The following is a 115,343-nucleotide window of genomic DNA, read 5'->3' as shown; positions in this document are numbered from 1 at the left end:
AAGCGCACCCAACCACCCATGTCCCGCGATTTGTTACCGGTGAACGGCATGCCACCGACACTCCAGCGCATGGCCAGGTAGCGCATGAATTCCGGGGTCACGCCTTTGATGTACGGCAGTTCCTGACAGTCGTCCCAGTGCTTCATTTCAGGCGCCGCGTGGGCCGCGACCGCCACTTCGGAAGGGCGCGAGGCGCCGAAGCTGCCCTGGACCAACGTCACCACTTGCCCCTTCTGCATCGCCCGGCCCAGCACCTGGCTGACGGCTTTACCTTCGCGCAACACATCGACTTCAAAACTGACCGGAACATCGGGCTCGACCGGGCCGACAAAGGTGATTGCCAGCGAGCGCACCGGACGATCCGCCGGGACTTTTGCGCGCATGGCTTCGTATTGCAAAGCGGCTATCAGCCCACCAAAACTTGCCCGCCCCTGGCCCCATTCGGCCGGAATAGACAGCTCCTGTGGCTGGTTTCGAACAGCGTCGAGCAGATCGGAAAAGCGCATGGGAACCTCGCAGGCCGGAAAAAGATGATTGGATCTTAACCAGCCCGCGCCGTTGGCACAGCGCTTATTCCAGCCAAAATCACTGACAGATGAGCCGCGCCAGCATTGAACACACAAACTAATAATGTGGTGGCTTCAGGATTTGAAGCAGGCGGCGCTGAATTTATCGAGGACGCGGTCGGCGCGTTCTTCGGCCTCGGCCATGGTGGCTTTCCAGACCGCGACGCACGGCTGCAAATCGGGTTCTTCCCTGGCGCGGTCCAGCCACTGCCAAGTGTCGTGCCAATCGCCCAAAGCAGCCTGGGCCGATTTCAGCCTGGGCAGGGCCGCTTCCGGCAAACGATCCAGTTCGGGGTAGGCTTCGATGCCATAGCGCACGCGCTTGATCAGCAGGCGCAGGCGATGGCGGTCATGGGCGGGGTCATGCAGGGCCTGGTCGAGTTTCTTCCATTGTTTGGCCAGGCGTTTTTCGATGCGCTTGCGCAGCCCCTTGAGCAAGCCCTGACGCTGAGAGGCGCGCAGGAAACGCGGAAAAGCGTCGAGGATCATCAGCAAGTGCATCAGCTCCGGGCTCGTCGCCACCACCGGATAAGCCTCATCCATCCGCGCCATGCGCCGGTGCGCGGCCTCGGGTTGATCGTGTTGGAGCAAGTACGCCGCCAGCACTTCGCGATCGCGCAACGGTGTGGTCAAGTCGCCGACCCGGGACGCCGCCGCTTCCAGCTGCTCGACCCCGGGCAAACCGCGCAAAGGTCGCAACAGGCTGCGCAAACGGCGCACGGTGGTACGCAGATCGTGCAATGCTTCTGGATCGGTACGGGCACTCAAGCGTGCCTGACAGGCCAGCAAGCGAACGTCCAGGCTCAGTACATGAGCCACCAACCGGTCAACCAAGGCAGACATCGCTTGCTCCCCTGAATCGAATTGCACCCCGTGCGCGCCATCATGCCTCAACGGCCAGCGCGAGACTCACGAATGTAGAAGCGCGCTTTCTCGGCCTTCCTGGTGCAACCCTCGTATGCTTCGAATTGCTGCTGAGTCTTGGCACCGGTCAGCAACGACAGCGCCTTGGAATAGCTGACGGTCCCGGCGAAGCCCTCGACCTTGGCCAGGTCCAATTCATGCCAGGCGGCATCGAGCTGACTACCGCAGCTGTCACGGTAAGCGGTTTTACCGGCACAACCGGCGAGTGCCAAGGCAACTAACGGCACACAGATCCAGGCTTTCATTACTTATACCTCAAATAAACAATTGTGAAGGTAAGACCGCTCTGGCGCGTGAAAAGTGCCTTGGACCCGCAGTGGAAACTATAGCGCTCGCGAGGATACCCATTCGCCTTTCTAGAGTGTCAAAAAACGACGCTATCGCCCCGCCGAACGACCATAGCGATTGAAGCCTGACCCTCGATGGGCGCATTGTTGAACCTTGTCAGAGAGGGCGATTCATGAAAAAGCGTGTCGCACTGGTACTGGGCTCGGGCGGCGCCCGGGGCTACGCTCATATTGGCGTCATTGAAGAGATCGAACGGCGCGGCTACGACATTGCCTGCATCGCCGGTTGCTCCATGGGCGCGGTAGTCGGCGGGATCTACGCCGCCGGTAAACTCAACGATTATCGCGACTGGATCGAGAGCCTGGATTACCTCGACGTTTTGCGCCTGGTGGACGTCAGCTTTCGCCTGGGCGCGATTCGCGGCGAGAAAGTCTTCGGGCAGATCCGCAAGATTGTCGGCGAAATCAATATCGAAGACCTGCGCATTCCCTACACGGCCGTGGCCACCGACCTGACCAACCAGCAGGAAATCTGGTTCCAGGAAGGCTGCCTGCACCAGGCCATGCGCGCATCCGCGGCGATCCCCAGCCTGTTCACACCGGTGATGCAGGGCAATCGAATGCTGGTGGATGGCGGCATCCTCAACCCTTTGCCGATCGTGCCGGTGGTGTCGAGCCATTGCGACCTGATCATCGCGGTCAACCTCAACGCCACCAACCAGCGTCACTACCAACTGCCGGTGATCCAGCGCCCGGCCGCGTTCAGGTCACGGTTCGACAGCCTGATCAATTCCCTGGGTTCGAAGTTGCCATTCCGCCGTAGACAGGCCGAACAATTGCTGTTGCTTGAGCAGGAGGCGTTGAAGGCAGAAGCTGCGGACATCAACCCGTGGATCGAATCCGCCGAGCCCGAAGGCCAGCAACCGGCGGCGGCCCCGCAAAGCAACGGGGCACCAAAGTCCGCCACCGGCTCGTTCATCATCGACAACGTGGGACCTGCGTCCTTGCTGGACCTGATCAACCAGAGTTTCGAAGTGATGCAAACGTCGTTGGCGCAGTACAAGATTGCCGGTTACCCGCCGGATATCTTGATCAACGTGCCCAAGCGGGTGTGCCGGTTTTTCGAGTTTTACAAGGCGCCAGAATTGATCGCGCTGGGGCGCGAGATTGCGCGCGATACGCTGGATCGGTATGAGAGTGAGCGGGAATCTTGAGGTTTTTGGGTGAATGTGAGGGCCTCTTTGCGGGCAAGCCCGCGATGGCGCAGGATCACCACTACAACAACTAAAGACTACCCTCGCCCAACAACCGATACCCAACCCCCGCCTCGGTAACGATGAACCTAGGCTGAGTCGGATCATCCGCCAGTTTCTGCCGCAGGTGCCCGACCACTATCCGCAGATAGTGGCTGTCTTCGGTGTGGGTCGGGCCCCAGATGTCCTTTAGCAATTGCTGCTGGGTGATGACCCGCCCCGGGTGCCGCGCCAGTTGCGCCAGTACCGCGTATTCCTTGCGCGTCAGCGCCACTTCGGTGCCGTCCAGCAATACCCGGCGATAAGCCAGGTCGACGGTGAGCGGACCGAAGTTGAGCGCCGCTTCCTGGACTTCACCCATCGGCGCCTGACGCAGCAAGGCACGCACTCGGGCCAGAAACTCCTGGATGCCAAACGGTTTGGTTACGTAGTCGTTGGCGCCGCCATCCAGGGCTTGGACTTTCTGCCCTTCGCTGGCGCGCACCGAGAGCACCAGCACCGGCACCGTCGACCACTCGCGAAACTCGCGCAGCACCTGCTGGCCGTCCATGTCCGGCAGGCCGAGGTCGAGCACCAACAGGTCGGGTTTGTTTAACGCGGCCTGGGCCAGGCCTTCCGTGCCGGTGCCGGCCTCCAGCACTTTATAGCCTTGGGAGGCGAGGCTGATGCGCAGGAATTTGCGGATCTGCGGTTCGTCATCGATGACCAAAATGGTCGCGGTCTGGCTCATGAATTCACATCAACACAAAAAGATGGCAAGAGAGTAACGCAGGCGAGTTCAGGCTTCACTGTCCAATCCCGGCTGAGTCTGCAACGGCAAGTGCAGCGTGATGCAGGTGCCGCGCCCTTCGATGCCGTCGGCGACGCTGATCCGCCCGCCATGGGCACCGACCATGCCCTGACAGATCGCCAGCCCCAACCCGGTGCCCTGCCCGCCGCGATCGCCGCGAGCGGCGGTGTAGAACATGTCGAAAACCTTCGCCCGCTCCTCCTCTGGAATCCCCGGCCCCTCATCGCTCACGGAAAAAAACAGCTCGCTGTCACTGGCCCCGGCACGCAATTCAAGACGCCCGTGGGGCGGCGAGAAGCGCGCGGCGTTTTCCAGCACATTGACCAGTGCCTGTTCGATCAGCGCGCCATGGACAAAGAGCAGCGGCAGTTCGGCGGGCACTTCGGTGCTGACTTGCAACGACGCCAGTACCGCGCGCAGACGATTGAGCGCGCTGCCGACGATGTCGGCCGGCGACACCCAATCGCGCGCCAGCTTGAGGGCGCCGTGACCGAGGCGGGTCATGTCCAGCAGGTTTTGAATGTAGCGATCCAGCCGTTCGGCTTCATCGCGGGTGCCTTCGAGCAGCTCGCGGCGGTCCGCAAGGGGAATCGCCTCGCCAAGTGCCAGCAGGCTGTCGATGCTACCGCGCATGGACGTCAGCGGCGTGCGCAAATCGTGGGACACCGAGGCCAGCAGCGCGCTGCGCAGTTGTTCGGTTTCGCCATGCAAGCGCGCCGCTTCAAGGTCGTCGGCCAGTTGCGCCCGGGCCAACGCCTGGGCCAGCGGCTGGCTCAGCGCGGTCAACAAGCGCCGACGCTGGCCGCTCAGGCTCTGGCCTTCCTTGGCACACACGCCGAGTAGCGCCAGCGGCCCATCATCCACCGACAACGGCCACCACCACCAGCGCCCGGATGGCAGGGTGCCGGTGCCCGCGCCTGCCGGCTGGTCGTGTTGCCAGGCCCAATCGGCGGCGGCGCGCTCGGCTTCGGAGAACTCCAGCGGCCCGCCGGTTTCGACTTTCCAGCCGCTCTGGCCATTGCGGTTGAGCAGGCACAGTTTCAGGTCGGCCCAGCCGTTGAGGTGCTGCGCCGCAGCGCTGACCACGGCCTGACGGTCGGTGGCGGCGGTAAGCTTGCGCGACAGGTCGAGCAGTTCGCTGGTTTCTTCCTGAGTATCGCGCAAGGCCTGCAATTGCCGCCGTTGCTGCGCCGCAAGATTACCGGTGAGGGCCGCCATCAGCAGGAAGAACAGCAAGGTCAGCACATCTTCTTCGCGCTGGATGCTGAAAGAAAACGTCGGCGGAATGAACAAAAAATCATAGGTCAGAAACGACAGCGCCGCACAGGCCAGCGCCGGACCAAGGCTGCTGCGCACCGCCACCAGCAACACCGCCGCGAGGAACACCAGCGAAATGTTGGGCAGCGGCAACACGCTCGACACCGCCCAGGCCAGGGCACTGGCGAATACCGTGGCCACCAGCGCCAGTGCGTAGTCGAACCACACCAGCGACTGCGCCGAGGGTTGGCGCGGCTGATGCTGTTCGTGGTCACTGTCGAGCACATTGATTTCCAGCCCGCGAGCATCGCGCAGCAAACGGGACGCCAGACCGCCGCCGAATAACCGTCGACGCAAACGCTGGCGTGACTGGCCCACCAGCACCAGGCTGGCGCGGCGTTCGGCGGCGTGCTGGATCAACGTCTTCGCCACCTCGCCCGCCCGCAGCAACACCACTTCACCACCGAGGCGTTCGGCCAGCTGTTGCGCGCTTTGCAGGCGCAGGCGCGACTGCTCGTCACGCACACGGCCGTTGTCCACATGCACCAGGCTCCACGGCAGATGCCGCCGCTGGGCGACGCGACTGGCGTGACGCACCAGGCGTTCGGCCTGAGCATCGCCATCGACGCCCACCAGCAAACGACCGCGTACGGCCGGTGCGGCCTGCCCCAACTGGCGATACCCTTGGGCCAGATCGTTATCCACCTGAGCGGCGGCGGTTTGCATCGCCAGCTCGCGCAGGGCGGTGAGGTTGGTCTGGGTGAAAAAGGCATCGATGGCCGCCCGCGCCTGCTCCGGCACGTAGACCTTGCCGTCGCGCAGACGCTCCAGCAACTCGCGTGGCGGCAAGTCGATCAGCAACAATTCATAGGCTTCTTGCAGCACCCAGTCCGGCAGGGTTTCGCGCACCTGCACACCGGTGATGCCGCGCACCTGATCGTTGAGGCTTTCCAGGTGCTGGACGTTAACCGTGGTGTACACGTCGATGCCGGCGGCCAGCAGTTCCTGGATGTCTTGCCAGCGTTTGGCGTGACGACTGCCGGGGGCGTTGCTGTGGGCCAGTTCATCGACCAGCACCAGTTTCGGTTTGGCGTTGATCAGACCGTCGAGGTCCATTTCCTCCAGCATCACGCCGCGGTATTCCGAGCGCACCAATGGCTGCTGCGGCAAGCCGGCGAGCAGCGCTTCGGTTTCGGCGCGGCCGTGGGTTTCGACCACCCCGGCCATGACTTTCACGCCCTGGCGCAATTGAGTGTGGGCAGCTTGCAGCATGGCGTAGGTCTTGCCGACCCCCGGAGCGGCGCCAAGGAACACTTTGAGCCGGCCACGGCCATCGCGGGGCAGGTCTGCTAACAGCGCATCGGCGCGACCGGAGTCACTCATGCTTGAAGTTCTCTCTCATTCTGATGTTGATGCAGTGACTGTCAGGGCCTCTTCGCGGGCAAGCCCGCGATTGGCGGCGCCACCGATTTACAGTTTTTCCAGCGCCATGTTCAGCGCCAGCACATTTATCACCGGCGGCCCCACCAAGGGCTGTTCGATGTGCGCATCCAGCAGTTGCTCAAGCGTAGACACTGGCAGATTGCGCGCCGTCGCGACACGCGCCAGTTGATAGGCAATCGCGGCCGGTGGCAAGTGCGGATCGAGGCCGCTGCCGGAGGTGGTCAGCAAGGCCAACGGCACCGGCCCCTGGCCGGCTACCTGCAGTTTATTGGCCTCGTCGATAACCCGAGTGGCCAGCGCCGGATTGCTGGGCGAAAGGTTGCTGGCGCTGCTCGACACGGTGGCAAAGGCACCGGCCGATGGCCGCGGGTGGAACCAGGCGTCGCCGACGAAATCCTGGGCAATCAGCGACGAACCACGGACCTTGCCGTCGGCGTCGCGCACCAGGCTGCCATTGGCCTGATCCGGGAATGCGACCTGGGCGATGCCGGTGACCACCAAAGGGTAAGCGACGCCGGTGATCAAGGTCATCAGCATCAGCAGGCTCAGGGCCGGACGTATCAGTGTGGACATTTCAAAATCCTCTATTCGACTAGGAAGACACACACATCACCTGTGGCGAGGGAGCTTGCTCCCGCTCGGCTGCGCAGCAGTCGTAAACCCGGTGAATGCGGTGTGTCTGAACAAACACGGTGGCCTGAGGTGGGGCTGCTTCGCAGCCCAGCGGGAGCAAGCTCCCTCGCCACAAAAAACCCTGCCTCAAAAAGCTCTGCGCTCAGCAGCAATTGCTAAACCAGATGCAACGCCGTCAACAGCATGTCGATCACCTTGATGCCCACGAACGGCACCAGAATCCCGCCCAGTCCATAGATCAGCAGATTGCGCCGCAGCAGCGCCGCCGCACTCGCCGCCTGCACCCGTACACCGCGCAGCGCCAGCGGAATCAGCACCACAATGATCAAAGCGTTAAACACGATCGCCGACAGAATCGCGCTCTGCGGACTGCTCAGGTGCATCACGTTGAGTACACCCAATTGCGGATAGATCGAGGCAAACAGCGCCGGCAGGATCGCGAAGTATTTGGCCACGTCGTTGGCGATGGAAAAGGTGGTCAGCGCACCACGGGTCACCAGCAACTCCTTGCCGATCTGCACCACGTCCAGCAGCTTGGTCGGGTCGCTGTCGAGGTCGACCATGTTCGCCGCTTCGCGCGCCGCTTGCGTACCGTCATTCATCGCCATGCCGACATCAGCCTGGGCCAGGGCCGGGGCGTCGTTTGCACCGTCGCCGCACATGGCGACCAGGCGTCCGTCGTTTTGCTCGTGACGAATGCGCGCCAGTTTCTTCTCCGGCGTGGCTTCGGCCAGCACGTCATCCACGCCGGCTTCTGCGGCAATCGCAGCGGCGGTCAGCGGGTTGTCGCCGGTGACCATGACCGTGCGAATCCCCAGCTTGCGCAGTTCGGCAAAACGCTCGCGGATGCCGGGCTTGACCACGTCTTTGAGGTGGATGACGCCGAGCAACTTGCCGTCGGCGCACACCAGCAACGGCGTGCCACCGCTCTGGGCGATCTTGTCGACTTCCCGGGACAGAGGCGCTGCCAGGTCGGCGCGTTTCAGGCCGACGAAGGTCAGCAACGAATCCACCGCGCCTTTGCGATAGACCCGGCCCTGATAGTCGACACCGGACAGGCGGGTTTCAGCGCTGAACGGCACAGCGGTCAGCAGCTCGGCGGACGGCTCGGGTTGCGGGTGAAGACCGCGCAGGTAGTCGACGATGGATTTGCCTTCAGCGGTGTCATCGGCCAGGGAGGCAAATAGCGCGCCCTCAGCCAGCTCTTTGGCGCTGACGCCAGGCGCGGCGTAGACGGCGGCGCAGCGACGGTTGCCGAAGGTGATGGTGCCGGTCTTGTCCAGCAGCAGGACATGCACGTCCCCCGCCGCTTCCACGGCGCGGCCGGATTTGGCGATCACGTTCAGGCGCACCAGACGGTCCATCCCGGCAATCCCGATGGCCGACAACAGGCCACCAATGGTGGTCGGAATCAGCGTGACCAATAACGCCACCAGGAACACCAGCGGCAGGCTGCCGTTGGCGAAGTGAGCGAACGGTTGCAGGGTCACCACCACCAGCAGAAAGATCAGAGTCAGGCCGATCAGCAAGATATCCAGCGCCACTTCGTTCGGGGTTTTCTGGCGTTTGGCGCCTTCGACCAAAGCGATCATGCGGTCAAGGGTCGACTCACCGGGGTTGGCGGTGATGCGCACCAGCAGCCAGTCGGACACCAGTCGAGTATTGCCGGTGACTGCCGAACGGTCGCCACCGGACTCACGAATCACGGGGGCCGATTCACCGGTAATCGCCGCTTCGTTGACCGCCGCGATGCCTTCGATCACCTCGCCGTCACCGGGGATCATCTCCCCCGCTTCGACACGCACCACATCGCCCTTGCGCAGACTGGTGGCGGGCACCACCTGAAAGCTGCCATTGGCGTTTTTGCGCCGGGCACTCAAGCCTTCGCTGCCGGCCTTGAGGCTGTCGGCGCGGGCCTTGCCGCGACCTTCTGCCAGCGCTTCGGCGAAGTTGGCGAACAACACGGTGAACCACAACCACAAGGCGATTTGCGCGGCGACAAAGGTCGGCACGGCGCTGTCGGGGATGAAGCACAGCACGGTGGTGAGGATCGCAGTCAGTTCGACCACCAGCATCACCGGCGCACGTTGCAATTGCCGAGGATCGAGCTTGACGAAGGCTTGCACCAGCGCCGGGCGCCAGAGCGCGGCGATCGCGGTTTTCGGTTGTTCCGGCGCCTTGACGACGGCGGCTTTAGTTGCGGGCATATTCATCATCAGCTCCTCAGAAGCCTAAACTCAGATGTTCGGCAATCGGGCCCAGCGCCAGGGTCGGCAAGAAGGTCAAACCGCCCACCAGCAAAATGGTCACAGTCAACAGGGTCACGAACAGCGGGCCATGAGTCGGGAAACTGTTCTGGCCGATCGGTGCGGTTTTCTTCATCGCCAGGCTGCCGGCCAGGGCCAGAACCGGAAGGATGTAACCGAAGCGCCCGATCAACATGCCCAGCCCCAGCATCAGGTTGTGGAACGCGGTGTTGGCACCGAAGCCGCCAAACGCCGAACCGTTGTTGGCACTGGCCGAGGTGTAGGCGTAGAGCAACTGGCTGAAACCGTGAGCACCGGGGTTACTCACCGCCGCCACCGGGCCTGGCAGGCTCGCGGCAATTGCACCCAACACCAGTACGCCGACCGGCATCACCAGCAACGTCACCACCAGTAGCTGAACTTCCCGGGCTTGCAGTTTCTTGCCGAGGTATTCCGGGGTACGGCCGATCATCAGGCCGGCGAGGAACACCGCGATCAGCACGTTGAGCAACATGCCGTAGAGCCCGGCCCCGACGCCGCCGAAGATCACTTCGCCGACCATCATGTTGACCATCGCCACCATGCCACTCAGCGGGTTGAGGCTGTCGTGCATGCCGTTGACCGAACCGTTCGACGCCGCCGTGGTGGTCACCGACCACAGCACCGTGGCGGTGGTGCCGAAACGCGCTTCCTTGCCTTCCAGCGGCGCGGTCTGTTCGACGGCGACGTTGGCCAGGGCCGGGTTGGGTTGATATTCAGCCCACAGCGACGTCGCGCCGCCGATCAAAAACAGCGCCAGCATGCAGGCGATGATCGCGCGGCTCTGACGCAGGTCTTTCACGTAATGGCCGAAGGTGAACACCAGCGCCACCGGGATCAGAATGATCGAAGCGACTTCGAACAGGTTGCTCCACGCCGTCGGGTTCTCGAACGGGTGCGCCGAGTTGACGCCAAAGAAGCCACCGCCGTTGGTGCCCAGTTGCTTGATCGCAATCTGGCTGGCGGCCGGACCGAGCGGGATCACCTGATCGACGCCCTGCATCGTCACGGCGTTCACGTACTGGGCGAACGTTTGTGGCACGCCCTGCCAGACCAGATACAGCGCCAGCAGCAGGCACAGCGGCAGCAGGCCGTAGAGGGTGGCGCGGGTCATGTCGACCCAGAAGTTGCCCAAGGTTTTGGTCGATTTGCGACCGATGCCGCGACACAGCGCAACCAGCACCGCAAGGCCGGTGGCGGCGCTGACGAAGTTCTGCACGGTGAGGCCGACCATCTGGCTCAAGTAGCTCAGGGACGCTTCGCCGCTGTAGGCCTGCCAGTTGGTGTTGGTCATGAAGCTGACGGCGGTGTTGAACGCCAGCGTCCACTCCTGACCCGGCAGGTTTTGCGGGTTCAGCGGCAAATGGTCCTGGAACAGCAGGATCGCAAACAACAGCAAAAAACCCGCAAGGTTGAAGGCGAGCAAGGCCAGGGTGTATTTCTGCCAGCTCTGTTCGGCCTGCGGATCGACGCCGGCCAGCCGATAGCAGCCCCGCTCCACCGGCCCGAGGATCGGCGACAGCCAGGTGCGCTGCCCTTCCATCACCTTGTAGTAGAAACGCCCCAGAAACGGTGCCGGAATCAGCACCACGGCGAAGAAGGCGAGGATCAGCCAATAGTCATAACTGTGCATAGCCGCTCCTAGTTCCGGTCCGCGCGCAACAGCGCAACCAACAGATAAATGAACAGCCCCACTGCCAATAGCAGTGACACCCCGTCCAGAACGCTCATGGAAGTTCTCCGTGTTACGGCGTTTCGCCGCGTGTGGAGTGATTGTCGGCAGGGAGGCTGTAAAGGCGCGAGATCGAGGGTGTTGGCTAGGCATAAATAAAGCGTAAAGAGTGGGGTTATGGCTTTGTTACAGCGGTGTCCGGGCTTGCCCGCGATGACGGCAGAACAGGCAACAACGCCCTCAACTGGCGCACAAAAAAACCGCATTCAGCCGCGAACATCCCCGATACGACAGCTTTCAGCGCTTTACGACGCCCACCTGCAAAATGGCACGCCCGCTGCACACGCCCTCCCTCGAGCTTTCCAAACCGTTCAGGGAGCAATGCATGAACACACAACTCAAACCCACGCTGGGCACGTTGCACCTGTGGGGTATCGCGGTCGGGCTGGTGATATCCGGTGAGTACTTCGGCTGGAGTTACGGCTGGGGCGTGGCCGGGACACTGGGCTTTCTGGTGACCTCCTTCATGGTCGCCACCATGTACACCTGCTTCATCTTCAGTTTCACCGAACTGACCACCGCGATTCCCCATGCCGGCGGTCCCTTTGCCTACAGCCGCCGCGCCTTTGGCGAGAAAGGCGGATTGATTGCCGGGCTGGCGACGCTGATTGAATTCGTCTTCGCCCCACCGGCGATTGCCCTGGCGATCGGCGCCTATCTAAATGTGCAGTTTCCGGCCCTCGACCCGAAACACGCGGCGGTCGGTGCCTACATCGTGTTCATGGGCCTGAACATCCTCGGCGTGAAACTGGCCGCGACCTTCGAACTGGTGGTTTGCGTATTGGCGGTCGCCGAACTGCTGGTGTTCATGGGTGTGGTCGCCCCGGCGTTCAGCTTCAGCAACTTCGCCCTCAATGGCTGGGCCGGTGCTGATGTGTTCGGTGCGCCAGCGATTGCCGGCATGTTCGCGGCGATCCCGTTTGCCATCTGGTTCTTCCTCGCCATCGAAGGCGCGGCCATGGCTGCCGAAGAAGCCAAGGACCCAAAACGCACGATTCCCAAGGCTTACATCAGCGGCATCCTGACCCTGGTGCTGTTGGCCATGGGCGTGATGTTCTTCGCCGGTGGCGTCGGCGACTGGCGCACCCTGTCGAACATCAACGATCCGCTGCCGCAAGCCATGAAAGCCGTGGTCGGCGAAAGCTCCGGCTGGTTGCACATGCTGGTGTGGATCGGTCTGTTCGGCCTGGTCGCGAGTTTCCACGGGATCATCCTCGGCTACTCGCGGCAGTTCTTCGCCCTCGCCCGGGCGGGTTACCTGCCGACATCGCTGGCCAAACTGTCGCGCTTTCAGACGCCGCATCGAGCAATCATCGCTGGTGGCGTGATCGGCATCGCGGCGATCTACAGCGACGGTTTGATCAACCTCGGCGGCATGACGCTGACGGCGGCAATGATCACCATGGCGGTATTCGGCGCGATCGTGATGTACATCATGAGCATGCTCAGCCTGTTCAAACTGCGCAAAACCGAACCGAACCTGGAACGCACTTTCCGCGCGCCCTGCTACCCGTTGGTGCCCTTCATTGCGCTGGTACTGGCGGTGGTTTGCCTGGTGGCGATGGCCTGGTTCAACACCCTGATCGGGTTGATCTTCCTTGGCTTCATGGCGGTGGGTTTCGTGTACTTCATGCTCACCGCGCAATTGCGGGCCGATGCGCCGGCCGATGCGATGTTGACCGGGCTCTAAACAGTCGCCGCGTTGCTGTCAGTTCAGGCATAGAATGGAATCATGGCGAATGGAACCACTGCGAAATTCCATCGCTCAAAAGTGGTATGCACGATCGGTTGGCGAAACCCTCGCCCGCCGATCTGCCCTTAAGGAGAACTTCTATGCCCTGGTATGCCTGGTTGATTCTGATCGTTGCCATCGGCTCGATCGTTGGCGGTTTGTTGCTGCTGCGCGACACCGCCAATAAGGTCGAATTAACTGAAGAGCAACGTAAACGCGTCGCCGAACGCAACGCGGAAGCCGACGCCAAGGATGCGCAGGACCGCTGACCGAAACTGCGGTGAGTTAAGGCGTAATGCGATCTGTAGCAGCTGGCGAAGCCTGCGTTCGGCTGCGCAGCAGTCGTGAATCCGGCTAACACGGTCTCCTGGCGCACCGCAGTTTCTGATTTTGCGACTGCTACGCAGCCGAACGCAGGCTTCGCCAGCTGCTACAAAGAATGCGTTGCGGCTTAAATTACCGGCATCAGGACAACCCCCTCGCCACAAAAGCGGTTCTATTTCTCCCAATCCGCCTTGGCGATGTGCAAACCATGCAGCCCTTTGTAAGCCGCACACTCCGGCTGGCTCCAGCCTTCAAGCAGCGAATCCTCCAACCGATAAATCTCCACCCCCAACGGGCGACATACACTCAGCGGATCCTGCGCATCCGGCCCCCACATGGCCAGGGACAGATCGCCACCCGGGCAGGTCGACAGCGCGCACAGCAGATCAATTTCGGCAAAAAACTCCAGGTAATCGCCCTTCTGCGCCGGACAGGCTTTCATGAAGTACATGTCGTCGTGGTTCAGGCCCGTGCACTGGAAAATGTTCAGCACATCGTGCACGTCAAACTCGGTCAGGCCATGGGGCAACACCGCGCGAGTCAGGTTGGAGTGGCAGTGATGATGGAAATCCTCGCCGGTGAGCATTTTGTTCACATACGGATCGCAACGCGTCCCCAACAAATCGTGTAAACGCCCACCGTGTTCATCGATGCCGTAACCGGCCAGGCTGTCGTCGGTAATGGTCACCAGCGGCCGTAAAAAGGGCAGGTTCGACCAGAGCCGGTCATGGGTGCTGACATGTGCGCCCTGCAACTGCCGGGTTCGCGCCGCCCACAAACGCTCGCGCGGGTCGTTGGCATTCCAGACATTGAAGTCCCCGACTTGCGGGCCAACGGGGGTCGTAACCCTGAACACATGCCCGGCCGGCACATTCCAGGCACGACCGGTGCGGATCGGCACCTCGAACTGCTCGATCAGCGTGCGCCCATCCTTCTGGTTGCGGATCCGTTCGTAGAACGCTGTGTCCACCTGCAAGGCCGAACCTTTGCTGACTTGATAGGCCGCCGGATAGTCTTTGTACATGGCACTAAATCCTCGATCAGTGATGGGAAGAAGGGGCAAGCATCTGCAACAGAAGCTGTTCGGAATCGTCGAGATAAAGGCTCATGGCGTCGCCGGCCGCGCGCTTGTCGCCGTCGGCCAGCAACTCATGGATCTGCCGGTCGCGGGCCAGCCAGGGCGCCTGAAAACGTGATTCATCGGGAGCGGTGCAAAACACCAGGCGCAGTTGCGCGACAACGTTGGTGAAGAATTCATCGAACAACGGACTGCGCAGCAACCCGACGATGTGTTGATGAAAGGCCAGGCTGTGGGTGCCGACCGCGCGCCAGTCCTCACGCTCCCGGGCCAGCTCGGTGGCTTCCAGCGCTTCGAGCATCCGGTCGGACTGATACTCACGCAATGGCTGACTGGCGCTGATGGCTTGCAACTCCAGGGTGCGACGGACCTTGAACAGATCGCGCACATCCTCGACACCCAGCTGGCGCACCATCACACCCTTGTTGCGGACATAACGGGTCAGCCCTTCCTGCCCCAGACGGTGCAACGCCTCGCGAATCGTATTTCGCGAGGCGTTATAGGCCGACACCAGATCGTTCTCCACCAACGCCATGCCGGGCAGCAAACGACCGCCGATGATGTCAGCGCGTAACTCCAACGTGATGTGGTCGGCCAGGGACAGTCCGCTGCTGCTCATACTCAACGCCTCGTGATTGTTCAACAATCGTTAGCGAATGAGTAATCATTATTCGTGCCAGCATCTGCAGTGAACTAGCCCTTCCAGCGTTTGAACAACACACTGGCGTTGACGCCGCCAAATCCGAAGCCGTTGGACAAGGCGTACTCGATAGCCATCGGCCGCGCCTGACCGTGAACGATATCCACGCCTTGCGCCGCTGGATCCGGGTTATCGAAATTGAGCGTGGCGGGCACCACCTGATCGCGGATCGCCAGCAGCGTGAAGATCGCCTCGATCCCGCCAGCAGCGCCGAGCAAATGCCCGGTCGCGGACTTGGTCGACGTTACCGCTATCTTGTTGTCCGAGCCGAACAGCGACTTGATGGCCGCCAATTCCCCGAGATCACCAACCGGTGTCGAAGTTGCATGAGCATTGAGATGCTGCACCTGCGCCGGCGAAATGCCCGCCTGGGCCAATGCCAGCGCCATCGCCCGACGTGCACCGCTGCCATCCTCCGGCCCCGCGGTCAGGTGATAGGCGTCGGCGCTGGTGCCGTAACCGACCAGTTCGGCCAGCGGCTGAGCACCGCGCGCCAGAGCATGTTCCAGGGATTCGATCACCAGCAGGCCCGAACCCTCGCCCATCACAAAGCCATCACGACCACTGTCGAACGGCCGCGAGGCGCGCTCCGGGGTGTCGTTATAACCGCTGGACAACGCCCGAGCCGCCGCGAACCCGGCAAGGCTGACCCGATCGATCGCCGCCTCCGCGCCGCCGCACACCGCAATATCCGCCTCGCCGCTGCGAATCAGCCGCGCCGCATCGCCAATCGCCTGAACCCCGGCCGCGCACGCCGTTACCGGAGCGCCCAAAGGCCCTTTGAAACCGTGCTGGATCGACACATGCCCCGCCGCAAGGTTGACCAGAAACGACGGAATGGTGAACGGCGACAAACGTCGCGGGCCACGGCTGTCGGTGGTGCGCACCGCATCGGCAATCGCGCCGAAACCACCCACGCCCGAACCGATAATGGTTGCCGTGCGCTCCTGGGCGTTGGCGTCCAGCGCTTGCCAACCGGCCTGCTCCAGCGCCTCACGCGCCGCCTCCATGGCGAACAGAATGAAACGGTCCATCTTCTTCTGCTCTTTGGGCGACGTCGCCCGATCCGGATCAAAACCCGCCTCGGCATCCTCCGCCACGGTCGGCACCACGCCACCGACCCTGGCCGACAAATCGGCAACCACTTCGTCCGGCAACACCCGCAACCCGGAGCGCCCGGCCAACAGCCGCGCCCAAACCGCTTCGACGCCAGTACCCAAAGGCGACACCAGGCCCATGCCCGTGACCACTACTCGACGATTACTCATAACGCAAATACCTCAAACCGATTCATGGCGCCTCACTTGTAACGCGTAGCGGCCGTGCTTCTGGACAGATTCGGCGCCATCGCATGACGCGCCGCCATAAAGGCCTCCCACTCGGAAGCATTGGGCAACGAAGGAATGGTGATCAACTCGCCCTGATCCAGACCCGACAATGCCGCATCGACCATCTCCCCCGCTTCCATGATCATGTCCGCCGGAATCTGCGACGCATCGATCCCGGACCGCTCCAAAATCTCGGTGCGTGTTACACCCGGCAACACCGCTTGAACCTGAACCCCGGTGCCCTGCAGTTCGGCGTTCAACGACTGGGTCAGGCTCAGCACATAAGCCTTGCTCGCGCTGTACGTCGCATTGAACCGCTCCGGAAACAACGCCACCACCGAGGCAATATTGATGATCGTCCCGCGACCGGCCTTGGAAAAACCGGCCGCTGCTGCCGAAGCCAATCGTGTCACCGTAATGACATTCAACTGAATCAAACGCTCCATCTGATCCATATCGGCATTGGCCAGCAAACCATCCGCCGCAACACCGGCATTGTTCAGCAACAAGCTGATACTCGAATCACTGCGCAGCCGCTGCTCAAGCTTCAACACATCATCCTTTTGCGTCAGATCCGCCTTAAACACCTCCACCTGAACACCATGCGCGGCCCGCAACTTACTCGCCGCTGCCTCCAGCCGTTCCTGATCACGGGCCACCAGCAACAAATCAAAACCACGCGCCGCCAACCGCTCGGCGTAAACCGCACCAATGCCGGAAGAAGCGCCGGTGACAAGGGCCGTACCTTGGGTCTGGACAGAATTCATGACTGTGCTCCAAAGAGGATTGCTTGAGAGAAGGCCAGCGCCCGAACATCAGAGCGCCTCAGCGAATGGAAGATATTATAGGCATAATCTATTCGCCATATGATAGCCGTAATTTTTTCCATCCCGATGAAAGGCTTCGGATCGCCCTCTGCGGCAACAAGCAAAAAGGCCGGTCAATGACCGGCCTCTTGGTGTGGATCTACAAGCTTAGTTCACTTCCAGCTTCTCGCGATTCTTGTCCAGAATGGCTTTGCCGATCCCCTTCACTTCCAGCAGTTCGTCGACGGACGAAAATGGCCCATTACTCTCACGATAAGCAACAATCGCCTTGGCCTTCGCCTCACCGATCCCGGACAACTCGCGCTGCAGAGTCGGTGCATCGGCCCCATTCAGATCGACCTTGGCGGTTTGAGTCTTGGCAGTAGCATCCAGCATCAAGGGTGCCTTGGCAGCCTCTGGCGCAGCCGTCGGCGCAGCGATGGCCGCAATAGAGGCGCTGGTGAGCAGGGCAAAAACCAGAGAGTAGAAATAGCCAGTACGCATAAATGAAGCTCCATGACATCGATTGAGAAAGCAGCTTTTCCGAAGCTGCCTTCCAAACTTAGGCGATGTGGTGGAGCTGTCAAAAATGTGTCCGTTACAGGATGTGAAACAATCAGGGCTCGAGACGGCGCTGCTGATGGATCCAGTCGACAATCTCCCCGTCGGGGGTATAGCCGCTGACCGTTTCGCGCAGGAGCTGGCGCACGCGGGAATAATCATCCTGCTCGACGGCGAGCAACAAATCAGTCAAACGGCTCTTGAGCACGTCCCAGGGCAAGTGATCTTCATTGGCCGTCATAATCATCGGATGTGGCGTCGCCGCAACGTTATCCCCGATCAGCAACTCTTCGTAGAGTTTTTCACCCGGACGCAGGCCCGTGAACTCGATCGAAATATCGCCCTGGGGATTTCGCTCGGAACGGATGCTCAAACCAGACAGGTGAATCATCTTCTCCGCCAGCTCGACAATCCTCACCGGCTCGCCCATATCCAGCACAAACACATCACCGCCCTGCCCCATGGAACCGGCCTGAATCACCAGCTGCGCGGCTTCGGGGATGGTCATGAAGTAACGGGTAATCTTCGGGTGCGTGACCGTCAAAGGCCCACCCGACTTGATCTGACTGTGGAACAGCGGGATCACCGAACCGGACGACCCCAACACATTGCCAAAACGAACCATGGTGAAACGGGTCTTATTGACCCGGGATATATTGGCTTTATCGCCAAACAGCACCGGCGCAATTTCACGACTGAGGGCCTGAAGGGTCAACTCCGCCAGACGCTTGGTGCTGCCCATGATGTTGGTCGGACGCACAGCCTTGTCGGTGGAGATCAGCACGAAGTTCGCCACACCCGACTGCAAGGCCGCCTGCGCGGTGTTCAACGTGCCGATGACATTGTTGAGCACGCCTTCAGCGATATTGTGCTCGACCATCGGTACATGTTTATAAGCCGCTGCGTGATAAACGGTATCCACGCGCCAGGTCTTCATCACATCGAGCAGCTTATGCGGATGACGGATGGAGCCGAGAATGGGCAGCAACTGAACCGATACAGACTCACGGCTGGCACGCTGCTCCAATTCCGACAGGATGCTGTAGAGGTTGAATTCACTGTGCTCAAACAGCAAAAGCGTGGTCGGGCCAAGAGAGAAGATCTGCCGGCACAGCTCCGAACCGATCGATCCGCCGGCGCCAGTAACCATTACTGTCTTGCCTTTGATACAGCGCTCAAGCAAATCGGACTGGGCTGGCACGGCATCACGGCCCAGCAAGTCAGCGATATCCACTTCCTGAATGTCTTCAACCTTGACCCGACCACTGGCCAGATCGGTGAAGTTCGGCACGCTTCGAACATGCAACGGAAAGGCTTCAAGCAGATTCAAAATCTCTCTTCGACGCGCGCGGGTCGACGACGGAAGCGCCAACAAGATCTCCTGAGCGCCGGTGACATCGATCATTTGCTGGATGTGCTTGGGCTTAAACACCTGCAGGCCGGAAATAACCCGATCGGCGATGCCGCTGTCATCATCGATGAAGGCAACCGGTCTCATCACACGCCCCATTCGCAATGCGGCGACTAACTGATTACCTGCAACACCAGCACCGTAGACCGCCACCTTGGTCAGCCCATCGTCGCGGCTGGCAAAGGGCACATGCTGAGCCGCCATGAACCAATCGCCAAGGAAGTATTGACGCATGGCCAGACGCAAGCCGCCGACCATCACCAGACTTAGCCACCAATAGTTGAAAATGATCGAGCGCGGAACCACCGTTTCGTGGTTACTATACCAATACACCACAAACGCCAGAATCAGAGCGGAAAGACTGACAGCCTTGATAATGGCAATCAGCGCGTCATTGCCAAAATAACGCATGACGGCACGGTACATGCCAAACCGTATGAACAGGGGAATGGCCACCAGCGGAGCGCTGATAAAAAGCCAGGTGTGCTCACGCAGAGGATTGACCAAGTCCTCGACGCCCAGGCGCACCACAAACGCCATCCAAAGCGCAAAGGTGACCAAAACTACGTCAGCGATCACCTGAAGCGTTCGCTTCTGACGTCGTGGCAGTCCAAGCAGAAGCACTCTCAACCTATCCATACTCGTCAAACCCCTCCTTTGAATTGCTTATCCCGGTCGTCGTACGAGGCGAGCAGCTCCATGCCATGAACCGTTCGACTGTCGACTTCGAAAATCAACGCCACCAACGCAAACCCGTCGAAGCAAAAATTCACGTTAAGTATCCAAAATGTCACAGAAAAACACTAGCCTCGGGCCCGTTCTGATCGATTCCTGTCATCCGACAGATAAAAAACATTAGAAAAAGAGCCATCCTGAAGATAGCTCTTTCTTTGCTTACTGCTGATCAGATTGAGTCATTTATTCCGCGCTCTGACCGTAGCCCTCGCAGGATTTTGCAGCCCGGTCTTTGGCGATGGAATACGCCTCATGCAATAGTTTGTGCCGTTCTAGTCGCACATTCGGATCAGCTGGCGTGCGGAACAGAGAAGTGGTTTTCGGTACGTAAGTAAAGGTATTGCCGTAACCGTACCGCAGCCACAGATTCCAATCCTCAAGATTGCTCATGTCAGTCTCGAATCCTCCACGCTGCAGATAGAGATCGCGCTGGAAGAGCAAGGACTGGATTGGGATGAAGTTATGATCAAGCAGAATGTTGTAGTCATACTCATGCTTGTAGTACATCGGCGTCTCATGACTGACTTCGGTGTACCGTCCATCCGGCGCTGTCACCGTTCCGACTTCCATGGCTAGCGAATAAGCGGCCACTGCATCACGATTTTTCGCCAAGGCGGCGACCAACACTTCGACGTGATCGGAGAACAGCAGGTCGTCGTCGTCCAGGAACATGCAATAGGTACCCTTAGCCATTTCAAGGCCATAGTTACCGGTCACGGAGCGTCCCACTTTGTCCATTCCATAGAAACGGATGGAACGACCTTCTTCCTGTTGGAACTCGGCTACCAGCCCTTTCATGGTCTCGCCACCATCTTCCACCACTACCAGCTCCACGTTCCGGTAGGTCTGATTTAGCACTGAAATGATCGCTTGGCGGAGGAATTCGTTGCGATTGCGGTAGGTACGGGTAACGATCGTCACCAGCGGAGCGTCGGTCAGGGGCTCGCCTACCGTCCAGAACGCACCATCACGAATCATTTCGTAATCGAAGCCACGGAAAGGGAAGTAACTGTCCTTGCTTGAGCCTTTGCCCGACAGGAAGTGCGGCGCTTTCCTGATGATCTTGCCGAAATTCGCAATCAAGTCACGGCGCACACCGACATAAACTTCAGGACGGAACAACAATGCACCTTGCAGCACCAGTGCCCCAAACTTGTCGCTGAAGTTACCGTAGCGCAAACGCAAGTAAGCGTTAGCCAGCGTACTGCCAGCGAACTGAATGGGCTTCACATGGTTTTCATGTTCATAGGTGTAATGATAAACCACCGCCGAAGGGCAGTACTTCAACTGATAACCGTAAGAGCGGAACCGGTAGGACAGCTCAACATCCTCGCCATACATGAATATCTCATGCTCGTACCCGCCGACTTTTACATAAGCCGAACGCCTGATCAGAATGCAGGCATGCGAGGACCAATTGGTTTCCTGGGTGACCGGATCATAGTATTTGGGATGTTCGTAGGGCGCCTGACGCAACTCCCATGAAGCAACGGCTCCCACTGTATCTGACAGGGCGGCAGCCACCACTTTCTCTATCGAGTCGCAGGCGAAGACGATATCTACGTTGCTGATCAGAACAAGCTCCGCCTGCCCCGTTTTTATCGCCTTGTCATGTCCCAGACCAAAACCAACATTCTCGCCCTGAATAATTTCAAAGCCCGCCAACTCGGCGCCGAGCAGGGTTTTCCAGCGCTGTAGATCCTGTACGGTGCTGTCTTTGGAACCATTATCGACAAAACACACATTCAGTTTTTGTAGGGGGTAGTTCTGCGCCTTCAGAGAGTCGAAGAAGCCATCGATCCACTTGCTACTGTCGTACGTGACAATCGAAACATCGATCACCGGCTGAACATCGAGCACCGACGCGCTCAGTGAGTGGTCGAAACGCCGGTCGGCAGCGACCTGAACAGCTTTGAGGTTATGTTGCGAGTTGATAACCCGCAGGACGTTGGCACGCGCAGCTTTTGTATAATGATTCAAGCGCACGCGGACTCCGATCAGAAATGGAAGTTTCTGATAGATCGGGCGCAACACGGTGCGAGGATTGGCAAGCACGCCTCGCAGTTTCCACCAGGCCCGCAGAATCAAACGTCGTACGCCTCTGAATGGACGGGTCATGCACCAGGATTTGGAGACATAGACGTTGTGCAGATCATCCTTCAGAACCAGTATTTCTGATTTGAGGGCTTCGATTTGCTGGTTCAGTTGCTCCTGTTCCAGGAGCAGTCGGTTCTGCATCTGAAGCAATTCATCATTGTCTTGAAGGTATCTGTCGTCCAACACTGAAGTGAGCTTTTCGTCCATGACCGAGCGTTGACCCTTCGTCAAAAGCAGTTCATCCCTAACGCTTGCCAGCTCGCTTCTCGCGGCCAGATACGTTTCATTGAGGCTCGATAGTTCACCACCCATTTCCTGATTCTTGCCTTCGAGCCAAGTAATATAGGACTGCTGACGATAGCTTTCTAGGTCAGGATTAAACGTGTTTCTCGCGGGATCGACCGGGATTGTCCGTGCAAGACGGGAAAGATGCGCGGATGGCTCATCGAATTGCGCCTCCCCGAGAAAATAGAGCGACTGGGCAAACTCCAGGATTTGCGCCCGCAGCTCTCTGGAGCATGGCGCCACCGCCCTGTGTTCCTGCCACAGCCCCGCAAGATCTGCCGGTTGAGCGACATCAATGGTCAGGCCAGTGCCCGAGTACGGCGCCTTGCCCAGGGCATAGACAGTCTTGCCCACCAGAGCGGCTTCGAACCCGGCCGAAGAGTTGATCGTGAACACCACATCAGCGCTGGCAATCAGGTCCGCGATGCTCTCTTCCTTGTCAGCCACCAGAACATGCTCAGGGAGTGCCGGCACTTCATCAAGAGGGTGTGGTTTGACCACCACCTTATAGTCAGAGCCCTCCACCACGCCGACCACATGCTGTACATACTCGGCCATGCTGAAAAATGGAGAGCCCATAATGATATTGGAATCGTCCTGCACCTGAAGCAGGATCAATATGGTAGGGACACGACTGGTACCTCGGAAACGATAACTTTCCTCCATCTGCTGCAGGCGCATTAGAGCGGCTTCGAGCGGCAGCTCTGATTGCTGCTCCCGATAATTGGTAAACTCGGCACTGAAGCCACTGCGTACGTTAACGCCACGACTGTCCGAGTAGTAACCCATTGGATTCGGTGCACGCAACATCCCAAGCTCGTTGAACAGCAAAGGAATGCCTTTGGCTGCGCAAACGGTTTCGAGACTGCCGTCATAGTTCCAGCAGAACACCAGTTCCGGATCGACATTGTCGATCAGAGACTCGACGAATCGGTCATGAAACCCTAGAGGCTCTTTATTGAGGAGACACTTCCAGTCGCTCAGCCAATCCGAGGCCTGCGCGCCTGGATAGTCGCAGTTATAGGAGGCCGGGCTGATCCACGTGTGGCCGAACTCAGGATATTCGCTCTTCAACTCATTAGAGCCGACAAAAATACATTCCCAACCATCATCGGCAAACTTTTTCGCCAGCGGCAGATACACGTCAACAATGCTGCTAAACAGCGTCGGACGCTCTCTCAATACCAATGGCAGCGTGTAAAAAACCACGCGCTTGAACTTCCTCGGCGCCACTTTGACTGCCGGATCACCCGCCGCGATGCTATTGGGGGTGACGTTGAATTTAACCACCGAGTTCGCCGCAATGATCGCCCCCTGTCCGATCACTGCCCCCGCCAGCACCGATGCATTGGCGCCGATCCAGACGTCATCACCGATTTCCACTTCTGCCAGCCTCAGGCCTTGATCCTTGATTGGCGAGTGCAAGTCATAGCGATGAGTCGATGACGTAATGGAAACGTTGGGCGCGATCAATACATCTTTACCGATGGTGACCTTGCCGCTGCCATTCACCCATGTTCCGTAATTAATGACCGTACCGGATGAAATGCTCAAGTAGCCACCGGCACCGCATTCGATGACGACGTTATCCCGGATTTGAACGCCGTCCTCAATGATGCAAACAGCCGTTTCGTCTACATGAAACTTGACTGTTTCTGCGATATCCGCATTACCAATTTTAAGCATGATATTAAGCAACCTTCACAACGTTCACTGTTGACGGGCAATAAGCAACCCCAACGATCTGACGCCCGCCGGACACACTCAACTTCCTCATCGGCCAGCGTTGATCCAGTTCAACTCGCTCCCCATCCAGGTTAGCCATGCCGATGAACAGGAAGTACTCCCCGGGCGCCACGTTGAGCGGGAAGGAAAAGCTGATTTTGTAGGCCCCTTTCTCGAAATCGAACTTGTAACCGGCCAGCAAGGTGTTGTCGCCCGCCACATCGACGCCTTTGGCATCGCGCAACGAGTAGCCGATGACCACTTCCCGCAACTCGGTATAAGACTGGACGTAGCAATGCATCGTGACGTCTTCTGTCGGTTCGAAGTGATTGGTCAACGTGCCGTCTGCACTGTAAAAATCAACGGCGTTGATCTTCGCAGCGCCGGAACCGAATCGAACTTCCGAGATATCGCCCAACTCGGAGTCATAGGAAACATCGGCGTGCTGTTCTTCAACCACCGGCGCCGCCACCGAACTGCTGTTACGCACCTTTTTTTCGTAGTTCTTGGTGGCGGTCAGCACATCAGTGCTGTAATCGATAATCTGGCCGTTCTGCATCACGATGACAGCCTGGCAGAAACGAATTACCGATTGGGTGTCGTGAGAAACAAATAGGATTGTGGTACCACGCTCTTGCATATGCTTCATCTTGAGCATGCACTTGAGCTGAAAGCCAGCATCCCCGACGCTCAACGCCTCGTCGACAATCAGTACGTCAGGCTCAACGTTGATCGCCACGGAAAATGCCAGCCGCGCAAACATCCCGCTGCTGTACATGCGTACGGGTTGATTGACGAAGTCACCGATGTCGGCAAACTCCAGAATGGCGCCGATACGGGTTTGCATCTCGGCATGGGAGTAACCCATCAGGGATCCCTGGAAATAAATGTTTTCCACACCGGTGTAATCCGGATTGAATCCCGCACCCAACTCCAGCAACGATGCAACCCGGCCAACAACCTTGACCTCGCCGCTCGAGGGTGTCAGCACTCCGGTAAGGATTTTCAACAGAGTGCTTTTACCCGCGCCGTTCTTGCCCAGAATACCGACGGTCTGGCCTTTCTCGACCGAAAAAGAAACATCGGTTAGCGCATGAAAATCATGGTGTTTATGCTTGCCGAAAAGCGAAAGAGCCTCGACCAGTCGGTCTACGGGCTTGTTATAAAGCCGGTAGACCTTACTGACGTTACGGACGCTGATTGCGCTCTCATTCACTGCATTCATTACAAAACATCCGCAAAGTGAGGTCTTAATTTTTTGAATGTACGCCAGCCCACCAGCGTCAAGACAATCAACACCCCCCAAAAAAACAGGGTCTGAGTTGGTCGTTCCCAGAACCAGATCCCGCGAATAAGCGAATCCCTGAATCCTTCCACAATGTAAGCAAATGGATTCAGGCGCAGATAAGACACTGCCCGTCCTTGAATCGCATCGATATCCCAGAACACTGGGGTCAACCAGAAGCCGAACTGCGTGGCCATCGCCACTAACTGGCTCAAGTCAGGGAAAAAAATCACCACCGAACTGGTAATCCAGGCGATCGCCAACAACAGCATGAACAAACAAGCAATGTAATAGCCGACTTGCAACCAGTAAAGGTTCGGCGAATAGCCGTAAATAACAAACAGCAACAACAGTATAAATACGAAGAAAATGTGCACGAGTACCGCGGAGCTGAGTTTAACCAACGGCAGCAATGAAACCTTGAAGACAATCTTCTTTACCAGAAAACTGTTCTCCTTGACTGCCGTGCAGCCGGAGTTCAATGCTTCAACCGTGAAAAACCATGGTACAAGTCCGCACACCAGCCACAGAACAAAAGGAAAGTCTCCGTGAGGGGCCGCCTTGAAACCAAACTGAAACACGAACCAGAGGATCAGTGTCGTAGCGCATGGCTGAATGAATACCCACAAAAAACCAAGGTAGTTGGTCAGGTATCGGGCACGAAGGTCATTTGAAATCAGGCTCAACAGAATTCTGCGATCCGACAGCATCCCTCTGAGCCAGCTCATCGAAAATCTCCTTGCTTTACAAACATGTTAGCCACTGCTTTTAAGCCACCGTACAACATCATAAATTCCATCAACTATCTGGGCTCATTGACTTTTCGCTGACAAGGGGTGTGAATACAGGCTTGAGTTCTTCACTGCCCGCCAGGACTCTTGACTTGTCCTTGGGTTTTAACTTCAACACACGTTTTTCGACCAAGTGCCACGAGGCATAACCCAGCACCAGGGTAATGACGATAGTGACAAACAAATAAGTCGGATAAGAAATATTCGGAAACTTGAGCAATACGAACTGCTGTACCGGGAAAGCATAAATGTAAACGCCGTAGGAGCAGTCGCCCACGCGATTGACCCAACTGCCCAACCAGCTTCGAGATAGGCCGTAGGCCAGAACGACATAAGGCAACGCAAGCCAGAGCAAAAACTTGGAAACCGCGGCATACGGTGCCAGCAGAATGGTTGCCATGATCAGAACGCAGACACCCGACAGACTGAACCAACGCTCAAGCCGCCACTTTGCATAACAGGCACCTATCATGAAATAGATGCCTGTCAGGAAAATATTCCTGACATCGGTTCCGTAAACCACCACCAGAGGTGCATCACGCCAGCACCAGAAAACCACGGTGAGCGCGAACAGTGCGGTGACCACCGTGTAAACCCAGCGTCCGCCCTTGAACAGCAGCCCCAGCCCCATCACCACCAGATACATGAAAAACTCGACAGGCAGACTCCACAACGAACCGTTGACCGCGTTGGGAACCCTTGCATGCTCAAGAACACCGGGCAGATAAAACACCGGGCTCAAGATTATGTTTTTCATATAAGACCAGAATTGCGGATGCGCGAAATACTCGTTGACCGTCAATGTAGTAAACATCGGCCCCAACACAAACATGCTGATCAGGACGACCACGATCAGCGCCGGAAAAATCCGCAATGAACGTTTGATCAGAAAGTTGGCCACCGACGGAGTGAAATCCCAGCTTTTGACGATTAAATAACCGCTAATAATAAAAAATATTTCGATACCCAGGCCACCGTAGGAGGCCAAGCCAAGAAATCCAGCAGGCGGATTTCCATAGAATGCAAAAGAATGTGCATAAAGAACCATCAGCGCAGCAATAAGCCGAAGCAGGTTTAAATTATTATCCTTATGCTGCATATGTTACTGCTCCAACACTGATTGAACTTCATCAAATAATTTGACGGGGTTGTTATATAAAGCAATGGGTGTCCAATAGCCCATGCATCCCCCTCGTAATACAAACCCGGCCGTCTCACTTGCGCAAGCCCTCGCACGGCGGCCGCGGATCATACCATTATCCGGGTCTGGCACCCACGCCCGGCCCGACCTTCACCCTGCTCTCGACAGGATGCCACTCACGATTTCAGGCGAGGGGTTGACTCTCCCGGGCACCGGCCTTGAACCTCGCGGCCAACCAGAGCAAAGGAGCGTAGGCAATGATCAGGCCGATAACGCCAGGAACAAATCCCAGCGCTACCGCAATGGCCCAGGGCAGCAACCAAAACACGTTGAGTCCGACAACACCCAGCGTCACAGCCTTGTGACTGCGATACTGACGAGAAGCGTGCTGGTAGGCGTGACTGCGATGCGCCTGATAAACCTTGTCACCATTCAACAGGCGCTGGCAAAGCGTCCACGTGGCGTCGACCACAAAGGCTCCCAGCAGGATCACCCAGCTCCACAAAAACGCGGATGACACGGCCCCGGCGGAGAGCGACAAGATCCCCAAAGCAATACCCAAAAAGCCGCTTCCGGCATCGCCCATGAAAATCCGCGCGGGCGGATAATTCCAGCACAGGAAACCCGCCACGGCCCCAGCCAGAACCAGCGCTACCCAAAGCGGCTCAAGCTGCCCAGTGATCAGGTAAACAAGACCACTACCCAGACAAACACACATTGCCTCGGCACTCGCCAGGCCATCAATGCCATCCATGAAGTTGTACAGGTTGAGCATCCAGACCAGGTAAATCACCGCAAACACATTGCCCAGCCACCCAAGGTCGATCATGGCACCGAAGAACGTGACAGGTGCCAGCCCGTCAAGCCAGTACAACGCCCAAACCGCCGCAAAGAAATGCCCGAGAAGGCGCCATTTTGCAGCGATATGGCCATGATCGTCGGCAAACCCGATAATCGCGACCAACAACCCGCTTCCAAGCAATGCATACAGTGTATCGATGCCTAAAAGGCCGAAAGCACCGAGCACGGGCAGCGCAACCAGGAAACCGAAAACGATCGCCACTCCACCACCTCGGGGCGTGGGTACGGAGTGGGAACTGCGCTCGTTAGGAATGTCTATCAAGCTTTTGGATAATGCGTAGCGTCGCAGTCCTCCGGTCAAAGCCCAGGAGAGTGCAAAAACTGTGACAAACAACCCGCCAAAAATCATTTCGTATGCGTATCCAGAAAATGGCCTGCGGTGCGCCGCATGGCAGTATCCACATCAATCGGCGGAACCCAACCGAGCAACTCGCGGTTTTTGCTGATATCGACCTGCAACGACTCACACACCCGCCGGGCCACAGCGCGCTTGCCAATGGCAGCGGCTCCCAGCGTCAACAACACGGACGGCACGGGCAGCAACCAGGCTTTTTTTCCTAGCGCCGACGCCAGATGACGCAGCAACCGTGGAGTCGACAGATCGTCACCGTCACTGACCAAAAAGATTTGCCAGGCAGCCCCCGGATGATCGAGACAAGTCTCGATCAGATCGACCAGGTTGCCGATCGACACCATACTGCGCTGGTTCCGAATTCCGCCCAGAGGTAGGATCAGGCCCTTGTCGAGCCATTTAATCAGGCTGAGAAAGTTAGCCTTGACCCCTGGGCCGTACACCAGCGGCGGACGGATGATCACGATCTCCATCCCGGTCTCGCGCCCAAGCAGCATCAACGCCAGTTCCGCCTCGTGCTTGGACACCCCGTAAGGATCCAGTGGAGCCGCCACGTCGTCCGCAGTAAATGGCCGCCCCGCAGCAGTGCGCTCACCATTAACCTTGATCGAACTGATGTAAACAAAGCGCTTGACCCCGGCCTGAGCGGCCATTCGAGCCAACTGCAACGTACCGTCCACGTTAACCCTGCGAAACTCGGTCAGTGCATCCTGCTCCGTTTCGTGCATGACATGCACCCGCGCCGCCGCATGGACAATCACTTGCACACCTGTCATTTGCGCAGCAGTGGCCGCTCCCAACTGAAAACGCACCACCGGGCACAATCCCTGCAGACATGTCGAACCTCGTACTGCCGCCACGGGCATGAATCGCCGACCAAGCAGCAACCGAAACACGACAGCCTCGCCAACGAATCCACTTGCCCCTGTTACCAATACCTTCGGCGCGGTCATCGAGCGGATTTCCCCATTAGCGCGGTCGCCCAACAAATCAGAAAAAACAAAACACGATCCCTGATCCGCCGCCTGCAACGCCAAGCGGACAACGACAACCGGATCAATTCCCACCGTCGCAGTTGCAGCCAAGAGCCGACAAAGGGGTTGGCATCCTGCCCGACCAATCGCGCGATCAAGCCGACCTGATTGAACCACCAGCCGTCATGAATGGTTGTATAGCGCGCAATCATCGAGCCCAGGCCAGTATTCGCTCCCACCTGGTTATGCTCATGCTGGCGATAATCCATAGATGGCACCGGATCGATATACCAACGATAACCATGGCTGCGAGCAAAGGCGTAGCAGTACCAATCGTGCAGACTGACGCTTTGCAGCGCATCCCAGTGAACCAGCATCGACTGCTTCATGGCCTTCACCATGGGAGCCCTCAGAACATAGGTGCAGCCAGGACCGGCCGCCTCAAACAGAAAATCCCAGCTGGTTTGCGGTTGCGCCTTGTCCAGCAGCCGAGTCCTACCATCCTCCCAGAACGCGGTAACGTTGCTGGAATAAGCATCAACCTTGCGTGATTGCAGAGACTCGATAGCCCGCTTTAGTTTGTCGCCATGCCAGAGATCATCCTGGTCGGCAAACGCAACGAAATCGTAGGACTCGATATCAACATCACGGATCAGTCTGAAAAAATTGCGCGAGGCACCACCGAAGCGGCCGCCCGGCGGTAGGACAATGATGTTTGGATGCGTGGCGGCAAAGGCTGCACACCAGTCTTCGGTACCGTCAGTGGAAGGATCAATGCTGATGTGTACGGTAACGTCCACGGCAGACTGACCAAGGATCGAGGCTAGTTGGTCTTCAATCCAATGCATACCGTTGTAGGCAGCCAGTAAAACTGCAACCTTGGGGGATTTTACTGGCATGCCATTCCTGCTTGCATGGGGAGAGGAGGATAAAGCTCTCGTCTTAGCGAGAAGGCGAATCCAGTAGCTTCTGCAGGTACTGACCATAGCCAGTCTTCTTCAGCGCATCAGCCTGAGTACCCAACTGCTCGGCACTGATCCAGCCATTGTGGTAGGCGATCTCTTCCAGGCACGCCACTTTCAGGCCCTGGCGCTGCTCGATGGTATGCACGAAGTGACTGGCTTCCAGCAGCGAATCATGGGTACCGGTATCCAGCCAGGCGAAGCCACGGCCGAGCATTTCGACGTTGAGGGTCTTCTGCTCAAGGTACGCACGGTTAACGTCAGTGATTTCCAGCTCGCCACGCGCAGATGGCTTGATGTTCTTGGCGATTTCGACGACCTGGTTATCGTAGAAGTACAGGCCAGTCACCGCGTAGGCGGATTTAGGCTTCAGCGGTTTCTCTTCGATGCTCAAGGCACGGCCGGCAGCGTCGAACTCGACGACACCGAAACGCTCAGGGTCCGATACGTGATAGCCGAATACAGTCGCGCCGTGCTCTTGAGTGCTGGCGGAACGCAGGTTCTCGGAGAAGTGCTGACCGTAGAAGATGTTGTCGCCCAGGATCAGGCAGCAAGGGTCTTTGCCGATGAACTCTTCGCCGATGATAAAGGCTTGTGCCAGGCCGTCCGGGCTAGGTTGCTCGGCGTAGGTCAGCTTGATGCCGTACAGGCTGCCGTCACCCAGCAATTTCTGGAACGATGGCAGGTCTTCAGGGGTGGAGATAATCAGGATTTCGCGCATACCGGCGAGCATCAGCACCGACAGCGGATAGAAGATCATCGGCTTGTCGTAGATCGGCAGCATCTGCTTGGAGACGCCGAGGGTCAACGGGTGCAGACGCGTGCCCGAGCCGCCAGCGAGGATGATGCCTTTACGATTTGTCGTGGTCATTTATTCAGGACTTCCATCAGCATTCGGGTGACGCCACTTTGCCAATCCGGCAAGTGCAGAGAAAAATTGTCGCGCAGCTTTTGAGTGTTCAACCGGGAATTCAGGGGGCGGCGCGCCGGTGTTGGGTAAGCGGTTGTGTCTATCGGATTGATCGCCGTGACGGCGAGTTCTTCACCGTTGGCCTTGGCAAAACCGATCACATGGCTGGCATAGCCGTGCCAGGACACTTCGCCACTGGCCGCCAGATGATACAGGCCCGCCAGCTCAGGACGCTGCTGGACCTGCTGAATGGCCAGCGCCGTTACGTCGGCGATCAAATCTGCACCGGTCGGGGCACCGATCTGGTCGGCGATGACGCTCAGGGTATCGCGGTCCTTGGCCAGGCGCAGCATGGTCTTGGCGAAGTTATTGCCGCGAGCGCCGTAGACCCAGCTGGTGCGGAAGATCAGGTGCTTGCAGCCCGAGGCAATAATCGCCTGCTCGCCAGCAAGTTTGCTGGCGCCGTAGTGATTCACCGGGGCTACGGGATCTGTCTCTTGCCATGGCGCCAAGCCTTCGCCGCTGAACACGTAGTCGGTCGAGTAGTGAATCAGCCAGGCATCCAGGGATACAGCCTCTTCTGCCATGACCTGGCTGGCTTGACCGTTCACACGGTCGGCCAGTTCGGTCTCGGACTCGGCTTTATCGACCGCGGTGTAGGCCGCTGCGTTGACGATGACATCCGGCTTGACCTGACGAATCGTCGCGCGCAATGCATCGAGATCAGAAAGGTCGCCGCTCAAACCATCGACCGGATGACGATCAAGGGCGATCAACTCGCCAAGCGGCGCAAGGGAGCGTTGAAGCTCCCAGCCTACCTGGCCATTTTTTCCCAACAGGAGGATTTTCATGCTTTGTCCGAACGATCCGTGTAGTTCTGGTCAATCCATTGTTGGTAGCTGCCGCTCTTCACGTGAGCTACCCATTCAGTGTTGTTCAGGTACCACTCGACGGTTTTGCGGATACCGGTTTCAAAGGTTTCTTCCGGCGTCCAACCCAGCTCGCGCTGGATTTTGCTGGCGTCGATGGCATAGCGCTGATCGTGGCCCGGGCGATCCTGAACGTAAGTGATCAGGCTGGCATGTGGACGATGCGCGGAATCTGGACGCAGTTCGTCGAGCAGTGCGCAAAGGGTATGCACCACTTCGATGTTTTGCTTCTCGTTATGGCCGCCGATGTTGTAGGTCTCGCCGATCACGCCTTCGGTCACGACTTTGTACAGTGCGCGGGCGTGGTCTTCGACGTAGAGCCAGTCACGAACCTGGTTGCCTTTGCCGTAGACCGGCAGCGGCTTGCCTTCCAGCGCATTGAGGATGATCAGCGGGATCAACTTCTCAGGGAAGTGGCAGGGACCATAGTTGTTCGAGCAGTTGGTGACCAGCGTCGGCAGACCGTAAGTACGGGCCCAGGCGCGAACCAGGTGATCGGAGCTGGCCTTGCTGGCCGAATATGGCGAGCTTGGCTGATACGGCGTGGTTTCAGTGAAGAGGTCTTCCGGACCTTCGAGGTCTCCGTAGACTTCGTCGGTGGAAATATGGTGGAAGCGGAAGTTGGCTTTACGCGCATCATCCAGCGCCGCCCAATAGTGGCGTGCAGCTTCCAGCAAGGTGTAAGTGCCGATGATGTTGGTCTGGATGAATTCAGACGGGCCGGAGATCGAACGGTCAACGTGGGACTCTGCAGCCAGGTGCATGATGGCATCTGGTTGGTGTTCACGCAGGACACGGTCCACTTCATTACGGTCGCAGATGTCGACGCGTTCGAACACGTAACGCGAGTTCTGGCTGACTTCGGCCAGCGACTCAAGGTTACCGGCATAAGTCAGTTTATCGACGTTAACGACAGAGTCGGCAGTGTTGGAGATGATATGACGAATGACTGCCGAGCCGATAAATCCGGCGCCGCCGGTTACTAGAATTTTCACGCGAAACCATACCCTTAAGTTACTGACAGGGCCGCCAACTGCGCACTGTCTAATCCATGAATGCAAAAGCCATCAAGTCCGCCGAGGCTTCTGACAGAGTCAGTCTGAACCGATGTGGGGAAATTACCCTTATCGATCAAGCGCAGCATTTTACAGCTTAATGAAGGTTTTACTAATGGATATGGACAAGCTGTGACGCGAATCCGACGCGTACGACGGGTTTGTCGCAATCAGACCAGGCGCTTGCGGGAGGCTCTGGACGTACGCCCCAGAAACCAGCCGAGAATCGGCCCGATCACCATGCCCACCAACAGCGCAATCACCATGATCAGCGACACCGGCAACTGCGGCCCCGCCCAGCCCAGGAACAGCAGTGACACGCCTTGCTGGTTCTCAAGAACGAACGCCAGGATCGCCAAAACGAGCAACAGGACAAATACAGCGAGAAGTACGCGCTTGAGATTACGCATCAGCGGTTCCTTGAAGTGCAGCAGTCAAAGCCCTTCCTCCTCATCCTCGTTCACACGATCGCGCAGTTCTTTGCCTGGCTTGAAATGCGGGACGAACTTGCCGTCGAGGCTGACGGACTGACCGGTTTTTGGATTGCGACCTACGCGCGGGGCACGATAGTGCAGGGAAAAGCTGCCAAACCCACGGATCTCGATTCGATCACCGGTGGCCAGACATTGGGACATTTGCTCAAGCATGGTCTTGATGGCCAGCTCCACATCCTTGGATGAGAGTAGCCCTTGATGGGTGACAATTCGTTCGATCAACTCCGACTTCGTCATATTTTTCCCTTCTTTTTCAAGCAGCTAGATCAGCGCTTCAAAGGTTTTAGCATGCCCGGAGGAATTTGAACAGCCCGAGTTCTTGACATATCTTTCCTGACAATAAGATGCCCGATTCCAGAGCACCGCAAGCTTACTCAAGTTCCGTATTCATCTACAGATAACCAGCATGGTGCGCGTCAGATAGCCCGCGGGATTGAAGCCGAAAGGGAATACATCCTCCTCCTTGGCGTCATCGGACCTGACAATGACTTTATAACCTGCGCCCTTGCACTCCTTGGCCGCTCGCTTGTGACACCTTTCCCATCCCGAACCCAATCCTGAACAATCGACCTCTATGCCACTGACTCCGCGCACCGCATGAGTCTTGGCGCTGGTGGTACAGCCTGCCAATGTCAGTACTGCTATCACGACAATGAGCTTGTTCATTCACTTCCTTAATACCGGGCGCACTGCCCGACTGCGTTCACTTCATACCAAGCCTAGCCTTGAATAGGCGATTGACCTGTATGAAATTACAGACAGCTTATGTAGATCATTGGTTTCACGAAAGAAATAAGGCGGCGGGCAAACTAATGCCAATCAGTTAAGCCGTAATGTTATCCGTAGCAGCTGCCGAGCCTGCGAGACTGCGTTCGGCTGCGAAGCAGTCGTAAAATCAGAAATTGTGGCGTGTCAGGCAGACCGCATCTGTCGGACTCACGACTGCTACGCAGCCGAACGCAGCCTCGCAGGCTCGGCAGCTGCTACATAGATTGTGTCGCGGCTGAAATTGCTTAACTGACTGGCACTGGGCAGGCAAACCGCTTTTCGTAGGAGCAAATCGCAGACGCAAAAAAGGGCGACCGAAGTCGCCCTTTTTCATGATCAAGCAGAACTTAGTTCTGTTTGGCCATTGCTTGACGCAGCAGTGCCGCCATAGTGGTGTCAGTTGCTTCGCCTTCCGGAGCCGCTGCCTTCAGGCTCTGGATTGCTTCTTTCTCTTCAGCATCGTCTTTCGACTTGATCGAGAGCTGGATTACGCGGCTCTTGCGGTCAACGCTGATGATCTTGGCTTCTACTTCCTGGCCTTCTTTCAGAACGTTGCGCGCGTCTTCAACGCGGTCACGGCTGATTTCGGAGGCTTTCAGAGTCGCTTCGATATCGTCGGCCAGAGTGATGATGGCGCCTTTGGCGTCAACTTCTTTCACGATGCCTTTAACGATGGCGCCTTTGTCGTTCTCTTGAACGTACTCGGAGAACGGATCGCTTTCCAGTTGCTTGATGCCCAGGGAGATGCGCTCGCGCTCTGGGTCGACCGACAGGATAACGGTGTCCAGCTCGTCGCCCTTCTTGAAGCGGCGAACGGCTTCTTCGCCCACTTCGTTCCAGGAGATGTCGGACAGGTGAACCAGACCGTCGATGCCGCCGTCCAGACCAATGAAGATACCGAAATCGGTGATCGACTTGATGGTGCCGGAGATTTTATCGCCCTTGTTGAACTGGCCAGAGAAATCTTCCCATGGGTTAGATTTGCACTGCTTGATGCCCAGGGAGATACGACGACGCTCTTCGTCGATGTCCAGAACCATGACTTCCACTTCGTCGCCGACTTGTACGACTTTCGAAGGGTGGATGTTCTTGTTGGTCCAGTCCATTTCGGAAACGTGTACCAGACCTTCAACGCCTTCTTCCAGCTCAGCGAAGCAGCCGTAGTCGGTCAGGTTGGTTACACGAGCGGTAACGCGAGTGCTTTCCGGGTAACGGGCTTTGATAGCAACCCATGGATCTTCGCCCAGTTGCTTCAGGCCCAGGGAAACACGATTGCGTTCGCGATCGTACTTCAGAACCTTGACATCGATCTCGTCGCCAACGTTGACGATTTCGGAAGGATGCTTGATACGCTTCCAAGCCATGTCGGTAATGTGCAGCAGGCCATCGACGCCACCCAGATCGACGAATGCGCCGTAATCGGTGAGGTTCTTGACGATACCTTTGACTTGTTGGCCTTCCTGCAGGGATTCCAGCAGAGCTTCACGCTCGGCGGAGTTCTCGGCTTCGAGGACGCTGCGACGGGAAACGACAACGTTGTTGCGCTTCTGGTCGAGTTTGATGACCTTGAATTCCAGCTCTTTGCCTTCCAGGTGCGTGGTGTCGCGCACTGGACGGACGTCAACCAGAGAACCTGGCAGGAACGCACGGATGCCGTTAACGTCGACAGTGAAGCCGCCTTTAACCTTACCGTTGATAACGCCCTTGACCACTTCTTCGGCTGCGAAGGCTGCTTCCAGAACAATCCAGCATTCAGCGCGCTTGGCTTTTTCACGGGACAGCTTGGTTTCACCAAAGCCATCTTCAACCGAGTCCAGAGCAACGTGAACTTCGTCACCGACGTTGATGTTCAGCTCGCCAGCATCGTTGTAGAACTGCTCAAGCGGGATGAGTGCTTCAGACTTCAGGCCAGCGTGAACGGTTACCCAGCGAGCCTGGTAATCGATATCAACGATAACACCGGTGATGATGGAGCCTGCCTGAAGGTTCAGGGTTTTTAGGCTTTCTTCAAAGAGTTCCGCAAAGCTTTCGCTCATTTTAATTCCTGTTGATGAGGGCGAAGAATACGCCCATCTCCACACCCCAGACGGTATGGGTTAGTTTCATTTAAAAGAAGCCACCGCAGGACTATGACTGGTCCCCTGCGGCCCTCTTGGTCACCCGGCGATATCGCGAATGGCGATCTCGCTCATGATGCGTTCCAGCACCTGATCGATGGATAATTCCGTGGAATCCAGCTGTATGGCGTCAGCCGCCGGTTTGAGCGGGGCTACCGCTCGCTGGGTATCACGCTCATCGCGCGCACGTATCTCATCTAGCAGACTCGACAGACTAACACCATCGACTTTGCCCTTCAACTGCAAGTATCGACGGCGCGCACGCTCCTCGGCACTGGCAGTGAGGAATATCTTCAGCGGCGCGCCCGGAAAAACCACCGTGCCCATGTCGCGGCCATCGGCCACCAGGCCCGGCGGTTCCTGAAAGGCCCGCTGGCGCTGCAGCAGCGCCTCGCGAACGGCGGGCAGCGCAGCAACCTGCGAGGCACCCGAGCCGATGCTTTCGGTACGGATGACATCGCTGACTTCATCGCCTTCCAGAATAATGCGCTGCAGCTGACCGTCGGTCGCCGCGATGAATTGCACATCCAGATGAGCGGCGAGCTTCTTGAGCAGCTCCTCATTCGTCAGATCGACGCCATGGTTATGCGCCGCGAAAGCCAGCAATCGATAAAGTGCACCGGAATCCAGCAGGTTCCAGCCCAGGCGCTTGGCCAATATCCCGGCGACAGTCCCCTTGCCAGAGCCACTAGGCCCATCAATGGTTATAACCGGTGCGATGCTGATCACGACTGAGCCTCTTGCGCAACACGAATACCGACCTGCGCGCACAGCGCAAGGAAGTTCGGGAACGAGGTCGCAACGTTGGCGCAATCATGGATGCGGATCGGTGCAGTGGCGCGCAGCGAAGCCACGCTGAAGGCCATGGCAATCCGGTGATCGCCGTGACCGTGCACTTCGCCGCCGCCGATCTGGCCGCCGTCGATGATCAGGCCGTCCGGGGTTGGCTCGCACTTGACGCCCAACGCCAGCAGACCGTCCGCCATGACCTGGATCCGGTCCGATTCCTTCACGCGCAGTTCTTCGGCGCCACGCAACACGGTGCGCCCTTCGGCACATGCGGCGGCCACGAACAGCACCGGGAACTCGTCGATGGCCAGTGGAACCAGCGCTTCGGGAATCTCGATACCTTTGAGTTTAGCTGCCCGCACGCGCAGGTCCGCTACTGGCTCGCCGCCGACTTCACGCTGGTTTTCCAGGGTGATGTCTGCGCCCATCAGGCGCAGGATGTCGATCACGCCGGTGCGGGTCGGGTTGATGCCGACGTGCTCAAGCACCAGCTCCGAACCTTCGGCAATCGACGCAGCCACCAGGAAGAACGCCGACGACGAGATGTCGCCCGGCACTTCAATGTGGGTCGCGGTCAGCTTGTGGCCGGACTCGACCGAGGCCGTGGCGCCGTTGACGGTCACCGGGTAGCCGAAGCCGCGCAGCATGCGCTCGGTGTGGTCACGAGTCGGTGCCGGCTCGGTGACGGTGGTCTTGCCTTCGGCGTACAGCCCCGCCAGCAACAGGCAGGATTTAACCTGGGCGCTGGCCATCGGCATGGTGTAAGTCAGGCCCTTGAGCTTGTTGCCACTACGAATGGTCATCGGTGGACGACCTTCAGCAGCGGTCTCGATCACGGCGCCCATTTCACGCAGCGGATTGGCCACGCGATTCATCGGACGCTTGGACAGCGAAGCATCGCCCGTCAGGGTGCTGTCGAAGTTCTGCGCAGCCAACAGGCCAGACAGCAGACGCATCGAAGTGCCGGAGTTGCCCAGATAGATCGGGCCCGGCGCTGGTTTGAGGCCATGCAGGCCGACGCCGTGAATGGTCACACGACCGTGGTGCGGACCTTCGATGACGACACCCATGTCGCGGAAAGCCTGCAAGGTCGCCAGGGCGTCTTCGCCCTCGAGGAAACCTTCCACTTCGGTGACGCCTTCGGCCAGGGAACCGAGCATGATCGAACGGTGGGAAATCGATTTGTCGCCCGGTACACGAATCCGCCCAGTCAGGCGGCCACCAGGTTGTGCCAGGAAAATCAGATCGTTGGAATTCATAGCGTCCACATAGGCCCGGCGGGCCAGGATTTTACTGAAATGCTCGCGGGCAACCCGGGCGCGCGTGAACACGCCCAACAATTGGTGCCCATCCCCTGCATCGACCGCGTCGCGCAAGGCGTCGAGGTCGCTGCGAAATGTATCGAGTGTGCGCAGGACAGCTTCGCGGTTGGCGAGGAAGATGTCGTGCCACATGACCGGGTCGCTACCGGCGATTCTTGTGAAATCGCGGAAACCGCCCGCAGCGTAACGGAAGATCTCAAGATTTTCATTGCGTTTGGCCAACGAATCGACCAAACCGAACGCCAGCAAGTGTGGCAAATGGCTGGTCGCCGCCAACACCTCGTCGTGACGCCCGACCTGCATGTGCTCGACGTCGGCGCCCAATTCGCGCCACAAGCGGTCGACCACTGCCAGCGCGGCGGGATCGGTCTGATCCAGCGGCGTCAGAATCACTTTATGACGACGGAACAGTTCGGCATTGGAGGCTTCCACCCCGCTCTGCTCGGAACCGGCGATCGGATGCCCCGGCACGAAACGCGCCGGCATGCCGCCGAACGCCTCGGTTGCCGCGCGCACCACATTGCCCTTGGCACTGCCGACGTCGGTCAGAATCGCCTGCCCCAGATCCATGCCCGCCAACAGCGCGAGCAGTTTCTCCATGGCCAGGATCGGCACCGCCAACTGAATGACATCAGCGCCCTGGCAAGCCAGCGTGAGGTCTTCTTCGCAGCGATCCACCACGCCCAACTCAACCGCCAGCTTGCGCGACTGCGGATCGAGATCGACCCCGACCACTTCGCGGCACAGACCGCTTTCACGCAAGCCTTTGGCAAACGAACCGCCGATCAAGCCCAGGCCGACCACCACCAGGCGACCGATCATAGGTTGTGCAGATTGCAGTGCAGTGACATCAACCACGGGCCAAAACCTTGGTTAGCGCCTCGAGGAAGCGACTGTTCTCCGCCGGCAAACCGATGGTGATGCGCAGGTGGTTCGGCATGCCATAGTTGGCCACCGGACGCACGATCACGCCTTCACGCAGCAAGCCTTCGAAGACAGGTGCCGCAACACGGCCCAGATCGACACAGATGAAGTTGCCTTTGGATGGAATCCAGCTCAGCCCCAGCTCACGGAAACCCGCTTGCAATTGCTGCATGCCGGATTCATTCAGGCGACGGCTTTCAGCCAGGTAGTCGACGTCTTGCAGCGCAGCACAAGCGGCGGCCAGTGCAAGACTGTTGACGTTGAATGGCTGACGCACGCGATTCAGCACATCGGCGACGATGGCCGAGGACAAACCGTAGCCGACCCGCAGCGACGCCAGGCCATAGGCCTTGGAGAAGGTGCGCGAGACCAACAGGTTCGGGTAGGCCGCCAGATAATCCAGGCCATCCGGCAAGTCGCTGCCTTCGGCGTATTCGATGTAGGCCTCGTCCAGCACCACCAGCACATGGGCCGGCACGTCCTGCAGGAATTCGTCCAGCGTCTCGGCGTCGAACCAGGTTCCGGTCGGGTTGTTCGGGTTGGCGATGAACACCACGCGGGTATCGGCATCGATCGCGGCCAGCATGGCCGGCAGATCATGACCCCAGTCTTTGGCCGGGATCACTTTTGCCTGGGCGCCAACGGCCTGGGTCACGATCGGATAGACCGCAAACGCATGGGCGCTGAACACTGCGTTCAGGCCCGGTGCCAGATAGGCACGCGCCACCAGCTCCAGAATGTCGTTGGAGCCGTTGCCCAGTGTTACCTGGTTCAGCTCGACGCGGCACTGATCGGCCAGCAGGGTCTTGAGTGCAAAACCGTTGCCGTCCGGATAGCGGGTCAGCTCGGCCAGCGCTTCGCGAATCGCTGCCAGTGCCTTGGGACTGGCGCCCAACGGGTTTTCGTTGCTCGCCAGTTTGACGATGCTGGCTGGATCGAGGTCCAGCTCACGGGCCAGTTCGTCCACGGGTTTGCCCGGAACGTAAGGCGAAAGTTGTTGCACGCCCGGCTGTGCCAGAGCGAGGAAGTTGCCACTCATTTGCTACCGCCCTTAGAGAACTGCTTTCGGGTAGGAACCCAGCACCTTGAGTGCCACTGCTTCCTGACTGATCTTCTCCAGCACACTTTTGACCAGCGGGTCGCGGTGGTGGCCGACGAAGTCGATGAAGAACACGTAGGTCCATTTACCGCTGCGCGACGGACGGGTCTCGATGCGCGTCAGGTCAATGCCATTGTCGTGGAACGGCACCAGCAGTTCGTGAAGCGCGCCGGGTTTGTTGCTCATGGAGACGATGATCGAGGTCTTGTCGTCGCCGGTCGGCGGTACTTCCTGGCTGCCGATCATCAGGAATCGCGTGGAGTTGTCCGGACGATCCTCGATTTTTTCAGCCAGACGAGTCAACCCGTACAGACCGGCGGCCATGTCACCGGCAATCGCCGCCGAGTTCCATTCACCCTTGACCCGCTTGGCCGCTTCGGCGTTGCTGGACACCGCCACGCGCTCGACATTCGGGTAATGGGCGTCCAGCCACTTGCGGCACTGGGCCAGGGACTGGGCGTGGGAATAGATGCGACTGATGCTGTCGGTCTTGGTGTTTTCACCGACCAACAGGTGATGGTGAATACGCAGCTCGACTTCGCCACAGATCACCATGTCGTGTTCGAGGAAGCTGTCGAGGGTGTGGTTGACCGCGCCCTCGGTGGAGTTTTCCACCGGGACCACGCCAAAATTCACCGCACCGGCCGCCACTTCACGGAACACTTCGTCGATCGCCGCCATCGGCTTGCTGATCACTGCGTGGCCGAAATGCTTCATGGCCGCGGCTTGAGTGAAGGTACCTTCGGGGCCGAGGTAAGCCACTTTCAGCGGCTGCTCGAGGGCCAGGCACGAGGACATGATTTCGCGGAACAGCCGCGCCATCTCTTCGTTGCCCAGCGGCCCCTGGTTACGCTCCATCACGCGCTTGAGCACCTGAGCTTCGCGCTCAGGACGATAGAACACCGGCACTTCGCCTTCGGCCAGCGAGGCCATCTTTACTCGCGCAACTTCCTGGGCGCAGCGTGCGCGCTCACTGATCAGCTCCAGGACTTTCTCGTCCAGGGCATCAATGCGCAGGCGCAGTGCCTTGAGTTCTTGCTCAGACATTAGCCGTGTTCCTTCTCGAACTCTGCCATGTACGAAACCAGTGCGTTGACCGCAACGATATCCACGGCGTTATAGATGGAGGCGCGCATGCCGCCCACGGAACGGTGACCCTTGAGGTTCAGCAGGCCACGCTCGTCGGCACCAGCCAGGAACGGCTTGTCGAGACGGTCGTCGGCCAGACGGAACGGCACGTTCATCCACGAGCGGTCTGGCTTGTTGATCGGGTTGCTGTACAAGCCGCTGGCGTCGATGAAGTCATACAGCGTGCGCTGCTTCACTTCATTGAGCTTGCCGATGGCTTCGACGCCACCCTGCTCTTTCAGCCACTCGAACACCAGACCGGACAAGTACCAGGCCAGGGTTGGCGGGGTGTTGTACATCGAGCCGTTATCGGCCGCAACCTTGTAGTTGAGCATGGTCGGGCAAATGGAACGGGCGTGACCCAGCAGGTCTTCGCGCACGATGTTCACGACGATGCCGCTCGGACCGATGTTCTTTTGGGCGCCGGCGTAGATCATGCCGAAACGCGAGACGTCCACCGGACGCGAGAGAATGTCCGAGGACATGTCGGCGACCAATGGCACATCACCGGTTTCCGGGATCCACTGGAATTCCAGGCCGCCGATGGTTTCGTTCGGTGCGTAGTGAACATAGGCCGCGTCTTTGGACAGCTTCCATTCGTTCTGACCGGGAATAGCGAAATAGTCGTAAGGCTTGGCGGTGGCGGCAACGTTGACGTGGCCGTAGCGCGAGGCTTCTTCGATGGCTTTCTGCGACCAGATACCGGTGTCGATATAGTCAGCGGTGCCGCTTTCCGGCAACAGGTTCAGAGGAATCTGAGCAAATTGCTGGCTGGCGCCACCTTGCAGGAACAGCACTTTATAGTTCGAGGGGATATTGAGCAGATCACGCAGATCCTGCTCAGCCTTGGTGGCGATGGACACGAACTCATCGCTGCGATGGCTCATTTCCATGACCGACAGGCCCTTGCCATGCCAATCAAGGAGTTCTTCCTGGGCGCGCTTCAGGACAGCTTCGGGAAGCGCCGCAGGACCGGCACAGAAATTATAGGCTCTCTTGCTCACATCCAATCTCGCTCTGATTTGGTGGTATCACGCAATAAATCACAACATCAATCGACACCGGCCCCTGCTGAAGCAAGTTTTTTGTGGGAGCTGGCTTGCCTGCGATTGCATCACCGCGGTGCTCAAGACCCACCGCGGCGCCTGCATCGCAGGCAGGCCCGGCTCCCACAAAAGCCCTTCACACAGGATCTTAGTGGGTGTCGATATTTTCAACAGGACAAACAACAAGGGGGCGAATTTTCATCCGCCCCCTGCTTGCCCGCTTATTCCTGCGGTTCTTCGTCAGCGGCGGCATCGAGTTGCTGGTCTTCGGCTACGTCGTCGATCACGACTTCACCGTCGAACACTGCACCCTCTTCACCTTCAAGCCCTTCGCTTTCCGTCTCTTCGCCTTCGACTTCCGACGGTTCCTGAACCCGCTCCAGGCCCACCAGCGTTTCATCGTTGGCCAGCTTGATCAGGGTCACGCCCTGGGTGTTACGACCCAGGCTGGACACTTCGTCGACACGGGTACGAACCAACGTGCCCTGGTCGGAAATCAGCATGATTTCCTCGCCGTCGAGCACCTGGACCGCGCCGACCAGACGGCCGTTACGCTCGTTGCTGACCATGGCGATAACGCCCTGACCGCCACGCTTGTACTCAGGGAACTCGGTGATCGCGGTGCGTTTGCCGAAACCACGCGCCGAAGCAGTGAGGATCTGGCTGCCTTCTTCCGGGATCAGCATGGAAATCAGCTTCTGGCCTTCCGGCAGACGCATGCCGCGCACACCGCGGGCGGTACGGCCCATGGCACGTACGTCGGACTCTTTGAAACGGGTGACCTTGCCGCCATCGGAGAACAGCATCACTTCGCGCTCGCCATCGGTGATGGCGGCGGAGATCAGCACATCGCCTTCGTCCAGCTCCAGCGCGATCAGGCCGACGCTGCGTTGACGGCTGAAGGATTCCAGCGGGGTCTTCTTCACAGTGCCGTTGGCGGTCGCCATGAAGATGTAGTGACCTTCGGTGTATTCCTCGACCGGCAGCATGGTGGTGATGTATTCACCGTCATCCAGCGGCAGCAGGTTGACCAGCGGACGACCACGGGCAGCGCGGGACGCTTCCGGAATTTCGTAGGTCTTCAGCCAGTACACCTTGCCCTTGCTGGAGAACAGCAGCAGCGTGGTGTGGCTGTTGGCGACCAGCAGGTGAGCGATGTAGTCCTCATCCTTGACGCCGGTGGCCGATTTGCCTTTACCGCCACGACGCTGAGCCTGGTACGCAGCCAATGGCTGGGTCTTGGCATAGCCGCCATGGGAGATGGTCACGACGCGCTCTTCTTCCGGGATCATGTCACCCAGGGTCAGGTCGAGACGGGCATCGAGAATTTCGGTGCGGCGCACATCGCCGTACTCGGCGCGGATCACTTCCAGCTCTTCGCGGATCACTTCCATCAGGCGCGTGGCGCTGTTGAGGATGCGGATCAGCTCGCCGATCTGGTTGAGGATCTCTTGATACTCGGCCAGCAGCTTTTCGTGCTCCAGACCGGTCAGGCGGTGCAGGCGCAGTTCCAGAATGGCTTGTGCCTGTTCCGGCGACAGGAAGTACTTGCCGTCGCGCAGGCCGTATTGTGGGTCGAGGTTTTCCGGGCGGCACGAATCGGCACCGGCACGTTCGACCATCGCGACCACGGCGCTGGATTCCCACGGCGTGCTGATCAGCGCTTCCTTGGCTTCCGACGGCGTCGGCGAAGCCTTGATCAGGGCGATGACCGGATCGATGTTCGACAGGGCAACCGCTTGACCTTCCAGAATGTGGCCACGTTCGCGCGCTTTACGCAGTTCGAACACGGTACGGCGGGTCACGACTTCGCGGCGGTGACGAACGAAGGCTTCCAGCAAATCCTTGAGGTTGAGGATCCGCGGACGGCCGTCGATCAGCGCGACGATGTTGATACCGAACACGCTTTGCAGCTGGGTCTGGGCGTAGAGGTTGTTGAGGATGACCTCAGGCACTTCACCGCGACGCAACTCGATCACGACGCGCATACCGTCCTTGTCGGACTCGTCGCGCAGCTCGGTGATGCCTTCGAGCTTCTTCTCCTTGACCAGCTCGGCGATCTTCTCGATCAGACGAGCCTTGTTCAACTGGTAAGGGAGTTCGGTGATGACGATCTGCTGACGGCCACCGACCTTGTCGATGTCTTCGATGATCGAGCGGGCGCGCATGTAAATACGCCCGCGACCAGTGCGGTAGGCTTCGATGATGCCGGCACGACCGTTGATGATCGCGGCGGTCGGGAAGTCCGGACCGGGGATGTATTGCATCAGCTCATCGACGGTCAGTTCCGGGTTGTCGATGAGGGCCAGGCAACCGTCGATGACTTCACCGAGGTTGTGCGGCGGAATGTTGGTCGCCATGCCCACGGCGATACCGCTGGAGCCGTTGACCAGCAGGTTGGGGATCTTGGTCGGCATGACCGCCGGGATCATTTCGGTGCCGTCGTAGTTCGGCACCCAGTCCACGGTTTCTTTATGCAGGTCGGCCAGCAGCTCGTGCGCCAGCTTGGTCATGCGCACTTCGGTGTATCGCATGGCCGCGGCATTATCGCCGTCCACCGAACCGAAGTTACCCTGACCGTCCACCAGCAGGTAACGCAGCGAGAATGGCTGCGCCATCCGAACGATGGTGTCGTACACCGCGGTATCACCGTGAGGGTGATACTTACCGATCACGTCACCGACAACACGGGCAGATTTCTTGTACGGCTTGTTGAAGTCGTTGCCCAGCTCGCTCATCGCGAACAGCACACGCCGGTGCACGGGCTTCAAGCCATCGCGCGCATCCGGCAGTGCCCGCCCGACAATCACGCTCATCGCGTAGTCGAGGTAGGACTGCTTCAGCTCGTCTTCGATATTGACCGGGAGGATTTCTTTGGCCAGTTCGCCCATGAGAAGCCTGATTCCTTTTTCTGGTGAAACTTCGTCACATCCATATGGGACGAACGAAGCTCGCCGATGCAGACTGAGTGCCATGCACCGACTTACGACAAATCAACGAGTTATGCCATGGATCTGCGCAGTAAAGGCAGCCACATCAGGCTACCCTGGAAACCGCCGGATGTTATCACAAGAGCCGCCACGCACCTATCCCCCAGATGCGCATGGAGCATAGTTAGTTGACCGGTGACAGGCTTGAAGGGGACGAGAGGGGCTTAGAGGGATCATCAAGCCCGATTCGCGCGCCAAATGTGGCTATCAGGCAAAGTAGATCGCGTCATCGTTCTTCGCGAGCAAGCCTCGCTCCTACGGACCCGTGCTGTTCACCATTTTCGCGACCGACACAACACCTGTGGGAGCGAGGCTGCCCGTGAAGGCGATTTATCAGGCAAAACAGATCATCAATGCAGACGCTTACGGCACATCAACTGCGCCATTTTCGCCGTATCCGGCCGTTCGACGATGCCTTTTTCGGTGACGATTACATCGATCAGGTCGGCCGGGGTCACGTCGAACACCGGATTGAACGCATCGACATCCGCCCCGACCCGCTTGCCACCGACTTCCAGCAACTCACGGCCATCGCGCTCTTCGATGGGAATCTCGTCGCCGCTGGCCAGGTTCATGTCGATGGTCGAGCTCGGCGCCACCACCATGAAACGAACGCCATGGTGCATGGCGTTGACCGCCAGCTGGTAGGTGCCGATCTTGTTCGCCACATCGCCATTGGCGGTGATCCGGTCAGCGCCGACGATCACCCAGGTCACACCTTTGGTTTTCATGATGTGCGCGGCAGCGGAATCGACATTGAGGGTCACGGGAATGCCCTCATTGGCCAATTCCCATGCGGTCAATCGTGAACCCTGCAACCATGGCCGGGTTTCGTTGGCGTAAACACGCTCGACCATGCCTTCGATGAAAGCCCCGCGAATCACCCCCAGCGCCGTGCCGAAGCCGCCAGTGGCCAGTGCGCCGGTGTTGCAGTGCGTGAGGATGGCCTGGGCGTTGCCCTGATGCTTGCGGATCAAGTCCACGCCCAACTGGGCCATGGTCAGGTTGGCTTCGCGATCACTTTCATGGATGGCGATAGCCTCCGTCTCCAGCGCCGCCAGAGGGTCTGCATCGTCCTTGAGGCGGTCCAGGCGGTCACGCATGCGATTCAAGGCCCAGAACAGATTAACCGCGGTTGGACGGGAATCGGCCAGTAACGCGTAATCCTCTTCCCACGCGGCCTGCCAGTCACCGCCCTCGGCAATTCGGGCGCGGGCTGACAGCACCATGGCATACGCCGCACTGATGCCAATCGCTGGTGCGCCGCGCACCACCATCGAGCGAATGGCTTCGGCCACGCCCGCAGCGCTGGTGTAGGCGATCCAGGTTTCCTCGAACGGCAAAATACGCTGATCCAGCAGGTACAGGGTGCCATCACGCCAATCGATGGCCTTCACCTTCTCCGCAGCCAACAGTCGATCGCGCATCCTATACCCCGCACTCATGAACAAAAGCCGCCGATTATAGCGATCCCCCCGCGAAGACGCTCGGGTATACTTCGCCATCCTTTACAAAAGCACTGGACCCGACTCTCGATGCCGACCCCCACCGCCGCGCTCGACTTATTATTGCTGCCGACCTGGCTGGTACCCGTCGAACCGGCTGGCGTGGTCCTTAAAGAGCATGCCTTGGGCATCCGCGACGGTCGTATCGTTTTTATCGGCCCACGCGCGGCGGCCTTGAAGTTTAACGCAACTGAAGTGCGCGAATTGCCGGACATGCTGCTCAGCCCCGGCCTGATCAATGCCCACGGGCATGCGGCAATGACGCTGTTCCGCGGCCTGGCCGACGATCTGGCGCTGATGACCTGGCTGGAAAAACACATCTGGCCCGCTGAAGCCAAATGGGTAGACGAAGCGTTCGTACGCGACGGCACCGACTTGGCCATCGCCGAGCAGATCAAGGGTGGCATCACCTGCTTCTCTGACATGTATTTCTTCCCCAAGGTCGCCAGCGAACGCGTACACAACAGCGGCATTCGCGCCCAGATCGCCATTCCGATCCTCGATTTCCCGATTCCAGGCGCCGGCTCGGCGGATGAAGCCATTCGTCAGGGCGTCGAATTATTCGGCGATCTCAAGCATCACGAGCGGATCAAAGTCACCTTCGGCCCCCATGCGCCCTACACCGTGGGCGACGAAAACCTGGAAAAAATCCGGGTGATCGCCGAAGAGCTGGATGCCTCGATTCACATGCATGTCCACGAAACCGCTTTCGAGGTGCAGCAGTCGGTCGAGCAGCGTGGCGAACGCCCATTGGCCCGCCTCGGCCGCCTGGGTCTGCTGGGGCCACGCTTCCAGGCCGTTCACATGACCCAGATCAGCGATGAAGACATGGTGCTGCTGGTAGAAAGTAACACCACTGTGATTCATTGCCCTGAGTCGAACCTGAAGCTGGCCAGCGGTTTCTGCCCGGTCGAGCGCTTGTGGCAGGCCGGGGTCAATGTGGCGCTCGGCACCGATGGCGCGGCCAGCAATAATGACCTCGACCTGCTTGGCGAAACCCGCACCGCCGCGTTGCTGGCCAAAGCCGTTGCCGGCTCGGCCACCGCACTGGACGCCCATCGCGCCTTGCGCATGGCCACGCTCAATGGCGCCCGCGCGCTGGGCATCGAAGCTGAAACGGGTTCGCTGGAAGTCGGCAAAGCGGCGGACATCGTCGCGTTCGACTTGTCGGGCCTGGCGCAGCAACCGGTCTACGACCCGGTTTCACAACTGATCTATGCCACGAGCCGCGACTGTGTGAAACACCTTTGGGTCGCTGGCAAGCAACTGCTCGACGACCGCCGCCTGACCCGCCTGGATGAAGCACAGCTGTGCGCCACTGCCAAGGCCTGGGGCCAGCGCATCAGCGGCCATACCGAATCGTAAGCCCCCCCGGACCGAAACCGGGGCAACAGGATTTTTCAAGTTTTAGAGGACTGACACCATGAGCAACGTCGACTACGCCGAAATCGCCAAATTCGAAGCCCTGGCCCATCGCTGGTGGGACCGCGAAAGCGAGTTCAAACCGCTGCACGACATCAACCCGCTGCGGGTCAACTGGATTGACGAGCGCGTCAATCTGGCCGGCAAGAAAGTGCTCGACGTCGGTTGCGGCGGCGGCATCCTCAGCGAAGCCATGGCCCAACGTGGCGCCACGGTCATGGGCATCGACATGGGCGAAGCGCCGTTGGCGGTCGCGCAGTTGCATCAGCTGGAGTCCGGGGTGAACGTCGAATACCGGCAGATCACCGCCGAAGCGCTGGCCGAAGAAATGCCTGAGCAGTTCGACGTGGTGACTTGCCTGGAAATGCTCGAACACGTGCCGGATCCATCCTCGGTGATCCGCGCCTGTTTCCGCATGGTCAAGCCTGGCGGCCAGGTGTTCTTCTCCACCATCAACCGCAACCCGAAGGCCTATCTGTTCGCCATCGTCGGCGCCGAATACATCATGAAGCTACTGCCGCGCGGCACCCACGACTTCAAGAAATTCATCCGCCCTTCGGAGCTTGGCGCCTGGAGCCGCATGGCCGGCCTGACCGTCAAGGACATCATCGGCCTGACTTACAATCCGCTGACCAAGCACTACAAGCTGGCGGCCGATGTCGACGTCAACTACATGATCCAGACCCTGCGCGAGGAGTAAGCCGATGCGTATCAGAGCAGTTCTTTTCGACATGGACGGCACGCTGCTCGACACCGCGCCGGACTTCATCGCCATCTGCCAGGCGATGCGCGCTGATCGTGGTTTGCCGCCAATCAACACTCAACACATTCGCGATGAAATTTCCGGCGGCGCCAAGGCGATGGTCGCCGCAAACTTTTCCATGGACCCGGAATCGCCGGGGTTCGAGGAACTGCGCCAGGAATTCCTCGACCGCTACCTCAAGGGCTGCGCGGTCCACAGCCATCTGTTCGACGGCATGGCCGAGGTACTGGAGAAAATCGAAAAGGCCAACCTGATCTGGGGCGTGGTCACCAACAAACCGGTGCGTTTCGCCGAGCCGATCATGCAGCAGCTGGGCCTGGCCGAACGTTCGAAAGTGCTGATTTGCCCCGATCATGTGAAGAACAGCAAACCGGACCCGGAGCCGTTGACCCTGGCGTGCAAGATGCTCGATCTGGACCCGGCCAGCGTGCTGTTCGTGGGCGATGATCTGCGGGACATCGAATCCGGCCGCGATGCCGGCACCAAAACCTGCGCGGTGACCTACGGTTATATTCACCCGGACGATAACCCGAAGCACTGGGGGGCGGACGTGGTGATCGATCATCCGCTGGCGTTGCTCGAGGTATTGGATAACGCTTTGTGCAGCTGCTGAACATGGGGCTTTTTGTGAGTTGCTGAACATGGGGCTTTTGTGGCGAGGGAGCTTGCTCCCGCTGGGCTGCTAAGCAGCCCCTTTATTTATTATCGCGCAGTGCCAGGCATGTCGCATTGTCAGGTTTTACGACTGCTTCGCAGCCGAGCGGGAGCAAGCTCCCTCGCCACAGATACGATGCCTGCCTGTTGAATTGTTGTGAGGTTTTTTATGTTTGATTATTCCGCCCGCCCTGACTTGCTCAAGGACCGGGTCATCATGGTCACCGGCGCCGGCCGTGGCATCGGTGCTGCCGCTGCAAAAACCTACGCCGCCCACGGTGCCACCGTGCTGTTGCTGGGCAAGACCGAAGCCAACCTGATTCAGGTCTACGACGAAATCGAAGCAGCCGGGCATCCACAACCAGCCGTGATTCCGTTCAACCTGGAAACCGCCCTGCCCCATCAATACGATGAACTGGCGGCAATGATCGAAACCGAATTCGGCCACCTCGACGGCTTGCTGCACAACGCCTCGATCATCGGCCCGCGCACGCCGATCGAGCAGTTGTCCGGCGAGAACTTCATGCGCGTCATGCAAGTCAACGTCAACGCCATGTTCATGCTCACCAGCACCCTGCTGCCGCTGCTCAAGCTGTCCCAGGACGCCTCGGTGGTATTCACCTCCAGCAGTGTCGGGCGTAAGGGGCGTGCGTATTGGGGCGCTTACGGCGTTTCAAAATTCGCCACCGAAGGCCTGATGCAAACCCTGGCCGACGAAGTAGACACAGTGGCCCCGGTGCGCTCCAACAGCATCAACCCGGGCGCCACCCGCACCAGCATGCGTGCCCAGGCTTACCCCGGTGAAAACCCGCTGAACAACCCGACACCCGAGGAGATCATGCCGGTCTACCTTTACCTGATGGGTCCGGACAGTACCGGCATCAATGGGCAGGCGTTCAACGCCCAGTAACGTCCGTGCGTCGCATTTGTGCCGCGACGGTTTCCCGCCGCGGCACTCAAATTCGATGATAACTGCGTTTATTTCAAGTCAAACAAATGTCACTGCACTCAGTCCCTTCCCGGCAAAACCATCCAGCCTTTTGATTTAGAACGCTTTTTATCTGACTGAACCGAATGGCACGACTTTCGCTCTAATTTTGCTCAGACACGCCGTGTGAAAGCAGACGGGGCAGAGCTTGAGCCGAGAGGTTACTAATCTTCGGTAAAGCGGACTAAACTCGTGCCAAATGTCCTACGGGACTGATGGACCAGTATGACGCGCAGCCCAAAGCCGCTCTCACCCAGCCTGTAAGACAGCCTTACTGCTTAGGGGCTAACGCCATATGAAATCACCTTCCCAGACCAACGCAATTGACTTCGACAGTGCCAAATTGCAGCGCCTGGGCTTTGGTCAGCAGCCTCCCCTCCTGGAACGGCCCGTCAGTCTTGCGCAGTTGCGCCTGGAGTTGGGCCTGCAACTGCAAACCAGTCTTGAGCCGCAACGCATTCTCGGACTTTTCTTCCGCGAAATTCAGCGCCTGGTGCCGCTGGATGCCTTGAGCTATGAGCATCAGCCCAGCGACTTGCGCCTGCAGTTCGGCCAGCGCGGTCATCACTCAATCAGCTACAACCTCAGCCATGAAGGCGAGCAATTGGGTGAACTGGTGTTCCGCCGCAATCAGCGTTTCAGCGAACAGGATCAAGGCAACCTGGAGTCACTGCTGTCCGCCCTGCTCTTCCCCATGCGAAACGCCCTGCTTTATCGAGCGGCGACCCAAAGCGCATTGCGTGATCCGCTGACCGATACCGGCAACCGCATCGCGATGGACCAGACGCTGCAACGGGAAATCGAGATGTCACGGCGACATTCCCAGCCCCTGTCGCTGCTGATGCTGGACATCGATCATTTCAAACAGATCAACGACACCTACGGGCACAGTGCTGGCGATGACGTGCTCAAGGCCGTCGCTGCCTCGATCAAAGACCAGTTGCGCAACGTGGACATGGTGTTCCGGTTTGGTGGCGAAGAGTTTCTGATCCTGCTGTCCAACACCAGCCGGGAAGCGGCGGCCATGGTTGGTGAACGTCTGCGGTTTGCGGCGCAGGCTCAGGATTATGTGGCCGATGGCAAGGTGATCGAGTTGACGGTCAGCCTGGGTTGCTCGACCCTGCTGCCCGGTGAGTCTGCCGAGAGCCTGTTGCGACGGGCCGACAGTGCGCTGTATGTGGCCAAGCGCGAGGGGCGTAACCGGTTGACGATGGCGGGCTGAGTTATCAGCCCCCAATAACCAATGTGGGAGCGAGCCCGTGGCGAGGGGGCTCGCTCCCACAGTTGTTTTACGCAGTCTTCAGATCAGCTTTCAGCCAACGCCATCCGCTCACGGGCTACCGGCGCTTTCCCTGCCAGTTCCAACTGCATGCAACGCTCCAGGAACAGGTACATGTAGTCGTAGCTTTTGCAGACCGCCTGGCGCAATTCCAGTTGCAGGGATTTGCTCGGGTTCAGGCCTGCCAGGGTGCAGATGATTTCCAGCGCTTCCCATGGATGGGCATCGTCGTACTGGGCGTGCATCTTCAACCACTTCATGGCCCGCTTGCGCTCCTCCTCCGGGAACGATGCCGCGTAGACGCCATTGGAGCAGACCAGCGCCGACCACTCCCCGGTCGCCCCCTCGATGGCGTAGTTGGTGGCGGCGATGGCTACGATCAGCGAGTCCGACGAACTGGTGTGCCAGCACCAGTGACTCAAGGCGTGAAGTTCAGGGGCAACCTGTTGCGCCTGCAGATCATCCAGACTGACACCGTGGGCACGACTCCAGTGCACCCAGTAATCGGCATGGTTCAATTCCACGCGAATGTTGCGCATCAGCCAGCGACGCGCCATGTCCTCGCCAGGGTGACGCGCAAAACGGGTCTTGGTCAGGTTCTGTGCCATGTATAACGCGAACTGCTCGACCACCGGCCAGCCACCAATAAGGTACTGACGCATGGTTTTTGCGCTGAGCTTGTTATCACGCATGCGCTGATACAGTTCGTGTCCCACAACGCGACGCTTGCTCTCACTGCAATCCTGGATCAATTGCTGAGCCCAGGCGGGGTAACTTGCAGCTTCCATGAGTGGTCCGGTTCGGTTGAATGTGTCGATCACTGTCGGGCTCCTTTTGATTGTGATTTTAAGATCAACGAGAGTTTTCAACGGAACGTGCCAGGCGCTTTGAATAACAAGGGCCGCGGCCGGGCAGGACGACTTTGCAAACTATCCCGGGTAAACAGATGCGGGCGTTCAATCACATACCCTTGAGCGTAATCCACCCCGATCTCCAGCAATGCCTGCTCGATCTGAGGTGTTTCAACGAACTCGGCAATCGTGCGCTTACCCATGACATGACCGATGTGATTGATCACCTCGACCATGGCGCGGTTAATCGGGTCGTCCAGCATATCCTTTACGAAACTCCCGTCGATCTTCAGGAAGTCTACAGGTAAATGTTTCAAGTAAGCGAATGAGGACATACCGGCGCAGAAGTCATCTAGTGAGAAGTAACAACCTAACCCTTTGAGTTCATTGATAAATTTAATTGCGCTCGACAAATTTGCAATCGCACTGGTTTCTGTAATTTCAAAACAAATCATTTCAGGCGGAATTGAATAGGTAACAAACTGTTCACGAAGGAAGTCCAGAAACGCCTCATCTCCGATAGTAATACCTGACAGATTTATCGCACACATGGCCAGCGGCCCTTGGCGCTCCAACGCGATGCATTGGGCAATGATCTTGAAAACGTTCTCCACCACCCAACGGTCAAGCGACGTCATCAAACCATAACGCTCGGCGGCGGGAATAAAACTGTCCGGCAGAATCATGCGCCCTGCTTCGTCATGCAGGCGCAGCAGGATTTCAATATGCCCGCCGCCCTGTTCGCCAGGTCCAAGGGACGCGATTTCCTGGGCATACAGGCAGAAGCGGTCTTCCTCCAACGCTATATGCAGACGCTGCACCCAGGCCATCTCGCCAAAACGCAGGGACAGTTCCGAATCGTCGGCGTGATAGACCTGAACCCGGTTACGCCCCTTTTCCTTGGCCATATAACAGGCCATGTCAGCGGCACGTAGCGAGGACTCGAGGGTGGCCGGACTCTGTGCCACATGCACCAGGCCGATGCTCACGGTGGTCACGAACGGCCGGCCTTTCCAGACAAAGTGCAGGTTCTGCACGGTCTGGCGCAGCCCTTCGGCGATTTTCTCGGCCGCTTCCGGCGCACAGTTTTCCAACAGAATGCCAAACTCGTCGCCACCCAATCGGGCCAGGGTGTCGCCCTCGCGCAAACCTGATTGCAACAACGCACAAATATGCCGCAACAGCTCGTCGCCCGCCGCATGACCGCAGGTGTCGTTGACTACTTTGAACTGGTCCAGATCGAGGAACATCAAGGCGTGACGCCCCGCCTGTCGTGCCAGGCTATGCAGGGCCTGTTCCAGGCGGTATTCGAATTCGCGACGGTTGGCCAATCCGGTCAAGGCGTCATGGGTCGCCTGCCAGGACAGATTGGCGATGTATTGGCGCTCCTGGGTCATGTCATGCAGCACCAGCACCGTGCCACTGACCTTGCCCGCATTGCGGATCGGCGCGCCGACCAGGGTGACCGAGACCGTGCTGCCGTCCAGGCGCTGGATCAGCTTGGCATGCTCGCTGCCACTGCCGAGCTGACCGCTCAAAATGTGCTCGATCAAGGTAAAACCGTCAGCCTGAGCATTCTCGTCCAGCAAATTGAACAACGCGGCCAATGGCAACCCCGTCGCCTGTTCGGCCTTCCAGTGCGTCAAGGCCTCGGCGGCCGGATTCATATAGGCGATCGCGCCCTCGACGTCCGTGGTGATCACCCCGTCGCCAATCGATTGCAGAGTGATCTGCGCCCGGTCTTTCTCCAACTGCAAGGCATCGGCGAAGGCATGGCGCTGCTTGAGCAGTTTGTGCGTACGCAACAGGGCCAGCGCAATCAAACCCAGCGCAGTGGCGAGGTTCGTCATCAGCAGCAGCCGCAAAATCACCCGCGAGCCCTCACCCAAGGCATCGCTGAACGCTTTGGCAGCGGGTGTCACTCCATCGTTGATGGCAAAAATCTGCTCTTTCCAACGCTTGATGTCGGCATCGGTGGCGGGGCTGGCGGTGATGTTCTGGCGCATATCCCGCGCAACATCGTCGAGCTTGACCAGATACGCATCCCCCACGGTCCAGAGGTCGATGGCTTTTTCCAGGTAGCTGAAGTGCCGGAAATTGAGGTACAGCCAAATCAGGCTGGAGACGTCGTCCGGGTGGTTGCCGCCCTTGAGGATCGCCACGCGTGCCGCCTCGATATCTGGCGGCTGTTGATCCAGCGCCACGCGCAACTCGTGACCGCCCTGGGGCACGGCAATGGCGTTCTGGTATCGACGAAAAATCGCTTCGTCGCCGCTATCGGCATACAGATTGAGGTAATAGATGGCATCTTTCTGGCCCTTGGACCACAGGCTTTCACCACCGACGTAGCCGCGTACCGCCGAAAGAACGTAAAGACTGACGCCTCCCAACACTGCCTGAAATAACACGACGGCGATAAAAGGCCAGACGATGCCCAACAACCGAGGGGTTCCGAGAGTCCGCGTTTGCTTCATGAGATCCCTTGTTTTAGCACTGCTGAATCGCCGTCCGGACGAAATCGCTACCGCTAGCCTAGGTTGCGATTCCGCTCCCGGCAAGCAAGAGGACATCCTGGCGTACAGGCACATCCTCCGATCATCAAGTACCCATTGAGACAAATGCGGGCAACAGACATAAGCCTCAATACGCTCCGGAATCTCAATACATATATACCACCACTGATTTTCAGGGACTGTTTATCTACAGGCTTCCTCTGCGGCGTGCCTTATTGATTGCGTGCAGGGGACACCTTGATAACTACCGAGAAAAATAAACATGCAAACAGCTCTTCCCGCCCTCAATGAATCGTCGGATGTTACGCAAAGCCAATCGTCTTCCTATGCACAGCGATATCAAGGCCTGCTGGACGACTACGACATTCTGCTGTCGTTAATGGGTAACACTGAAACATCGCCAGACTCTCTTGCAGATACGCTGATCAAACCACGCTCGCTCTCTCCCATGGCGCTGGACAATGAGATTGGACAAAGGGCCTTACAAGCACTTATTAAAGACGAGGACTACCGGGTACTGTGCAAAAAACTAAAGGCGTCATACAGCTATTTGACGGTCACTATAAAAGATGGTCGTGGCGTCTATGAAACGCGCAGTCTGGACAGGGCCACAACAGTCCCCCTTGAACTGAAGGGTCAGCCAAAGTGGAGCAACTGGGTCGCGATAATCGATAAAGCCGCCCAGACATTAGGCGGACAGATTCGCTTCGACAGTCTCTTCAGTATTCCCAGAATGGCTCTGTATTACGGTATTGCCCCATGGGACCCGAAAAATGCCACTGAACATCAGGCGGCGATCCATGCCCTGGAAGAAAAGCGCGCCCGCCACTCACTCGAGCTTGAGCGCGGGATAGATATCGACAGACTGACTCGAGCACCGACCTCAAAAGAGCTAAAGGCCTATAGAGCCGTGCGAAAAAATCTGCCGTCATATTCGATGTCGATTGAGGCGTTTGTTTCCAAAGTCACCAATTCGCAGATCATCGACGTTACTCGACAGTTTCTGCCTGAGCCGCAAACGTCGTTGCTGGGTTATCTCGGGAGAACCGTTCTTGGCACGCTGACCATCGAACAAATTCGTGCAACACCGACGGTGTACCTGGAAAAAATCCTGAGATCGGCCGAAGCCCAGGAACTGGCAAACAGGCTGCTGCAAGCGCTGGAGTGGTACGGCGGTAAACCCGGTGAAGAAACTGCGCCGGGGATACGAATCAAGTTGGTAGCCAAGGCCCTCCGCCTCTGGCTAGCGGCTCCGACAAGTGAAAATCCAGACGTTATTGCTGGCTATCGTTGGCAAAAACCAACCAACTGGGGACGAAGCTACCAGGCGATCCGGGCCGAGTTCGAGTCGCATCTGTTCACCACAAAGCGAGCCGGCTCAATCAAGGAGTCAACTCTGGCCGCACGCCTTTTTCAACCGCAGTTTCCCATGGATTTTTCGGTAAGTGATATTCCACCCGACCTTTCTTACAGGAGTTCTGTGGTGTGGGTGAACTTCGTGCATGGCGTCAATCTGGCCCAAGCCATTGATCCAGGTTTATTGCAGCGAATGACCTTTCAGCAACTGGTCGATTTTCCAATCCAGCAAAGTGCAAACGCATCCGAAGAGCAACTCGAACTCATTGCCCTTGCGAGGATTCCCCCGACGCTGGAGTGGGCCCTGGCAAACGACATCATTCTTCAAAGAAACGATGCGGACTATACAGAGGAAGAAATTCAACGTTCGATAACGGCCCTTGACCAGCTCATCGTTGATTTGAACAAAGCGATTACTCTGTTGGATATCGATCCACCTGAACGACTGCTGATAGCCAAGCGTGAAATGGCAAAAATATTTGGAAGCAAGGCATTCATAACTGATGGCCGCAAGTTGATAGAGGCCGATAAATACTCATCAGGTCGCCAAAAACGTAACATTATAGATACCCCCCGCTTGACCATGCCGGATCAGGCCTACAATTTCCATGAGGTGTACGCCTCCGGGAAATTTCATACCAACAAAAAATGGATTGTCACCACTCAGGATGGCAAAACAAGAAGCACCCGTTGGATCAGCCTCTCGGCAGAACGCACAATTCAGGCTGACAGTGATTGGGGGTTTAATGAACCGCCACGTGTTTACTTTCCAATAGGCAAGCTACTGCCCAACATAGCCCCCTTGTTCGAGGCTGAATTCAAGAACTACCTCGATCCAAGTAAAAGCGCTTATGAAACCTTGATCAAAAGCCAACTTGTTTCGCTGCCCTGGGCCGATCGTCGCGCACTGGAACAGGGTGAAGTGAAGGTCTACACCCTGAGAGAGGAAACCGTTGATGTGGCCGCTAAAGACGAAACCGCTGCAATAACGCTACCTCTCAGGGCTCGAATGGGATTAATTCTGCAAGCCACCCATGACGGCGCCGTTTCCCACTATGAACTCTTACCCCGTGCCGGCGTGGTTCGCCCTCGCCCGGACCTCACTCGTTTGATGCGCGGAGAAATACATAAAAAAGCCTTTCTCAAAATGATATTTCGCTCCCGGGTAAATTCGTTTGTTGCGGTACGCAGCATGAGCTTGCCATTGGATTGGGATGCTCATAAAACAGGCTCGGCTCCAAAAACCGGGGCGACATTCGAAGCCATCATCGATCAATTGGGCGAAACGCTCAGCCGCCCTGCCGCGAACGACGATGACGAAGCCCTCCTGACTTTATCGTCACCACGCGCCACGCAAATTGCCTCTTTCATATCAACGAATCTATTCTTCGTTGATGAAAAACTGCTTCGTATCGCCGCTTTGGGTGAAACGGAATTCGACCGTCAAAGCAGTCCCAAACACTGGCTCGAATTCTTCAAAACCTTTGTGCCCTTCTGGGGCAGCATCGAGGATCTGAAATCAGACTCTGTCGGCACACGGCTCCTGGGTGTTCTGGGCCTGATCGTCGATGTGGTTTCATTCGCGATCCCACTCGGGAAGTTTGCAGCAGGTTCGATAAGGCTGGCTGCTTCGACCGGCAAGGTCGGCATCCGCGCCACCCTTCCCTCATTCTCGAAAATTTCAGGAAAACTCCTCAGGTCGAGTCTGAAAAACCTCAATCCGCTGGACGGTATTCCCTCCCTGCTCAAATCAACAGGACGCGGAATGTTCAGATTGGGAAGCAAAGGCCTCTTCAAACTGAAGACAGTGGCCGGTACCGCAGATCATTACGACTTTATAAAAGGGATGCCTCAGGTGACCGACCCTGTTCAATGGAGACCGTGGGTCAGTGGCGATGAGCTGGCCAGCGTCAAAGGGATCGATGATGTCCAGGTGCGCAGTACAGGCTCGATCAGCACTCCGGGTTATCACGCTGTTGACCCATTGTCGTCCAAACCCTATGGCCCCTCGCTAACCACTGGCTCCGGTGACCTTTCATTGGGGCGATCCCACTACAGCCCCCTGGAAAAGACCAACGACCACGTCCTTGTCGAGCTCTCCGAAAACAGCCGGGTTCGGGAGGTGCTTGAAGTCGATGGCCGGACGACGCTATTCATCGATGACGTGCCTTACCGATTGACGGACGACACGTTGCGCCGAGCTGACCTGATCGATGTCGATGACGCATACAAGGCAATTTCCTGCAGAGTGCGTCGCGCACCCGGTTCCGAGTGTGAAACAAGCTATGTCATTGGCGATCCCGCCCCCACCCCTGACATCGGTAGCTTCGATGACACCAAAGACTGGGCCCCGTGGTTCGGAGACGTCATTTATACCCCCGCTACCGGCAGGACGCCGATGCGAACCGCCTCTATCGCCACCCACTTATCCCTCAAGGCCACGCTGGAGTTCCAGAAAGGTATTTATGGACGGGTCATGGCTAGCGTGCCCGTATCCGGGCAAGCGCTTATCGATAATTTTCGCGTAGGTGCCATCATCGTCGAGGCAATGGATGAATCAAAGCACTACGTTTTCATGCGCCTGAATGCGGGGGACTTTTACGTTGCCGAGCGCATAAAAGGACAGAGCGTGCACGGCATGCTGACGTTCAAGAAGGCCGACACCCTTTCCGTCGAACTGAAAAACGAGTTACTGGTGGTGTACACCGGTTCCCTGAATGCCAACAACATGGTCAGAATCCATGGTCAGGCATCGGTCGAGCGAGCATTGAAAGCCATGGATGACATCGCCATTTCGATCGGTAGCCATGCCAACCCGCCCGATACACTCAAATTGCTCAAGGTTGATACCAGCCCGGGGGAAGCGGCGCTGTTCGATCATTCCACAAGAATGATTGTGCGCAGCTCCAACGATGGGGCAGCAACCTGGTCGTCGTCCAAGACCGCACCTGACAGTGTGCGTGAAACAACCGCAGAAATTTTCAACAACTTGTTCGAGAAAGAAGTCATAACCGTCGGTCCATCGACTCACGCGGAACCTAAAGCATTGAAAATCGATGACACGATGATGCAGCTGCAACGCCTGATCAGCGCAAAAAAACGCCGTCCTGTGCACAACCCCAGGAACATTGCGTTCGCCGAGATCAAGACCAAGGCAGGGGTGCGTGAGGTATATGTCAGCGTTTCCGGCCAACAAGGTGATACCGGTTTTCTGCCGTTGTTTGCCAAAAACAGAACTACGAACGAGGTAATAGTCGGCAACACCCGTTACTTCAACATCGATCGTGGAACCCCCTTCCCGGAGACGGCACTTAGCGTAACGCCCGAAGGCAAGCTGCAGGCAATCCCCCACACCATCGCCAATATTGAAACATACACACCTGCGCTCACGTCTCGTCCCACCTCGTTGGACACCGAGAGCAAACTCATCAGTGTCATACGAGGCAAATACCCTGACCCCAAGGATCTTGAATCCATCACGATCGCCACCACCATGGCGCCATGCGATTCATGTTCGGTTGTGATGAAACAATTCGGCTATGACGGTAGCCCCAATGCACTGGACGTCATCTGGAAGTAAGCACCAGCGTGATCAGTGCTGCTGCAAATGCCCATAAAGCTTGGCGTACAAACCACCATCGGCAATCAATTGCTGATGGTCGCCATCCTCGGCAACCTGGCCGCCGTCGAACACCAGCACTCGGTCAGCCTGCTTCACGGCCGACAACCGGTGCGCAATGATCAACGTGGTGCGGTGGCTCAAGAACCGCGCCAGCGCCTGGTGCAGGTTGTATTCAGTGGCCGCGTCCAGGGCGGACGTGGCCTCGTCGAGGATTACCACTTTGGGTTCGGCCAGCACCATTCGTGCAATCGCCAGGCGTTGACGCTGCCCACCGGACAAACGCACACCGGAACGTCCGACAATGCTGTCCAGACCTTTGGGCATTTCACGCACCGTGTGGTGCAGTTGAGCAATTTCCAGTGCCTGCCAGCAGGCTTCGTCACTGCGTTCGCGCCCCATGGTCAGGTTGGCCCGCACGGTGTCGTTGAACAGCGCCGGGTGCTGCAAGACCACGGCGACATTTTCACGCACGGTTTCCAGGCCGATCTCTTGCTGAGTTGAACCGCCAAAGCGGATGGTTCCGGCCAGCGGCGTGTACAAGCCCAGCAGCAACTGCACCAGGGTGCTTTTGCCACCGCCACTGGCGCCGACAATCGCGACTTTTTCACCGGGGGCAATCGACAGGTTCATTTGGTTCAGCACCAACTCGTCGCCGTAGCCGAAACTCAGCCCTTGAACTTCGATGCCCACCGTGTCGCGCCCCTGAAACGGATCGACACTGGCGGTGTATTGCGGCTCGTCGGCACGGGCCAGCAATTCGTTGATCCGCGACAGCGCACCGCCGGCGGCGTAGAAGGCGTACTGCAAGTTGAGCAGTTGTTCCACCGGGCCGATCATGAACCACAGGTAGCTGAACACGGCCAGCATCTGGCCGATGGACAGGTCGGAAAACAGCACAGTGAGCATCGCCGCAGCGCGGAAAATATCGATGCCGAACTGGAACAGCAAACCGCTGGCACGGTTCGATGCATCGGTTTTCCACTGTGAACTCACGGCGTAATCGCGCACTTCACGCGCTCGTTGGCCCAACCGTCCGAGGAAAAAGCCCTGACGGTTACCGGCGCGCACTTCCTGGATGGCATCCAGGGTTTCGGTCAAGGCCTGGGTGAAGCGCGAGGTGCTGTCGTTCTCGAGTTTCTTCAGGTGCTTGACCCGCTTGCCCAACTGCACCGTGGCGTAGATCACCAGCGGATTGAACAGCAGAATCAGCAGCGCGAGTTTCCAGTGCATCCACATCAGGATCGACGCGGTGCCCACCAGTGTCAGCATGGGCCACGAGGAAACGACTGAGGGTTTCGCCGACGAATTTGTCCAGGGTGTCCAGGTCAGTGACCAGGTGCGTGGTCACCGTGCCGCTGCCCAGGCTTTCGTATTCCCCCAGCGAGATGCGCTTGAGCCGTTCGATCAACCGTACCCGAATCCGATACACGATGTCCTTGGCCAAGGCCGCAAACAATTTCGCCTGTACCACGTTGAACAGCAACGCGGCACAGCGCAGCGTCAGGGTCACCAGCAACATCAGACCGATGTAGCCCGCGGCTTTCTGCCAGGCGTCGGGCAGTGCGTGGTTCATCAGTTTCAGCGCGGCATCACCGTGGCCCAGCAGCACTTCGTCCACCAGCAACGGCAACAGCAACGGGATAGGCACACTGCACAGCGTTGCCAATACCGCTACGCCGTTGGCGATCCACAGGGATTTTTTATGGTGAAGGGCCAGGCGACGGATTTCCGCCCAGCTCAGGCGGTCGACACGTGCAGGGGCTGGAACGTCGTCGGGCAGATCATGCACAGGCAGCGCGCTCCAGCCAGCGGCCGAGCAACGGTGCCAACACACTCAGAGGCTGATACCCATTGGTCAGCAACGCCAATTGACCATCACGCTCTGCCAGCAAGGTCGGGAAACCGGCAATGCCCAGGTCCTGAACCCAGGTGAAATCGGCAGCGGTGGCGGCGTGCTGATCGGCACGGTCGAAGGCGGCGGCGAACTCGATGCGCGGCAACCCAGCCTGTTCTGCCAGTTCCACCAACACGCTGGCGCGGGTGACATCACGCCCATCGGCATAGAACGCATGCTGGATCAGCCCGAGCAGTTTCCAGGCGCAGTCCGGCGCCAGGCTGCGCGCCGTCACCAGCGCCCGACAGGCGGGCTCGGTGTCGTAGACAAACCCATCGGGCAACGCGCCTTCGAACTTGAACGGCTGGCCAGTGGCCTCGGTGACCGCCTGCCAGTGCTCAAGGATGTAGCGCCGGGTGGTCGGCTCCAATGCTGAGCCGCTGCCGGTACGTAAACCGCCGACGACCAGATGCAATTCCACACCCGCCGCCTGCGCCTGCTCGACCAGCGCGTTGGCCACTGGCGCAAAGCCCCAGCACCAGGAACACATCGGGTCCATCACATAGAGCAGGCGACGTACAGACATGGTTCAAGCCTCGGAAGGAGTTTGCTTGTAGTTGTAACCGATCGGGTGCGGCAGGTTGCGCGCCTTGGCCAGTTCGATCTGCTTCTGCCGGTCGATGGCACTGCGACGGGTTTTCTCGCTCAGCTTATCCCAGCAATGCGGGCAACTGATGCCGGCCACATAGTGCTCGGACGCGCGGTCTTCGACGCTGACAGGCGTACGACAGGCATGACATTGATCGTAGTCGCCTTCGCTGAGATCGTGACGCACGGTCACGCGGTTATCGAACACGAAGCAGTCGCCCTGCCATTTGGTTTCTTCCCGCGGTACCTCTTCGAGGTACTTCAGGATGCCGCCCTTGAGGTGATAGACCTCATCGAAACCCTGGCTGAGCATGTAGCTCGAAGCCTTTTCGCAGCGAATGCCGCCGGTGCAGAACATCGCGACCTTCTTGTGCACGGCCGGGTCGAAGTTGGCTTTGATGTAATCGGGGAATTCGCGAAAACTGGTGGTCTTCGGATCGATGGCGCCTTCGAAGGTACCGATCGAGACTTCGTAGTCGTTGCGGGTGTCGATCAGCAGCACTTCGGGATCGCTGATCAGCGCGTTCCAGTTCTGCGGATCCACATAGGTGCCGACCTTTTTGTTCGGGTCCACGCCTTCAACGCCCAAGGTGACGATTTCTTTCTTGAGTTTGACTTTGGTGCGGTAGAACGGCTGCTCGTCGCAGTACGACTCTTTGTGGTCGATGTCGTCCATGCGCGGGTCGTTCTTGAGCCAGGCCATCAGCCCGTCAATGCCTTCGCGGCTGCCGGACACGGTGCCGTTGATGCCTTCTTCGGCGATCAGCAGGGTGCCTTTGATGCCGTTGTCGACCATCGCTTGCAGCAGCGGCTCGCGCAGCTCAACGTAGTTTTCCAGGGTGACGAACTTATACAGTGCCGCCACGACAATCTGTTGTGTCATGGGTAATTCTCCAGGTGGCTACCCTCGTAAGGGGTGAACCGGATGCGAAAAAAAACGCGCCGGGTGAGCGGCGCGTTGCGGATTCTAGCAAAAACGGTGTGATTTTAGGACTGCGAGATGCCTTTGTGGCGAGGGAGCTTGCTTGTGGCGAGGGGGCTTGCCCCCGTTGGGGCGCGAAGCGGCCCCTAAAAACAGACGCCACCTCGGTGTATCAGACAAACCGAGCGTGCCGGTTTTACGACTGCTTCGCAGCCGAACGGGGGCAAGCCCCCTCGCCACAACAGCCCCGGACCATCAGATCAATGACTGCCGCCAGCACAGGTCGGCGAGGCCGGGGCCGCGTCGATCTGTGCCCATTCTTGCGGTGTGTAGGTATGCAGCGCCAACGCATGGAACTCGCCCATCAGCTCGCCCAAAGTGCCGTACACCTTCTGGTGGCGCTTGACACGGTTGAGGCCTTCGAACTGCCGGCTCACCACCACAGCCTTGAAGTGGGTCTGCAACCCACGGCTGTGCATGTGGCTTTCATCCAGCACTTGCAGATGCTCGGGCTGTAGTAGCCCCAGCGTCGATTCGATGCGTTGTTGCATGGTCATCCCGAACTCCGCTTAAGGCTTTTTCTTGGCTGGAGCGGCCGCATCTTTGGGCGTCAGCTCGGCCGTCATGTCAGCCAGCAGTTTGTTGACCACAGGCACCGCGCTTTCCAGCTTGGCTTGAGTCATCTGGGCCGATTGCTGAGTCAGCTGTGGCATTTTTTCCAGGACTTTCTTGCCCAGTGGCGACTGGTAGAACGCAACCAGATCCTTGAGCTCGGATTCGCTGAAGTTGGTGGTGTAGAGCTTGACCATGTCCGGCTTCAGCTTGTTCCAGCCAATGGCTGCGTCCAGAGCGGCGTTGGCTTTGGCCTGGTAAGTTTCCAGCAAGGCTTTTTTCGATTCAGGGGCTTTGGTCTGTTCAAAGCGCTGAGCGAACATTTGCTGCACTTGCATGTACACCGGAGTGCCCAATTTGTCAGCGTGCGCCAGGGTCAGGAAAGCTTCGGCACTGGCGTTGTGGCTGGCGGTATCGGCAAAAACCTGGCCGCTGGCGCAAACCAGTGCAACCGCGGTACAGATGGCACGAAGACGAGTCATCGAGTTTCCTTTTCTAGCAGGCGAGGTAAAACCTCAAGGGTGACCATTCTGCACCTAAAAAAGTGTGTCGCTCAACCCCAAGCCCTGTCGCGCCTGATTTAGAGGGGTCGAACGGTCAAATTCCAGACTGATGGAACCACGACCGGCGATCACGGCCTAAACTGCGCTATCAGACCTACAGGAGTGTGCATGATGAGCCGTATCGAAACCGACAGTCTGGGTCAGGTAGAAGTCCCGGATGACGCTTACTGGGGCGCTCAGACGCAACGCTCGCTGATCAACTTCGCCATTGGCAACGAACGCATGCCGCTAGCGGTGCTGCACGCCCTGGCCCTGATCAAGAAAGCCGCGGCGCGCGTCAATGATCGCAATGGCGACCTGCCCGCCGACATCGCCCGCCTGATCGAACAGGCCGCCGACGAAGTACTCGACGGCGACCACGACGACCAGTTCCCGCTGGTGGTCTGGCAGACCGGCAGCGGCACCCAGAGCAACATGAACGTCAACGAAGTGATCGCCGGTCGCGCCAACGAACTGGCCGGCAACCCGCGCGGTGGCAAGACCCCGGTGCATCCCAACGATCACGTCAATCGCTCCCAGAGTTCCAACGACTGCTTCCCCACGGCCATGCACATCGCGACGGCGCAGGCGGTGCAGCAGCATCTGCTGCCGGCGATCAGTGAGTTGTCTGGCGGTTTGGCGGAGCTGTCCGCGCGGCACATGAAACTGGTCAAGACCGGTCGCACCCACATGATGGACGCGACGCCGATCACCTTCGGCCAGGAAATCTCGGCGTTCATCGCGCAACTCGATTACGCCGAACGGGCGATCCGCAGCGCGCTGCCGGCCGTCTGCGAACTGGCGCAGGGCGGCACTGCGGTCGGCACCGGGTTGAACTCGCCCCACGGTTTTGGCGAAGCAATCGCCGCCGAGTTGGCCGCCCTCTCCGGCCTGCCGTTCGTTACCGCTCATAACAAATTCGCCGCCCTGGCCGGTCACGAGCCGTTGGTCACCCTCTCTGGCGCATTGAAAACCCTCGCCGTGACCCTGATGAAAATTGCCAACGACCTGCGCCTGCTGGGCTCCGGACCACGTGCCGGGTTTGCCGAAGTGAAACTGCCGGCCAACGAACCGGGCAGTTCGATCATGCCCGGTAAGGTCAACCCGACCCAATGCGAAGCTCTGTCGATGCTGGCTTGTCAGGTATTGGGCAATGACGTCGCCATCGGTTTTGCGGCCAGTCAGGGACACCTGCAATTGAACGTGTTCAAACCGGTGATCATCCACAACCTGCTGCAATCGATCCGCTTGCTGGGCGATGGCTGCAGCAACTTCCAGCAGCATTGCATCGCCGGGCTGGAACCGGATGCGGAAAAAATGGCCGAGCATCTGGAACAAGGCTTGATGCTGGTGACGGCACTGAATCCGCACATCGGCTACGACAAGTCGGCGGAGATTGCCAAGAAGGCGTACAGCGAGGGGCTGACCCTGCGTGAGGCCGCGTTGAAGTTGGGGTATCTGACCAATGAACAGTTCGATGCGTGGGTGAGGCCGGAGAATATGCTGGAGGCGGGAGCCAAGGGCTGAGACTTGCGGTGGCTGACAGTCAGTCTTCGCGGGCAAGCCTCGCTCCTACAGATCATGTGTCGATCCTGAATATCGACGCAAATCCCGTAGGAGCGAGGCTTGCCCGCGAAGAACGATAACGCGGTCTACCGTGTGACTGCCATCCGCACCCGCCGAGCCCTGAGCCCGGCCATCAACGACGGCCCCAACGCCACCAGTGCCGATCCGAGCACCACCAGCACCGCCCCGCCATACCCCAGACCATTGATCTGCTCGGCCTGCACATACTCCGGCCATAACCAGGCGGCCATGGCCACGGCGGCAAAGGTCACCAGCGGCGTGATCGCCAGCGTTGCGCTGACCCGCGAGGCTTCCCAATGGGCCAGGGCTTCGGCGAAGGCGCCATAAGCGATCAGGGTGTTCAAACAGCACGCCAGTAGCAGCCAGCCTTGCAGCGGGCTCAATTGCAGCGCTTCCAGCGGATGCACCCATGGCGTCAGCAACAACGCGCAGAACAGGTAAATCACCATCATCACCTGCAACGAATTCCACACCGTGAGCAATTGCTTCTGGCCCAAGGCATAGAAGGTCCAGACCGTGGACGCCAACAACACCATCAGCACACCCGCGGTGTAATCGGTCAGGGAGGTGAGCAACTCACTCAAGCGCTGATTGAAAAACAGCGCAAAGCCGATCAGCAGCACCAACAGGCCAATCCCCTGCCCCACGCTGAACCGCTCCTTGAATACGAACAGACTGGCGATCAGCAACATGATCGGGCCCATCTGCACCACCAGTTGCGCGGTGCCGGGGCTGAGCAGGTTCAGGCCCATCAGGTACAGCACGTAGTTGCCGACCAGGCCGAGTACCGCCATCAACACCAGCCAGCCACCGCGTGGGCCGAGGGCTTTGTGACTCGGCAGGCGTTTTGTCGCCGCCAGATACACGAACAGGCAACCGCCGGACACCAATAGGCGAAACCAGGTCACCGTCACCGGGTCCATCACCAGCAGTACTTGCTTGAGCTTGATCGGCAAGACTCCCCACAGCAACGCGGTCAGCAAGGCCAGGAACAAACCGTACACCCAGCGACCCGATGAAATATGCATGCTGACCCCGAAGCCCGTTGGCGAAACGGTCATTCTAGGCTCAGACCGGGGCACGACACAGGGACAGTTGCCGACGGGCCGCGAATGAAACTGTGCAGGTCGCATCATCAACTTGGCGCAATGCCGTCGATCAGCTGACCAGGCGCGGCAAGTGGTTCATGCATAAGCTCATTGAACCTGACAACAGTAAACATCCGCAGGAGAACGCCATGTACGGCATGCGCGCTGAGGACAACGCCCCCGCCACCCACTTTCGTTGCGACCGGTTGTGTCGTGTGAATGGGGAGTTGTACTTCACCACCCGGGAACAGACGCTGGAGGGGCCGTTCGATAACGCGGCGACGGCTGAGAAAGAGATTCAGGCTTATATCGAGCGGATGCAGTTTTTGCGGATGAACTCGTAAATCGCATCGCCTGCATCGCGGGCAAGCCCGCTCCCACAGGGTTTGTGGCGTTCGCCGTATTTGTGATCGCCGCTAAACACTGTGGGAGTGGGCTTGCCCGCGATAGCAATGCAACAGTCACTACATAACCAGAATACTTACCGCACCGCCTCAAACAACCCCGTAGCCCCCATCCCGCCCCCCACGCACATGGTGACGATGCCGTAGCGCAGGTTACGCCGCTGCAGCTCACGCACGATGTGCCCGACCTGACGCGAACCGGTCATGCCGAACGGATGGCCAATGGAAATCGAACCGCCATTGACGTTGTACTTGTCGTTGTCGATTTCCAGCCGATTACGGCTGTACAGGCATTGCGAGGCGAACGCTTCGTTGAGTTCCCACAGATCAATGTCGGCAATCTGCAACCCCTTGGCCTTGAGCAGCTTCGGCACCGAGAACACCGGGCCGATGCCCATTTCGTCCGGCTGGCACCCGGCCACGGCGAAACCGCGAAACAAGGCTTTGGGCTTGAGTCCCAGCGCCAGGGCTTTTTCCAGGCTCATCACCAGGGTCATCGAAGCGCCATCGGACAGTTGCGACGAGTTGCCGGCGGTCACCGAGCCGTCTTCGGCAAACACCGGCTTCAACCCGGCCAGGCTTTGCAGCGTGGTGTCGGGGCGGTTGCAGTCGTCGTGGTCAACGATGCCGTCGAGGATTTGCACCTGACCGGTGGCCTTGTCTTCAACGCGATACTTCACCGCCATCGGCACGATTTCATCGTTGAACAAGCCGGCGGCCTGCGCCAGAGCAGTACGTTGCTGGCTTTGCAGGGCGTAAAGATCCTGTTCTTCGCGGCTGACGTTGTAACGACGCGCGACGATTTCAGCGGTCTGGCCCATGGGGAAATAGATGCCCGGCACCTGCTCTTTCAGCAGCGGGTTGATCAGGTTGTCGGTGTTGACGCTTTTCATGGTCAGGCTGATCGACTCGACACCGCCGGCGACGATGATGTCACTGCACCCCGAGGCGATCTGGTTGGCGGCAATGGCGATGGCCTGCAAGCCCGACGAACAAAAACGGTTAAGGGTCATGCCACCCGTGCCGATGCCCAGATGCGACAGCACCGCGACGTTGCGACCGATGTTGAAGCCCTGGGCGCCTTCGTTGGAGCCGGCGCCGACGATGCAATCCTCGACGCTGGACGGGTCGACGTCATTGCGTGTGAGCAGCGCGTTTACACAGTGGGCCGCCATGTCGTCCGGACGGGTCATGTTGAACTTGCCGCGAAAGGATTTGGCCAGGCCGGTCCGCACGCTGTCGACGATCACCACTTCACGCATGGCATACACCTCATTGTTGTTGTCAGTCAGGAGTTAGGCCGAGCATAAGCCTCACTCATTACCGACCGCGACAATCATTCACCTCGCGTATGCGCAACCATCGGTTCAGCGCTTGCGTTTTTGCAGCTTCTTCTCGCGCTTGTCGGACTTTTCGAACGCTTCCTCCAGCGCCTGGTTGAGGGTGCGCAGGACCTTGACCCGCGCCCAGCGCTTGTCATTGGCTTCCACCAACGTCCAGGGCGATACCTCGGTGCTGGTGCGATCGACCATATCGCCGACGGCGGTGCGGTAGTCGTCCCATTTGTCGCGATTGCGCCAGTCGTCTTCAGTAATCTTGAAGCGTTTGAAGGGGATCTCTTCGCGCTCCTGGAAGCGCTCCAGTTGGGTCTGCTTGTCGATGGCCAGCCAGAACTTGACCACGATCACTCCGGCATCGCCGATCTGCTCTTCGAAGTCGTTGATCTCACTGTAGGCGCGCAACCAATCCGCCTTGCTGCAATAACCTTCAATGCGCTCCACCAACACCCGGCCGTACCAGGAGCGGTCGAACACAGTGAATTTGCCCCGCGCCGGAATATGCCGCCAGAACCGCCAGAGGTAAGGCTGCGCCCGTTCTTCCTCGGTGGGCGCGGCGATCGGCACGATGTTGTACTGGCGTGGATCGAGCGCCGCGGCCACTCGACGAATCGCCCCGCCCTTGCCGGCCGCATCGTTGCCTTCGAACACCGCGATCAAGGCGTGGCGACGCATGCGTTTGTCGCGCATCAGCCCGGAAAACCGTGCCTGTTCGGTAATCAGCTGTTCTTCGTAATCGTCCTTGTCCAGGCTCAGGGTCATGTCCAGGCTATCGAGCAAATTCACCTGATCGACGCTGGGGGACAAGGGCGCGGCACTGACTTTGTCCGGGTGAATTCTGGGTCGCTTCAGCGCGCTTTGCAGGCCGTCGAGCAAGATCTTGCCGACCGCCAGGCTCCGATAATGCGCATCCACGCCGGCGATCACATGCCACGGCGCATAGTCGCGACTGGTGCGGCGCAGCACCCGTTCGCCGTACTTGACGAATTTGTCGTAGGTCTCGGATTGTTGCCAGTCGAGCGGGCTGATGCGCCAACTGTGCAACGGGTCGTCGGCCAGCGCTTTGAGCCGCGCTTTCATTTGTTTTTTGGAGAGGTGAAACCAGAATTTGAAGATCAGCGCGCCTTCGTCGCACAGCATTTTCTCCAACCGCTCGGCCCCGTTGATGCTTTGATCGAGTCGCGGATCCTTGAACAAGCCATGAACCCGTCCTTGCAGCATCTGGCTATACCAGTTACCGAAGAAAATCCCCATGCGGCCCTTGGCCGGGAGCATCCGCCAGTAGCGCCACGCCGGCGGTCGCGCCAGCTCTTCGTCGGTCTGCTGGTCGAAGGTGCGGACCTCGATCAGACGCGGGTCCATCCATTCATTGAGCAATTTGACCGTCTCGCCCTTGCCCGCCCCTTCGATGCCGTTGATCAAAATGATCACCGGAAAGCGGTGTTGCTGCCGAAGTTCGAACTGCGCTTCGAGCAAGGCTTCACGCAGGGCCGGCACTTCGGCGTCATAGGTTTCTTTGTCGATGGCATGACCGATTTCGGCGGATTCGAACATATGGCAGCTCCTTCCAGGATTGAGCAAGACTAGCGGATTGACTACCCATGTGTAGGACAAATCAATCTTTGAAGCGGATACAACCCCCTGTGGCGAGGGAGCTTGCTCCCGCTGGACGGCGAAGCCGTCCCGACATCGGCAACCCCGCACTCCAGTGGTACATAGGCAACCAGCTTGCGGCTGCTTCGCACCCGAGCGGGAGCAAGCTCCCTCGCCACAAAAGCGACGATTTTCCCTGACACACCCAATGTGGCACTTGCCATGGATCAAGCACGGCCACGGCGATCGGCTAGAATGGCCGCCTTGCCGTTGCCGAGCCTGCCATGAAACCTGTATTGCCCCACGCCCAGCTCGACTGGGACGACCAAGGTCGCCCGCATTCGCGGGTGTTCGATGATGTGTATTTTTCCGACCTGTCGGGCCTTGAAGAAACCCGTTATGTGTTTCTGGAGCAAAACGATTTGCGCGAGCGCTTCGCCGCATTGCCGGCAAGCGGTCGACTGGTGATTGGCGAAACCGGTTTTGGCACCGGGTTGAATTTTCTCTGTGCCTGGCAGTTGTTCGAACAGCACGCGGTGGCTGGCGCGCGGCTGCATTTTGTCAGCGTCGAAAAGTACCCGCTGAGCGCTTCCGACCTGCAACGGGCCCTGGCGTTATGGCCGCAGCTCAAGCCGTTTGCCGATCAACTGCTGGCGCAATATGTGGCCATTCATCAAGGCTTTCAGCGCCTGGTGCTGGGCAACGGCCGCGTCACCCTGACCCTGCTGATCGGCGATGCGCTGGAGCAATTGCCACACCTGGATGCGCAGATCGACGCCTGGTTTCTCGACGGTTTCGCCCCGGCGAAAAACCCCGATATGTGGACCGCCGAGTTGTTTGCCGAACTGGCGCGCCTGGCGGCACCCGGCTCGACCATCAGCACCTTCACCAGTACCGGCTGGGTGCGCCGCCTGCTGAACGCGGCGGGCTTCAAGATGAAACGCACGCCCGGCATCGGCCACAAGTGGGAAATCCTGCGGGGTACGTTCCTCGGCTGGCCTGAAGACACAGCACCGCCGGCCGTGGCCAAACCATGGTTCGCTCGCCCACAACCACTGACCGGCGAACGCCGCGCCCTGGTGATCGGCGCCGGGCTGGCCGGCTGTGCCAGCGCCGCCAGCCTCGCCGCACGGGGTTGGCAGGTGAGCCTGCTGGAGCGCCACGAAGCATTGGCGCAGGAAGCCTCGGGCAATCCTCAGGGCGTGCTGTACCTCAAGCTTTCGGCCCATGGCACGGCGTTGTCGCAATTGATCGTCAGCGGTTTTGGCTACACCCGGCGTCTGCTGGAACAGCTGCAGCGTGGCGTCGACTGGGACGATTGCGGGGTCTTGCAACTGGCTTTCAACGCCAAGGAGGCCGAGCGTCAAGTGCAATTGGCCGCAGCCTTTTCGCCAGACCTGGTAGACCTGCTCGACCAACCCCAAGCACAGGCCCGGGCCGGCATCGAACTGGAGCACGGCGGTTTGTTCTTCCCTAAAGGCGGCTGGGTTCATCCGCCCGCGTTGTGCCAGTGGCAAGCGTCCTCGGCGAATATCCAGTGGCTGCCCCATCGCGAGGTACTGGAACTGCGCAAGGTCGACGATCAGTGGCAGGCCTGGGACGGCGATGCACTGCTGGCCAGCGCGCCCGTGGTGATTCTGGCCGGCGCCGCCGAGATCAAGCGTTTTCCATACAGCGCCGACCTGCCCCTCAAACGCATTCGCGGCCAGATCACCCGACTGGCGCAAACCCCTGAAAGCCAGAGCCTGGCGACCGTGGTCTGCGCCGAAGGTTATGTGGCACCCGCGCGTCTGGGCGAACACACCCTCGGCGCCAGCTTCGATTTCAAAAGCGATGACCTGGCTCCGACGGTCGCCGAACACCTTGGCAACCTGGCGTTGCTCGAGGAGATTTCCGCTGACCTGGTCACCCGTCTGCATGTGCAAGACCTGGACCCGCAGCAGCTTGAAGGGCGTGCGGCCTTCCGCTGCACCAGCCCGGATTACCTGCCGATCGTCGGACCACTGGCCGAACAGGCCGCCTTCGCCGATGCCTATGCCGCGCTAAGCAAAGATGCCCGGCAAGTGCCGGATATTCCCTGCCCGTGGCTCGATGGGCTTTACATCAACAGCGGTCACGGCTCTCGTGGCTTGATCACCGCGCCATTGTCTGGCGAGCTATTGGCCGCATGGCTTGAAAACGAGCCCCTGCCCTTGCCCAGAACCGTGGCCGAAGCCTGCCATCCCAACCGTTTTGCCTTGCGCCAATTGATCCGCGGAAAAGCCTGACGCGCAGCCTTATAACTCATCGGTCTAAAACTCCAGGGGTTCAGCTGGGTCAGTTTCCGGGTACCCGCCGTTTTTGGCGAGGTATCGATTGACCCTCCCCAACGGAAAAACCGGTAAGGACTTATGTGCGGATTAGCTGGAGAATTACGTTTCGACCATCAACCTGCGGACCTCGCAGCCATTGAACGAATCACCCATCACCTGGCCCCTCGCGGCCCTGACGCATGGGGTTTCCACAGCCAGGGGCCGATTGCCCTGGGCCATCGGCGCCTGAAAATCATGGACCTGTCGGACGGCTCGGCGCAGCCGATGATCGACAACCAACTGGGCCTGTCCCTGGCCTTCAACGGCGCGATCTACAACTTCCCGGAACTGCGAACCGAGCTGGAAAGCCTCGGCTACGCCTTCTACTCCGATGGCGACACCGAAGTGCTGCTCAAGGGTTATCACGCCTGGGGCGAAGCATTGCTGCCCAAGCTCAACGGCATGTTCGCCTTCGCCATCTGGGAGCGCGACGCCCAGCGTCTGTTCATCGCCCGCGACCGTCTCGGCGTGAAGCCGCTGTACCTGTCGCGCACCGGCCAGCGCCTGCGCTTTGCCTCGGCCCTGCCGGCATTGCTCAAGGGCGGCGACATCAACCCGATTCTCGATCCGGTGGCGCTCAATCATTACCTGAACTTCCACGCAGTGGTTCCGGCCCCACGCACCTTGCTGGCGGGCATCGAAAAACTGCCCCCGGCGAGCTGGATGCGCATCGAAGCGGACGGCACCACCGAGCAGAAAACCTGGTGGACCCTGCCCTACGGCCCACACGCCGACGAACTGAATCTGACCCTCGAAGACTGGCGCGACCGTGTGCTCGACAGCACCCGTGAAGCGGTGGCCATCCGTCAACGAGCGGCGGTGGATGTTGGTGTGCTGCTGTCCGGTGGCGTCGATTCGAGTCTGTTGGTGGGGTTGTTACGCGAAGTCGGCGTCGAAGACTTGTCGACCTTTTCCATCGGTTTTCAGGATGCCGGCGGCGAGCGCGGTGACGAGTTCCAGTACTCGGACCTGATCGCCAAACACTACGGCACGCAGCACCATCAACTGCGCATCGACGAAAAAGAGATCATCGAGCAACTGCCTGCGGCGTTCCGCGCCATGAGCGAGCCAATGGTCAGCCATGACTGCATCGCCTTCTACCTGCTGTCGCGTGAAGTGGCCAGGCACTGCAAGGTGGTGCAAAGCGGCCAGGGCGCGGACGAGTTGTTCGCCGGTTATCACTGGTATCCGCAGGTAGACGGCGCGAACGATCCGCTCGCAGCTTACCGCGATGCGTTTTTCGACTGCAGCTACGCCGACTACGCCGCCACGGTGCAGCCGAAATGGCTGACGGCCAACGACGCGGCCGGCGACTTCGTGAAGGAACATTTCGCCCAACCCGGCGCCGATGCTGCGGTGGACAAAGCCCTGCGCCTGGACAGCACCGTGATGCTGGTGGACGACCCGGTGAAACGGGTCGACAACATGACCATGGCCTGGGGCCTGGAAGCGCGTACGCCGTTTCTGGACTATCGCCTAGTGGAATTGTCGGCGCGGGTGCCGGGCAAATTCAAACTGCCGGATGGCGGCAAGCAAGTCCTGAAAGAAGCGGCACGATTGGTCATTCCGAGTGAAGTGATCGACCGCAAAAAGGGTTACTTCCCGGTCCCCGGCCTCAAGCATTTACAGGGCGATACGCTGAACTGGGTGCGCGAACTGCTGCTCGATCCAAGTCAGGATCGTGGCCTGTTCAACCCCGCCATGCTCGACCGCCTGCTGACCGATCCACAAGGTCAACTGACCCCGTTGCGCGGCTCCAGGCTGTGGCAACTGGCGGCCCTGAACCTGTGGCTCAGCGAACAAGGAATCTGATCGATGAAAACCCACGCCACGGCTTACAGCCAACGCTTGTTGCGCGGTCAGGCGCCCTCCTACGAACGCTTGCAGGCGCGCCTGGCCGAAGACGGCAGTGAATTGGGCGCCGCGCCGATTGCCGTACATTGCGGCTGGGGCCGGTTGCTGATCGGCCATACCTTTCCCGACGCGGCGAGCCTCGCCCAGGAGTTGCTCAATGAGCAGCCCGGCGAGCGGGACATCGCCTTGTACGTCGCCGCGCCCCAGCAAGTGCTGGGGCTGGAGCCGGCCCAGCTGTTTCTCGACCCGTCCGACACCTTGCGCCTGTGGTTCAGCGATTACCGCCAGGCCACCCGGGTGTTCCGTGGTTTCCGCATCCGCCGAGCGCAAAGCGAGGCGGACTGGCAGGCGATCAATCAGTTGTACCAGGCGCGCGGAATGCTGCCGATCGATGCACACTTGCTGACACCCCATCACCAGGGCGGCCCGGTTTACTGGCTGGCCGAAGATGAAGACAGCGGCGCAATCATCGGCAGCGTCATGGGCCTGAATCATCACAAGGCCTTCAACGACCCGGAAAACGGCAGCAGCCTGTGGTGCCTGGCGGTCGATCCACAATGTTCGCGCCCAGGCGTCGGTGAAGTGCTGGTGCGGCACCTGGTCGAACACTTCATGAGTCGGGGGCTGAGTTACCTGGACCTGTCAGTGCTGCACGACAACCGTCAGGCGAAAAGTCTTTACGCCAAGCTTGGCTTTCGCAATTTGTCGACATTCGCCATCAAGCGCAAGAACGGCATCAACCAACCCTTGTTTCTCGGTCCCGGCCCGCAAGCCGAGTTCAATCCCTATGCTCGAATCATCGTCGAGGAAGCTCATCGTCGCGGTATTGAAGTGCAGGTGGATGACGCCCAAGCGGGCCTGTTTACCTTGATTCACGGCAGTCGCCGGGTGCGTTGCCGCGAATCCCTGAGCGATCTGACGAGCGCCATCAGCATGACCTTGTGTCAGGACAAGAGCCTGACTCACAAGGTGCTGAAAAACGCCGGCCTTGAACTGCCAGCCCAACAACTGGCGGGGAGCCCGGACGACAATCTGGCGTTTCTCGACGAGCACCAACGGGTGGTGGTCAAACCGCTGAACGGTGAACAGGGCCAAGGGGTGGCGGTGGATTTACGCACCCTCGAAGAGGTCCGGCAGGCCATCGAAAACGCCCGCACATTCGACAGCCGAGTACTGCTGGAAAGCTTCCACGAAGGCTTAGACCTGCGGGTTCTGGTGATCGGTTTCGAGGTAGTCGCCGCCGCCATTCGCCGGCCGGCGGAAGTGGTGGGCGATGGTCAGCATTCCATCGGTGCGCTGATCGAGGCCCAGAGCCGTCGACGCCAGGCGGCGACCAGCGGTGAAAGCAAAATACCGCTGGACCACGAGACCCAGCGCACCTTGCAGGCGGCGGGTTATGACTACAGCAGCATTCTGCCGGCGGGTGAGCACTTGTTCGTGCGGCGCACGGCGAATCTTCATACCGGCGGCATTCTTGAGGATGTCACGGCGATTCTGCATCCGACCTTGGTGGATGCGGCAGTGCGTGCAGCGCGGGCGCTGGATATTCCAATGGTCGGGCTCGACCTGATGGTGCCGGCCGCCGACCAGCCGGAGTATGTGTTTATCGAAGCCAATGAACGCGCAGGCCTGGCCAACCATGAACCGCAACCGACGGCCGAGCGGTTTGTGGATTTGTTGTTTGCGCACAGTCAGCCGGTGGTTTGACATTGATGTGTCGGCTGTGCCATCGCCATCGCGAGCAGGCTCGCTCCCACATTTGACCGCATTCCCCTGTGGGAGCGAGCCTGCTCGCGATAGGGCCCTGACAGATCACACACTCTTTTCATCATCGAAACCATCGATGCTCTCAATCCATCAGGAGTTTCCATGACCCGCAAAATTCCCGAACCAGATCTCGATTACCTGCAAAAAGTCCTGCTGGAAATGCTCGCCATTCCCAGCCCGACCGGGTTCACCGACACCATCGTGCGTTACGTCGCCGAGCGTCTCGAGGAGCTGGGCATTCCCTTTGAAATGACCCGTCGCGGCACCCTCCGTGCCACCCTCAAGGGCAAGAAGAACAGCCCGGACCGCGCGGTCTCCGCACATTTGGACACCATTGGCGCCGCAGTTCGCGCAATCAAGGATAACGGTCGCCTGACCCTGGCGCCGGTCGGCTGCTGGTCCAGCCGTTTTGCCGAGGGTAGCCGCGTCAGCCTGTTCACCGACAACGGCGTGATCCGTGGCAGCGTGTTGCCGCTGATGGCTTCCGGGCACGCGTTCAACACCGCCGTGGACGAAATGCCGATCAGCTGGGATCACATCGAACTGCGCCTGGACGCCTATTGCGCCACCCGCGCCGATTGCGATTCGCTGGGGATCAGCGTCGGCGATTTCGTCGCCTTCGATCCATTGCCGGAGTTCACTGAAAGCGGCCACATCAGTGCCCGTCACCTCGATGACAAGGCCGGTGTCGCCGCATTGCTCGCATCGCTGAAAGCGATTGTCGACAGCGGCGAAGAGTTGATGATCGACTGCCATCCGCTGTTCACCATCACCGAAGAAACCGGCAGTGGCGCGGCGGCGGCTTTGCCTTGGGACGTCAGCGAATTCGTCGGCATCGACATCGCGCCGGTTGCGCCCGGCCAGCACTCCAGCGAACACGCGGTGAGCGTGGCGATGCAGGATTCCGGCGGGCCGTATGACTATCACCTGTCGCGGCACCTGCTGCGCCTGGCCAGCGACAATGAACTGCCGGCACGCCGGGATCTGTTCCGCTACTACTTCAGCGATACTCACTCGGCCGTCACCGCCGGCCACGACATTCGCACCGCCCTGCTGGCCTTCGGTTGCGACGCCACCCATGGCTATGAACGCACCCACATCGACAGCCTCGCCGCCCTCAGCCGCCTGCTCGGCGCCTACATCCTCAGCCCGCCGGTGTTCGCCAGCGATGCTCAGCCGGCCAAGGGCTCGCTGGACCGTTTCAGTCATCAGATCGAACACGAGACGCAGATGGAAAGCGATACCCGGGTGCCGTCGGTCGATAGTTTGCTCGGGCAGCGCGCAGACAACTGATATTTTGCCACCAGGAAAATCGCCATCGCGGGCTTGCCCGCGAAGGCGGTAGCTCAGCCAACACATCATTACCAGGCTAGCCGCAACCGCCCATTCGCCGTAGCATCGCGCCATTGTTTAGCCGAGGTGCCTATGCTGATTCCCTACGACCAACTTGAAGTCGACACACTGACCCGCCTGATCGAGGATTTCGTGACCCGTGACGGCACGGACAACGGCGATGACACTCCATTGGAAACCCGCGTCTTGCGTGTTCGTCAGGCATTGACCAAGGGCCAGGCGCTGATCGTCTTCGATCCGCAAAGCGAGCAATGCCAGTTGATGCTTAAACACGACGTGCCCAAGCACCTGTTCGACTGAAGCGCCTTAACGAGCCTTGGCTTTTGCCTGTTTGATCTGGATGCGCTCATAGACCTCGGCGCGATGTACGTTGACCTGCTGCGGCGCTTCAACGCCGAAGCGCACGCTCCCTCCGTTGACGGCGAGAACCCGCACGGAAATGTTGTCACCAATGGATATCAACTCGCCCACAACGCGACTGAGTACAAGCATGGCATTCGTCCTTCAGGATTACCGGCCCTTGAAGATGCCCGGCGCACGGCGGGTCTTCAATACAGCGGCGGCAAAACAGTCTCGCCCTACGGCGCAGAATGCAGCACCCTGACGGACGCGTCCGACAAATAGGCTGAATGTAGGACCAATCCTTCAGGAAGCGGTAAAGCGCGGGCCGAACAAGATGACACTCGCCCCGATCACACACAGCACCACGCCGATCCAGTCCGAGCCCAGTGGACGAATTCGCTCGACCACCGCCAGCCAACCGATCGAGGCGATAATGTAGATGCCACCGTAGGCGGCATAGGCGCGACCGGCATAGCTCGCTTCGACCCGGGTCAGCAGTAGCGCAAACAACGTCAGGCTGAGTAAGGCCGGGATAATCCACCACGCACTTTTGCCCTGGCGCAGCCACATCCAGAAGGCGAAGCAGCCGGCGATTTCGAACAGCGCGGCGAGTAAAAACCACAGGTAATTGAGCATGCAGACGTCTCGTTAGGATGACCGGTGGCGGCCACCCTAACGACGGTATTGCGCACGGGCAAGTTCAGCCTGCGTTTTGTTTGGCCTTGGCGCGCATTTTGTCGGCCATCACGGTCATTTCGTTGTAGAGCAATTGCGGGTTTTTCTGCTTCATCGCCCAGGCCATACGGCCCTGTTCGTGAGGCAGGATCAAGAATTCACCGGCAGCGACCTGCTGATAAATGTAATCGGCAATGTCGGCAGCGGTGATTGGCGAGCTTTCCAGCAATTTGCCAACCTGGGCTTTCATCGCCGGCGTCGGGCCGCGGAAGGAGTCCAGCAGATTGGTCTGGAAGAACGACGGGCAGACCACATGCACGCTGACTTCCTCGTGGGCCAGTTCGATCAACAGACTTTCGGACAACGCCACCACCCCCGCCTTGGCCACGTTGTAGTTGCTCATGGCCGGGCCTTGCATCAGCGCCGCCATCGAGGCGATGTTGATGATCTTGCCTTTGCTTTTCTCCAACAGCGGCAGGAAGGCCTTGCAGCCCTTGACCACTCCCATCAGGTTGATCGCGATCTGCCAGTCCCAGTCCTCCAGCGACAGTTCACTGAAGAACCCGCCCGAGGCCACACCGGCGTTGTTGACGATGACATCGATGCCGCCGAGTTTTTCTTCACAGGCTTGGGCGAAGGCCGTCAACTGGCTGTAGTCGCGCACATCGCAACGCTGGATGAAACCGTCGCCGCCGGCTTCGCGCACCAGTTTCAGGGTTTCTTGCAGGCCGGGCTCGCTGACATCCGACAAGGCCAGCTGCCAGCCTTCACGCGCCCAACGCAGCGCGATTTCGCGACCCAGGCCTGAGCCCGCGCCAGTGATCATCATGCGATTTTGCATAGCAAACAGCCTTGTTGTTCCGGGGAAGATGCAGCGAGTGTAGCGAAGGATAATGCGCGACCCACGCTCCATCAGAGTGCTGAATGGCCAACGATGAACCACGGCGCGGTCTGACTGTTTCAACTTCGATACGCAGTAAAAGAAATAAACGTGCTTTCCAAAAACATTAAAAAAAACCGGAATTTTTTTTCATACCCATGAGTCGGATTTTGTAAGCAGCTAGGATTAATACACGTCCTGCTGATGGCTAAAATGCCAAGTCAAATCCACACGCTTCCAACAAGGGAAATAGACATGGGCACAATTCTTATCGTTATTCTTATCCTGTTGCTGATAGGTGGTCTGCCGGTCTTCCCACACTCCAGAAGTTGGGGTTATGGTCCGTCCGGTATCATCGGCGTGGTGTTGGTGGTGCTGTTGATCCTGCTGCTGTTGGGCAAGATATAAAGGTTATACCCGCAAAAAAAGAGGCCCTCGAAAGGACCTCTTTTTTATTGCGTCGACGCTTAGTCCGGCTTGCCGTCAACCACACCGGCGGTGTTGTCGATCAGGCTCTTGGTGGCCGTCTGGATGAACGATTCGAGCTTCTGCTTGAGCGCCGCTTCGTCAGCCGATGCCGGGATTAATTCACCTTTCGGGTTGCCGCCCAGTTCGTATTGATACAACTTCGGCGGCATCTCTTTAGGCAGTACCAGCACGCGGTCCGCGGTGAGCAAGGCGACCGTCTGATCGCTGCCCGACGGCTTGATCACGCCGAAGCCCTTGTCGCCTTCCGGCAGGTTCAGCAAGTCGCGCCCCCAGCATTGTTGAATCACATCGCCACCGATGCGGCCCATGATGGTCGGCACGATGTCGATCTGGGTGCCTACGGTGTGGTCGACCTGACCGAATTTTTCCTGGATGCCCGGCCCGATCATCAGCATCGGGACGTTGAAGCGGCCCAGGTCCATTTCGGTGATTTGCTGTTCGTTGCCAAAACCATGGTCGCCGACGACCACGAACAGGGTTTCCTTGAAGTATGGCTCTTTGCGGGCCTTTTCAAAGAACTGACCCAACGCCCAGTCGGAGTAGCGCATGGCGGTCAAGTGTTCGTTGAGGCTGCCGCGATCGGTGACGCGCGCAACCGGCAGTGGTGTCGGCAAGGCGTACGGCGTGTGATTGGACAAGGTCTGCAGCAAGGCATAGAACGGCTTCTTGTCCTTGCCATCGCGAGCTTTCAACTCTTCCAGGCCACGGTTGAACATGTCCTGGTCAGACACGCCCCAGGTTGGATCGGAGAACACAGGGTTGACGAAGTCATTACGCCCGATGAAGTTGGTCATGCCCTGGTTGCTGAAGAAGCCTGACTGGTTGTCCCAGGCGAAGTCGCCGTTGTAGACGTACACATCGTCGTAGCCACGAGTACTGAGCAACTGCGGCAGGCCGGACAGTTTGTGGCTGCCTTCCGGGGTCTGCATCAGGTATTCGAAACCCGGCAGGTTCGGGAAGCAGGCCATGGTGGCGAACATGCCCTGGTGGGTATGGGTACCATTGGAGAAGAAACGGTCGAACAACAGGCCTTCTTTCGACAGTTTGTCGAAGTACGGCGTGATCTCGCCCGGACGTCCCAGAGCGCCTACCGAGTGGCCGGCGAAGCTTTCCATCAGGATCACCACCACGTTCTTGATCGGCAGTGTCTTGTTGGCATCGGGGGTGGAGTTGCGGCGCACCGCGGCGGTCTCGGGATCGACCAGCCTGTCAGCAGGAGTCAGCAACATATCGCGCACGGTCTGTTGGGCCAGAGGCTGTGGCAGTGTGGCTTTCCAGATGTTGTCGCGCTCTTCGGACATCCGGCTCTTGGCCGCCGCGATCAGCGACAGCGTGCCGTTGAGGCCCAGCTGGTTGGCGAAGTTCGAGTCGGTGGTGTAAACGTCACCCCAACGCAGCGGTGGGCCTTGACGCAAGGTACCGCGAGCCGCAACAACGCAGACCATCAGGCAGACCACGAACACCACGCCGCGCACATACCATGGAGCGACCTGGCGCGTGCCAATGCTGCCACCGCTGAACGGCCCGCGAGGACGCGTGGCGCGGTCGGCGCCCTTGAACGCAAGGGTCAGAATCAATGTGCCCAAGGCCCAGGCCAACAAGTAGCGAACCACCGGAAAACCGTACCAGAGCATGCTCATCACGGTTTTCGGGTCTTCTTTCACGTACTGGAAGACCAGGCCGTTGAGGCGCTGGTGGAATTCGCGGTAGAAATCCATCTCCATCAGGCCAAGGAACAGCGCGATGCTTGAGGCAACGGTCAGCCATAACCGGAAGAATCCGCGGGCAGCCATGGCCCGGGCGCTGAACAGGGCCAGCAGCAGCGGAATGCTGAGATAAACCACCAGGCGCAAATCGAAACGCAGGCCATTGGCGAACGCTTCCAGAAAGGTCGAAGCCGGTGTGTCGAGGATCATCGAGCTGTTGTAGACCAGCAGCGCCACGCGCAGCAGGCTGAACATGACCATCATGACCAGGGCACACAATAGCGTGTAGGCCAGATGCGATTTGACGGTCGGTTGCAGCAGGCGACTAGAAGCTCGCTGCTGACTCAGGGCGTCCGGGTTTGCCATGTCGTTTTAGGACCCATTGGAAGTTGAAGTTTCAAAAATACAGCGGCACCTTGCCCTCTGTTGGCCATCCTCGGCCCCGGGGCTTGCGCAGTGCGCAAATGTTGCACGATCAACCGCGGCAATGCCATTGATTACTGTCCGGCAGGCCCGACCGTCGCTTATAGCGCTGTGGGACAAGCGGCGTGGCGCAAAGTTGCGTGGCTGACGGGGTGCGGCGCGGGTGAATTGTCTTGGACGCTTTGTGAAAATTTCGTTCAACGCATATCCGGAAACAAAATAAAGCCACCGCGCCTCTGTAAAACGTAAACGCCCCGATCAAATCGGGGCGTTGTCGAACGGGCCGTATCAAAAGAATACGGGTTACTTCTCGGCGCGCTCTTTCAGCGCTTTGAGGGTATTGAACGGCGCATCGACCACAAACTTGTTGGCCAACCACGACGGCACGCTGCCGCCTGGATCGGTGTGGACCTGATACGTCACTTCGACTTGATCGCCTTTTGGCACCAGCTTCCAGAAACCCTTGACCTGGGCGACCCGTACAAAACCCTTTTCCTCAGGAATGTACTTCGGCTGCCCTTCCAGCTCACGCGTCAGGCTGCCATCAGCCCCATCAACGGTGGTGACATGTAACACCGAATCGCGAGCAGTGACCGGCCAAGGTGTATTGAACTGCGTATAGGTCCAGCTCTGGTTGCCTTCGTGCTTGAGCAGCTTCTGGGTCTTGCACTCGTGAATCCAGGCGCAGGCACCTGGAACGTCTTCCTGCAATGCACGCAGTTTGGCCATGGTGGTCTTCATGACGGTCACGCCACGGTAAGCCTTGTATTGGGAACCGGCCACCTCACTCAAGGACACCTTGATGCCGTCTTCGTCCTTGGCGGTTTTCCATTCTTCGGCCTGGGCCGTAGAAGCCAGCAAAACTGTCAAACCACACAGCACAGCCATACGATGCAGCGAACCCATAGTTTTTTTCCTTATTGTTGAAGTTCCGTACGTTGCCCCGTCACGCGGCCGTCATTTGCTCCCACCAGCCCAGCAATTTGATCGCTTCGTCCCGGCTGCCTCCGCAGACCTCGACATCGGCTTCAAATGCCGAACACACCGCAGGACGTTCAGGCTTGCCGAAAATGCTGCACAGGTTATCGACAGACAGTTGTACGCAACGCTCTCCGGCGGCCTTGCCATTGGGCATGCCAGGAATCGGCGAACTGATGGAAGGGGCAATGCAACAGGCGCCACAGCCTTCACGGCATTTCATGACGACAAGCTCCTCGCGACGGGCAATGTGTTAAAGGGACGGGGCACAGAGTAACCGCTAAAACGACTGTTTAAAATTACCTGAGCCGGGGTTTTTTCACTCAATCGAACGTGACTGACCAGTCTCCGACAAAGCGTCTGGTCTGCGGGTCACGAATGGAGAGGATTTACTGTTTGAACTCGAAATCCAGCGCCGCGCCCTCAACTTCCCGACGCTCTTCATTGCGCAACTGCAACTGCATTTCGTTGTTGAGCAGGCGACCGTTGAGCTGAAACGGACTGCTGCCGGCCTTGTCACCGAACATTTGTGGCAATACCGCATCGTGTCGGGGCAACGGTACCGTGCCGACCGGTTTGAGTTTTTCGACCATTTCCTGAGGCAAGCTCAAGTCCAGATTGGCAGGAGGAAGTCTGGTTTTCACCACTTCACTGGCCGGTTTCGATTTGGAGGCAATGGGCGAACGCTTTTTCACCGGCGCAGCCTTCTTTTTTACCGGAGCGGCTTTTTTCACCGGCGCCGGTTGTTTCGCGGTGGTACTGGCTGTCGGTTTTTCCTGAACGGAAGCCGCCATGACGCCTTGCGCGTGACAGGTCATCAACAGGCAGATCAACAACCAGGCGGCAGGAAAAATCGGCTTCATGGACCCAACGGCACGAACGGCAGAGAGCCATATGCTCGCCTGTTGGAGACGACAAGACAAGCGGGCAGTTCACAACGGCCCGGCCGGTCAAAAGCCGCTCGCCGTCTCCTGACAAAGTTGCGTCGCCAGCAAGCCCAATGTCATCAATGCGCGCTCGGCTTCGCGGTTCCACGGGATGCCACAGTTCAAACGAATACAGTGATTGAACTGCTCGGTGTTACTGAAAATCAGCCCCGGCGCGATGCTGATGCCCTGCTGCAATGCACGCACATGCAGTTCCTGCGTGTTGACCCGGCCGGGCAGACTGACCCACAAAATGAAACCGCCAGTGGGCCGGGTCATCTGCGTGCCCTCCGGGAAGTACTGCTGCACGCCCAGCTGGAAAGCGCTGAGGTTCTTGCGGTACTCCTGACGAATGTAACGTAAATGCCGATCGTAACCACCGTTCTCCAGGTAAGCCGCTATGCCCATTTGCGTAACGCTGCAGGCCGAATGCGTGCTGAACGTCTGCAAGCGCTGGATTTCCTGCTGGTACTTGCCAGCAATCATCCAGCCGATCCGCACACCGGGCGACAGGGTTTTGGAGAAGCTGGAGCAATAGATCACCCGATCCAGCCGGTCATAGGCCTTGAGTGACTTGGTGCGGCCCTGTTCGAACATCAGCTCGCCGTAAATATCGTCTTCGACCACCTGGATATCGAAATCCGAGGCCAGGCGCAGCAGTTGTTTCTGCCGCTCTTCGGGCATGGTGCCGCCCAAGGGGTTGCTCAGGCGCGTTGTCAGCACCAGTGCCTTGATCGACCACTGATTGGCTGCCAGTTGCAGGGCTTCGAGGCTCATGCCGGTGGCCGGGTCGCTGGGAATCTCGATGACTTTGAGCCCCAGCAGGTCGGCCAGCTGCAGCAAACCGTAATAGGTCGGCGACTCGGCGGCGATCAGATCGCCCGGCCGGGTCAGCACGCGCAAAGACATCTGCAATGCATCGACGCAGCCGTGGGTGATCACCACTTCCGACGGGTCGACCACCACGCCGGCATCGCGCATGCGGATCGCCACTTGCCGACGCAACGGCTCGAAACCGGGGCTGAACATGTAGCTGAACGCCCGCGGGCTATGAAAACGGGTGACTTTGGCCAGTTGCTGGTGAAGTGCCCGCACCGGCAGATAATCGACGCTCGGCACGGCCGCGCCCAACGGAAAAACACCTTCGCGGCGCGATTCGACCAGTACTTGCTGAATGATACTGCTGCGGGTGACCAGGCCGGGGCGCTCGACCCGCGCAATGTCCGGGGTTGGCGCCGTCAGGGCGGGCGTCTGGTGCACGTAGTACCCGGATTGCGGCCGGGCACGGATCAGCCCCTGATCCTCAAGGTTGGCGTAGGCCTGCAACACCGTTGCATGGCTGACGTTGAGCTGCGAGCTCATCTTGCGCACCGAAGGCACGCGCTCCCCCGGTTGATAGACACCCCGACGGATGTCTTCTGCCAGTTGCTGAGCAATTCGTTGATAGAGCAAGAGATTGGTCATGACGCAGCACTCGATTTCACGGGCATTTTATTCTTGTGTGAAACAATACCGGAACAGTTTAGAAGTGTACTGGGACAGTTGCCACAATAGTCGACCGTACAGTGCAGTGTCAGCAAAAACTGTACTGTTTTTTGCGAAGATGCGATGCAATTGATCGGCTAAACCTTGTAGCAGGTGCCGAAGGCTGCGTTCGAGGACGAAGTCCTCCTCGATCATTCTGGGGAGCCGCGCAAGAATTGACGACTGATTCGCAGCCGAGCGCAGGCTTCGCCAGCTGCTACAAGGTTGTCCGCGTGCAAAAAAAACCCGGCGCTGCTGAACAGGCCGGGGTTTCCAATGACGCCGCCCTTAGCGGGCGGCGCCGAGTTGGCCTTTTTCGTCGGAGAACACAATTTCCACCCGACGGTTCTGTGCACGCCCGCGCTCGGAAGCATTGGCGTCCACCGGGTATTCATCGCCGTAACCTTCGACCTGAATGCGTTTGTCATCGATGCCCAAATCCGTCAGCACGTCAGCCACCGATTGCGCACGGTCACGGGACAGCTTGAGGTTTTCCTGTTTACCGCCAGTGCTGTCGGTGTAGCCCTCGATCCGCACCACACGCTTGGGGTTGAGCTGCAGAAACTGCACGATCTTCAGCACCACGCGGTTAGCCGAGTTTTTCAGCTCCGCCTCGCCGGTATCGAATAGCACATCGCCCAGGGTCATCACCAGGCCACGGTCGGTCTGGGTCGTCGCCAACGCCACGATCTGCTCTTCAAGCCACTTGCCCTGCTGCTGCACGCTGAGCAACTTGGACTCGCGCAGGGCCAGTTGCAGGCGCTGACGCTCGAGTTCGAGCTTGGCTGCTCGCTCCTCGTTGAGCACTTGATTGGTGTGTTCCCGGGCGATTTCGCTGTAGCGCTGACTCAGGTAGGCGTAATGCACAACGTCCGAACCGCTGCCCCAGTAGCTGGACAGACGATCGGCGCGGGCCAGGGATTCACCGGCACGGATCACGTCTTTGGGCGCAATGCGCAACACGTTGGAGTCTTCCTTGACCTTCTGGAAGTCGGCGCCGGCCTGCTGCAACGCGGCTTCGCTGTGCTGACCGGCGCAGCCATACAAGCTTGCGCAACCGGCCAGGATCAAGCCGGTGAGTACTTGGGTCTTGAGGCTCATTGGGCATCTCCCAGTTGCTTGCGCAGGCGAGTGATGCGGGTGTCGAGCACGTTCAACTGCTTCTCGCTCTTGAGGGTCAGGACCCGGGCTTCGGCCAGGCGCGCATCCAGCTCGGCCTGCTCGGCCCGCATGCGTGCATTCTTGAAGGACTGGTCAGCCATGTTGCCCTTGGCACGCTTGAACTTGTCTTCGGCCAGTTTCAGCTCCGGCACGTCATCGACAGTAGCGCCGACGGCCTTGGCTTGCTCGAGGGCCTGTTCGGTCAGGCGTATTTGTTCATTCGGCGCCGGATCGGCTGCACAACCCGCCAGAGCCAGAACGGCCAGGACAGCGAAAAGAGGTCGAATACTCACTAAAAATCCCTACTGTATTGGGGTACTGACGGGTTGTGGCTGCTGTTGCGAGCCTTGCGCTTTCCAACGCTCGACATTGCGCAGCAACACGGCCTCCGTCAGTCCGGACGCGGGCAATTCTGTCATCTTTTTGGCCAGCTGTCCGCGCAACCAGGGATCGTTACAGGCGGAGTTATGGGAAACCGCGAGATACAGGCCGGGTTTGTCGATGGGTTGAGGGTGGGCCATCAAGTCATTGGCCATCCCCAGCGTTTGCACCATGGCCATGCCCGAGTAGCGGCCGGCGAGGACAAATTCCACCTCGCCCAGCAGCAATTTCTGAAAGGCCTGAGTCAGATTGGGTGTGCGCACGAGGGTCAATTGCTGCTCGGCGAAAGTGCCGAATGAAGGGGTCATTCGAGCCTTTTCCGACAACGCGCCGGGATGACCGTGAAGGTCTTGCGCTTCGTTGTAGACCAATAGCGAGTCATTGCGGGTCCAGACCAGGTAATCGTTTTCCAGCAGCGGTGGATGAATGTAATCCAGATTTTCCAGCTCATTTACCGCCAAGGGCGCATCGGCCAGCATGTCCATGCGCCCGCTGCGCACTTCGTCCAGGGCCTGGGAGCGTTTGCCGGCGTAAAGCAGCTCGACCTTGATGCCCAACTCCCCCGCCACTTGCTGCAACAGATCAGCACTGGCGCCTATCAGGTGGGTGGGGTTTTGCGGGTCTTGCCACAGGTACGGCGGCGCGTCCGGGCTGCCGGTCACCACCAGGCGCTCGCATTTGCCCGCGGCAGCGGACAGCCCCGGCAACAGCGCCAGGCCCAGCCACCAAGCCGGAAACAAAGAGCAGCCAAACCAGCGGCGCAGACCCATCGCAACACTCTCCCCACTCAAATCCGGAACAAAAAAAAGCCCGACCAAAAGGTCGGGCTCTTTATAAGTCAAGCTGCCGGATTAGACCAGCTTCTCGAACTCAGGGATGGCTTCGAACAGGTCTGCCACCAGGCCGTAATCGGCCACCTGGAAGATCGGCGCTTCTTCGTCCTTGTTGATCGCAACGATCACCTTGGAGTCTTTCATGCCGGCCAGGTGCTGGATCGCGCCGGAGATACCAACGGCGATGTACAGCTGTGGCGCAACGATCTTGCCGGTCTGACCGACCTGCATGTCGTTGGGTACGAAACCGGCGTCGACAGCAGCGCGGGAAGCACCGACGGCAGCGCCCAGCTTGTCGGCCAGGGCGTACAGGTGTTTGAAGTTGTCGCCATTCTGCATGCCACGGCCGCCGGAAACGACGATCTTGGCAGCGGTCAGTTCCGGACGATCGGACTTGGCCAGTTCTTCGCTGACGAAGCTGGAAGTGCCAGCGTCGTGTGCAACGGCAACGGCTTCAACAGCCGCCGAACCACCTTCAGCTGCAACCGGGTCGAAACCGGTGGCGCGGACGGTGATCACTTTGACCGCAGCGTTCGACTGCACGGTAGCGATGGCGTTACCGGCGTAGATCGGGCGCTTGAAGGTGTCGGCGCTTTCGACCGAGATGATCTCGGAGATCTGGTCAACGTCCAGCTGCGCGGCAACGCGTGGCAGGATGTTTTTGCCGTTGGAAGTGGCGGCAGCCAAGATGTGGCTGTAGCCCTTGCCCAACTCGGCTACCAGTGGAGCAACGTTCTCCGGCAGCTGATGCGCGTAAGCAGCATTGTCAGCGTTCAGGACTTTGCTCACGCCAGCGATTTTCGCAGCGGCTTCAGCCACGGCGCCAGCGCCCTGGCCTGCAACCAGAACGTGGATGTCGCCACCGATCTTGGCGGCAGCAGCAACGGTGTTCAGCGTGGCCGGGGCCAGCACTTTGTTGTCGTGTTCAGCGATTACCAAGATAGTCATGATTAGATTACCTTCGCTTCGTTTTTCAGTTTCTCGACCAGTTCAGCCACCGACTTGACCTTGATACCCGCGCTGCGTGCAGCCGGCGCTTCGACTTTCACGGTCTTGTTGGTAGAGGCGGTGGAAACGCCCAAAGCGTCCGGAGTCAGCACTTCGAGAGGCTTCTTCTTGGCTTTCATGATGTTTGGCAGGGACGCGTAGCGCGGCTCGTTCAAACGCAGGTCGGTGGTGACGATGGCCGGCAGTTTCAGGGAAACCGTCTGCGCGCCGCCGTCGATTTCGCGGGTCACGGCAACGCTGTCGCCGGACACTTCGACTTTCGAGGCGAACGTGCCCTGACCGTAGCCGCTCAGTGCAGCGAGCATCTGGCCAGTCTGGTTGTTGTCGCTGTCGATGGCTTGTTTGCCGAGGATCACCAGCTGAGGCTGTTCCTTGTCGACAACGGCCTTCAACAGTTTGGCAACGGCCAGGGAAGTCAGATCTTCAGCGGATTCGACGAGGATGGCGCGGTCGGCACCCAGAGCCAGCGCGGTGCGCAGTTGCTCTTGAGCGGTGGACGGGCCGATGGAGACGACGACGATTTCAGTCGCAACGCCTTTCTCTTTCAGACGTACGGCTTCTTCCACTGCGATTTCGCAGAACGGGTTCATCGACATCTTGACGTTGGCGAGGTCGACGCCGGAATTGTCCGCCTTGACGCGAACCTTGACGTTGTAATCAACAACGCGTTTGACAGCTACAAGAACCTTCATGGATTCCTCGTTACTCTCCGGTGAAAAGAAAGTCGCCTAGGCGAACCTGGCGGTTGATGCTCATCGGCGCAAGGGCACCTCTAAAAACGCTGGCAGGTGTAAAGGGTGAACCTTGCTCACGAGGCTGATAACCGTTCGTCAGTGGTGACTGACGAGTCATTCATTATCGTGGCGTGTAAACTGCGCGAAAAACCTGCGCGGCGCATCACCTTGTACTGCCATCGCCCTGTCTTTAGAGGTGCTCTTGAAACCAACAGTCAGCCTACGGCGAGCGCAAAACCGCCCGTATCTTGACCGGAACGCCTATTCCGGTCAATACGGCAAAATGGCCAGTCATAAGCCGCGGTGACTTTGATTTATCTGGCTTTGAGCCATTTCAAACAAACGTTTGTATTGGACGCTAAGAGTGGTGTAGATATAATGCGCCACCTAGAGAGAAAGGTGGGTCATCCATTGTCTCCTTCGGCGTTTGCCGCAAGGAAATAATGGATGCAACGCCAAACCTCCAATTAGAAAAAAACTGTTGAGCCTTGAGTAGGAGATAGCCTGTGGAACGCGAATACATGGAATTCGACGTGGTCATCGTCGGTGCCGGCCCCGCTGGCCTGTCCGCCGCCTGCCGTTTGAAGCAGAAGGCCGCCGAAGCCGGTAAGGAAATCAGCGTCTGCGTGGTCGAAAAAGGCTCCGAAGTCGGCGCTCACATCCTGTCCGGTGCCGTGTTCGAACCACGGGCTCTGAACGAATTGTTCCCGGACTGGAAAGAACTCGGCGCGCCGCTGAATACGCCAGTCACCCGCGATGACATCTTCGTTCTCAAGAACGCTGACAGCGCGCAGAAGATTCCTGACCTCTTTGTGCCCAAGACCATGCACAACGAAGGCAACTACATCATCTCCCTGGGCAATCTGTGCCGCTGGCTGGCTCAGCAGGCCGAGAACCTGGGCGTGGAAATCTACCCGGGCTTCGCCGCCCAGGAAGCACTGTTCGACGAGAACGGTGTGGTTCGCGGGATCATCACCGGCGATCTGGGCGTTGATCGCGAAGGCAATCCGAAAGAAGGCCTGTACACCCCGGGCATGGAATTGCGTGCCAAGTACACGTTGTTCGCCGAAGGTTGCCGCGGCCACATCGGCAAGCAGTTGATCAAGCGTTTCAACCTCGACAGCGAAGCCGACGCCCAGCATTACGGCATCGGCCTGAAAGAAATCTGGGAAATCGACCCGGCCAAGCACCAGCCTGGCCTGGTGGTCCACACCGCCGGCTGGCCGCTGGACATCATGGGCACCGAGAACACCGGTGGCTCGTTCCTCTATCACTTGGAAAACAACCAGGTGGTGGTCGGTCTGATCGTCGATCTGTCCTACAGCAACACTTTCCTGTCGCCGTTCGACGAATTCCAGCGCCTCAAGCATCACCCGGTGCTCAAGCAATACCTGGAAGGCGGCAAGCGCGTCAGCTACGGCGCTCGTGCTATCTGCAAAGGTGGCCTGAACTCGCTGCCGAAAATGGTCTTCAAGGGCGGCGCGCTGATCGGTTGCGACCTCGGCACCCTGAACTTCGCCAAGATCAAAGGCAGCCACACGGCGATGAAGTCCGGCATGCTCGCCGCTGAATCGGTAGCTGACGCACTGTTCGCGGACAAAGACGGCACCGAAGAGCTGACCACTTACGTCGACGCCTTCAAGAAAAGCTGGCTCTATGACGAACTGTTCGCCAGCCGCAACTTCGGCCCGGCGATGCACAAATTCGGCCCGATTCTCGGCGCCGCGTTCAACTACATCGACCAGAACTGGTTCGGCGGCAAACTGCCGTTCACCCTGCACGACACCAAGCCGGATTACGCGTGCCTGAAACTGGCGGCCGACTGCAAGAAGATCGACTACCCGAAACCGGACGGCAAGATCAGCTTCGACAAACTCAGCTCGGTGTTCATCTCTGGTACCAACCACGAAGAAGAGCAACCGTGCCACTTGAAGCTGGCCGACGCGAGCATTCCGATCGCCAAGAACCTGCCGATGTACGATGAACCTGCCCAGCGTTACTGCCCGGCCGGCGTGTACGAAGTGGTCACCCAGGAAGACGGCGAGAAGCGCTTCCAGATCAACGCCCAGAACTGCGTTCACTGCAAGACCTGCGACATCAAGGACCCTGCACAGAACATCACCTGGGTGGCGCCGGAAGGCTCCGGCGGCCCGACTTACCCGAACATGTAAGTCGAACACCTGAACATCAAGGCTCCCTGAATGGGGGCCTTTTTGTTGCCCGCAATTCAAGCGTCACCACAAGAACCTGTGGATCAGGCAGCGCGCTCATCCCCCGGATTACGTTCGAAGTAACGCTTGTACTCACGGCTGAACTGCGACGTACTCTGATACCCCACCCGATGCGCCACCTGGGCCACGCCCAATCCTTCGCCCTGCAGCAAGCGCTGGGCCTTGAGCAAACGCAAACGCTTCAGATACTGCACTGGCGACAACAAGGTGCAGCGTTTGAAATGCTCGTGAAACGTCGATGCGCTCATGTTGGCGCAACTGGCCAGGGCTTCGACGTTCAGCGGCTCGGTGTAATGCGCATGCAGATGGCTCAGGGAGGCCGCGATCCGGGCGAACTGCCCCTGTTGCTCCACCAGCGCCCGCAATACATCGGCTTGCGGCCCACGCAAGGCGACGAACAACAACTCACGCAATCGCGCCTGTCCCATAACCTGGCTCTCCAGCGGGTCGTGCAGACAGCGCAACAGCCGTTCAACACAACCCCGCATCGCATCATCGAGCACCGCCGAAGTCATGGACTCTGGCGTCTGCGCCGCGATATAGCGCCCCGACGCCAGCCCCATGGCCAGCACCAACTCACCGAGCAACACCCGGTCAATGGCGATGGAAATGCCCAGCATCGGGCCATCGGGCGCGGAAAACGTCTCGCACTCGAACGGCACCGGCAGCGCCTGAATCAAATAATGCCCGGCACCGTATTCCAGAGTACGCGACCCCAGATACGCCAACTTGCCACCCTGGGCAATGATGACCAGGCTTGGCTCGTAGATTTGCGGGCCGCGGGCCAAATCACGACTGGCCCGCAAAATCTGCACGCCTGGCAACGCGGTTGGCGTGTAACCATCGCGGGTGGTCAGCGACTGGATCAGCGAAACCAGCGTGGCATTGGCATCGAGATAACGGGTCAACAACATGGGGAGCTCTTCACAAAAAAGTAACGAAAAAAGGGATGAAAACATCATCGCAGGTCTGAACGCCAATACGACCCATCGAAGATGGATGCCGGAGGATTAGGCATGACACCCGGAGGAATCGCCATGGCCGGTCACCCGTGCGGTGCCCAGAATGGCTCGCCTCACCTGTCACTGCTTTTGCGAGGTTCACCATGTACACCGCCATCGGATATGCCGCTCAGTCGCCCACCACTCCCCTCGCCCCGATGAAATTCGAACGCCGCAGTCCACGGCCCGACGACGTCGCAATCGAGATTCTCTACTGCGGCGTCTGCCATTCCGACATCCACCAGGCGCGCAACGAGTGGGGCATTGCGGTTTACCCGCTGATGCCCGGCCATGAGATCGTCGGCAAAGTGACCGCCGTCGGCGCGAACGTTACTAAACACAAAGTCGGCGATCTGGTCGGCGTCGGTTGCATGGTCGACTCGTGCCGCCACTGCGCAGCCTGCCAGGCCGATCTGGAGCAATACTGCCTCGAAGGTCCGACCACGACATACGCCACCCCGGACCGGGTCGATGGCAGCAACACGATGGGCGGTTACTCCGACAGCATCGTGGTCAGCGAACACTTCGTTGTGCGCATCCCGGAGAAGCTTGACCTGGCCAGCGCCGCGCCGATTCTGTGTGCTGGCATCACCACCTACTCGCCGCTCAAGCACTACGGCGTCAAGGCCGGCGACAAGGTCGGGATTCTCGGCATGGGAGGCCTCGGTCACATGGGCATCAAGTTCGCCAAGGCGATGGGCGCTGAAGTGACCTTGTTCACCCGCTCGGCGAGCAAGGCTGAAGAAGGTCGTCGCCAGGGCGCGGACCACGTGATCATGTCCACCGATGCGCAACAGATGAAGGCTGCCGCAGGACAGTTCGACTTCCTGCTGGACACCATTCCGGTGCAGCACGACCTCAATCCCTACCTCGATACGCTGCGTTTCGACGGCGTGCACATTCTGGTGGGTTTGATCGAGCCGATCGATCCGCCGGTGCATGGGGGCAAACTGGTAATGAGCCGTCGCGTATTGGCCGGCTCGCTGATCGGCGGCATCGCCGAAACCCAGGAAGTGCTGGATTTCTGTGCCGAGCACGGCATCTCCTGCGACATCGAAATGCTCGACATCCGCCAGATCAACGAGGCTTACACCCGCATGATCGCCGGTGACGTTAAATACCGCTTCGTGATCGACATGGCGACGCTAAAACTCTAAACCTTCAGGCCCAACTCCGCCGACAGCCGGGCTGTGACCCCTTTGATCAGGGGAATCAGCTCGGCCATTTTTTCCAGCGGCATGTACGGCACGGTGCTGGCGATGCTGATGCCGGCGACGATGCGCTTGCTGGCATCGCGGATCGGCGCCGCCACGCAACGGATCGACGGTTCGTTGTCTTCCAGGTCGAAGGCGTAACCGCCGGCCACGTACTCGATCATGCGCTGCTGAAACTGCTCCCAGGATTGCTCCGGGTGCTGCGGCCAGAACTGATTTTTCCCACCCACCGGCAAGCTGATTTCATACAGCCTTTGCCATTCTTCCTGCGTGTCATCGAGCATCAGCGCCTTACCGATCCCGGTACGCGCCAATGGCATGCGATGCCCCACCCGCGAACGCATTTCCGGACCGTTGTGCCCCGGATTCTTGTGCAGGTACAGCACCTCGTCGCCTTCACGAATCGCCAGGTGAATGGTGTCGCCGGTCAACGCCGACAACTCATCCAGATACGGCCCGGCCAGCGTCACCAGCGGCAGCTCTTCACGTGCCTGGAAGCCCAGCTCGATCAGTTTGGGCCCCAGCAGATAACCGACTTGCGGCACCACCCGCAGATAACGCTCGTCCACCAGACAACTGGCCAGACGATGGGTGGTGCTGCGCGTGGTGCCGATCAGCCGGGCGATTTCCTTGAGATCGCGGGCGCCACTGGCCACCGCCTGCACCACACCCAGGCCACGAAGCAGTGTCTGGGTGCCGGTCGGCGCGGCGTCCTTGGCGATTTTTGGGGCGTCTTCCTGCATATCCAGCCTTTACCGTTGAGCGAGTGAACGGACGGCATTATGGTCGCCCGACGGCTGCGACTACAACTTGATACGCTCGACCTTGCCCACCAGTAACACGTAGGAAAGCGCCCCCAACAACGCCAGAACCGAGATATAGGTAATCGCAGGGGCAAACGAATCACCGGAGGCGAGGAAACCGATGACGATCGGCGTGGTAATCGCCGCCAGGTTGCCGATGAAATTGAACACGCCACCGGTCAATCCAAGCAAGCGCGCCGGGGCCAGGGTCGACACCAGCGACCAGGTGATCGAGGCCAGGCCGTTGCCGAAGAAGGCCAGCGCAAGGAAGGCAATCACCAGCGGCGTCGACTCGACGAAGTTGGCGCCGATGATCGAGGTGGAAATCAGCAGGCCGCCAATGATTGGCAATTTGCGAGCGAAACCCACCGTGTAACCGCGACGAATCAAGAAGTCGGAGAAAAAACCCGAACACAACACACCGACGAAGGCTGCCAGAAACGGTAGCGACGCCAGCAAGCCAGACTTGATGAAGTCCATGCCGCGATATTTCACCAGATAGGTGGGGAACCACGTCAGGAAAAACCACAACGTGGAATTGAGGCAAAACTGGCCCAGGTAAATGCCCCACAACTTGCGTTTGCTCAGAACAATCCCGAGGTCGACCCAGCTGAATTTCGCCTTGGTCTTGGCAGCTTCAGCCTGGATATCCACCAACCCGCCGCCCTCGCGGATCAGCTCGACTTCACCGTCGTTGGCGCCCTTGAAATCCCGTGGTTCGCGATACACCGCGTACCAGATCACCGCCCAAATAATGCCCACTACACCGGTGCTGACAAACACCATGTGCCAGCCATATTGGTGCTGCAGCCAGGCGAGCACCGGCGTCAGGAACGCCAGGCCGACGAACTGCCCGGAGGTGTAGAAACCAATGGCGGTGGCGCGTTCGCGCTCGGGGAACCAGGTGGTCACCACGCGGCTGTTGATCGGGTACGCCGGCGCTTCCAGGGCACCGACTGCCATGCGCAACACGAACAGCGCGATGAAACTGGCGGCAAAACCGAGCATCACCGTGGCCAGCGACCACAGCAGCAGGGCGACGCTATACAGAATGCGCGGCGGTACCCGGTCCACCAGCCAGCCGCCGGGGATTTGCATGGCGGCGTAAGTCCAGCCGAACGCGGAAAAAATCAGCCCGACATGAATCGGATCGATGCCCAGATCGCTGGTCAGCGCCGGGGCGGCAATGGACAGGTTGCTGCGGTCCAGGTAGTTGATCACCACCGTGATGAACAACAGGACCATGATGAAAAAACGCTTGCGACTGGGCGTCACCAACGACGCCTGCCCGGTGAGGGTTTGCGGTTGCATGGGGGGTGCCTCTTCTTATGTTTATTGAGGTCAATGGACGAAACGCAACAAAATCTGTAGGAGCGAGGCTTGCCCGCGAAGGCGTCAGTGGGAACGCCGATAAAAATCAAGCAGACCGAGGCGTGGCCTTCGCGGACAAGCCTCGCTCCTACAAGGACGGTGTCAAATCACCACTCGGCAAAGCTGCCATCGGCATGACGCCAGATCGGGTTGCGCCAGCGGTGGCCGACGGCGGCGCGCTCGATCACGTATTCCTCGTTGATCTCGATGCCCAGGCCTGGACCGTTGGGGATCTTCACGAAGCCCTTGTCGTAATCGAACACTCGCGGATCTTTCACATAATCGAGCAGGTCATTGCTCTCGTTGTAATGGATGCCCAGGCTCTGTTCCTGGATGAACGCGTTGTAGCAAACCGCGTCCAGTTGCAGGCACGCCGCCAGGGCAATCGGGCCCAGCGGGCAATGCAGCGCCAGCGCCACGTCGTAGGCTTCGGCCATGTTGGCGATCTTGCGGGTTTCGGTGATACCGCCCGCATGAGAGGCATCGGGCTGGATGATGTCGACGTAGCCTTCGCTGAGCACACGCTTGAAGTCCCAGCGCGAGAACAACCGCTCGCCGAGGGCAATCGGCGTGCTGGTCAGCGGTGCCAGTTCTTTCAGCGCTTCGTAGTTTTCGCTGAGCACCGGTTCTTCGATGAACATCAGTTTGTACGGGTCGAGTTCCTTCATCAGCACCTTGGCCATGGGCTTGTGCACCCGGCCATGGAAGTCCACGCCGATGCCGACATTCGGGCCAACCGCATCGCGGACGGCGGCGACGTTGGCCAAGGCCAGGTCGACTTTCTCGAAGGAGTCGAGGAATTGCAGCTCTTCGGTGCCGTTCATTTTCACCGCCGTGAAGCCACGGCTGACCGCTTCTTTCGCGGCGCGTGCGGTATCTGCCGGGCGATCACCACCGATCCACGAATAAACGCGAATCTTGTCCCGCACCTGACCACCCAACAGATCGCTGACCGATACCCCCAGGGCCTTGCCCTTGATGTCCCACAACGCCTGGTCGATGCCGGCCAGGGCGCTCATGTGGATCGCGCCGCCACGATAGAAGCCGCCACGGTAGAGCACGGTCCAGATGTCTTCGATGTTGCGTGGGTCTTTGCCGATCAGGTAGTCGGACAATTCTTCAACGGCAGCGGCAACGGTGTGGGCGCGGCCTTCGACCACAGGCTCGCCCCAACCGGTCACGCCCTCGTCGGTTTCGACCTTGAGGAAGCACCAGCGCGGCGGGACGATGAAGGTAGTGAGTTTGGTGATTTTCATCTCTATTGTCTCTCTTGTAGATGCAGCGCTCACAGCGCCAAAAAGTCTTAACGCAACGCATTCCAGGCAGCGACATACGCCTTGGCGCGCACCGCTACTTCGTCAGCCGTCATGCCCGGTTTGAACAACCCGGAACCGAGACCGAAACCTTTGACGCCGGCCTCGACAAACACCTGCATGTTGTCCGGCGCAATCCCGCCCACTGGCACCAGCACCGTCCCTGCCGGCAACACCGCCAGCCAGGCTTTCACAACGGCTGGCCCCATTTGTTCGGCCGGGAACATCTTCAACACATCCGCCCCTTCAGCCAGCGCCGCAAACGCTTCGGTCGGCGTCGCGACGCCCGGCGACAGGAACAGCCCCGCCGCTTTCGCCGCGCGCAACACCTTGGCATCGCTGTGGGGCATGACGATCACTTGGCCGCCCGCCGCTTTCACTTGCTCGACCTGCTCCGGGGTCAGCACCGTGCCCGCGCCAATCAGGCAATCGGCGGGCAAAGTACTGCGCAGAATGCGGATACTTTCGTACGGTTCAGGGGAATTAAGCGGCACTTCGATGACGCGAAATCCGGCCGAATACAGGACTTCGCCGACGGCTGCCGCTTCTTGCGGACGCAGGCCACGCAGGATCGCGATCAGACCGTTTTGTGCCAGTGCTTGCTTGAGCATGTCAGACCTCCAGTCAGGTTTAACGGGATGAGGGTGTCGTGACCAGTCCGGCGGCGACCGCCAAGTGCCACAACCCGCGTTCGGTGGCCTGCTCGGCCAGGGTCACCCGGGTAAAACCGCAGGCGTCGAGCGCCCGGCTGTAGCGGGCGCAGAGTTGGGAGTTACCAATGAGAATGATCGACGGCAGATGGACGCTGTTACGCCGACGCCGCTGAACGCTGGCCAGGGCCGACAGTTCATGACCGATCAACAGGCCCGACAGATAGTCCGGTTGAGCCGTGGCGCTCAGTTCACCGGTCAGCCCCAGACTGCGGGCACTGAACAGCGTCGACAGCGGCCCGATCTCGCCGTCCGCCGACAGCGCCACTTGCACGCCACGGTCAAACGCTTCGCCATCAAAAGACCCACCGCGCTGCTGAGTGCGCCCCAGAATGCTGTGTTCGCTGAGGACGGCGAAGACTTCGCCCGTCATGAAAGTATCGAAATGCACGATGCAGCCGTCGGCCACTTCCACCCATTTCGAATGACTGCCCGGCAAGCCGATCAACAGATCGTTGCCCGCCCCGCCCGGCAGATTCTGCAATACACCGAGGACCTGGGTTTCCTCGCCGCGCATCACGTTCGGCAAGCGCGAACGCTGAATCACGCCCGGCACGATGTGCACATCGACACCGCGAAGACTGCGAACGGTTTGTAGGGAAGTTCCGAGATTGGCGACGTTCGCCGGCGTGTCGCAGTAGGCCGCTTCGCGCCAGCCCTGAGCACTGCCGACCATGCCGCAAGCAATCACCGGCAAATCGGGCTGCGCGTCGAGCCAGTCACCGCACGCCTCATCGAAGGCCAATTCAAAACCGTCGGCACATTCCTGGCCGGCGATGATTCGCGGCGTCCTGGGCAGCTGCATGATCCCGGACGACAGCGAGCGCTGTTCCAGCACCTGGCCACCGAAGCCGAGTTTGTAAGCACGTAATGAGGTTGTCCCCCAATCGAGCGCGATCAATTGCGCCAGCATCGCTTCACCTGTTTTGGTTTTTGGCAGTGAGTGAGCTGGACTATAAACCTGGACGAAGGTAAATCTCAATATATAAATATCAATCCCATATATTGGGAGATGCACAAAAAAAAATCGCAGCCTTCGGCAGTCCCTACAGATTCGATGTGCGACGCAATAGCGCGGTCGAACACAATCCCGTGTAGGAGCTGCCGAAGGCTGCGATCTTTTAGGGGATCAATTGCCCTCGGCAAAATCCCTTAACACTGCCCCATCCATCCGATACCGCACCCACTCTTCCTGCGGTTGTGCGCCGAGGGATTTGTAGAATTCGATCGCCGGTTTGTTCCAGTCCAGCACGCTCCATTCGAAACGGCCGCAGTCATTGGCGCAGGCGATTTTTGCCAAGTGACGCAGCAAGGTTTTACCGGCGCCACCACCTCGTTGTTCAGGGGTGATGTAGAGGTCTTCGAGGTACAGGCAATTGCTGCCCAGCCAGGTGGAATAGCTGAAAAAGAACACCGCGAAGCCGATCGGCAGGCCGTCGCGCAGGCAGATCAGGCCATGGGCGGTGGCACCTTCGCTGAACAGGCTGCGCTCAATGTCGGCGACGCTGGCGATGACTTCGTGACGGGCACGTTCGAAGTCGGCCAGTTCAGTGATGAACGCGAGGATTTGCGGAGCATCGCTGGGGGTTGCCGGGCGGATTTCGATCGTCATGGACGTGCCTTGTCAAAAGTTGAAAACGCCATACTAAGTCCGCGCGCGGCGCTCGTCACATTTGAAAGCAATGTGGCGAGGGAGCTTGCTCCCGCTCGGCTGCACAGCAGTCGCAAAACTGGCGACGCTGATCTAGTTGAAATACCGTGTCGTCTGGGGTTGGGGCTGCTGTGCAGCCCAGCGGGAGCAAGCTCCCTCGCCACAAAAGCGTTTCCACACTAAAGGACTTTTATGACCACTATCGCTTTTGCGCCTCTGCACAATCTGGCATCAAGACTGCTGCCCCACGCGCTGGAACCTGGCGAGGACGGCGCCCATGATCTGTCGCACTTGCAGCGGGTGTGGCACAACGTGCGCACACTTCAGGCTGAAGAAGGCGGTGATCTTGAGGTGCTGCTGGCCGCCGTGCTGTTGCACGATTGCGTGGCGGTGGAGAAGAACTCGCCGCTGCGTTCCCAGGCGTCACGGCTGGCGGCGCAGAAAGCGTCGACAGTGCTGACAGCCATGGATTGGCCTGACGCAAAAATCACCGCGGTCGTCCATGCCATTGAGGCCCATAGCTTCAGCGCCAACATCACGCCCACGACCCTCGAAGCCCGAATCATCCAGGACGCCGACCGCCTCGACTCCCTTGGCATGCTCGGCGTGGCGCGTACCTTCTACATTGCCGGGCGCATGGGCAGCGCGTTGTACGACCCAGTGGACCCGGAGGCAAACGAGCGGGACTACGACGACAAACGCTTTTGCCTCGATCATTTCCAGACCAAGCTGCTGCACCTCGCGGACGGTTTCCAAACGACCACCGGCCAGCGTCTGGCACAGGTTCGTCATCAACGCTTGAAGGGATTCATGGAACTGTTCAAGGAAGAAATCGGCGTCTGCCAAGCGCATTACTCCGGCCGGCGCTAACCCTGAAATCGGTAACCACAGACCTAACTTCGGCGCCTTGCGTGATAGATAGATGACGTTCACTTCTATCGGGTCAAGGAACAGCCTCATGTCTAACGCCGCCCCACCAGTCTCAAGCAAGTTATTCGGCCTGTTCTGCCTCGCCAGCTACTTGCTGTCGTTGTCCTATGGCTCGACCTTTTTGCTGTCGCTGCTGATCAGCTCGCGAGGTGGCAATGAACACGATGCCGGCAGCGTGATTTCGGCGGCAATGCTCAGCACCTTTGCGGCGGTGCTCGTCTCTGGTCACTTGTCCGACCTGCTCGGCGCGGCGCGCTCCATTGCCCTGTTCAGCCTGTTGCTGGTGATCGCCAGCCTGGGGTTTGCCTTGACGCCGGGCGTTGGCCATCTGCTGCTGTTTTTTGGATTGATGCTGGGGTTGGGCTGGGGTGTTTTCTACACCCTCGGACCGATCATCGTCGCGAGCCTGGTGACGCCCGCTCAACGGGCCAAATACTTTGCGTTGCTGTCGGGCAGCATGATGACCGGGATCGGCAGCGGCCCACTGTTAGGCCGCGCAGCCAGTGCCCTCGGGTATCCGGTAACGGCCGCGTTTTACCTCGCTGCACTGGCCAGTCTGATTGGCGCTTTGCTGTTCTGGCGGCTGGATGCCCGGCTCAAAAGAACGCCCTCCGCGTCTGCGTCAGTCGCACGCATTTCCTGGCGCGCAACGGCTCAGGTGTTGTCCTCCAGAGCCGTGTTCCCGATCATCATGGTCGGCCTCGGCGGCTGCGTGTTCGGCGGATTATCGAGTTTTCAAACCAGTTACGCGGCGTCTCGCTCACTGGATTATTCACTGTTCTTTTTCGGCTTCATGGGCGCGGCGATCAGCAGCCGAATGCTGATTGCCGGCTTCGTGGTCAAACGCGATCCGTTACGTGCATCCTGCCTGTTGTCCGGCCTGATGATGGGCTCGATCCTGATATTCGGTTTTGTGGTCGACGACGGTTTCAGCTATGTGCTGGCGGCAGCGATGCTCGGGATTGGTTATGGACTGACGTATTCGGTGATCAATGGCCTGGCGGCGAACGAAGCACCGTCCGGTACCACCTCACAATCCTTGCTGTTGTTCAGCCTGTCCTACTTCATCGGCGTGTTCGGCTTTCCACTACTGGCCGGGAAAATCATCGTCGAATACGGGATGCTGACGTTGTTGCTCACGGTACTGTCGGTCGCCCTGCTGAACTGGCTGATCACCGTGGGGCGGTTGGTCTGGCGTCACGTCAGCAAGGTCACAACGTTGCAGCAAGCCTAGCCCGCCCCTGGACCACTCGTCGTTCCTCAGGCACCAATCCAGGTCTGGGACGGACCAATATCGAGTAAGGGCTCGCCAATGCGAGCGAGGAGCAACACTCGTCCATCCCAACCAAGAGGTCACCATGAACGTCGATAAAAACCTGGAAAAAGAAGTCCTGACCCGCCTGCTGCATGCCCATCCAAGCGGCTTGGGCAAGGAGGTTCTGGACAATTACCGGGGGGAGAAAGTCGTGGCCAGCACCCTCGCGACATTGCAGGAGCGCGGGCTGATCCAGCACGGTCATGTGATCTGCAATGAAGCCGGCGAACACTCGCTGAACCTGCCGATCAAACTCAGCGCCGCTGGGGTTGAGGCGGCACGCAAACTGGATAACTAGCCGAGCAGGAGCTGGCGAAGCCTGCGCCAGCGCCTATAGCCAGGAGAAATCCCATGCCTCGTGGAAGCAAAGACAAATACACCGCCGAGCAGAAACGCAAGGCCGAACACATCGAAGAAAGCTACGAACGCAAAGGCGTGTCGAAAGATGAAGCCGAGGCCCGCGCCTGGGCGACGGTGAACAAGCAGTCGGGTGGCGGTGAGCGCGCCGGCGGCTCGGGACGCAAGAAACCGGCCGCTGCCAAGTCTGCCGATCGCAAGGAATCAGCCCGCCGTGCAGTCGCCACCCGTGAGGGCAAGCCGCGCAACAGCCAGGCGTCGCGCGATACGCAGACGGTGGACAGCCTGATGAAAGAAGCCCGGGCGAAGAAGATTCCGGGGCGTTCGAGCATGCGCAAGCAAGAGTTGATCGAGGCGTTGCGCAAGGCGGGTTGAAAGTCAGTATTGAGGGTGAACTTGAGGGCCTCATCGCGGGCTTGCCCGCGATAGCGGCTAATCAGGTGCCGAAAGTCTCGCGGACCAACGCATCCACCTCCGCCGCCCCCGGCGAAGTCGCCGGCCCCCAACGAGTGACCGCCAACGCCGCTGCCGCATTCGCCCGCCGTGCCGCTTCAGCCGCCGACAAGCCCTGCGCCAACCCAGCAACAAACACCCCGGCATGGGCATCCCCCGCACCGTTGCTGTCGACGGCCGTGACCTTGAATCCCGGTACCTGCTGACGGTCGCCATGCTGGCTGATCCAGCAACCCTGCGGCCCATCGCGAACCACCATCAGGGCGTCCGTCGGCAACTGATCCGCCAAAATATTCAACGCCTCGGCAATGTCCGACGCCCCGGTAAACCGCAGCGCCTCGACACGGTTGCTGGTCCACAGATCGATGCACGGCAGCAAGGCCTTCATCAGCGGTGCGTCCGGCGAATCCACCAACGGTCCCGGATCGAACACCACCTTGATCCCGACCGGCAACTCCAGCACCCAATCCACCAGCGCCTGAGCCTTGCCGCCATGCAGCAGGCTGTAGCCACTGACGTAGACAAAGTCGCCCGCCTCGGCCGGCACACTCGCCAGGTCTTCGGCGGTCAATTCGCTTTCGGCACCGATGCAGGAAATGAACGTGCGCTCGGCCGAGGCTTCGGTCAGCGCGACACACAGCCCGGTGTCGCGCTCGGTGCTCTGATCGATGCCGATCCGAATGCCTTCAGCCGTCATCGCCTCTCGGGCCAGGTCGCCGAAACGGCCCTTGCCATGGCCACCGAGGTAGACCACCGGCAAGCCGTTTCGCTGGGCCGCAGCCATTACATTGAAGCCGCCGCCGGCCTCGAAACGAGCGGATTGCGCCAGCACGTCACCGCCCGATTGAGGCAATTTATCCACGGCCATGACCAGGTCGATCATGACCTGGCCGGTGTGCAACAGCTTAGGCATGAGCCGGCTCGATCAACGCAGTGCGGCGATCCTTCGCACCGCCGAGTACCCAGTAAATGCCACCGGCCACCACGAACGTGACGATCCAGCCCAGGCCGTTGTGGCCCAGCCAGGAGTCGGACAAAAAGCCCCGGAACCAGACATCTTGTTCAGTGGTGCCAATGGTGGTGAAACTGAAACCCAACACAATTGCCAGCGCCCATGCACCGAAGGCGCGCCACTCGACACCGCCGCGATACCAATACGCGCTGCTCGGGCTGACATCCAACAGGTCTTTGGGGCTGTAGTAATGACGATGAATCAGGTCGACCACGAAGATCCCGACCCACGCCGTGATCGGCACGGCCAGCAAGGAAATGAAGGTGATAAACGGGCCGTAGAAGCTCTCGGCGATCAGCATGAAGTAAATCGACCCGGCGAAGATCGCAATGATATCGACCACCACCGCATACACGCGCTTGACCTTCAGGCCGAGGGTCAAGGTGGTCAAACCGGCGGAGTACACCGACAGGTTGTTCGACAACAGCAGTCCGCCGAACGCGGTGACCAAGTACGGCACGGCCATCCAGGTCGGCAGCATGTCGCGGATCGCGACGATCGGGTCAGTGGCTGAGGCCAGATCATTGTTGCCCACTGACAGCAGGCCGCCGAGGGTGATCAGCAGCACCAGCGGAATCCCCGCACCGAACGCCGCCGATGCCACCAGACGCACGGCTTTGACACTGCGGTGCTGGTAGCGCGACATGTCGGCACCGGCGTTGGCCCAACCGATCCCGGTGCCGGCGGCCATGGTGCCGATGCCGATGATCATCGCACTCAGCGGCGCTGGCGTGGTGTTGAACACGGCGCTCCAGTCGATGGTCGCGCAGAGGAAACCGCCGACCAGGATGTTCAACCCACCGAACACATAGGTCGCCCATCTCTGGATTACCAGCAACGTGGCGTGACCGAGGCCGGACACTGACAACGTCAGCAGCACAAAAATCGCGATAAAGACCAGGGTCAGCAGCGGCGCGCTTTTGGCTTCCACCGGCGAGCCGAACAGAATCGAACACAGCGACAGCAAGACGAATGCGGCGGTAGTGGTGTTGACGGTTTCCCAACCCAGACGCGACATCAGCGAGACCAGCGTCGGGCCGATATTGCCGCGCACACCGAAGATCGCTCGCGACAGCGTCAGGCTCGGTGCACGGCCACGACGACCGGCAATGGAGATGATCCCGACCACCGCGAAAGAACCGGCGGCACCGAGGATGGCGACGATGATCGCCTGCCAGATTGCGAGGCCGCGGAAGGCCACCAGCGTGGCACCCAACGGCAAACCGAGGATGGAAATGTTGGCCGCGAACCACACCCAGAACAGTTGCAGCGGATGACCGTTGCACTCGCCTTCCGGCACCGGTTCGATACCACGGGTTTCCAATTGTCCGGCACTTTGTCCGGTGTTCGATGAACTCATGAAAACTGCTCCTGTTGCCATTGTTGTGGTTGTGGGCAATTCGGAAGTCGACATGACTTTCCGGCGGTCCTTGCCATATCTGTGCGCTCCATTGCGGGTGAAACATTCATGTATGCGGCGCGTCCATCGCGGGCTTGCCCGCGATGACGCCCGTACAGTCAACGCAAAGCCAGCAGCCCTTGCACCAACGGTTCCAACTGCAAATCATTTACCGCTTTAACCTGCTCGATCATCGCCACCGGCCAACACTCAAGCCCCAGGCAAGCCCCAAGCATTGCACCGAGAATCGCCGCGATGGTGTCGGTATCACCGCCCAAACCGGCAGCCATGCACAGTGCTTCGAAGGCCGTCATTTCCCCGATGGCCACTTGCTGAGCCAGCGCAAACGACACCACCACTGATTCCTGTGAGGCGACCGAAGTACCGATCACCTCGTACAGCAAGTCCCCCAGCAACGCCTTGTCGCTGTCGATGCTGATGCTCCGCGCCCAACTGATGCGTGAGGCGATACGCCCGCCGGCAACCCAATGGCCATGAGCTTCAGCTTGCTGCGCGATCTGCTGGCCGAGGTTCAACGCCTCGCCCAGGTCCATGCCGTTGATCCCGGCAGAAACCACCGACGCCACCGCCGCCGCACTGGCAATTCCCAGCGAGGTGTTATGAGTCACCTGACAGGCCTGCACCACGGCGCGGATGAAACGCCCGGGATCGGCAACATCGGCCGCAATCCCCACCGGCGTGATGCGCATCGCCGCCCCATTGGTGGTGCCATGGCGCCCCGCCTCTTCCAGCGAATAGCCGGCGAGGATCATCTCGATAGCGTGTTTGGTCGACGGCCCGAGCAAATCCTGCGAGCCCTTGGCCCGCATCCTGGCTTCCCATTCGATCAGCCCTCGGGCCAGCTCCGCCGGTTCGATCCGCCCCTTGCCTGCAATCAACAACTGGCCGAGCAGAATCGCCTGCTCGGTATCGTCAGTGATCGAACCTTTGGGCATGTTTGCGGCGATCGGTTGATCCGGCCCAGCGTCTTGCAGATCGGTGATTTCGCCGAAGCGCGCCTTGATTTCGGCGCGGCTCAGGGATTGGGTCGGCATGCCCAGCGCGTCCCCCAGGGCCAGTCCGTAGAACGCGCCGAGGGCACGGTCGAGTTCGGTCACTTTGCAGCTCCAATTTGCAGATGCAGACGAAAGTGCACCGGGTCGAGCAGGCTTTCGACTTGTTCCATGAAACGGTTCTGACGGTCGTAGGTGGTGCGCAGGGCCTTGAGGAATACTGTGCCCTCCGGACGCCCGAGCAGCTTGGCGTCTTCGGCGTTCAAGGGTTCTGCGCCGATCCACTGATCGCCATGCTCGCCGATGTAGCCGTAGGCGGCCAGGGTGATGGTCAGGGAATCATCGATCAGCCCCACTCGCGGGAGACTTTCCAGGCCGCCAGTGGCAGGCATCAATGAGCGCTCAAGAGACACCAGCGTGCCATCGGTGCCGCGGCGGCGACGGTCGAGGGTGATGAATTGATCGGTGCCGAAACGCGCCAACAGGTCCGGACGGGTGACCGCCTCCAGCCGCAGCACTTCGGTATTGATCAGCGCTCCATTGTCGGCCAGCGCCTGGGCCCAGCCGTTGCGCTGATCGAGCACCACACCATCGAACGTGACGATGGACCCCACTGCGCCTTGCGTAGCGATGTCTTGGCGCCGCTTCAATTCGGCCAGGGCTTCACGCAGCGTGCCAAGGCTGACTTTGAATGCTTGAGCCAACTGATGCTCGCCCGACAATAGAATGCCGTCCTCCATGAGGCTTCTTTCGATGTGCCGGGTGAGCTCGTCGACCACCTGTTGTTTCTTGTCAATTCGTACCGGTCTGATCATGTACACCTCGGGTGTACCGTCATAGCTGAAACGGGTTGGGGCGAGCAAGGAATATTTTGTGAAAGTGGGTGAAGGATCCTTCAAATGATCGTTCCCATGCTCCGCGTGGGAATGCCTCAATGGACGCTCTGCGTCCGCTGTTGGGACGCGGAGCGTCCCGGGCTGCATTCCCACGCAGAGCGTGGGAACGATCGGTGACAACCCGCTCCCACAAGTGGAAGTCAGCGCTGTTTCAGTCGGTCAATCACCACCGCCAGCAGCAGGATCGAACCACGAATCACGTACTGGTAGAAGGTATCGATGTTCTTCAGGTTCATCGCATTCTCGATGATCGCCAGAATCAACACCCCGGCGATCACATGCCGAATCATCCCGATCCCGCCACTCAGCGACACCCCGCCGAGTACGCAAGCCGAGATCACCGTCAATTCAAAACCCTGGCCGATCATCGGCTGACCGGACGTCATGCGCGACGCCAGAATCACGCCGGCCAGCGCACCAATCACACCGTGTACGGCGAAGATGAGGATCTTGGTCCGGTCGACGTTGACCCCGGCCAACAGCGCCGCTTCCTGGTTGCCGCCGATGGCCATGGTGTTGCGCCCGTAGGTGGTGTAATTGAGCAGCCAACCGAAGAACAGGAAGCAGACGATGGTGATCAGAATCGGCACCGGCACGCCGAACAACTGACCGTTGCCGAACACGAAGAACTGTTCCTGCGAAACGCCCACCGCTTTGCCATTGGCAAAAATGTACGCCAGGCCCCGAACGATCTGCATGGTCGCCAGCGTGGTGATCAACGCATTGACCCGCAGCTTGGCAATCACGATCCCGTTGATCAGCCCGACGATCAGCCCCATCACCAGCGCCGCACTCACGCCGAGGAATACGCTGTTGGTGTCGCGCATCACCACCGCCGCGACCACGCCGGCACAGGCAATCACCGAGCCCACCGACAAGTCGAAGTGCCCGGACGCCAGGCAATACAACATGGTGCAGGCGGCAATCCCGGTGGTGGAAATCGCCAGGCCCAGGCCGCGCATATTCAGCGGCGAAAGGAAGTTGTCGATCAACAAGGTGCAGAGCACGAAGATCCCGACGGCCGCCAGCAGCATCACCCAGTCATCGAAAAAGCGCCGCAAGTCCAAAGGTTTGCGCGGGGTTGGCAGAGCGTTGTTTTGGATGGTCATAGTCACCTCTCAGTTCGCCACGCCGGCAGCGCGTTGGCGTGGCAAAGCCAGTTGCAGCAGGTTGGATTCATTGGCTTGTTCGCGGGTCAGTTCGCCGCGCATCGCGCCTTCGCAGAGCACCAGGATGCGGTCGGAAATACCCATGACTTCCATCAGGTCGCTGGACACCACAATCACCGCGATACCACTGGCGGCCAGGTTGTGGATGATCTGATAGATCTCGGCCTTGGCGCCGATGTCGATGCCACGGGTGGGCTCGTCGAGCAGCAGGACTTTCATCGGCATCGACAGCCAGCGACCGAGAATCGCCTTCTGCTGATTACCGCCAGACAGGAACATGATTTTCTGCGCCGCGTTGGGCGTCTTCACTTTCAGCGCCTTGATCTGCTTGTCGGCGTTGCCCTTTTCCCACAAGCCACTTAACAGGCAACCGAAGGTGGAATGGGCACCGCGGGCACTGATGTTGATGTTCTCGGCGACGCTGGCCAGCGGCAGGATGCCCTCCTTCTTGCGGTCCTCGGGGCACAGCAGAATCCCCGCAGCGATGGCATCGCGAGGCGAACGCAGTTTCAGTTCACGACCGCGCAACTCCAGGCGCCCGGCGGTGTTGCGCGTCAGCCCGCTGAGCATTCGGAACAGCTCGGTGCGCCCGGCACCGACCAGCCCGAACAGACCGAGGATTTCCCCCTTGTGCGCCTCGAAACTCACCGGCTCACGCAAGCCTGGCCCGAGTAATCCGTCGACCTTGAGCGCCACCGCGCCACGCGCACGGCTGCGGTAATCGTAGATGTCCTGAATGTCGCGACCGACCATGCACGTCACTAACTGGTCATGGGTCAACGCACTCATGTCCTCGAAAGTGCGCACGTAGCGACCGTCCTTGAACACCGTCACCGCGTTACAGATGCGGAACACTTCTTCCATGCGATGGGAGACGTAAAGCACCACTTTGCCTTCGTCGCGCAGGCGACCGATGATCGCCATCAAGCGGTCGATCTCCCGCGCCGACAGGCTGCTGGTGGGTTCGTCGAACGCAATCACATGCGCACCACGGGACAACGCCTTGGCGATTTCCACCAGTTGCCGCTGACCGAGGGACAAGCGCCCGACCTTCTCTTGCGGATCGATCTCATCGGCCAGGCCTTTGAGGCAGGCCAGTGCCTGTTGCCGCAAGGCGCCACGATTGATCAGGCCGAAACTCGCCGGCAGATGCCCGAGAAACAGGTTCTCGGCCACGGTCATTTCCGGCACCAGGTGCAGCTCCTGATGGATTACCGCGACCCCGCTGCCAATACTGTCGGCAGTGGACTTGAAGACCCTCGTCTGCTCGCCGATCTGCAGGTCGCCGCTGCTCGGCGTGTAAGCACCGCCGAGGATTTTCAGCAGCGTGGATTTGCCGGCGCCGTTCTCGCCCATCAAGGCGTGAACCTGCCCCGGATGGGCGACGAAGCTGATGCCGTCCAGCGCCTTCACCCCGGGAAAGGTTTTGCCGATCCCGTTGAAGCGCAGGCTGCCGCCAATGTTCTGTTCATGTGTTTGTACGTGCGCGTGCATAAACCCACCTCATCACACCGATCAGGCAGCCCCGTTGCCAGGGCCGCCGATGAAATCAACCGAGCCTCAGTTCCACAGACCGATTTTTTCCAGTTCCTGCTTGAAGTTGTCGCGCGTGATCAGCGTCACGTCGTCCATCGCAGTGTATTTCGGTGGTTCTTTGCCGGTGGTGACCCACTCGTGCATCATGCTGGCGGTGTTGTAGCCCTCGATGTGCGGGCTCGGCAGCATCGAGCCGAAGAAGCCGCTGTTGGGCTTCTTCAACTCGCCGATAGCATCGGTGCCGTTGATGCCGATGCCGATCACGTTGGCCGCGGCAAAACCGGCGCTTTCGGTGGCGCGCACGCCGCCCAGCACGGTGTTGTCGTTCATGCCGCCAATGATCAGGTTTTTCGCCGCGCCCGGCAGTTTCACCAAGGCCGAGTTGGTGGCGTCCATGCTGCCCGGTACGTCGAGGGTTTTGAGCGCTGAAAAGAGGATGTGGTCTTTCGGCATACCGGCATCTTCCAACGCCTTGACCGAACCGTCGGTGCGCTTTTTACCGGTATCGAGTTCATTGTAGGTGTTGATCACCGCGTAAGTGTCTTTCCATTCCCAGCCGCGCTTCTTCGCCTCTGTGGCCATGGCGGCGCCCTGCTTCTGGCCGACTTCAAAGGCCGCCATGCCGAGGTACGGCACGTCCTCCATGAACTTGCCGCCGGCATCGACGAAACGGTCATCGACGGCGATCACTTTCAAACCGTTGAGCTTGGCCTTGGCCATGATCGCAGGGCCCAGGGACACGTCCGGCGGACAGATCACAAAGCCCTTGGCGCCGTTGGCTGCCAGGCTGTCGATGGCCGAAAGGGTTTTCTCGCCGTCAGGCACGGCGATCTTGATGAGGGTGAAGCCCTTGTCCTTGCCGGCTTTTTCGGCGAAAGCCCATTCGGTCTGGAACCAGGGCTCTTCCGCTTGTTTGACCAGAAAACCGATCTTCACCTCTTCGGCCGCCAGCAAGGTGCTGCTCAAGCTGACCGCAGTAACCGCCAGAGCGGCACAGCACAGGGAACGGATCCCACGACGACGTTTCATAAGCTGACTCCTTGTTATTTTTTTTGAGCGTTATTTGAAAGCCAATACAGCGGTCAAGCATGCAGCCAATAGTCATATCGTATGATGATTGGATTACAGACGTAGTTACGCGCCTGAAACCTGAGTCATTCAGTCGTGGTACATGACCGAACGACCACCATCGATGGTGATGCACGAGGCGTTGATGAATGGCGCTTCATCACTGGCCAGGAACACGGCGGTCATCGCCACTTCAATCGGTTGACCGATGCGCCGTGGCGGATGCAGGTCGAAGGCCCGCTGACGTTCGGCATGGGGGTCGGCAAAACCGTTCCAGTAATCAACGTTCAGTTGGGTTTCGATGTAGCCCGGCGCGATGGCGTTGACGCGAATGCCCTTGGGGGCATATTCGATGCCCAGGGCGCGGGTCAGCCCCAGCAAGCCATGCTTGGCCACCGGGTACGGGAAGCAGCCGGGAATGATGTGGGTGGAATGGGTGGAGGCAATGTTGATGATGCTGCCGATGCCCTGCTCGATCATCTGCGGCAGCACCGCTTTGCAGCCATACCAGGCGCCGTCCAGATCGATGGCGAAGCAGCGATGCCAGTCTTCTTCGGTCATTTGCAGCGGGTCGCGGAACACGTTGACCCCGGCGCAGTTGACCAGCACGTCGATCCGGCCGTGAAGTTCGATGGCCAATTTGGCCATGGCGTGCAGGTCGTGCTGACGTGACACGTCGGCCTTGATCGCCACGACGTCCGCACCTTGTTCACGCCAATGCGCCGCGACTTTTTCGACCTTCTCGGCCTGGATATCGCTGATGACCAGCCTGGCCTGCTGCGAGGCGAAAGTCGCGACAATCGCTTCGCCGATCCCCTGGGCCGCGCCGGTCAGCAGCACCACTTTGTTTTTCAGGCGCTCACCCTTGGGCGGCTCAGGCACCGGTGGCAAGGAAAGAGGTTCAGCCATGGATCAACACTCCTGTTCGAAGGCACGACGAAAACCGGACACCTGTCGATGTCCGGTCAAAAAGCTTTTGGGAATAGGCAGGCAGGCGTGAAAACGCCCGGGCGCCGAGGCGGCCTGAAGCACTGACTCCGTAAGGGAGTGCGGTGGAATATCGCTGCATCACTTCACCTGTTTTGTTTTTTTAAGTGTGAGTGCGTGTAACTGATGGGGCCGACTATAAACCCGACCACCCAACAATCTCAATATATAATTTCTCATCCCATATTTTGGGATTTAACCTGCAAATCTCTGACAAGGCTTTCCGGGTACATCGACTCGAACCGACAACAAAGCGCCATCCAATGGGTGATTGAGCGGGCTCGCCGCACTGGTGATGTACAAGGTTTTGAAGTCTTCGCCACCGAACACGCAACTGGTGGGGCGGCTGACAGGCAATTCGATCACCCGATCAACATGACCGTCCGGGGTCAGCCTGAGCAAGCAACTGCCGTCCCAGCGAGCGTTCCAGATATAGCCCTCGGCATCCATCGCCGAACCGTCGGGGCCACCCCGCTCGTGGGGGCCAAACCAGACGTAGGCGGTGTCGAGGTTGCCGTCGGTATGGATGAAATGTTGGTACAACGTGCCGTCGAGGCTGTCGGCGAAATACAGGGTTGTGCCGTCGTCGCTCCACAGCAAGGTGTTAGGGATGCCTAGCCCTCGCAGCAGCGGCGTGACACGAGCATCGCGGTCGATGCGGAACAGACCACCGGAGCGGCGCACGACCGGCAAGTCTTCGCCCTGCTCGCCGATGTTGTTTTGCATGGTGCCCAGCCAGAGCCGGCCCTGGGCATCGCAGCGGGCTTCGTTGGGGCGATTGCCGGGTTGCGGATCGGCCACGCAGAGCAAGGTCAGCCGAGGTTCCAGGCCGGGAGAATCCAGGTCCAGCCGATAAACCCCACTGCTCAATGTCACCAGGGCATCGCCGCTTTCGCAGGGGATGAACGCAGACACGTGCTCCGGCATCTGCCAGATTTCCACATTGGCGCCGATCAGCCTCAGCGCCTGTTTACCCGCGATGTCTACCCAATACAACGCCTGGGTCGGTGCATCCCAGAACGGGCCTTCGCCGAGTCGTGCACGGTGTCCGGTAACCGCAGTCCACGTCATGAAACCTCCTGCTTTTATCTTTTATGTGGGAGCGGGCTTGTGTGGCGAGGGGGCTTGCCCCCGTTCGGCTGCGAAGCAGTCGTAAACTCGTTACATGCGATTTAACTTTGAAATGCCGGGGCCGCTTCGCGACCCAACGGGGCGATGCGGCGTTCCGACAAGCCCCCTCGCCACACAGGCTCACTCCCACAGTTTTCGTGTGGTTAGCTGGCCTTTTTGTCGGCCATGACTTGGGGGTAAAACCGTTTGATCGCCAAGTCAGCGTTATCGATCAGGGTCATGCAGGCCCATACACCCCGCGCGGCATCCCGGGCGGCGATGGCGTCGGCCATGTCTTTGTGGATTGGCAAGGTGCGACGCAGTTCGTCCGGGTCGGCGGCAGAGACTTCGAAAGACACGGCCAGCAGCGCGCCGAGGGCCGGGACCATTTGTTCGATGAATTGATTGTGACTGGCGGCAAGAATGCACTCGTGGAAAAACTGATCGGCGCGGTTGTAATCGATGCCGCTGTCCACTGCCCGCTCCAGCGCGTTATAGGCCTGAAGCACCGCCTGGACTTGCTCGACGGTGGCACGCTCGCAGGCCCAGCGCACGGCCATCGGTTCTATGGTGCGGCGCAGGTCGAGCAAGTCGTCGACAAAGTTTTCCGGCAAGCCGCTGCGCGACAGCCAGCCGACGACTTGCGGATCGAAGAGGTTCCAGCGCCGTACCGGCAACACCCGCGTGCCGACCTTCGGCCCGACTTCAAGCATGCCTTTGGCCACCAGGGTTTTGATGGCTTCGCGAATGACTGTGCGGCTGACCCCGAGCTGCTCGCCCAGGTCGGCTTCGACTTTTATGGTTTCGCCGGGCTTCACCTGGCCAGCGGCAATCCAGCACCCCAGCCAATCAACCGTCGACGCGTGAAAACTGCTGGACATGGCTACCTCACCGCCCCGGTGAAAAAAGCGAACGGCAAAAAGCCGTTCGTGATGGATGCCCACGCTAATCATCATATGATTGAGTGTCAATTGGATTTTCAGCTGTCCCTGCAAATATGGACTTGCCGC

Annotated in this window: 99 protein-coding genes and 1 pseudogene (1 of these 100 only partly in view); 23 read left to right on the top strand and 77 right to left on the bottom strand. The window is 59.1% G+C overall.

Features of this window, described 5'->3' with window-relative positions; all coding sequences use genetic code 11:
- The 3 genes from ACZ9BB_RS03515 to ACZ9BB_RS03505 form a co-directional block, all read right to left on the bottom strand.
- Positions 1-506 carry the 5' portion of an acyl-CoA thioesterase gene (locus ACZ9BB_RS03515; protein ID WP_476212560.1) on the bottom strand. 292 nt of this gene lie to the left of the window's left edge, so only the first 506 of its 798 coding nucleotides appear in the window; it begins with the start codon at positions 504-506; the stop codon falls past the left edge of the window.
- 135 nt (positions 507-641) lie between these two features.
- Positions 642-1,409, bottom strand: a complete 768-nt coding sequence (locus tag ACZ9BB_RS03510) for a CHAD domain-containing protein (protein ID WP_476212559.1) — start codon at positions 1,407-1,409, stop codon at positions 642-644.
- A gap of 47 nt (positions 1,410-1,456) precedes the next feature.
- Positions 1,457-1,735 (bottom strand): hypothetical protein, encoded by a 279-nt coding sequence (locus ACZ9BB_RS03505; RefSeq protein ID WP_476212558.1) that lies wholly within the window; start codon positions 1,733-1,735, stop codon positions 1,457-1,459.
- A 215-nt stretch (positions 1,736-1,950) separates the two neighbouring features.
- Here ACZ9BB_RS03505 and ACZ9BB_RS03500 point away from each other — a divergent pair, with 215 nt between their 5' ends.
- Entirely contained in the window at positions 1,951-2,991 is a 1,041-nt protein-coding gene (locus tag ACZ9BB_RS03500) for a patatin-like phospholipase family protein (protein ID WP_476212557.1), read from the top strand.
- Positions 2,992-3,061: 70 nt separating this feature from the next.
- Here the strand turns inward: ACZ9BB_RS03500 and ACZ9BB_RS03495 are convergent, their stop codons facing one another.
- From ACZ9BB_RS03495 to kdpF, 6 genes are all read right to left on the bottom strand, one after another.
- Positions 3,062-3,760 (bottom strand): response regulator, encoded by a 699-nt coding sequence (locus ACZ9BB_RS03495; RefSeq protein WP_476212556.1) that lies wholly within the window; start codon positions 3,758-3,760, stop codon positions 3,062-3,064.
- Between the two features lie 48 nt (positions 3,761-3,808).
- Positions 3,809-6,460, bottom strand: coding sequence for a DUF4118 domain-containing protein (locus ACZ9BB_RS03490; protein WP_476212555.1), 2,652 nt, complete (start codon positions 6,458-6,460; stop codon positions 3,809-3,811).
- An 87-nt stretch (positions 6,461-6,547) separates the two neighbouring features.
- Positions 6,548-7,093 (bottom strand): potassium-transporting ATPase subunit KdpC, encoded by a 546-nt coding sequence (kdpC, locus tag ACZ9BB_RS03485; protein ID WP_476212554.1) that lies wholly within the window; start codon positions 7,091-7,093, stop codon positions 6,548-6,550.
- Positions 7,094-7,308: 215 nt separating this feature from the next.
- Entirely contained in the window at positions 7,309-9,366 is a 2,058-nt protein-coding gene (gene kdpB / locus ACZ9BB_RS03480; protein WP_476212553.1) for a potassium-transporting ATPase subunit KdpB, read from the bottom strand.
- Between the two features lie 10 nt (positions 9,367-9,376).
- Entirely contained in the window at positions 9,377-11,071 is a 1,695-nt protein-coding gene (kdpA, locus tag ACZ9BB_RS03475) for a potassium-transporting ATPase subunit KdpA (protein WP_476212552.1), read from the bottom strand.
- An 8-nt stretch (positions 11,072-11,079) separates the two neighbouring features.
- Positions 11,080-11,169: a K(+)-transporting ATPase subunit F gene (gene kdpF, locus ACZ9BB_RS03470; protein WP_007899818.1), complete on the bottom strand. Its 90-nt coding sequence runs from the start codon at positions 11,167-11,169 to the stop codon at positions 11,080-11,082.
- 326 nt (positions 11,170-11,495) lie between these two features.
- Here kdpF and eat point away from each other — a divergent pair, with 326 nt between their 5' ends.
- Entirely contained in the window at positions 11,496-12,860 is a 1,365-nt protein-coding gene (gene eat, locus ACZ9BB_RS03465) for an ethanolamine permease (protein ID WP_476212551.1), read from the top strand.
- A gap of 143 nt (positions 12,861-13,003) precedes the next feature.
- Complete coding sequence (locus ACZ9BB_RS03460; protein WP_476212550.1) at positions 13,004-13,171, top strand: DUF2897 family protein; 168 nt, start codon at positions 13,004-13,006, stop codon at positions 13,169-13,171.
- 227 nt (positions 13,172-13,398) lie between these two features.
- Here the strand turns inward: ACZ9BB_RS03460 and ACZ9BB_RS03455 are convergent, their stop codons facing one another.
- From ACZ9BB_RS03455 to mtnA, 28 genes are all read right to left on the bottom strand, one after another.
- Positions 13,399-14,250: an urea carboxylase-associated family protein gene (locus ACZ9BB_RS03455; RefSeq protein ID WP_476212549.1), complete on the bottom strand. Its 852-nt coding sequence runs from the start codon at positions 14,248-14,250 to the stop codon at positions 13,399-13,401.
- A gap of 16 nt (positions 14,251-14,266) precedes the next feature.
- Entirely contained in the window at positions 14,267-14,923 is a 657-nt protein-coding gene (locus tag ACZ9BB_RS03450; RefSeq protein WP_476212548.1) for a GntR family transcriptional regulator, read from the bottom strand.
- Positions 14,924-14,997: 74 nt separating this feature from the next.
- Positions 14,998-16,272: a beta-ketoacyl-ACP synthase II gene (fabF, locus tag ACZ9BB_RS03445; protein ID WP_476212547.1), complete on the bottom strand. Its 1,275-nt coding sequence runs from the start codon at positions 16,270-16,272 to the stop codon at positions 14,998-15,000.
- Between the two features lie 32 nt (positions 16,273-16,304).
- A complete protein-coding gene (locus ACZ9BB_RS03440) occupies positions 16,305-17,099 on the bottom strand; it encodes an SDR family NAD(P)-dependent oxidoreductase (protein WP_476212546.1) in 795 nt (264 codons plus the stop codon).
- Positions 17,100-17,306: 207 nt separating this feature from the next.
- Complete coding sequence (locus ACZ9BB_RS03435; protein ID WP_476212545.1) at positions 17,307-17,642, bottom strand: ComEA family DNA-binding protein; 336 nt, start codon at positions 17,640-17,642, stop codon at positions 17,307-17,309.
- A 112-nt stretch (positions 17,643-17,754) separates the two neighbouring features.
- On the bottom strand, positions 17,755-19,749 hold the full coding sequence (locus ACZ9BB_RS03430; RefSeq protein WP_476212544.1) for a polysaccharide biosynthesis protein: 1,995 nt from the start codon (positions 19,747-19,749) through the stop codon (positions 17,755-17,757).
- Between the two features lie 5 nt (positions 19,750-19,754).
- Complete coding sequence (locus tag ACZ9BB_RS03425) at positions 19,755-19,883, bottom strand: hypothetical protein (RefSeq protein WP_476212543.1); 129 nt, start codon at positions 19,881-19,883, stop codon at positions 19,755-19,757.
- Between the two features lie 145 nt (positions 19,884-20,028).
- On the bottom strand, positions 20,029-23,913 hold the full coding sequence (locus tag ACZ9BB_RS03420) for a glycosyltransferase (protein ID WP_476212542.1): 3,885 nt from the start codon (positions 23,911-23,913) through the stop codon (positions 20,029-20,031).
- Between the two features lie 4 nt (positions 23,914-23,917).
- Entirely contained in the window at positions 23,918-25,177 is a 1,260-nt protein-coding gene (locus tag ACZ9BB_RS03415; RefSeq protein WP_476212541.1) for an ABC transporter ATP-binding protein, read from the bottom strand.
- The gene (locus ACZ9BB_RS03410; protein WP_476212540.1) at positions 25,177-25,965 is read right to left on the bottom strand and encodes an ABC transporter permease; all 789 of its coding nucleotides are present in this window, start codon (positions 25,963-25,965) and stop codon (positions 25,177-25,179) included. The genes ACZ9BB_RS03415 and ACZ9BB_RS03410 overlap by 1 nt, the downstream gene beginning before the upstream one ends.
- Positions 25,966-26,035: 70 nt before the next feature.
- Positions 26,036-27,127 carry an acyltransferase family protein gene (locus tag ACZ9BB_RS03405; protein WP_476212539.1) on the bottom strand — a complete coding sequence of 364 codons (1,092 nt, stop codon included), beginning with the start codon at positions 27,125-27,127 and terminating at the stop codon, positions 26,036-26,038.
- 226 nt (positions 27,128-27,353) lie between these two features.
- Entirely contained in the window at positions 27,354-28,379 is a 1,026-nt protein-coding gene (locus ACZ9BB_RS03400) for an MraY family glycosyltransferase (RefSeq protein WP_476212538.1), read from the bottom strand.
- Entirely contained in the window at positions 28,376-29,335 is a 960-nt protein-coding gene (locus ACZ9BB_RS03395; RefSeq protein ID WP_476212537.1) for a UDP-glucose 4-epimerase family protein, read from the bottom strand. Before ACZ9BB_RS03395 ends, ACZ9BB_RS03400 begins: the two co-directional genes overlap by 4 nt.
- The gene (locus ACZ9BB_RS03390; protein ID WP_476212536.1) at positions 29,332-30,255 is read right to left on the bottom strand and encodes a glycosyltransferase; all 924 of its coding nucleotides are present in this window, start codon (positions 30,253-30,255) and stop codon (positions 29,332-29,334) included. Before ACZ9BB_RS03390 ends, ACZ9BB_RS03395 begins: the two co-directional genes overlap by 4 nt.
- Positions 30,256-30,298: 43 nt before the next feature.
- Positions 30,299-31,189, bottom strand: a complete 891-nt coding sequence (gene rfbA / locus ACZ9BB_RS03385; protein ID WP_476212535.1) for a glucose-1-phosphate thymidylyltransferase RfbA — start codon at positions 31,187-31,189, stop codon at positions 30,299-30,301.
- On the bottom strand, positions 31,186-32,079 hold the full coding sequence (gene rfbD / locus ACZ9BB_RS03380) for a dTDP-4-dehydrorhamnose reductase (protein WP_476212534.1): 894 nt from the start codon (positions 32,077-32,079) through the stop codon (positions 31,186-31,188). The genes rfbA and rfbD overlap by 4 nt, the downstream gene beginning before the upstream one ends.
- A complete protein-coding gene (rfbB, locus tag ACZ9BB_RS03375) occupies positions 32,076-33,152 on the bottom strand; it encodes a dTDP-glucose 4,6-dehydratase (RefSeq protein ID WP_192344042.1) in 1,077 nt (358 codons plus the stop codon). Before rfbB ends, rfbD begins: the two co-directional genes overlap by 4 nt.
- A 230-nt stretch (positions 33,153-33,382) precedes the next feature.
- Entirely contained in the window at positions 33,383-33,622 is a 240-nt protein-coding gene (locus ACZ9BB_RS03370) for a LapA family protein (protein WP_476212533.1), read from the bottom strand.
- Positions 33,623-33,646: 24 nt separating this feature from the next.
- Positions 33,647-33,943, bottom strand: a complete 297-nt coding sequence (ihfB, locus tag ACZ9BB_RS03365; protein ID WP_003369729.1) for an integration host factor subunit beta — start codon at positions 33,941-33,943, stop codon at positions 33,647-33,649.
- Between the two features lie 150 nt (positions 33,944-34,093).
- Positions 34,094-34,372 carry a hypothetical protein gene (locus ACZ9BB_RS03360; RefSeq protein ID WP_476212532.1) on the bottom strand — a complete coding sequence of 93 codons (279 nt, stop codon included), beginning with the start codon at positions 34,370-34,372 and terminating at the stop codon, positions 34,094-34,096.
- Between the two features lie 449 nt (positions 34,373-34,821).
- Positions 34,822-36,510, bottom strand: a complete 1,689-nt coding sequence (rpsA, locus tag ACZ9BB_RS03355; RefSeq protein WP_476212531.1) for a 30S ribosomal protein S1 — start codon at positions 36,508-36,510, stop codon at positions 34,822-34,824.
- Positions 36,511-36,630: 120 nt separating this feature from the next.
- On the bottom strand, positions 36,631-37,320 hold the full coding sequence (cmk, locus tag ACZ9BB_RS03350; RefSeq protein ID WP_476212530.1) for a (d)CMP kinase: 690 nt from the start codon (positions 37,318-37,320) through the stop codon (positions 36,631-36,633).
- Complete coding sequence (locus ACZ9BB_RS03345) at positions 37,317-39,524, bottom strand: bifunctional prephenate dehydrogenase/3-phosphoshikimate 1-carboxyvinyltransferase (RefSeq protein WP_476218181.1); 2,208 nt, start codon at positions 39,522-39,524, stop codon at positions 37,317-37,319. Before ACZ9BB_RS03345 ends, cmk begins: the two co-directional genes overlap by 4 nt.
- Before the next feature lie 28 nt (positions 39,525-39,552).
- The gene (hisC, locus tag ACZ9BB_RS03340; protein WP_476212529.1) at positions 39,553-40,665 is read right to left on the bottom strand and encodes a histidinol-phosphate transaminase; all 1,113 of its coding nucleotides are present in this window, start codon (positions 40,663-40,665) and stop codon (positions 39,553-39,555) included.
- A 12-nt stretch (positions 40,666-40,677) separates the two neighbouring features.
- Entirely contained in the window at positions 40,678-41,772 is a 1,095-nt protein-coding gene (gene pheA, locus ACZ9BB_RS03335; protein WP_476212528.1) for a prephenate dehydratase, read from the bottom strand.
- Complete coding sequence (gene serC / locus ACZ9BB_RS03330; RefSeq protein WP_476212526.1) at positions 41,772-42,857, bottom strand: 3-phosphoserine/phosphohydroxythreonine transaminase; 1,086 nt, start codon at positions 42,855-42,857, stop codon at positions 41,772-41,774. The genes pheA and serC overlap by 1 nt, the downstream gene beginning before the upstream one ends.
- Before the next feature lie 263 nt (positions 42,858-43,120).
- Positions 43,121-45,790: a DNA gyrase subunit A gene (gene gyrA, locus ACZ9BB_RS03325; protein ID WP_476212525.1), complete on the bottom strand. Its 2,670-nt coding sequence runs from the start codon at positions 45,788-45,790 to the stop codon at positions 43,121-43,123.
- 449 nt (positions 45,791-46,239) lie between these two features.
- On the bottom strand, positions 46,240-47,316 hold the full coding sequence (gene mtnA / locus ACZ9BB_RS03320; protein ID WP_476212524.1) for an S-methyl-5-thioribose-1-phosphate isomerase: 1,077 nt from the start codon (positions 47,314-47,316) through the stop codon (positions 46,240-46,242).
- Between the two features lie 108 nt (positions 47,317-47,424).
- On the opposite strand from mtnA, the gene ACZ9BB_RS03315 reads away from it, so the two are divergent.
- From ACZ9BB_RS03315 to ACZ9BB_RS03295, 5 genes are all read left to right on the top strand, one after another.
- Positions 47,425-48,759, top strand: a complete 1,335-nt coding sequence (locus tag ACZ9BB_RS03315; protein ID WP_476212523.1) for a TRZ/ATZ family hydrolase — start codon at positions 47,425-47,427, stop codon at positions 48,757-48,759.
- A 58-nt stretch (positions 48,760-48,817) separates the two neighbouring features.
- Positions 48,818-49,516 carry a bifunctional 2-polyprenyl-6-hydroxyphenol methylase/3-demethylubiquinol 3-O-methyltransferase UbiG gene (gene ubiG, locus ACZ9BB_RS03310; RefSeq protein WP_007985381.1) on the top strand — a complete coding sequence of 233 codons (699 nt, stop codon included), beginning with the start codon at positions 48,818-48,820 and terminating at the stop codon, positions 49,514-49,516.
- 4 nt (positions 49,517-49,520) lie between these two features.
- Positions 49,521-50,192, top strand: coding sequence for an N-acetylmuramic acid 6-phosphate phosphatase MupP (gene mupP / locus ACZ9BB_RS03305; protein ID WP_476212522.1), 672 nt, complete (start codon positions 49,521-49,523; stop codon positions 50,190-50,192).
- Between the two features lie 210 nt (positions 50,193-50,402).
- On the top strand, positions 50,403-51,143 hold the full coding sequence (locus ACZ9BB_RS03300; RefSeq protein ID WP_476212521.1) for a YciK family oxidoreductase: 741 nt from the start codon (positions 50,403-50,405) through the stop codon (positions 51,141-51,143).
- Positions 51,144-51,516: 373 nt separating this feature from the next.
- Positions 51,517-52,443, top strand: a complete 927-nt coding sequence (locus ACZ9BB_RS03295; RefSeq protein ID WP_476212520.1) for a GGDEF domain-containing protein — start codon at positions 51,517-51,519, stop codon at positions 52,441-52,443.
- 83 nt (positions 52,444-52,526) lie between these two features.
- On the opposite strand, the gene ACZ9BB_RS03290 is transcribed toward ACZ9BB_RS03295, so the two are convergent.
- Both ACZ9BB_RS03290 and ACZ9BB_RS03285 read right to left on the bottom strand, forming a co-directional pair.
- Entirely contained in the window at positions 52,527-53,288 is a 762-nt protein-coding gene (locus ACZ9BB_RS03290) for a TenA family transcriptional regulator (protein ID WP_476212519.1), read from the bottom strand.
- Between the two features lie 77 nt (positions 53,289-53,365).
- Positions 53,366-55,825, bottom strand: a complete 2,460-nt coding sequence (locus ACZ9BB_RS03285) for an EAL domain-containing protein (protein ID WP_476212518.1) — start codon at positions 55,823-55,825, stop codon at positions 53,366-53,368.
- Between the two features lie 301 nt (positions 55,826-56,126).
- Between ACZ9BB_RS03285 and ACZ9BB_RS03280 the strand changes: the two genes are divergently transcribed.
- Positions 56,127-60,800 (top strand): hypothetical protein, encoded by a 4,674-nt coding sequence (locus ACZ9BB_RS03280; protein ID WP_476212517.1) that lies wholly within the window; start codon positions 56,127-56,129, stop codon positions 60,798-60,800.
- A 12-nt stretch (positions 60,801-60,812) separates the two neighbouring features.
- On the opposite strand, the pseudogene ACZ9BB_RS03275 reads toward ACZ9BB_RS03280, so the two are convergent.
- From ACZ9BB_RS03275 to ACZ9BB_RS03255, 5 genes and pseudogenes are all read right to left on the bottom strand, one after another.
- A pseudogene (locus tag ACZ9BB_RS03275) lies at positions 60,813-62,631 on the bottom strand (ABC transporter ATP-binding protein).
- A complete protein-coding gene (locus ACZ9BB_RS03270) occupies positions 62,624-63,262 on the bottom strand; it encodes a DsbA family protein (protein WP_476212516.1) in 639 nt (212 codons plus the stop codon). The pseudogene ACZ9BB_RS03275 and the gene ACZ9BB_RS03270 overlap by 8 nt, the downstream one beginning before the upstream one ends.
- Positions 63,263-63,265: 3 nt before the next feature.
- Positions 63,266-64,207 carry an oxygen-dependent tRNA uridine(34) hydroxylase TrhO gene (gene trhO, locus ACZ9BB_RS03265; RefSeq protein WP_476212515.1) on the bottom strand — a complete coding sequence of 314 codons (942 nt, stop codon included), beginning with the start codon at positions 64,205-64,207 and terminating at the stop codon, positions 63,266-63,268.
- Positions 64,208-64,506: 299 nt separating this feature from the next.
- Positions 64,507-64,803, bottom strand: coding sequence for a BolA family protein (locus tag ACZ9BB_RS03260; protein ID WP_476212514.1), 297 nt, complete (start codon positions 64,801-64,803; stop codon positions 64,507-64,509).
- Positions 64,804-64,815: 12 nt separating this feature from the next.
- Positions 64,816-65,340 (bottom strand): DUF2059 domain-containing protein, encoded by a 525-nt coding sequence (locus ACZ9BB_RS03255; RefSeq protein ID WP_223483719.1) that lies wholly within the window; start codon positions 65,338-65,340, stop codon positions 64,816-64,818.
- A 192-nt stretch (positions 65,341-65,532) separates the two neighbouring features.
- Here ACZ9BB_RS03255 and ACZ9BB_RS03250 point away from each other — a divergent pair, with 192 nt between their 5' ends.
- Positions 65,533-66,927 carry a class II fumarate hydratase gene (locus ACZ9BB_RS03250; RefSeq protein ID WP_476212513.1) on the top strand — a complete coding sequence of 465 codons (1,395 nt, stop codon included), beginning with the start codon at positions 65,533-65,535 and terminating at the stop codon, positions 66,925-66,927.
- A 125-nt stretch (positions 66,928-67,052) separates the two neighbouring features.
- Here ACZ9BB_RS03250 and ACZ9BB_RS03245 read toward each other — a convergent pair whose 3' ends face one another.
- Positions 67,053-68,015, bottom strand: coding sequence for a DMT family transporter (locus ACZ9BB_RS03245; RefSeq protein WP_476212512.1), 963 nt, complete (start codon positions 68,013-68,015; stop codon positions 67,053-67,055).
- Positions 68,016-68,224: 209 nt separating this feature from the next.
- Here ACZ9BB_RS03245 and ACZ9BB_RS03240 point away from each other — a divergent pair, with 209 nt between their 5' ends.
- Positions 68,225-68,419, top strand: a complete 195-nt coding sequence (locus tag ACZ9BB_RS03240) for a DUF6316 family protein (RefSeq protein ID WP_476212511.1) — start codon at positions 68,225-68,227, stop codon at positions 68,417-68,419.
- Between the two features lie 137 nt (positions 68,420-68,556).
- Here ACZ9BB_RS03240 and ACZ9BB_RS03235 read toward each other — a convergent pair whose 3' ends face one another.
- Positions 68,557-69,741 (bottom strand): thiolase family protein, encoded by a 1,185-nt coding sequence (locus tag ACZ9BB_RS03235; protein ID WP_476212510.1) that lies wholly within the window; start codon positions 69,739-69,741, stop codon positions 68,557-68,559.
- Between the two features lie 105 nt (positions 69,742-69,846).
- Positions 69,847-71,370, bottom strand: coding sequence for a polyphosphate:AMP phosphotransferase (gene pap, locus ACZ9BB_RS03230; RefSeq protein WP_476212509.1), 1,524 nt, complete (start codon positions 71,368-71,370; stop codon positions 69,847-69,849).
- Positions 71,371-71,693: 323 nt separating this feature from the next.
- Between pap and mnmC the strand changes: the two genes are divergently transcribed.
- The 5 genes from mnmC to ACZ9BB_RS03205 all read left to right on the top strand — a co-directional run bounded on the left by mnmC (position 71,694) and on the right by ACZ9BB_RS03205 (position 79,034).
- Positions 71,694-73,676, top strand: a complete 1,983-nt coding sequence (mnmC, locus tag ACZ9BB_RS03225; protein WP_476212508.1) for a bifunctional tRNA (5-methylaminomethyl-2-thiouridine)(34)-methyltransferase MnmC2/FAD-dependent 5-carboxymethylaminomethyl-2-thiouridine(34) oxidoreductase MnmC1 — start codon at positions 71,694-71,696, stop codon at positions 73,674-73,676.
- A gap of 123 nt (positions 73,677-73,799) precedes the next feature.
- Positions 73,800-75,572 carry an N-acetylglutaminylglutamine amidotransferase gene (locus tag ACZ9BB_RS03220; protein WP_476212507.1) on the top strand — a complete coding sequence of 591 codons (1,773 nt, stop codon included), beginning with the start codon at positions 73,800-73,802 and terminating at the stop codon, positions 75,570-75,572.
- A gap of 3 nt (positions 75,573-75,575) precedes the next feature.
- The gene (gene ngg / locus ACZ9BB_RS03215; protein ID WP_476212506.1) at positions 75,576-77,321 is read left to right on the top strand and encodes an N-acetylglutaminylglutamine synthetase; all 1,746 of its coding nucleotides are present in this window, start codon (positions 75,576-75,578) and stop codon (positions 77,319-77,321) included.
- A gap of 162 nt (positions 77,322-77,483) precedes the next feature.
- Positions 77,484-78,674 carry an osmoprotectant NAGGN system M42 family peptidase gene (locus ACZ9BB_RS03210; protein WP_476212505.1) on the top strand — a complete coding sequence of 397 codons (1,191 nt, stop codon included), beginning with the start codon at positions 77,484-77,486 and terminating at the stop codon, positions 78,672-78,674.
- Positions 78,675-78,806: 132 nt separating this feature from the next.
- Positions 78,807-79,034 carry a YheU family protein gene (locus ACZ9BB_RS03205; RefSeq protein ID WP_476212504.1) on the top strand — a complete coding sequence of 76 codons (228 nt, stop codon included), beginning with the start codon at positions 78,807-78,809 and terminating at the stop codon, positions 79,032-79,034.
- Positions 79,035-79,040: 6 nt separating this feature from the next.
- Here the strand turns inward: ACZ9BB_RS03205 and csrA are convergent, their stop codons facing one another.
- From csrA to ACZ9BB_RS03190, 3 genes are all read right to left on the bottom strand, one after another.
- Positions 79,041-79,226: a carbon storage regulator CsrA gene (gene csrA, locus ACZ9BB_RS03200; protein ID WP_476212503.1), complete on the bottom strand. Its 186-nt coding sequence runs from the start codon at positions 79,224-79,226 to the stop codon at positions 79,041-79,043.
- 153 nt (positions 79,227-79,379) lie between these two features.
- Positions 79,380-79,712: a YnfA family protein gene (locus tag ACZ9BB_RS03195; RefSeq protein WP_476212502.1), complete on the bottom strand. Its 333-nt coding sequence runs from the start codon at positions 79,710-79,712 to the stop codon at positions 79,380-79,382.
- Between the two features lie 64 nt (positions 79,713-79,776).
- On the bottom strand, positions 79,777-80,592 hold the full coding sequence (locus ACZ9BB_RS03190) for an SDR family oxidoreductase (RefSeq protein ID WP_476212501.1): 816 nt from the start codon (positions 80,590-80,592) through the stop codon (positions 79,777-79,779).
- A gap of 288 nt (positions 80,593-80,880) precedes the next feature.
- On the opposite strand from ACZ9BB_RS03190, the gene ACZ9BB_RS03185 reads away from it, so the two are divergent.
- Positions 80,881-81,039 (top strand): DUF3309 family protein, encoded by a 159-nt coding sequence (locus ACZ9BB_RS03185; RefSeq protein ID WP_172901242.1) that lies wholly within the window; start codon positions 80,881-80,883, stop codon positions 81,037-81,039.
- Positions 81,040-81,098: 59 nt separating this feature from the next.
- Here the strand turns inward: ACZ9BB_RS03185 and ACZ9BB_RS03180 are convergent, their stop codons facing one another.
- From ACZ9BB_RS03180 to ACZ9BB_RS03135, 10 genes are all read right to left on the bottom strand, one after another.
- Positions 81,099-83,192: an LTA synthase family protein gene (locus tag ACZ9BB_RS03180; RefSeq protein ID WP_476212500.1), complete on the bottom strand. Its 2,094-nt coding sequence runs from the start codon at positions 83,190-83,192 to the stop codon at positions 81,099-81,101.
- A 360-nt stretch (positions 83,193-83,552) separates the two neighbouring features.
- The gene (locus tag ACZ9BB_RS03175; protein ID WP_476212499.1) at positions 83,553-84,155 is read right to left on the bottom strand and encodes an START domain-containing protein; all 603 of its coding nucleotides are present in this window, start codon (positions 84,153-84,155) and stop codon (positions 83,553-83,555) included.
- A 40-nt stretch (positions 84,156-84,195) separates the two neighbouring features.
- A complete protein-coding gene (locus ACZ9BB_RS03170; RefSeq protein ID WP_476212498.1) occupies positions 84,196-84,450 on the bottom strand; it encodes a YkgJ family cysteine cluster protein in 255 nt (84 codons plus the stop codon).
- A gap of 166 nt (positions 84,451-84,616) precedes the next feature.
- On the bottom strand, positions 84,617-85,090 hold the full coding sequence (locus tag ACZ9BB_RS03165) for a translation initiation factor 2 (RefSeq protein ID WP_476212497.1): 474 nt from the start codon (positions 85,088-85,090) through the stop codon (positions 84,617-84,619).
- Between the two features lie 87 nt (positions 85,091-85,177).
- Positions 85,178-86,617 (bottom strand): aminotransferase-like domain-containing protein, encoded by a 1,440-nt coding sequence (locus tag ACZ9BB_RS03160; RefSeq protein WP_258699662.1) that lies wholly within the window; start codon positions 86,615-86,617, stop codon positions 85,178-85,180.
- A gap of 348 nt (positions 86,618-86,965) precedes the next feature.
- Positions 86,966-87,778 carry an OmpA family protein gene (locus tag ACZ9BB_RS03155; RefSeq protein ID WP_476212496.1) on the bottom strand — a complete coding sequence of 271 codons (813 nt, stop codon included), beginning with the start codon at positions 87,776-87,778 and terminating at the stop codon, positions 86,966-86,968.
- Positions 87,775-88,131 (bottom strand): DUF4398 domain-containing protein, encoded by a 357-nt coding sequence (locus ACZ9BB_RS03150; RefSeq protein WP_476212495.1) that lies wholly within the window; start codon positions 88,129-88,131, stop codon positions 87,775-87,777. Before ACZ9BB_RS03150 ends, ACZ9BB_RS03155 begins: the two co-directional genes overlap by 4 nt.
- 9 nt (positions 88,132-88,140) lie before the next feature.
- Complete coding sequence (locus ACZ9BB_RS03145) at positions 88,141-88,989, bottom strand: substrate-binding periplasmic protein (RefSeq protein ID WP_476212494.1); 849 nt, start codon at positions 88,987-88,989, stop codon at positions 88,141-88,143.
- Between the two features lie 81 nt (positions 88,990-89,070).
- Complete coding sequence (locus ACZ9BB_RS03140; protein ID WP_476212493.1) at positions 89,071-90,000, bottom strand: electron transfer flavoprotein subunit alpha/FixB family protein; 930 nt, start codon at positions 89,998-90,000, stop codon at positions 89,071-89,073.
- A 2-nt stretch (positions 90,001-90,002) separates the two neighbouring features.
- Positions 90,003-90,752, bottom strand: coding sequence for an electron transfer flavoprotein subunit beta/FixA family protein (locus ACZ9BB_RS03135; protein WP_007942046.1), 750 nt, complete (start codon positions 90,750-90,752; stop codon positions 90,003-90,005).
- A 548-nt stretch (positions 90,753-91,300) separates the two neighbouring features.
- On the opposite strand from ACZ9BB_RS03135, the gene ACZ9BB_RS03130 reads away from it, so the two are divergent.
- Entirely contained in the window at positions 91,301-92,965 is a 1,665-nt protein-coding gene (locus tag ACZ9BB_RS03130; protein ID WP_476212492.1) for an electron transfer flavoprotein-ubiquinone oxidoreductase, read from the top strand.
- A gap of 83 nt (positions 92,966-93,048) precedes the next feature.
- Here the strand turns inward: ACZ9BB_RS03130 and ACZ9BB_RS03125 are convergent, their stop codons facing one another.
- On the bottom strand, positions 93,049-93,939 hold the full coding sequence (locus ACZ9BB_RS03125; protein ID WP_105343055.1) for an AraC family transcriptional regulator: 891 nt from the start codon (positions 93,937-93,939) through the stop codon (positions 93,049-93,051).
- A gap of 191 nt (positions 93,940-94,130) precedes the next feature.
- Here ACZ9BB_RS03125 and ACZ9BB_RS03120 point away from each other — a divergent pair, with 191 nt between their 5' ends.
- Entirely contained in the window at positions 94,131-95,183 is a 1,053-nt protein-coding gene (locus ACZ9BB_RS03120; protein WP_476212491.1) for an NAD(P)-dependent alcohol dehydrogenase, read from the top strand.
- Here ACZ9BB_RS03120 and ACZ9BB_RS03115 read toward each other — a convergent pair.
- From ACZ9BB_RS03115 to ACZ9BB_RS03090, 6 genes are all read right to left on the bottom strand, one after another.
- On the bottom strand, positions 95,180-95,983 hold the full coding sequence (locus ACZ9BB_RS03115) for an IclR family transcriptional regulator (RefSeq protein WP_476212490.1): 804 nt from the start codon (positions 95,981-95,983) through the stop codon (positions 95,180-95,182). The genes ACZ9BB_RS03120 and ACZ9BB_RS03115 overlap by 4 nt on opposite strands.
- A 60-nt stretch (positions 95,984-96,043) precedes the next feature.
- Complete coding sequence (locus tag ACZ9BB_RS03110; protein WP_476212489.1) at positions 96,044-97,354, bottom strand: MFS transporter; 1,311 nt, start codon at positions 97,352-97,354, stop codon at positions 96,044-96,046.
- Between the two features lie 167 nt (positions 97,355-97,521).
- A complete protein-coding gene (gene dgoD, locus ACZ9BB_RS03105; protein WP_007903915.1) occupies positions 97,522-98,670 on the bottom strand; it encodes a galactonate dehydratase in 1,149 nt (382 codons plus the stop codon).
- Between the two features lie 47 nt (positions 98,671-98,717).
- Positions 98,718-99,338, bottom strand: a complete 621-nt coding sequence (locus ACZ9BB_RS03100; RefSeq protein ID WP_476212488.1) for a 2-dehydro-3-deoxy-6-phosphogalactonate aldolase — start codon at positions 99,336-99,338, stop codon at positions 98,718-98,720.
- A 19-nt stretch (positions 99,339-99,357) separates the two neighbouring features.
- Complete coding sequence (locus ACZ9BB_RS03095; RefSeq protein ID WP_476212487.1) at positions 99,358-100,350, bottom strand: 2-dehydro-3-deoxygalactonokinase; 993 nt, start codon at positions 100,348-100,350, stop codon at positions 99,358-99,360.
- A gap of 216 nt (positions 100,351-100,566) precedes the next feature.
- A complete protein-coding gene (locus ACZ9BB_RS03090; RefSeq protein WP_052964833.1) occupies positions 100,567-101,049 on the bottom strand; it encodes a GNAT family N-acetyltransferase in 483 nt (160 codons plus the stop codon).
- A 231-nt stretch (positions 101,050-101,280) separates the two neighbouring features.
- Between ACZ9BB_RS03090 and ACZ9BB_RS03085 the strand changes: the two genes are divergently transcribed.
- From ACZ9BB_RS03085 to ACZ9BB_RS03070, 4 genes are all read left to right on the top strand, one after another.
- Complete coding sequence (locus ACZ9BB_RS03085; RefSeq protein WP_476212486.1) at positions 101,281-101,958, top strand: HD domain-containing protein; 678 nt, start codon at positions 101,281-101,283, stop codon at positions 101,956-101,958.
- Between the two features lie 88 nt (positions 101,959-102,046).
- On the top strand, positions 102,047-103,252 hold the full coding sequence (locus tag ACZ9BB_RS03080) for an MFS transporter (protein WP_476212485.1): 1,206 nt from the start codon (positions 102,047-102,049) through the stop codon (positions 103,250-103,252).
- Positions 103,253-103,376: 124 nt separating this feature from the next.
- On the top strand, positions 103,377-103,631 hold the full coding sequence (locus ACZ9BB_RS03075) for a hypothetical protein (RefSeq protein ID WP_018926197.1): 255 nt from the start codon (positions 103,377-103,379) through the stop codon (positions 103,629-103,631).
- Between the two features lie 53 nt (positions 103,632-103,684).
- The gene (locus tag ACZ9BB_RS03070; protein ID WP_476212484.1) at positions 103,685-104,065 is read left to right on the top strand and encodes a Rho termination factor N-terminal domain-containing protein; all 381 of its coding nucleotides are present in this window, start codon (positions 103,685-103,687) and stop codon (positions 104,063-104,065) included.
- A 61-nt stretch (positions 104,066-104,126) separates the two neighbouring features.
- Here ACZ9BB_RS03070 and ACZ9BB_RS03065 read toward each other — a convergent pair whose 3' ends face one another.
- The 10 genes from ACZ9BB_RS03065 to ACZ9BB_RS03020 form a co-directional block, all read right to left on the bottom strand.
- Positions 104,127-105,056 (bottom strand): PfkB family carbohydrate kinase, encoded by a 930-nt coding sequence (locus ACZ9BB_RS03065; protein WP_476212483.1) that lies wholly within the window; start codon positions 105,054-105,056, stop codon positions 104,127-104,129.
- Positions 105,049-106,515 carry a purine-cytosine permease family protein gene (locus tag ACZ9BB_RS03060; RefSeq protein ID WP_476212482.1) on the bottom strand — a complete coding sequence of 489 codons (1,467 nt, stop codon included), beginning with the start codon at positions 106,513-106,515 and terminating at the stop codon, positions 105,049-105,051. Before ACZ9BB_RS03060 ends, ACZ9BB_RS03065 begins: the two co-directional genes overlap by 8 nt.
- A 158-nt stretch (positions 106,516-106,673) precedes the next feature.
- A complete protein-coding gene (locus ACZ9BB_RS03055) occupies positions 106,674-107,672 on the bottom strand; it encodes an ADP-ribosylglycohydrolase family protein (RefSeq protein WP_476212481.1) in 999 nt (332 codons plus the stop codon).
- The gene (locus tag ACZ9BB_RS03050; protein ID WP_476212480.1) at positions 107,669-108,382 is read right to left on the bottom strand and encodes a GntR family transcriptional regulator; all 714 of its coding nucleotides are present in this window, start codon (positions 108,380-108,382) and stop codon (positions 107,669-107,671) included. The genes ACZ9BB_RS03055 and ACZ9BB_RS03050 overlap by 4 nt, the downstream gene beginning before the upstream one ends.
- Before the next feature lie 221 nt (positions 108,383-108,603).
- The gene (gene araH / locus ACZ9BB_RS03045; RefSeq protein ID WP_476212479.1) at positions 108,604-109,572 is read right to left on the bottom strand and encodes an L-arabinose ABC transporter permease AraH; all 969 of its coding nucleotides are present in this window, start codon (positions 109,570-109,572) and stop codon (positions 108,604-108,606) included.
- 9 nt (positions 109,573-109,581) lie between these two features.
- Positions 109,582-111,126, bottom strand: coding sequence for an L-arabinose ABC transporter ATP-binding protein AraG (araG, locus tag ACZ9BB_RS03040; RefSeq protein WP_476212478.1), 1,545 nt, complete (start codon positions 111,124-111,126; stop codon positions 109,582-109,584).
- Between the two features lie 66 nt (positions 111,127-111,192).
- Positions 111,193-112,197 (bottom strand): substrate-binding domain-containing protein, encoded by a 1,005-nt coding sequence (locus tag ACZ9BB_RS03035; protein ID WP_476212477.1) that lies wholly within the window; start codon positions 112,195-112,197, stop codon positions 111,193-111,195.
- Positions 112,198-112,326: 129 nt separating this feature from the next.
- A complete protein-coding gene (locus ACZ9BB_RS03030) occupies positions 112,327-113,145 on the bottom strand; it encodes an SDR family oxidoreductase (RefSeq protein WP_476212476.1) in 819 nt (272 codons plus the stop codon).
- Positions 113,146-113,418: 273 nt separating this feature from the next.
- Positions 113,419-114,294 carry an SMP-30/gluconolactonase/LRE family protein gene (locus ACZ9BB_RS03025; RefSeq protein WP_476212475.1) on the bottom strand — a complete coding sequence of 292 codons (876 nt, stop codon included), beginning with the start codon at positions 114,292-114,294 and terminating at the stop codon, positions 113,419-113,421.
- 203 nt (positions 114,295-114,497) lie between these two features.
- A complete protein-coding gene (locus ACZ9BB_RS03020; protein ID WP_050683259.1) occupies positions 114,498-115,214 on the bottom strand; it encodes a FadR/GntR family transcriptional regulator in 717 nt (238 codons plus the stop codon).
- Between the last annotated feature and the right edge of the window lie 129 nt (positions 115,215-115,343).

This window comes from Pseudomonas sp. TE3552, from assembly GCF_056278945.1.
The sequence above is the reverse complement of the archived record's forward strand: the minus strand, read 5'-3'. Positions and strand labels throughout refer to the sequence as shown.

What these genes read in the sequence shown, in the direction of transcription:
- mupP (WP_476212522.1), top strand. Translation starts at nt 49,521, where the DNA reads ATGCGTATCAGAGCAGTTCTTTTCGACATGGACGGCACGCTGCTCGAC.
- gyrA (WP_476212525.1), bottom strand. Translation starts at nt 45,790, where the DNA reads ATGGGCGAACTGGCCAAAGAAATCCTCCCGGTCAATATCGAAGACGAG.
- ACZ9BB_RS03155 (WP_476212496.1), bottom strand. Translation starts at nt 87,778, where the DNA reads ATGAGCCTCAAGACCCAAGTACTCACCGGCTTGATCCTGGCCGGTTGC.
- ACZ9BB_RS03255 (WP_223483719.1), bottom strand. Translation starts at nt 65,340, where the DNA reads ATGACTCGTCTTCGTGCCATCTGTACCGCGGTTGCACTGGTTTGCGCC.
- kdpB (WP_476212553.1), bottom strand. Translation starts at nt 9,366, where the DNA reads ATGAATATGCCCGCAACTAAAGCCGCCGTCGTCAAGGCGCCGGAACAA.
- ACZ9BB_RS03205 (WP_476212504.1), top strand. Translation starts at nt 78,807, where the DNA reads ATGCTGATTCCCTACGACCAACTTGAAGTCGACACACTGACCCGCCTG.
- ihfB (WP_003369729.1), bottom strand. Translation starts at nt 33,943, where the DNA reads ATGACGAAGTCGGAGTTGATCGAACGAATTGTCACCCATCAAGGGCTA.
- ACZ9BB_RS03290 (WP_476212519.1), bottom strand. Translation starts at nt 53,288, where the DNA reads ATGGAAGCTGCAAGTTACCCCGCCTGGGCTCAGCAATTGATCCAGGAT.
- ACZ9BB_RS03065 (WP_476212483.1), bottom strand. Translation starts at nt 105,056, where the DNA reads ATGCCTAAGCTGTTGCACACCGGCCAGGTCATGATCGACCTGGTCATG.
- ACZ9BB_RS03455 (WP_476212549.1), bottom strand. Translation starts at nt 14,250, where the DNA reads ATGTACAAAGACTATCCGGCGGCCTATCAAGTCAGCAAAGGTTCGGCC.
- araH (WP_476212479.1), bottom strand. Translation starts at nt 109,572, where the DNA reads ATGACCATCCAAAACAACGCTCTGCCAACCCCGCGCAAACCTTTGGAC.
- rfbD (WP_476212534.1), bottom strand. Translation starts at nt 32,079, where the DNA reads ATGAAAATCCTCCTGTTGGGAAAAAATGGCCAGGTAGGCTGGGAGCTT.
- ACZ9BB_RS03450 (WP_476212548.1), bottom strand. Translation starts at nt 14,923, where the DNA reads ATGAGCAGCAGCGGACTGTCCCTGGCCGACCACATCACGTTGGAGTTA.
- ACZ9BB_RS03430 (WP_476212544.1), bottom strand. Translation starts at nt 19,749, where the DNA reads ATGGATAGGTTGAGAGTGCTTCTGCTTGGACTGCCACGACGTCAGAAG.
- ACZ9BB_RS03085 (WP_476212486.1), top strand. Translation starts at nt 101,281, where the DNA reads ATGACCACTATCGCTTTTGCGCCTCTGCACAATCTGGCATCAAGACTG.
- ACZ9BB_RS03490 (WP_476212555.1), bottom strand. Translation starts at nt 6,460, where the DNA reads ATGAGTGACTCCGGTCGCGCCGATGCGCTGTTAGCAGACCTGCCCCGC.
- ACZ9BB_RS03050 (WP_476212480.1), bottom strand. Translation starts at nt 108,382, where the DNA reads ATGATCAGACCGGTACGAATTGACAAGAAACAACAGGTGGTCGACGAG.
- kdpC (WP_476212554.1), bottom strand. Translation starts at nt 7,093, where the DNA reads ATGTCCACACTGATACGTCCGGCCCTGAGCCTGCTGATGCTGATGACC.
- ACZ9BB_RS03250 (WP_476212513.1), top strand. Translation starts at nt 65,533, where the DNA reads ATGAGCCGTATCGAAACCGACAGTCTGGGTCAGGTAGAAGTCCCGGAT.
- ACZ9BB_RS03415 (WP_476212541.1), bottom strand. Translation starts at nt 25,177, where the DNA reads ATGAATGCAGTGAATGAGAGCGCAATCAGCGTCCGTAACGTCAGTAAG.
- ACZ9BB_RS03170 (WP_476212498.1), bottom strand. Translation starts at nt 84,450, where the DNA reads ATGAAATGCCGTGAAGGCTGTGGCGCCTGTTGCATTGCCCCTTCCATC.
- rfbA (WP_476212535.1), bottom strand. Translation starts at nt 31,189, where the DNA reads ATGACCACGACAAATCGTAAAGGCATCATCCTCGCTGGCGGCTCGGGC.
- ACZ9BB_RS03080 (WP_476212485.1), top strand. Translation starts at nt 102,047, where the DNA reads ATGTCTAACGCCGCCCCACCAGTCTCAAGCAAGTTATTCGGCCTGTTC.
- pheA (WP_476212528.1), bottom strand. Translation starts at nt 41,772, where the DNA reads ATGTCTGAGCAAGAACTCAAGGCACTGCGCCTGCGCATTGATGCCCTG.
- ACZ9BB_RS03370 (WP_476212533.1), bottom strand. Translation starts at nt 33,622, where the DNA reads ATGCGTAATCTCAAGCGCGTACTTCTCGCTGTATTTGTCCTGTTGCTC.
- ACZ9BB_RS03070 (WP_476212484.1), top strand. Translation starts at nt 103,685, where the DNA reads ATGCCTCGTGGAAGCAAAGACAAATACACCGCCGAGCAGAAACGCAAG.
- ACZ9BB_RS03505 (WP_476212558.1), bottom strand. Translation starts at nt 1,735, where the DNA reads ATGAAAGCCTGGATCTGTGTGCCGTTAGTTGCCTTGGCACTCGCCGGT.
- ACZ9BB_RS03180 (WP_476212500.1), bottom strand. Translation starts at nt 83,192, where the DNA reads ATGGCAAACCCGGACGCCCTGAGTCAGCAGCGAGCTTCTAGTCGCCTG.
- ACZ9BB_RS03440 (WP_476212546.1), bottom strand. Translation starts at nt 17,099, where the DNA reads ATGAATTCTGTCCAGACCCAAGGTACGGCCCTTGTCACCGGCGCTTCT.
- ngg (WP_476212506.1), top strand. Translation starts at nt 75,576, where the DNA reads ATGAAAACCCACGCCACGGCTTACAGCCAACGCTTGTTGCGCGGTCAG.
- mtnA (WP_476212524.1), bottom strand. Translation starts at nt 47,316, where the DNA reads ATGCGCGATCGACTGTTGGCTGCGGAGAAGGTGAAGGCCATCGATTGG.
- ACZ9BB_RS03390 (WP_476212536.1), bottom strand. Translation starts at nt 30,255, where the DNA reads ATGCCAGTAAAATCCCCCAAGGTTGCAGTTTTACTGGCTGCCTACAAC.
- ACZ9BB_RS03125 (WP_105343055.1), bottom strand. Translation starts at nt 93,939, where the DNA reads ATGTTGTTGACCCGTTATCTCGATGCCAATGCCACGCTGGTTTCGCTG.
- araG (WP_476212478.1), bottom strand. Translation starts at nt 111,126, where the DNA reads ATGCACGCGCACGTACAAACACATGAACAGAACATTGGCGGCAGCCTG.
- ACZ9BB_RS03120 (WP_476212491.1), top strand. Translation starts at nt 94,131, where the DNA reads ATGTACACCGCCATCGGATATGCCGCTCAGTCGCCCACCACTCCCCTC.
- ACZ9BB_RS03280 (WP_476212517.1), top strand. Translation starts at nt 56,127, where the DNA reads ATGCAAACAGCTCTTCCCGCCCTCAATGAATCGTCGGATGTTACGCAA.
- ACZ9BB_RS03260 (WP_476212514.1), bottom strand. Translation starts at nt 64,803, where the DNA reads ATGACCATGCAACAACGCATCGAATCGACGCTGGGGCTACTACAGCCC.
- ACZ9BB_RS03420 (WP_476212542.1), bottom strand. Translation starts at nt 23,913, where the DNA reads ATGCTTAAAATTGGTAATGCGGATATCGCAGAAACAGTCAAGTTTCAT.
- ACZ9BB_RS03020 (WP_050683259.1), bottom strand. Translation starts at nt 115,214, where the DNA reads ATGTCCAGCAGTTTTCACGCGTCGACGGTTGATTGGCTGGGGTGCTGG.
- ACZ9BB_RS03220 (WP_476212507.1), top strand. Translation starts at nt 73,800, where the DNA reads ATGTGCGGATTAGCTGGAGAATTACGTTTCGACCATCAACCTGCGGAC.
- ubiG (WP_007985381.1), top strand. Translation starts at nt 48,818, where the DNA reads ATGAGCAACGTCGACTACGCCGAAATCGCCAAATTCGAAGCCCTGGCC.
- ACZ9BB_RS03400 (WP_476212538.1), bottom strand. Translation starts at nt 28,379, where the DNA reads ATGATTTTTGGCGGGTTGTTTGTCACAGTTTTTGCACTCTCCTGGGCT.
- ACZ9BB_RS03345 (WP_476218181.1), bottom strand. Translation starts at nt 39,524, where the DNA reads ATGATCGGTCGCCTGGTGGTGGTCGGCCTGGGCTTGATCGGCGGTTCG.
- ACZ9BB_RS03410 (WP_476212540.1), bottom strand. Translation starts at nt 25,965, where the DNA reads ATGAGCTGGCTCAGAGGGATGCTGTCGGATCGCAGAATTCTGTTGAGC.
- ACZ9BB_RS03140 (WP_476212493.1), bottom strand. Translation starts at nt 90,000, where the DNA reads ATGACTATCTTGGTAATCGCTGAACACGACAACAAAGTGCTGGCCCCG.
- rpsA (WP_476212531.1), bottom strand. Translation starts at nt 36,510, where the DNA reads ATGAGCGAAAGCTTTGCGGAACTCTTTGAAGAAAGCCTAAAAACCCTG.
- ACZ9BB_RS03510 (WP_476212559.1), bottom strand. Translation starts at nt 1,409, where the DNA reads ATGTCTGCCTTGGTTGACCGGTTGGTGGCTCATGTACTGAGCCTGGAC.
- eat (WP_476212551.1), top strand. Translation starts at nt 11,496, where the DNA reads ATGAACACACAACTCAAACCCACGCTGGGCACGTTGCACCTGTGGGGT.
- ACZ9BB_RS03210 (WP_476212505.1), top strand. Translation starts at nt 77,484, where the DNA reads ATGACCCGCAAAATTCCCGAACCAGATCTCGATTACCTGCAAAAAGTC.
- ACZ9BB_RS03500 (WP_476212557.1), top strand. Translation starts at nt 1,951, where the DNA reads ATGAAAAAGCGTGTCGCACTGGTACTGGGCTCGGGCGGCGCCCGGGGC.
- ACZ9BB_RS03245 (WP_476212512.1), bottom strand. Translation starts at nt 68,015, where the DNA reads ATGCATATTTCATCGGGTCGCTGGGTGTACGGTTTGTTCCTGGCCTTG.
- ACZ9BB_RS03060 (WP_476212482.1), bottom strand. Translation starts at nt 106,515, where the DNA reads ATGAGTTCATCGAACACCGGACAAAGTGCCGGACAATTGGAAACCCGT.
- hisC (WP_476212529.1), bottom strand. Translation starts at nt 40,665, where the DNA reads ATGAGTGGCAACTTCCTCGCTCTGGCACAGCCGGGCGTGCAACAACTT.
- ACZ9BB_RS03035 (WP_476212477.1), bottom strand. Translation starts at nt 112,197, where the DNA reads ATGAAACGTCGTCGTGGGATCCGTTCCCTGTGCTGTGCCGCTCTGGCG.
- ACZ9BB_RS03435 (WP_476212545.1), bottom strand. Translation starts at nt 17,642, where the DNA reads ATGCGTACTGGCTATTTCTACTCTCTGGTTTTTGCCCTGCTCACCAGC.
- ACZ9BB_RS03240 (WP_476212511.1), top strand. Translation starts at nt 68,225, where the DNA reads ATGTACGGCATGCGCGCTGAGGACAACGCCCCCGCCACCCACTTTCGT.
- ACZ9BB_RS03195 (WP_476212502.1), bottom strand. Translation starts at nt 79,712, where the DNA reads ATGCTCAATTACCTGTGGTTTTTACTCGCCGCGCTGTTCGAAATCGCC.
- ACZ9BB_RS03095 (WP_476212487.1), bottom strand. Translation starts at nt 100,350, where the DNA reads ATGCTGGCGCAATTGATCGCGCTCGATTGGGGGACAACCTCATTACGT.
- ACZ9BB_RS03145 (WP_476212494.1), bottom strand. Translation starts at nt 88,989, where the DNA reads ATGGGTCTGCGCCGCTGGTTTGGCTGCTCTTTGTTTCCGGCTTGGTGG.
- ACZ9BB_RS03190 (WP_476212501.1), bottom strand. Translation starts at nt 80,592, where the DNA reads ATGCAAAATCGCATGATGATCACTGGCGCGGGCTCAGGCCTGGGTCGC.
- ACZ9BB_RS03395 (WP_476212537.1), bottom strand. Translation starts at nt 29,335, where the DNA reads ATGACCGCGCCGAAGGTATTGGTAACAGGGGCAAGTGGATTCGTTGGC.
- ACZ9BB_RS03110 (WP_476212489.1), bottom strand. Translation starts at nt 97,354, where the DNA reads ATGCAACCGCAAACCCTCACCGGGCAGGCGTCGTTGGTGACGCCCAGT.
- ACZ9BB_RS03300 (WP_476212521.1), top strand. Translation starts at nt 50,403, where the DNA reads ATGTTTGATTATTCCGCCCGCCCTGACTTGCTCAAGGACCGGGTCATC.
- ACZ9BB_RS03360 (WP_476212532.1), bottom strand. Translation starts at nt 34,372, where the DNA reads ATGAACAAGCTCATTGTCGTGATAGCAGTACTGACATTGGCAGGCTGT.
- trhO (WP_476212515.1), bottom strand. Translation starts at nt 64,207, where the DNA reads ATGACACAACAGATTGTCGTGGCGGCACTGTATAAGTTCGTCACCCTG.
- pap (WP_476212509.1), bottom strand. Translation starts at nt 71,370, where the DNA reads ATGTTCGAATCCGCCGAAATCGGTCATGCCATCGACAAAGAAACCTAT.
- ACZ9BB_RS03115 (WP_476212490.1), bottom strand. Translation starts at nt 95,983, where the DNA reads ATGCAGGAAGACGCCCCAAAAATCGCCAAGGACGCCGCGCCGACCGGC.
- ACZ9BB_RS03460 (WP_476212550.1), top strand. Translation starts at nt 13,004, where the DNA reads ATGCCCTGGTATGCCTGGTTGATTCTGATCGTTGCCATCGGCTCGATC.
- fabF (WP_476212547.1), bottom strand. Translation starts at nt 16,272, where the DNA reads ATGAGTAATCGTCGAGTAGTGGTCACGGGCATGGGCCTGGTGTCGCCT.
- dgoD (WP_007903915.1), bottom strand. Translation starts at nt 98,670, where the DNA reads ATGAAAATCACCAAACTCACTACCTTCATCGTCCCGCCGCGCTGGTGC.
- ACZ9BB_RS03075 (WP_018926197.1), top strand. Translation starts at nt 103,377, where the DNA reads ATGAACGTCGATAAAAACCTGGAAAAAGAAGTCCTGACCCGCCTGCTG.
- ACZ9BB_RS03295 (WP_476212520.1), top strand. Translation starts at nt 51,517, where the DNA reads ATGAAATCACCTTCCCAGACCAACGCAATTGACTTCGACAGTGCCAAA.
- kdpF (WP_007899818.1), bottom strand. Translation starts at nt 11,169, where the DNA reads ATGAGCGTTCTGGACGGGGTGTCACTGCTATTGGCAGTGGGGCTGTTC.
- ACZ9BB_RS03270 (WP_476212516.1), bottom strand. Translation starts at nt 63,262, where the DNA reads ATGTCTGTACGTCGCCTGCTCTATGTGATGGACCCGATGTGTTCCTGG.
- ACZ9BB_RS03030 (WP_476212476.1), bottom strand. Translation starts at nt 113,145, where the DNA reads ATGGCTGAACCTCTTTCCTTGCCACCGGTGCCTGAGCCGCCCAAGGGT.
- ACZ9BB_RS03160 (WP_258699662.1), bottom strand. Translation starts at nt 86,617, where the DNA reads ATGACCAATCTCTTGCTCTATCAACGAATTGCTCAGCAACTGGCAGAA.
- ACZ9BB_RS03100 (WP_476212488.1), bottom strand. Translation starts at nt 99,338, where the DNA reads ATGCTCAAGCAAGCACTGGCACAAAACGGTCTGATCGCGATCCTGCGT.
- ACZ9BB_RS03175 (WP_476212499.1), bottom strand. Translation starts at nt 84,155, where the DNA reads ATGGGTTCGCTGCATCGTATGGCTGTGCTGTGTGGTTTGACAGTTTTG.
- ACZ9BB_RS03405 (WP_476212539.1), bottom strand. Translation starts at nt 27,127, where the DNA reads ATGCAGCATAAGGATAATAATTTAAACCTGCTTCGGCTTATTGCTGCG.
- ACZ9BB_RS03285 (WP_476212518.1), bottom strand. Translation starts at nt 55,825, where the DNA reads ATGAAGCAAACGCGGACTCTCGGAACCCCTCGGTTGTTGGGCATCGTC.
- ACZ9BB_RS03495 (WP_476212556.1), bottom strand. Translation starts at nt 3,760, where the DNA reads ATGAGCCAGACCGCGACCATTTTGGTCATCGATGACGAACCGCAGATC.
- ACZ9BB_RS03135 (WP_007942046.1), bottom strand. Translation starts at nt 90,752, where the DNA reads ATGAAGGTTCTTGTAGCTGTCAAACGCGTTGTTGATTACAACGTCAAG.
- ACZ9BB_RS03025 (WP_476212475.1), bottom strand. Translation starts at nt 114,294, where the DNA reads ATGACGTGGACTGCGGTTACCGGACACCGTGCACGACTCGGCGAAGGC.
- ACZ9BB_RS03090 (WP_052964833.1), bottom strand. Translation starts at nt 101,049, where the DNA reads ATGACGATCGAAATCCGCCCGGCAACCCCCAGCGATGCTCCGCAAATC.
- kdpA (WP_476212552.1), bottom strand. Translation starts at nt 11,071, where the DNA reads ATGCACAGTTATGACTATTGGCTGATCCTCGCCTTCTTCGCCGTGGTG.
- ACZ9BB_RS03315 (WP_476212523.1), top strand. Translation starts at nt 47,425, where the DNA reads ATGCCGACCCCCACCGCCGCGCTCGACTTATTATTGCTGCCGACCTGG.
- ACZ9BB_RS03165 (WP_476212497.1), bottom strand. Translation starts at nt 85,090, where the DNA reads ATGAAGCCGATTTTTCCTGCCGCCTGGTTGTTGATCTGCCTGTTGATG.
- csrA (WP_476212503.1), bottom strand. Translation starts at nt 79,226, where the DNA reads ATGCTTGTACTCAGTCGCGTTGTGGGCGAGTTGATATCCATTGGTGAC.
- ACZ9BB_RS03235 (WP_476212510.1), bottom strand. Translation starts at nt 69,741, where the DNA reads ATGCGTGAAGTGGTGATCGTCGACAGCGTGCGGACCGGCCTGGCCAAA.
- mnmC (WP_476212508.1), top strand. Translation starts at nt 71,694, where the DNA reads ATGAAACCTGTATTGCCCCACGCCCAGCTCGACTGGGACGACCAAGGT.